94 protein-coding genes, 2 tRNA genes and 1 other RNA gene (2 of these 97 only partly in view) are annotated in these 115343 nt (G+C 58.0%); 51 read left to right on the forward strand and 46 right to left on the reverse strand.

The genetic code is table 11. The features are described from left to right. Nucleotides 1–432 carry the 3' portion of a hypothetical protein gene (locus L1A08_RS14955; protein WP_238757249.1) on the forward strand. It extends 141 nt beyond the left edge of the window, so the window shows 432 of its 573 coding nt (coding positions 142–573); its start codon lies beyond the left edge, outside the window; it ends in the stop codon at nucleotides 430–432. A 112-nt stretch (nucleotides 433–544) separates the two neighbouring features. Here L1A08_RS14955 and L1A08_RS14960 read toward each other — a convergent pair whose 3' ends face one another. Then, complete coding sequence (locus L1A08_RS14960; RefSeq protein WP_238757250.1) at nucleotides 545–790, reverse strand: hypothetical protein; 246 nt, start codon at nucleotides 788–790, stop codon at nucleotides 545–547. A gap of 102 nt (nucleotides 791–892) precedes the next feature. Between L1A08_RS14960 and L1A08_RS14965 the strand changes: the two genes are divergently transcribed. The 12 genes from L1A08_RS14965 to L1A08_RS15015 all read left to right on the forward strand — a co-directional run bounded on the left by L1A08_RS14965 (nucleotide 893) and on the right by L1A08_RS15015 (nucleotide 8211). After that, nucleotides 893–2371, forward strand: a complete 1479-nt coding sequence (locus tag L1A08_RS14965; RefSeq protein ID WP_238757251.1) for a hypothetical protein — start codon at nucleotides 893–895, stop codon at nucleotides 2369–2371. 307 nt (nucleotides 2372–2678) lie between these two features. Further along, complete coding sequence (locus tag L1A08_RS14970; protein WP_238757252.1) at nucleotides 2679–3134, forward strand: helix-turn-helix domain-containing protein; 456 nt, start codon at nucleotides 2679–2681, stop codon at nucleotides 3132–3134. 109 nt (nucleotides 3135–3243) lie between these two features. After that, on the forward strand, nucleotides 3244–4002 hold the full coding sequence (locus L1A08_RS14975) for a TIGR04255 family protein (RefSeq protein ID WP_238757253.1): 759 nt from the start codon (nucleotides 3244–3246) through the stop codon (nucleotides 4000–4002). Continuing rightward, nucleotides 3990–4280: a hypothetical protein gene (locus L1A08_RS14980; protein WP_238757254.1), complete on the forward strand. Its 291-nt coding sequence runs from the start codon at nucleotides 3990–3992 to the stop codon at nucleotides 4278–4280. The genes L1A08_RS14975 and L1A08_RS14980 overlap by 13 nt, the downstream gene beginning before the upstream one ends. Then, nucleotides 4277–4807 (forward strand): hypothetical protein, encoded by a 531-nt coding sequence (locus tag L1A08_RS14985; RefSeq protein WP_238757255.1) that lies wholly within the window; start codon nucleotides 4277–4279, stop codon nucleotides 4805–4807. Before L1A08_RS14980 ends, L1A08_RS14985 begins: the two co-directional genes overlap by 4 nt. 80 nt (nucleotides 4808–4887) lie before the next feature. Beyond that, nucleotides 4888–5082 (forward strand): helix-turn-helix domain-containing protein, encoded by a 195-nt coding sequence (locus L1A08_RS23000; RefSeq protein WP_390896894.1) that lies wholly within the window; start codon nucleotides 4888–4890, stop codon nucleotides 5080–5082. Nucleotides 5083–5819: 737 nt separating this feature from the next. Continuing rightward, nucleotides 5820–5999 carry a hypothetical protein gene (locus tag L1A08_RS14990; RefSeq protein ID WP_238757256.1) on the forward strand — a complete coding sequence of 60 codons (180 nt, stop codon included), beginning with the start codon at nucleotides 5820–5822 and terminating at the stop codon, nucleotides 5997–5999. Further along, nucleotides 5996–6139: a hypothetical protein gene (locus tag L1A08_RS14995; RefSeq protein ID WP_238757257.1), complete on the forward strand. Its 144-nt coding sequence runs from the start codon at nucleotides 5996–5998 to the stop codon at nucleotides 6137–6139. The genes L1A08_RS14990 and L1A08_RS14995 overlap by 4 nt, the downstream gene beginning before the upstream one ends. Further along, entirely contained in the window at nucleotides 6136–6384 is a 249-nt protein-coding gene (locus L1A08_RS15000; RefSeq protein ID WP_238757258.1) for a hypothetical protein, read from the forward strand. The genes L1A08_RS14995 and L1A08_RS15000 overlap by 4 nt, the downstream gene beginning before the upstream one ends. Beyond that, on the forward strand, nucleotides 6381–6620 hold the full coding sequence (locus L1A08_RS15005; RefSeq protein ID WP_238757259.1) for a hypothetical protein: 240 nt from the start codon (nucleotides 6381–6383) through the stop codon (nucleotides 6618–6620). The genes L1A08_RS15000 and L1A08_RS15005 overlap by 4 nt, the downstream gene beginning before the upstream one ends. Nucleotides 6621–6677: 57 nt before the next feature. Next, a complete protein-coding gene (locus L1A08_RS15010; RefSeq protein ID WP_238757260.1) occupies nucleotides 6678–6986 on the forward strand; it encodes a helix-turn-helix domain-containing protein in 309 nt (102 codons plus the stop codon). 10 nt (nucleotides 6987–6996) lie between these two features. Beyond that, complete coding sequence (locus tag L1A08_RS15015; protein ID WP_238757261.1) at nucleotides 6997–8211, forward strand: tyrosine-type recombinase/integrase; 1215 nt, start codon at nucleotides 6997–6999, stop codon at nucleotides 8209–8211. On the opposite strand, the gene L1A08_RS15020 is transcribed toward L1A08_RS15015, so the two are convergent. Both L1A08_RS15020 and L1A08_RS15025 read right to left on the reverse strand, forming a co-directional pair. Beyond that, a tRNA-Gln gene (locus L1A08_RS15020) sits at nucleotides 8182–8252 on the reverse strand. The genes L1A08_RS15015 and L1A08_RS15020 overlap by 30 nt on opposite strands. 132 nt (nucleotides 8253–8384) lie before the next feature. After that, nucleotides 8385–9521 (reverse strand): hypothetical protein, encoded by a 1137-nt coding sequence (locus L1A08_RS15025; protein WP_238757262.1) that lies wholly within the window; start codon nucleotides 9519–9521, stop codon nucleotides 8385–8387. Between the two features lie 320 nt (nucleotides 9522–9841). Here L1A08_RS15025 and L1A08_RS15030 point away from each other — a divergent pair, with 320 nt between their 5' ends. The 5 genes from L1A08_RS15030 to rdgB all read left to right on the forward strand — a co-directional run bounded on the left by L1A08_RS15030 (nucleotide 9842) and on the right by rdgB (nucleotide 15434). Continuing rightward, the gene (locus tag L1A08_RS15030; RefSeq protein WP_238757263.1) at nucleotides 9842–10942 is read left to right on the forward strand and encodes a DUF1570 domain-containing protein; all 1101 of its coding nucleotides are present in this window, start codon (nucleotides 9842–9844) and stop codon (nucleotides 10940–10942) included. 176 nt (nucleotides 10943–11118) lie between these two features. Next, nucleotides 11119–11802: a 3-keto-disaccharide hydrolase gene (locus tag L1A08_RS15035; protein ID WP_238757264.1), complete on the forward strand. Its 684-nt coding sequence runs from the start codon at nucleotides 11119–11121 to the stop codon at nucleotides 11800–11802. A gap of 152 nt (nucleotides 11803–11954) precedes the next feature. After that, nucleotides 11955–13013, forward strand: a complete 1059-nt coding sequence (locus tag L1A08_RS15040) for a GNAT family N-acetyltransferase (protein ID WP_238757265.1) — start codon at nucleotides 11955–11957, stop codon at nucleotides 13011–13013. Between the two features lie 52 nt (nucleotides 13014–13065). Beyond that, entirely contained in the window at nucleotides 13066–14778 is a 1713-nt protein-coding gene (locus tag L1A08_RS15045) for a GH3 auxin-responsive promoter family protein (RefSeq protein WP_238757266.1), read from the forward strand. A 29-nt stretch (nucleotides 14779–14807) separates the two neighbouring features. Beyond that, nucleotides 14808–15434 (forward strand): RdgB/HAM1 family non-canonical purine NTP pyrophosphatase, encoded by a 627-nt coding sequence (gene rdgB / locus L1A08_RS15050; protein WP_238757267.1) that lies wholly within the window; start codon nucleotides 14808–14810, stop codon nucleotides 15432–15434. Between the two features lie 96 nt (nucleotides 15435–15530). Here the strand turns inward: rdgB and folP are convergent, their stop codons facing one another. The 3 genes from folP to L1A08_RS15065 form a co-directional block, all read right to left on the reverse strand. Further along, nucleotides 15531–16397, reverse strand: coding sequence for a dihydropteroate synthase (gene folP / locus L1A08_RS15055; RefSeq protein ID WP_238757268.1), 867 nt, complete (start codon nucleotides 16395–16397; stop codon nucleotides 15531–15533). 134 nt (nucleotides 16398–16531) lie between these two features. Continuing rightward, the gene (locus tag L1A08_RS15060) at nucleotides 16532–17419 is read right to left on the reverse strand and encodes a sugar transferase (protein WP_315860591.1); all 888 of its coding nucleotides are present in this window, start codon (nucleotides 17417–17419) and stop codon (nucleotides 16532–16534) included. A gap of 200 nt (nucleotides 17420–17619) precedes the next feature. Further along, nucleotides 17620–19290: a hypothetical protein gene (locus L1A08_RS15065; protein ID WP_238757269.1), complete on the reverse strand. Its 1671-nt coding sequence runs from the start codon at nucleotides 19288–19290 to the stop codon at nucleotides 17620–17622. 335 nt (nucleotides 19291–19625) lie between these two features. On the opposite strand from L1A08_RS15065, the gene L1A08_RS15070 reads away from it, so the two are divergent. Beyond that, complete coding sequence (locus L1A08_RS15070; RefSeq protein WP_238757270.1) at nucleotides 19626–20426, forward strand: class I SAM-dependent methyltransferase; 801 nt, start codon at nucleotides 19626–19628, stop codon at nucleotides 20424–20426. After that, nucleotides 20416–21501, forward strand: a complete 1086-nt coding sequence (locus L1A08_RS15075; RefSeq protein WP_238757271.1) for a glycosyltransferase family 2 protein — start codon at nucleotides 20416–20418, stop codon at nucleotides 21499–21501. Before L1A08_RS15070 ends, L1A08_RS15075 begins: the two co-directional genes overlap by 11 nt. A 147-nt stretch (nucleotides 21502–21648) precedes the next feature. Here L1A08_RS15075 and L1A08_RS15080 read toward each other — a convergent pair whose 3' ends face one another. After that, nucleotides 21649–22839 carry a PP2C family protein-serine/threonine phosphatase gene (locus tag L1A08_RS15080; RefSeq protein WP_238757272.1) on the reverse strand — a complete coding sequence of 397 codons (1191 nt, stop codon included), beginning with the start codon at nucleotides 22837–22839 and terminating at the stop codon, nucleotides 21649–21651. A 128-nt stretch (nucleotides 22840–22967) separates the two neighbouring features. Beyond that, nucleotides 22968–23804, reverse strand: coding sequence for a phytanoyl-CoA dioxygenase family protein (locus L1A08_RS15085; protein ID WP_238757273.1), 837 nt, complete (start codon nucleotides 23802–23804; stop codon nucleotides 22968–22970). A 161-nt stretch (nucleotides 23805–23965) separates the two neighbouring features. Between L1A08_RS15085 and L1A08_RS15090 the strand changes: the two genes are divergently transcribed. Further along, nucleotides 23966–24038, forward strand: a tRNA-Thr gene (locus L1A08_RS15090). Between the two features lie 169 nt (nucleotides 24039–24207). Next, nucleotides 24208–26091, forward strand: a complete 1884-nt coding sequence (locus tag L1A08_RS15095) for an ATP-binding protein (RefSeq protein WP_238757274.1) — start codon at nucleotides 24208–24210, stop codon at nucleotides 26089–26091. 6 nt (nucleotides 26092–26097) lie between these two features. On the opposite strand, the gene L1A08_RS15100 is transcribed toward L1A08_RS15095, so the two are convergent. From L1A08_RS15100 to L1A08_RS15130, 7 genes are read right to left on the reverse strand one after another with little or no spacing between them, the layout of a single operon-like run. Next, nucleotides 26098–26445 carry a hypothetical protein gene (locus tag L1A08_RS15100; RefSeq protein WP_238757275.1) on the reverse strand — a complete coding sequence of 116 codons (348 nt, stop codon included), beginning with the start codon at nucleotides 26443–26445 and terminating at the stop codon, nucleotides 26098–26100. Beyond that, complete coding sequence (locus L1A08_RS15105; protein WP_238757276.1) at nucleotides 26442–26831, reverse strand: hypothetical protein; 390 nt, start codon at nucleotides 26829–26831, stop codon at nucleotides 26442–26444. Before L1A08_RS15105 ends, L1A08_RS15100 begins: the two co-directional genes overlap by 4 nt. A gap of 20 nt (nucleotides 26832–26851) precedes the next feature. Next, the gene (locus L1A08_RS15110) at nucleotides 26852–27646 is read right to left on the reverse strand and encodes a C1 family peptidase (protein ID WP_238757277.1); all 795 of its coding nucleotides are present in this window, start codon (nucleotides 27644–27646) and stop codon (nucleotides 26852–26854) included. Continuing rightward, nucleotides 27643–27999 (reverse strand): hypothetical protein, encoded by a 357-nt coding sequence (locus L1A08_RS15115; RefSeq protein ID WP_238757278.1) that lies wholly within the window; start codon nucleotides 27997–27999, stop codon nucleotides 27643–27645. Before L1A08_RS15115 ends, L1A08_RS15110 begins: the two co-directional genes overlap by 4 nt. Continuing rightward, on the reverse strand, nucleotides 27992–28243 hold the full coding sequence (locus L1A08_RS15120) for a hypothetical protein (protein ID WP_238757279.1): 252 nt from the start codon (nucleotides 28241–28243) through the stop codon (nucleotides 27992–27994). The genes L1A08_RS15115 and L1A08_RS15120 overlap by 8 nt, the downstream gene beginning before the upstream one ends. After that, nucleotides 28227–28460 carry a hypothetical protein gene (locus tag L1A08_RS15125; protein ID WP_238757280.1) on the reverse strand — a complete coding sequence of 78 codons (234 nt, stop codon included), beginning with the start codon at nucleotides 28458–28460 and terminating at the stop codon, nucleotides 28227–28229. The genes L1A08_RS15120 and L1A08_RS15125 overlap by 17 nt, the downstream gene beginning before the upstream one ends. A 13-nt stretch (nucleotides 28461–28473) precedes the next feature. After that, nucleotides 28474–28842 carry a hypothetical protein gene (locus L1A08_RS15130; protein WP_238757281.1) on the reverse strand — a complete coding sequence of 123 codons (369 nt, stop codon included), beginning with the start codon at nucleotides 28840–28842 and terminating at the stop codon, nucleotides 28474–28476. Nucleotides 28843–29099: 257 nt separating this feature from the next. On the opposite strand from L1A08_RS15130, the gene L1A08_RS15135 reads away from it, so the two are divergent. Further along, complete coding sequence (locus L1A08_RS15135; RefSeq protein WP_238757282.1) at nucleotides 29100–29627, forward strand: NADPH-dependent FMN reductase; 528 nt, start codon at nucleotides 29100–29102, stop codon at nucleotides 29625–29627. A gap of 62 nt (nucleotides 29628–29689) precedes the next feature. On the opposite strand, the gene L1A08_RS15140 is transcribed toward L1A08_RS15135, so the two are convergent. Further along, nucleotides 29690–31375: a SpoIIE family protein phosphatase gene (locus tag L1A08_RS15140; protein ID WP_238757518.1), complete on the reverse strand. Its 1686-nt coding sequence runs from the start codon at nucleotides 31373–31375 to the stop codon at nucleotides 29690–29692. Nucleotides 31376–31606: 231 nt separating this feature from the next. On the opposite strand from L1A08_RS15140, the gene L1A08_RS15145 reads away from it, so the two are divergent. Next, nucleotides 31607–32209 carry a glycosyltransferase family 2 protein gene (locus tag L1A08_RS15145; RefSeq protein WP_238757283.1) on the forward strand — a complete coding sequence of 201 codons (603 nt, stop codon included), beginning with the start codon at nucleotides 31607–31609 and terminating at the stop codon, nucleotides 32207–32209. 11 nt (nucleotides 32210–32220) lie between these two features. On the opposite strand, the gene L1A08_RS15150 is transcribed toward L1A08_RS15145, so the two are convergent. The 4 genes from L1A08_RS15150 to L1A08_RS15165 all read right to left on the reverse strand — a co-directional run bounded on the left by L1A08_RS15150 (nucleotide 32221) and on the right by L1A08_RS15165 (nucleotide 35963). After that, nucleotides 32221–32943 (reverse strand): lysophospholipid acyltransferase family protein, encoded by a 723-nt coding sequence (locus L1A08_RS15150; protein WP_238757284.1) that lies wholly within the window; start codon nucleotides 32941–32943, stop codon nucleotides 32221–32223. A 367-nt stretch (nucleotides 32944–33310) separates the two neighbouring features. After that, nucleotides 33311–33682, reverse strand: coding sequence for a chorismate mutase (gene aroH / locus L1A08_RS15155; RefSeq protein ID WP_390896900.1), 372 nt, complete (start codon nucleotides 33680–33682; stop codon nucleotides 33311–33313). A gap of 112 nt (nucleotides 33683–33794) precedes the next feature. Further along, nucleotides 33795–34298, reverse strand: a complete 504-nt coding sequence (locus L1A08_RS15160) for a hypothetical protein (protein ID WP_238757286.1) — start codon at nucleotides 34296–34298, stop codon at nucleotides 33795–33797. 177 nt (nucleotides 34299–34475) lie between these two features. Further along, entirely contained in the window at nucleotides 34476–35963 is a 1488-nt protein-coding gene (locus tag L1A08_RS15165) for a sulfatase family protein (RefSeq protein WP_238757287.1), read from the reverse strand. A 363-nt stretch (nucleotides 35964–36326) separates the two neighbouring features. Here L1A08_RS15165 and L1A08_RS15170 point away from each other — a divergent pair, with 363 nt between their 5' ends. Continuing rightward, complete coding sequence (locus L1A08_RS15170; RefSeq protein ID WP_238757288.1) at nucleotides 36327–38066, forward strand: alpha-keto acid decarboxylase family protein; 1740 nt, start codon at nucleotides 36327–36329, stop codon at nucleotides 38064–38066. A gap of 665 nt (nucleotides 38067–38731) precedes the next feature. On the opposite strand, the gene L1A08_RS15175 is transcribed toward L1A08_RS15170, so the two are convergent. Beyond that, nucleotides 38732–38962: a hypothetical protein gene (locus L1A08_RS15175; RefSeq protein WP_238757289.1), complete on the reverse strand. Its 231-nt coding sequence runs from the start codon at nucleotides 38960–38962 to the stop codon at nucleotides 38732–38734. Then, on the reverse strand, nucleotides 38955–40268 hold the full coding sequence (locus L1A08_RS15180; RefSeq protein ID WP_449314322.1) for an excinuclease ABC subunit UvrC: 1314 nt from the start codon (nucleotides 40266–40268) through the stop codon (nucleotides 38955–38957). Before L1A08_RS15180 ends, L1A08_RS15175 begins: the two co-directional genes overlap by 8 nt. Nucleotides 40269–40705: 437 nt before the next feature. On the opposite strand from L1A08_RS15180, the gene L1A08_RS15185 reads away from it, so the two are divergent. Then, nucleotides 40706–42772, forward strand: coding sequence for a polysaccharide biosynthesis/export family protein (locus tag L1A08_RS15185; protein ID WP_238757291.1), 2067 nt, complete (start codon nucleotides 40706–40708; stop codon nucleotides 42770–42772). Nucleotides 42773–43127: 355 nt separating this feature from the next. On the opposite strand, the gene L1A08_RS15190 is transcribed toward L1A08_RS15185, so the two are convergent. Together L1A08_RS15190 and L1A08_RS15195 are read right to left on the reverse strand one after the other, a co-directional pair. Beyond that, a complete protein-coding gene (locus tag L1A08_RS15190; protein WP_238757292.1) occupies nucleotides 43128–43715 on the reverse strand; it encodes an NfeD family protein in 588 nt (195 codons plus the stop codon). 23 nt (nucleotides 43716–43738) lie between these two features. Continuing rightward, nucleotides 43739–44536, reverse strand: coding sequence for an MBL fold metallo-hydrolase (locus L1A08_RS15195; protein WP_238757293.1), 798 nt, complete (start codon nucleotides 44534–44536; stop codon nucleotides 43739–43741). A gap of 259 nt (nucleotides 44537–44795) precedes the next feature. Between L1A08_RS15195 and L1A08_RS15200 the strand changes: the two genes are divergently transcribed. From L1A08_RS15200 to lpdA, 10 genes are all read left to right on the forward strand, one after another. Continuing rightward, complete coding sequence (locus L1A08_RS15200) at nucleotides 44796–46370, forward strand: TrkH family potassium uptake protein (RefSeq protein ID WP_238757294.1); 1575 nt, start codon at nucleotides 44796–44798, stop codon at nucleotides 46368–46370. Nucleotides 46371–46521: 151 nt separating this feature from the next. Beyond that, entirely contained in the window at nucleotides 46522–47415 is an 894-nt protein-coding gene (locus L1A08_RS15205; RefSeq protein ID WP_238757295.1) for a homocysteine S-methyltransferase family protein, read from the forward strand. A 603-nt stretch (nucleotides 47416–48018) separates the two neighbouring features. Further along, complete coding sequence (locus L1A08_RS15210) at nucleotides 48019–52803, forward strand: hypothetical protein (RefSeq protein ID WP_238757296.1); 4785 nt, start codon at nucleotides 48019–48021, stop codon at nucleotides 52801–52803. Nucleotides 52804–52965: 162 nt separating this feature from the next. Continuing rightward, the gene (locus L1A08_RS15215) at nucleotides 52966–54378 is read left to right on the forward strand and encodes a BBP7 family outer membrane beta-barrel protein (RefSeq protein ID WP_238757297.1); all 1413 of its coding nucleotides are present in this window, start codon (nucleotides 52966–52968) and stop codon (nucleotides 54376–54378) included. A 527-nt stretch (nucleotides 54379–54905) separates the two neighbouring features. Beyond that, the gene (locus tag L1A08_RS15220; RefSeq protein WP_238757298.1) at nucleotides 54906–55385 is read left to right on the forward strand and encodes a division/cell wall cluster transcriptional repressor MraZ; all 480 of its coding nucleotides are present in this window, start codon (nucleotides 54906–54908) and stop codon (nucleotides 55383–55385) included. A 246-nt stretch (nucleotides 55386–55631) separates the two neighbouring features. Beyond that, nucleotides 55632–57209, forward strand: a complete 1578-nt coding sequence (locus L1A08_RS15225; protein ID WP_238757299.1) for a hypothetical protein — start codon at nucleotides 55632–55634, stop codon at nucleotides 57207–57209. A gap of 209 nt (nucleotides 57210–57418) precedes the next feature. Continuing rightward, on the forward strand, nucleotides 57419–58672 hold the full coding sequence (locus L1A08_RS15230; protein ID WP_238757300.1) for a putative DNA modification/repair radical SAM protein: 1254 nt from the start codon (nucleotides 57419–57421) through the stop codon (nucleotides 58670–58672). Nucleotides 58673–58674: 2 nt separating this feature from the next. After that, nucleotides 58675–60054, forward strand: coding sequence for a UdgX family uracil-DNA binding protein (locus L1A08_RS22860; protein ID WP_238757301.1), 1380 nt, complete (start codon nucleotides 58675–58677; stop codon nucleotides 60052–60054). A gap of 267 nt (nucleotides 60055–60321) precedes the next feature. Then, complete coding sequence (gene odhB, locus L1A08_RS15240) at nucleotides 60322–61548, forward strand: 2-oxoglutarate dehydrogenase complex dihydrolipoyllysine-residue succinyltransferase (protein ID WP_238757302.1); 1227 nt, start codon at nucleotides 60322–60324, stop codon at nucleotides 61546–61548. 46 nt (nucleotides 61549–61594) lie between these two features. Continuing rightward, a complete protein-coding gene (gene lpdA, locus L1A08_RS15245) occupies nucleotides 61595–62983 on the forward strand; it encodes a dihydrolipoyl dehydrogenase (protein ID WP_238757303.1) in 1389 nt (462 codons plus the stop codon). Nucleotides 62984–63010: 27 nt separating this feature from the next. Here the strand turns inward: lpdA and L1A08_RS15250 are convergent, their stop codons facing one another. Beyond that, entirely contained in the window at nucleotides 63011–63460 is a 450-nt protein-coding gene (locus L1A08_RS15250) for an SRPBCC family protein (RefSeq protein WP_238757304.1), read from the reverse strand. A gap of 94 nt (nucleotides 63461–63554) precedes the next feature. Further along, entirely contained in the window at nucleotides 63555–64946 is a 1392-nt protein-coding gene (gene sthA, locus L1A08_RS15255) for a Si-specific NAD(P)(+) transhydrogenase (protein WP_238757305.1), read from the reverse strand. Between the two features lie 387 nt (nucleotides 64947–65333). Here sthA and L1A08_RS15260 point away from each other — a divergent pair, with 387 nt between their 5' ends. Continuing rightward, nucleotides 65334–66257 carry an HDOD domain-containing protein gene (locus tag L1A08_RS15260; protein ID WP_238757306.1) on the forward strand — a complete coding sequence of 308 codons (924 nt, stop codon included), beginning with the start codon at nucleotides 65334–65336 and terminating at the stop codon, nucleotides 66255–66257. Between the two features lie 43 nt (nucleotides 66258–66300). Next, on the forward strand, nucleotides 66301–67272 hold the full coding sequence (locus L1A08_RS15265) for an HDOD domain-containing protein (protein WP_238757307.1): 972 nt from the start codon (nucleotides 66301–66303) through the stop codon (nucleotides 67270–67272). Between the two features lie 158 nt (nucleotides 67273–67430). On the opposite strand, the gene L1A08_RS15270 is transcribed toward L1A08_RS15265, so the two are convergent. The 4 genes from L1A08_RS15270 to L1A08_RS15285 all read right to left on the reverse strand — a co-directional run bounded on the left by L1A08_RS15270 (nucleotide 67431) and on the right by L1A08_RS15285 (nucleotide 74439). Continuing rightward, nucleotides 67431–67877: a hypothetical protein gene (locus L1A08_RS15270; protein ID WP_238757308.1), complete on the reverse strand. Its 447-nt coding sequence runs from the start codon at nucleotides 67875–67877 to the stop codon at nucleotides 67431–67433. Nucleotides 67878–67947: 70 nt separating this feature from the next. Beyond that, nucleotides 67948–69942 carry a GAF domain-containing protein gene (locus L1A08_RS15275; RefSeq protein WP_238757309.1) on the reverse strand — a complete coding sequence of 665 codons (1995 nt, stop codon included), beginning with the start codon at nucleotides 69940–69942 and terminating at the stop codon, nucleotides 67948–67950. A 319-nt stretch (nucleotides 69943–70261) separates the two neighbouring features. Continuing rightward, complete coding sequence (locus L1A08_RS15280; protein WP_238757310.1) at nucleotides 70262–72700, reverse strand: right-handed parallel beta-helix repeat-containing protein; 2439 nt, start codon at nucleotides 72698–72700, stop codon at nucleotides 70262–70264. Nucleotides 72701–72789: 89 nt separating this feature from the next. Then, on the reverse strand, nucleotides 72790–74439 hold the full coding sequence (locus tag L1A08_RS15285; RefSeq protein ID WP_238757311.1) for an MFS transporter: 1650 nt from the start codon (nucleotides 74437–74439) through the stop codon (nucleotides 72790–72792). Nucleotides 74440–74770: 331 nt separating this feature from the next. Between L1A08_RS15285 and rph the strand changes: the two genes are divergently transcribed. Both rph and L1A08_RS15295 read left to right on the forward strand, forming a co-directional pair. Beyond that, nucleotides 74771–75523: a ribonuclease PH gene (gene rph / locus L1A08_RS15290; protein WP_238757312.1), complete on the forward strand. Its 753-nt coding sequence runs from the start codon at nucleotides 74771–74773 to the stop codon at nucleotides 75521–75523. 243 nt (nucleotides 75524–75766) lie between these two features. Further along, entirely contained in the window at nucleotides 75767–76774 is a 1008-nt protein-coding gene (locus L1A08_RS15295; RefSeq protein WP_238757313.1) for a hypothetical protein, read from the forward strand. Between the two features lie 289 nt (nucleotides 76775–77063). Here the strand turns inward: L1A08_RS15295 and L1A08_RS15300 are convergent, their stop codons facing one another. Beyond that, the gene (locus L1A08_RS15300) at nucleotides 77064–77690 is read right to left on the reverse strand and encodes a hypothetical protein (protein WP_238757314.1); all 627 of its coding nucleotides are present in this window, start codon (nucleotides 77688–77690) and stop codon (nucleotides 77064–77066) included. A gap of 170 nt (nucleotides 77691–77860) precedes the next feature. Between L1A08_RS15300 and rnpB the strand changes: the two genes are divergently transcribed. Then, nucleotides 77861–78235: RNase P RNA component class A (rnpB, locus tag L1A08_RS15305), an RNA gene on the forward strand. On the opposite strand, the gene L1A08_RS15310 is transcribed toward rnpB, so the two are convergent. The 3 genes from L1A08_RS15310 to L1A08_RS15320 form a co-directional block, all read right to left on the reverse strand. After that, nucleotides 78225–78695, reverse strand: coding sequence for a hypothetical protein (locus L1A08_RS15310; RefSeq protein WP_238757315.1), 471 nt, complete (start codon nucleotides 78693–78695; stop codon nucleotides 78225–78227). The genes rnpB and L1A08_RS15310 overlap by 11 nt on opposite strands. Before the next feature lie 108 nt (nucleotides 78696–78803). Further along, nucleotides 78804–81677 carry a 2-oxoglutarate dehydrogenase E1 component gene (locus L1A08_RS15315; RefSeq protein ID WP_238757316.1) on the reverse strand — a complete coding sequence of 958 codons (2874 nt, stop codon included), beginning with the start codon at nucleotides 81675–81677 and terminating at the stop codon, nucleotides 78804–78806. Between the two features lie 367 nt (nucleotides 81678–82044). Then, complete coding sequence (locus L1A08_RS15320; protein ID WP_238757317.1) at nucleotides 82045–82440, reverse strand: hypothetical protein; 396 nt, start codon at nucleotides 82438–82440, stop codon at nucleotides 82045–82047. Nucleotides 82441–82667: 227 nt separating this feature from the next. Between L1A08_RS15320 and L1A08_RS15325 the strand changes: the two genes are divergently transcribed. Beyond that, nucleotides 82668–84251 carry a hypothetical protein gene (locus tag L1A08_RS15325; RefSeq protein WP_238757318.1) on the forward strand — a complete coding sequence of 528 codons (1584 nt, stop codon included), beginning with the start codon at nucleotides 82668–82670 and terminating at the stop codon, nucleotides 84249–84251. A gap of 50 nt (nucleotides 84252–84301) precedes the next feature. Here L1A08_RS15325 and L1A08_RS15330 read toward each other — a convergent pair whose 3' ends face one another. Beyond that, a complete protein-coding gene (locus L1A08_RS15330; RefSeq protein ID WP_238757319.1) occupies nucleotides 84302–85405 on the reverse strand; it encodes a hypothetical protein in 1104 nt (367 codons plus the stop codon). Nucleotides 85406–85583: 178 nt separating this feature from the next. Between L1A08_RS15330 and L1A08_RS15335 the strand changes: the two genes are divergently transcribed. Further along, nucleotides 85584–86600, forward strand: coding sequence for an SMP-30/gluconolactonase/LRE family protein (locus tag L1A08_RS15335; RefSeq protein ID WP_238757320.1), 1017 nt, complete (start codon nucleotides 85584–85586; stop codon nucleotides 86598–86600). 81 nt (nucleotides 86601–86681) lie between these two features. Here the strand turns inward: L1A08_RS15335 and L1A08_RS15340 are convergent, their stop codons facing one another. Next, nucleotides 86682–87881, reverse strand: a complete 1200-nt coding sequence (locus L1A08_RS15340) for an AI-2E family transporter (RefSeq protein WP_238757321.1) — start codon at nucleotides 87879–87881, stop codon at nucleotides 86682–86684. 578 nt (nucleotides 87882–88459) lie between these two features. On the opposite strand from L1A08_RS15340, the gene L1A08_RS15345 reads away from it, so the two are divergent. From L1A08_RS15345 to L1A08_RS15375, 7 genes are all read left to right on the forward strand, one after another. Continuing rightward, nucleotides 88460–89056 (forward strand): hypothetical protein, encoded by a 597-nt coding sequence (locus L1A08_RS15345; protein ID WP_238757322.1) that lies wholly within the window; start codon nucleotides 88460–88462, stop codon nucleotides 89054–89056. 148 nt (nucleotides 89057–89204) lie between these two features. Then, the gene (locus L1A08_RS15350; RefSeq protein WP_238757323.1) at nucleotides 89205–89966 is read left to right on the forward strand and encodes a ComF family protein; all 762 of its coding nucleotides are present in this window, start codon (nucleotides 89205–89207) and stop codon (nucleotides 89964–89966) included. 370 nt (nucleotides 89967–90336) lie between these two features. Beyond that, the gene (locus L1A08_RS15355) at nucleotides 90337–91728 is read left to right on the forward strand and encodes a trypsin-like peptidase domain-containing protein (RefSeq protein WP_238757324.1); all 1392 of its coding nucleotides are present in this window, start codon (nucleotides 90337–90339) and stop codon (nucleotides 91726–91728) included. Nucleotides 91729–91931: 203 nt separating this feature from the next. Further along, entirely contained in the window at nucleotides 91932–92900 is a 969-nt protein-coding gene (locus tag L1A08_RS15360) for a 2-hydroxyacid dehydrogenase (RefSeq protein ID WP_238757325.1), read from the forward strand. A gap of 140 nt (nucleotides 92901–93040) precedes the next feature. Continuing rightward, nucleotides 93041–93832, forward strand: coding sequence for an inositol monophosphatase family protein (locus tag L1A08_RS15365; protein WP_238757326.1), 792 nt, complete (start codon nucleotides 93041–93043; stop codon nucleotides 93830–93832). A 359-nt stretch (nucleotides 93833–94191) separates the two neighbouring features. Next, entirely contained in the window at nucleotides 94192–97608 is a 3417-nt protein-coding gene (locus L1A08_RS15370; protein ID WP_238757327.1) for a hypothetical protein, read from the forward strand. A gap of 38 nt (nucleotides 97609–97646) precedes the next feature. Next, the gene (locus tag L1A08_RS15375; protein ID WP_238757328.1) at nucleotides 97647–103673 is read left to right on the forward strand and encodes a hypothetical protein; all 6027 of its coding nucleotides are present in this window, start codon (nucleotides 97647–97649) and stop codon (nucleotides 103671–103673) included. A 112-nt stretch (nucleotides 103674–103785) separates the two neighbouring features. Here the strand turns inward: L1A08_RS15375 and L1A08_RS15380 are convergent, their stop codons facing one another. Further along, a complete protein-coding gene (locus L1A08_RS15380; protein ID WP_238757329.1) occupies nucleotides 103786–104589 on the reverse strand; it encodes an undecaprenyl-diphosphate phosphatase in 804 nt (267 codons plus the stop codon). A gap of 160 nt (nucleotides 104590–104749) precedes the next feature. Further along, nucleotides 104750–106714 (reverse strand): PDZ domain-containing protein, encoded by a 1965-nt coding sequence (locus tag L1A08_RS15385; protein WP_238757330.1) that lies wholly within the window; start codon nucleotides 106712–106714, stop codon nucleotides 104750–104752. Nucleotides 106715–107079: 365 nt separating this feature from the next. Between L1A08_RS15385 and L1A08_RS15390 the strand changes: the two genes are divergently transcribed. Next, nucleotides 107080–107601, forward strand: a complete 522-nt coding sequence (locus L1A08_RS15390) for an ATP-dependent zinc protease family protein (RefSeq protein ID WP_238757331.1) — start codon at nucleotides 107080–107082, stop codon at nucleotides 107599–107601. A 13-nt stretch (nucleotides 107602–107614) separates the two neighbouring features. Here the strand turns inward: L1A08_RS15390 and L1A08_RS15395 are convergent, their stop codons facing one another. From L1A08_RS15395 to L1A08_RS15430, 8 genes are all read right to left on the reverse strand, one after another. Continuing rightward, a complete protein-coding gene (locus L1A08_RS15395) occupies nucleotides 107615–108187 on the reverse strand; it encodes a cytochrome c oxidase subunit 3 (protein ID WP_238757332.1) in 573 nt (190 codons plus the stop codon). Between the two features lie 49 nt (nucleotides 108188–108236). Then, nucleotides 108237–108596: a cytochrome C oxidase subunit IV family protein gene (locus L1A08_RS15400; protein WP_238757333.1), complete on the reverse strand. Its 360-nt coding sequence runs from the start codon at nucleotides 108594–108596 to the stop codon at nucleotides 108237–108239. A gap of 57 nt (nucleotides 108597–108653) precedes the next feature. Then, nucleotides 108654–109874, reverse strand: coding sequence for a cytochrome c oxidase subunit 3 (locus tag L1A08_RS15405; protein WP_238757334.1), 1221 nt, complete (start codon nucleotides 109872–109874; stop codon nucleotides 108654–108656). A 102-nt stretch (nucleotides 109875–109976) separates the two neighbouring features. After that, on the reverse strand, nucleotides 109977–111680 hold the full coding sequence (gene ctaD, locus L1A08_RS15410) for a cytochrome c oxidase subunit I (protein ID WP_238757335.1): 1704 nt from the start codon (nucleotides 111678–111680) through the stop codon (nucleotides 109977–109979). Between the two features lie 68 nt (nucleotides 111681–111748). Continuing rightward, on the reverse strand, nucleotides 111749–112726 hold the full coding sequence (coxB, locus tag L1A08_RS15415; protein ID WP_238757336.1) for a cytochrome c oxidase subunit II: 978 nt from the start codon (nucleotides 112724–112726) through the stop codon (nucleotides 111749–111751). A 46-nt stretch (nucleotides 112727–112772) separates the two neighbouring features. Beyond that, on the reverse strand, nucleotides 112773–113555 hold the full coding sequence (locus L1A08_RS15420; protein WP_238757337.1) for an SCO family protein: 783 nt from the start codon (nucleotides 113553–113555) through the stop codon (nucleotides 112773–112775). Between the two features lie 128 nt (nucleotides 113556–113683). After that, nucleotides 113684–114016 carry a hypothetical protein gene (locus L1A08_RS15425; RefSeq protein WP_238757338.1) on the reverse strand — a complete coding sequence of 111 codons (333 nt, stop codon included), beginning with the start codon at nucleotides 114014–114016 and terminating at the stop codon, nucleotides 113684–113686. 227 nt (nucleotides 114017–114243) lie between these two features. Then, a protein-coding gene (locus L1A08_RS15430) for a quinol:cytochrome C oxidoreductase (RefSeq protein WP_238757339.1) crosses the window boundary here: on the reverse strand, nucleotides 114244–115343 show its 3' portion. 124 nt of this gene lie beyond the right edge of the window; only the last 1100 of its 1224 coding nucleotides appear in the window; the start codon falls outside the window, past its right edge; its stop codon occupies nucleotides 114244–114246.

A 115343-nucleotide genomic window follows, 5' to 3' on the forward strand; every position in this document is an offset into this window, starting at 1 on the left:
CGGGTTCCTTTGCGGCGGGCACTGGCTGTCTCTCGAGAGTATCGCCCCGAAGAACAGGCCAGCATCGCGGCGGATGCGTCACAGTGGACGGATGAGGGAATCATCGCACCGCAGGCCAGCAACGCGACAGAGACGACACCAGGCCACCAGGCCGAACTGCCCGAGGTGTCCGACGACGGGGCCGCATTACTGGACCTCTACCGAACCCTGCCAATCATCTTCGCCAAGCTGCCAGAGGCCGAACGTCCGCGAATGCTGCCCCATGTCCGGGCGCTCTGTATTGGCAATGGCGTGATGACTCTCGATGGAGACGCTGACGCCCTGCAGGACAGCGAGCAAGAGAACCAGACGGCCAAATACACCACCGACCAGGACGAGGCCACAGCGGGCACGTCAGGCGCTCACACGGACGGCGACAGCGGGGACCGGTAGGGGGGTGTCGAAATCGTGCATACCCAGCCGGACACCACCGCCCAGTAGGCTCAAACATTTTTGGCTGAGAGTGAAAATATTCAGCATGCCATACCAAAGAAAAAAACTGGAATTATGGCCGATATCTGGTGTTCGCCTCGATCTGGAACAGCACCTGAGCAAAGCCACGAATCAGGAGCATGCCAACTCCGGTCGCAACGCTTCCGGCACCACTGGCAGCGTACAACTGGTTGTCCTCAGCGCTCGCCATCGCGAACAGCAGAAGCCCACCGGCGACGTTGAGACATCCCAGCGGCAGAAAGCAGGCCGTGATAATCCTGAGAATCATGAAGTCGGAACTGTTTCGACGTTTCGCCACATCAACCCCCTAAGCAATGTCTTCAGATGGTAGACCTGTTCGCCTGAGCATATCAGGCCAGCGGGGACTATCGCCACCATTCTTCATGGAAGGAACAGAATCATGGGACGAAGTTTTGAGGCCGCATCTCTCTTTACCCTGTCAGCGGAGGGCTACGAAAAGGGGGCCGCACAGATCATTCAGGCGAATAGCCGCATCTCAGCCAGTAACACGAAGATGGCGAACTCAGCCGACCAGGTGAATCAGCGGATGGGCAAGTTCCAGAACATCGCGCAGCAAGCTGCGTTCGGTCTGGAGGACTTCACGCTCGCCTCATCAACCGGAGGAATGGCGGCCGGTTTTCGCGGGGCGGCGAATAACATCAGCATGATTGCGTTAAGCCTTGGCGGGGTGAAGACAGTGCTTCTCACCGTGGGGGCCATGATTGTTGGCTCTGTCCTGAAACCAATCTCGTCGTGGATGCAGAAGACGGAAACGCTCGCCGGACTTCATGAACGGCTGGAACAGATCCTGACTCGCATCGAACAGAAGCGGATTGACCTGCAGCTCTCACGCGAAGCAGAGGACGCAGCAAAGGCATTCAGCAAGCTCGACTCCATCGACGGCATGTTCGACCAAATCAGTGAACGGCAACTCGTCAGTAAGCGAGCAACCGAGGATCTAGACTTGGCGAAACAGTCGTTGCGGGAAGTGCTCTCACTGCGGGACAAGCTTACCCGAGAGGACTTGAGTGAAGGCCAGCGGAAAGGCATCTTCACGCGGGGGCTTGCCTCAATCAATCCGGCATTTCAGGAAGTCGTGAATGCGTTCACCGGCTCGAAAGAAAACCTCTGGGGGAATACCAAAGAAATCAAGGACGCCTTTCAGCAGATCGAAGCGGCACTGCAAAAAGAAATCGCCAGTGCGACAACTCGGGCGAAGTCGTCGGAATCGATCCTGCAGAAGATGGTGGAATTGTCACCGCAGCAGGCCGCCCAGATCGTCCGAAAGTCAGTCGCCGAAATGGAGAAGGCATTCGAGTCTGAGGGGCTCGGGCTGGAACGACAGCTTGACCAGGAACTCGACACGATCGGCGAGAAGTACGACCGACTCCGACAGAAGTTGAATGACCTAAAGGCCAGCGATGCAACGGCAATGACTGACCTTGGATCACTTCAGGCCCGAGAGGAAGATCTTGCCCGTCGCCGGTTCAAGAAGCAGATTGACGAGCGGAACGACAAATTGCGGGACTCTATCGACTCGTTCGCCTCGCCGATCATGGACCCGATTCAGCAGGAGTTTCGCCGCATCGCAGACGAAGCCGGGAAGCTGAGAAGAGATGTTTTGAACTGGGGATTGCCTGCAGATCAGGAAGACAAGCTCCTCGATCGAATCGACCAGATTGAACAAAAGCGACTGGACCGGGCGATTGACGGCAATAACAGCAACAGCCGACTCGGCGCCATCTACGCCGGATCAGATGCGGCTCTCGCCTCGATCCGAATGGCAGGGGACCGTCAGAAGGAACTCGGGCTGCTCTCCAAGATTGAGCGGAACACGCATAAGCGACCGGGGGACATCACGCTTGAGGTAATCGGATGACGAACGACAAAGCCGCATCTCGGGCCGGGAAGCCCTACGAACCATCGCAGGATGAAATCCGGGCCATGTGCCGGGTTATCCAGGCGGAATGGTCTGCAGAGGAACGGAAGCGGCGGTATTGCCGTCACCAACCGAAGCTGACTATCCCCGTGGTGCGGATTTCTGAAGCGTAAACGGCTAGGCCGACAGACTCTTTGACAACTGAAAACACTGCTCACCGGACGGCGATTTGCCGCTTCCCTGATTGAGGGGGGCGTGCATCTCGCTGTAAGCTGGTCAGTCTCAGACTCTCATCAGGAGCGAATTCGTGAAAAACCTCGATCCCCAGGACGCGGCAGTGCTCATCACGAAGCAAAAGCTGGCATCACTGCTGAGCATCTCCCAGAGGCAAGTCAACCGGTTGATGGACGACGGGTGTCCAACCATCCGCATCGGCAACGCTCCACGGTTCGACTATGAGGCAGTCCGGGAATGGCTCATTAAACGAGAAAATGAGGAAGACGCACATGTCGACAGCCGCGACTGGCTGAAGGTGAAGGATATCGCAGAGCAACTCCAGGTAAAGCGAGACAAAGTCCTGTACTGGATTGCCACCGGGAAGTTGCAGGCCGTGAACCTCAACACCGGAGAACCAAGCCGGCGGGCGATGTATCGGGTGAAGCGATCTGCGCTGGATGCGTTCCTGTTGACGAAGCAGGTTCTGGTCCCGCCGAAGCTGCCAAGGCGGAAGAAACGACCAGCGGTGACCCGGCGTTACGAGTAACTTCATTCATATTCTGGGCAATGCAATTCCGCCTCTCCTGCTTTCCGATCATGCATGAAAATGGGCAGGATTTCTATTCACGAACTCATGCTGGCGTTATATTGACAATATGACTGGAGCAACTCCCCAATATCCTGTCGCCCCAATTACCGAGGCCATAATCGATCTGCAGGTCCAGCCTGCGGAGGGGGTGGAAAATTCGCAACTTCGCATGGCGCATCGAGATGGAGATATTGGATATCCCAAGTGCGAGCAACTTCTGCAAGCAGTGGGGCAGATGGTCGTCGGCCCAGGTGTGGGGTCGGCCTCGGTCAAACAAAATGAGCTTGGGTGGAAATTTGTAGGAGCCGATGGCCTGCAAATCCTGCAGTGTCGCAAGGACCATTTCACTCTGAGCCGTCTATCACCGTATGAAGGATGGGAGCCGTTTCAGCGAGAGGCTCGACGACTCTGGAAAATTTACCGCTATGAAACAAATCCCTCGACGGTCACTCGTGTGGCAGTTCGATACATAAACAGGATCGATATCCCTCGTTCTCCAATTGACCTAAAGGATTATTTTCGCACATCACCGGAGATTTCCCCTGATTTACCGCAGGCTTTAGAGGGATACTTCATGCGATTACAACTGCCGTTTCCAGATCTCTCGTCTCATTGTTTCATCACTCAGGCTATTGCACCACCGTCCGCCAAGGACACCGTATCTGTCGTCCTGGACATTGATTTCTTTCAGGCCGTCAACTTTGAAGCAGACGACGACGAAACAGTTTGGGGTGTGTTGAGTTCGCACCACGTGATGAAGAATACGATATTTGAATCTTGCATAACCGACCGCACTCGGGAGTTGTTTTCACGATGCCAGTCTTAGCCACACCAATATGCACCGCAGAAGTGCGGCCGTTTTTCGATGCCGAAGAACAGGATTTCGCCCAGGGAATAGAGGGGGAGTGGATCGACAGGTCTGCGTCTGAAATTGCGCTATGGCAGAATTCTTTTACATTTGCTCTCGCTGGTGACGATGACGGGGAAGAGGAAGCCGAAATTGCTCGCGTGTCGTTCAAACGTGTGGCGAAAGCGCGTATTCACATCCGAGGGATTCGAGCCATGAAGCCGCGTAAAATTGACTTCGATGAGGGCGGGGAATGAGCAGCCAATGGTGGGAGGAAGTTTCTGGGGAAGATCTCTGTCAAGGAGATTTGCTGCCGAAATGTCTGGTCCCCATCTACGGCGCAGGCGACCTCTCAATCGGTGAAAACGGCACCGGCGAGGGAGATGTTGAGTTGATTGAGTCCGACTTAATCGTAGTCACTCAATCGTGCGACTTGGCCAACAAGAAAGTGGAATTCGTTGCCCTCTGTCCTGTGAACTCGATTCAAGAACTAGAAGACGCCGGTACGTTGCAAAGAAGAGGGGCATGGGAAGAGGTACGAAAAGGACGGGTGGCAGGGCGTCATCTTCTATCTTCACCCGTACACCCCGCAAACAACCGTGAGTGCTTAGTTGTCGATTTCGGCCACATCGTAAGCCTCCCTGTGGATCATCTCTCAAGTAAGGCTGCAGGGATGACTGCTCGCTGGAGGCTCAAATCGCCCTTCCTGGAGCACTTCTCGCAATCGCTCGCCCGCTTTTTCATGCGAGTAGGTTTGCCATCTGATATTGAGCCGTTCAAGTAGCCTTCTGGACTCTAGGACGCTCTCTTATCCCCGGACGAACAGAACGCAGTAGCATCACTTCCCGGCAATCTCTCATTTCAATGAATACTTTCGATCTTGAGAATGAGCGGGGATTATTGACGCGTGCCCAACTGGCGAAGCGGCTTCGCGTGTCTCAGCCAACCGTGAAGGGCTTAACCGATCAAGGAATGCCACACATCCGAATCGGTCGGCAGTTCAGGTACGACTACGGCGAAGTGCTGAAGTGGCTGAAGGCGAAGTCAATTGGAACGTGAATCACACGGTAACACTAGGCAACCCCAGCGCGAACAGCTCTGACTGCGATGTCTGAGGTGATCACTACGTCCCCAGGCGGGTTCTCTCCAATCATCCACTCGACGATGGATTGGATACGATCGCGACCTCTATCGAAGGTCTCTTCTGGGCTGTTATCGCGACCAAAAACAAGCAATGCCTCGTCCGTAATTCGTGCTGTAAAGGTCTCGCCATCCACCTGAAATGGGAAATCGAATGCATCTCGAACAAATACCCTCGTAGGAGCTACTTGCGGAAAAACGAATCGTGACCCAGCCGACATATTCTCACTCCTACTGGATTGCAGAAGACTGTGATGCATCTCTATCAGGCCTTCTTCTGTTTTTCGACAGCGTCAATTGCCCGATCCGCAGCATCATCAAGCTGAATCCTGATCCAATCGGTTAGCGTCCGACGATCCAGTTCAGCGGCGTGTTCCCATCGCTCTCGCTGGGAATCAGAACATCGAATGTGAACCTGCTGGGCTTTTGTTGTCATGCACCAGATTCTGAATTTTGGTACGGACACAGTCAAATTCATTGACTCACATTGTCACTGTTTGGTACACATTGTGTTATCTGGCTTGTCGCGGAGCCGGTGACGCTTACAATCGGAATCAACGGCGAAAGCTGTTATCCACCCGGCTGCAGGAGACCGCGACCTCTTGCACGTCGGGTTTTTTCATGCAATCGCCGGAAGCATGGAAGGCCCACCACCCATGGTCTTTACACGCAATGGAAAACGACCAGTAGTTCATCTGCAGAGCTACGACCTCACCATCGACATCGAGATGGCGACATCGGACAAACTGTTCCGTCGGCTCGAACAGTCAGACGAGGATCTCGACGCATTCGTGGCCGATGCCATCGAGACGAAGCTGAAAGGGGGGGCAGCTTGAAACGGGGATCCGCTCACTACATCCCGACACCGGAAGAGATTGAAGCCGAATGCCGACGCATCCAGGCAACGTGGTCAGAAAAGGAACGTCAGTATCGCCAGTATGGTTACTCGATTTCAGGAGCTCAGTTTAAGAAATGAAAAGCCATCAACGCGAAGCCTACCGGAATTTCCAAACAATCCAGAAACTCTACTCCCGGTCGAAATACTGCCCCGGCTGCGGAATCCAGATGGACCTGAATATGTGCTTCTCCCAACGTCCGCACCTCGTCACTGAGGGAGGCCAGAAGAAGCTCGTCTGTGGTGGTTGTTATCGCGACAATCGCTATACCGATCCGCCGATTGTGGGGGCCAGTTGGTTCCATCACCAGAAGGAGGGGCAATGAGCTATCAGCCATCAGCTTACCAGCGGAAATGGGTTCGCCACCTGAAGCATCAGCACACGACAGAGCGGCTGTTACGGCAGTCGGCGGACTGCCCCAGCTGCGGAGCCGTGATGGATCCGAACGCCAGATACCTGCAGAGGCCGCGCCTGGTGGGGCTCTCCAGCGGTCAGAAACTGTATTGTGGGCAATGCGTCCAGGACGGGCGATATCTTGAAGGGGAAACGATTTCTCACTGAAGGTTGAACCCTGCCCCGTGGGCATCTCGCCTGCGGGGCGCATTCTGAAAGCGAGCCATGAGCCAGACCGACACATTCCTTGAACTGCTCGGGAAACAGATTGCGGAGGAAGTGCTGGCTCAACTTACTCCGTACATCGAGGAACTCATCAGTAGTGAACGCATCCTCTACACCGAAGATGAAGCGGCGGCGCTACTCGGGATGGAATCACGATCGCTCGCCGACGAACGGCGGGACGGGCGAATCGTGGGAACGAAAATTCGGCAGGGAAGAGTTCGATATCTTCGGTCCGACCTCATTAAGTACGCGAACGAACGGCGAATCGTGTTGCCGGAACGGACGCACGACAGCATCACTATTCACTGAAAGGCAAGCCATGAACATCAGCGTCTACAAACCGAAGGACCGGGCCAATTATATGGCGCAGTGGTCCGATCCGATAACGGGCCGTCTGGTCAGGAAGTCCACCGGCACACCAGTGAAGCGAGATGCCGAACGCATCGCCGGGCAACTGCTGAAAGAACTCGAGTCTGGCACTTATCACAACGACGTAAGAATCACGTGGGAGGCATTCCGGGAACGGTTCGACGATGAATACCTTCCGGGCGTTACGAACAGCACAGCGGCACGATATCGCACCGTCTTCAACACTCTGGAGAGACACATTAACCCGAAGCTGCTCGCCAGTCTCAACGAATCCACATTGAGCCGGTTCCAATCGCTCTGCAGGAAGGACGGCAATTCAGAAGCCACCATCAAGGCGAACGTCGTGCACCTGCATGCGGCTCTCAATTGGGCTGTGGAACAGAAGCTGATCCCCCGGGCGCCGAAGATGCGAGCACCGAAGAACACTGGCAAGATGAAAGGCCGGAAGATCACAGCGGAGGAATTCGACCGCATGATTGAATCCGTCTCGAAGATGCCGGTCAGGAATCCGGCTGAATGGGAATTCCTGTTGCGGGGGCTCTGGTGGTCCGGGCTGCGACTCGGGGAAGCTCTCAATCTACATTGGACCGACCCGAACAATATTTGCGTGGATCTGGAGAACGAACTCTTGATCATCCAGGCACACGCCCACAAGAAGCAGGAATACAGCGAAACGCCAATGGCTCCGGAATTCGTCGACATGCTGAAGGCGGTTCCAGATGACCAGCGAGAAGGCTACGTGTTCAAGCTCTCTGGGCCGCGTGACAAGTCGCCGCGACCGATCCGCGAAACCGTCTCTGCGACAATCACCGCCATCGGGACGAAGGCTGGCATCAAAGTGAGTGAAACCAAGCGAGCCGGCAAACTGAAAGTGAAGTACGCATCTGCTCACGATCTTCGCCGGTCGTTTGGGGCACGCTGGTCGAAACTGGTCATGCCCACCGAACTGAAGGAACTGATGCGGCACGCCGACATAAAGACCACCATGGATTTCTATGTTGGGCAGGACGCGAGGGAGACCGCGAAGCGGCTGAGGGCGGTCTCTGCTCACAGTTCTACTCACACGCCATCGGAAACAGCGGATTCCGGGGCGATGGACTCAACGCAAAGCATTGCGGAGTCAAGGGTTACAGAAAAGCCCGGCCGGGGCTCGAACCCAGACTAACGGAATCAAAATCCGTTGTGCTACCATTACACCACCGGGCTGTGATGGGAAGATGAGCCGGATTTCTCCGGGGGCAACGCCATCAGTCGGGGCATTTTATTGACCCGTTTCCTCTCTGACAACCCCGACGCAGACAGGTTCGTTGAATCTCATTGGGTGAGGACGAACGCGGCTCAGCGGCTGGAGGCGGCCGCGTCTTTGTCGTTTTGAAAGCGGGTGATCCAGACGAACGGCTTGTTGTTTTCGTCGACCCGCAGTTCCTGAGTCAGCTGCAGTTTTCCGACCAGAGTGCGGAGGGCCAGACTCCAGGAGGTTCTTCGTCGGGGGTAGTCGACGACGATCCGGTTGAAGTCGTAGTTGAGCGAATCGAGGGCGAGGCCGTCGACGAGCACGGGGAGTTTCGTCGCTTCACGGCACTCGTCGAGCATCTGCGTCATCGTCATTTTGTCGATTTCGATCGCCATCGGGAGAAAGAAATCGCGGGCCAGATGCAGTCGGGACAGGCCGAGCGAGTCGGGATCCCAGCCGATCGGCCAGGCGCGGTCGATTTCCTCAGCGGTTTCCACCTGGAGAATGACCGATTCATCCGGCAGCCGTTTGGGTGAGAAGGCGACGCCGTATTCGCGAAGGAGCAGGGCGAAGGCGGTGCCTTTGGCGAAGCCCGTGACGTCGTTCTTGACGGGAGCGATGTCCTCAACCGGACCAATCTCGGCTTTGGCGGCGACTGAGAAGGTAAGCGGATACTTCTCGGGGAGTCCAAGAGCAACGATGGCTGCGGTGAGATCAAGATCCTTCGTGGACGCTTCGACAGGCTTCTGCATCGCGGCGTGAAGGACATCGAACTGGGCCTGAGTCATTCCCCAGAGCGGCTGGCCGGTCGGTGCTCCCTGTGCGCCGTAGGTTCTGAGTTCTTCAATCCACTCCCGCAATTTACCGACGTCATTCCGGGAGAAGCGGCGATCGGGGAACACGATGTCTCCGCCCGGATCGAGCAAACCGGTGGCGGTCACGCGGCGAGTGGTGCCGAACGTCTGCTGTTCGATGCCCGATTTGTCGTTAAACAGCGGCTGGCGAACCCGCACCGGAACTTCGAGCTGGCGAAAGATCTCCGCCCATTGCTGCCCGGCCAGGCCGTTTGTCCGTTCCCGGGACAGCAGCAGTTCGAACTTCACATCGGTATGTAGCGGTTCGTCCGACGTCAGATCCTGAGCCGAGACAGAGGCAGACGGCCTCAATGGGAGCAGTGCTGAGCCGATCGCCAGCGCGATCATCAGCAGAAACGAAAGTGGTGTGCGGAACCGATGGGGCATGAGACGACCTCGTGGGAACGATGTCAGATGAAGTGCTTCTGCGGGAATTCTAGGGGTAAAAATGCTCTCAGGACAAGACGTTTCCTCAACGTTGTGGAGGGACGACAGTCGATGTGGCGTTTTGGCATCATCGGTCGTTGATCAGCTCAAAATCCCCAACGCGATGCGAAATCCCGAAGCCGAGGGGCGGGCGCAAGCTATGGTTTCAGCACGTGAGACTGCGCCGCGTGCGCAGAAAGGCGATTTCTGAGAACACGATGCGGGCGGCAGTGCGAGGGACGGCGATGAATCAGATGCTGAAACGAATCCGAACGAGACTGATGATCATTGCGCTGATCTTCGGGCTGGCGGTGACTTCGCTTCGAGCCGAGGAGCAGATGATTGAACTCGGTGTGGAAGGATCGTCACACGTCGGCCGGCTCGTGCATCACAACGCCCGCGAATGCTGGCTGCTGGAGCGAAACGGGCGGCTGACACAGATCAAAGTCAACAACGTGACGGGATTCCGCGTGCTCGACCAGCCGTTTTCTCCGCTCAGTGCGGTGGAAATGCGATCGGAACTGCGACGCGAATTCGGGACGAGCTTCGAGATCAAAGGAACGAGCAAATATCTCGTGGTCGCGACCGAGGGGAACGCGGACCATTACGGAGAAATGCTCGACCAGTTCTATCGCGAATTTCGCAGTCACTTTTCCGTGCGGGGGTTCGATCTGCCGAGCCCTGAGTTTCCAATGGTCGCGATCGTCTTTCCGGATCAGGAAGAATTCGCGAACTACGCCGCCCGCGACGGGATCCGGGGTGTGGCGGGACTGGCGGGATATTATCACCGGAAAACGAACCGGGTGGCGCTGTTCGATCCGACAACATCCATTGCTTCTGTCCCAGAGTCGATGTCCGGCCGGTCTGAAGTCGTTGCCAGGGTTGGCGGCCAGTCCGGGCTGAAAGAGACGCTTGTTCATGAGGCCACGCATCAAATCGCGTTCAATGTCGGCCTGCATTCCCGGCTCGGCGAAACGCCGAAATGGGTGATCGAGGGGCTGGCCACGGTCTTTGAACACCCGGACATGCGGGGGGCGATGCGGTCGAGCTCGCCGATTCAGCGGATCAATCGGGAACGCTATGTCTGGTTCGGCAACTACGCCCGGGAGCGAAGAGCCGAGCGGGCGTTACACGATCTGATCGCGACCGACATCGATTTCGCGACCCGCACGCTCGATGCCTACAGCGAAGCGTGGGCCTTTTCGTTCTTTCTGATGGAACGGCGGAAAACCGACTACGCGAATTACATGCAGCGGATCTCCCAGCGAGACAGCGTGGGAGAGTATTCGGCTGCGGAGCGGATTCGCGATTTTGAAGAGTCGTTCGGAACAACCATCCAAAAGGTTGAGGTCGAATTCTTACGGTACATCGAAGGGCTGTAGTGGCGGATTGCCGAGAGAACCGGGCAGAGTGATTGACGCACGCGAGGGAATCGCTGAAGATAGGCGGGAATCTTGACGTTCCGAAACCGTGCGGCGGATGTTCCGGCCACGAGATCTGGCGGCCTGCTGCCGGCGGAACGTTCGACTGATATCTGCAATTCGAGAGGAAGAAACTGATGATGCGCCTCACGTGCCTGGTGCTGGGTGTTCTGATCTTTGGAGCAAGTTCCGGTGTGGTTTCGGCTGACGACTTCAAGCCGCTGTTCGATGGGGAAACACTCGACGGCTGGGTCCAGAAGGGGGGCGAAGCCGAGTATCGCGTCGAGGACGAACAGATCGTCGGCACCAGCAAGAAGGGAACGCCAAACAGCTTCCTGGCAACCGAGAAGAATTACGACAACTTCGAGCTGATCCTCGAATTCAAGCCGGACGAAACGCTGAATTCTGGCGTCCAGATTCGCAGCAACATGTACGACGAGCCGAAGACATACACCTGGAACGTCGACGGGAAAGAGAAGTCGACCACGGTGAAAGCTGGCCGCGTGCACGGTTATCAGGTGGAAATCGATCCTTCGGCTCGCGCCTGGACCGGGGGAATCTACGACGAAGGACGTCGTGGCTGGCTGAACAACCTGGCTGACAACGAAGCTGCTCGCAAGGCCTTCAAGCCGGGCGAATGGAATGAGTTCCGCGTCGTCGCCAACGGGGACTCCATCAAGACGTTCCTGAACGGCGTTCCGGCTGCCGACCTGAAAGACGACCTGACTTCTGAAGGGTTCATCGCTCTGCAGGTTCACAGCTTCAAAGAAGATGGCCACGAGATCCGCTGGCGAAACATTCGGATTCGTGAACTGCCGTAATCGGCCTGCACGACGCTGAGTTTTATGGCGTCGGAATAACGGAATAGAAGATCGCACGAAGGAGGCGGGACGAGTCCTCCTCCTTCGTTTTCTTTTCGAACTTGAATGAGACGGACGACAGCTGTGGCGAAGTTCGTGGTTAAGCAGCTCTCATGATCCGACTCGATGATTTTCAGGGAACGCCCGAAGACCTGGCGGAGTTTATCACGCCGGTCTGGAGAGAAACCTATCAGGGACGGATGGTGTATCCTGACTGGGCAGGCGACTTCTTTCGCTGGCAGATGCGGTGGGACGCTCCCGGCTCCCGTCGGCACATGATCGCCGCTTACGACGAAGACCGGCTGATCGCGACACTCCTCGGTACGAGCTTTCCGGTTCGCGCAGATAATGAACTGATCCGGGGCTCGATCTGGAGCTGGATGACGATCGATCCGGAATATCGCGGCCGCGGACTGGCCACGCTTCTCGACCGGGATCGCGTGCGGCGACTGCAGGACGAACAGGTCGATCTGATCGTCAGCTATCGCTACTTCGGTTCCCGCCATTCCCTCGCCGAACAGCCGAAGAAGGTCCAGGCGAAACCGAAGAAATTCAATCGCACGGTTGGCTTGTGGGTCCGTGTGCTCGATCCCCGGACGGTGGGCCGCTGGTCTCTGAAAGCGGTGGATGGCTGGATGTCGCGGCTCTCTTTTCCGCTTGCGAAAGTCCCGGGACCGGGAAAACTCGACTCGTTCATCCGTCGCGCGACCGAGCAGGACATTCCGCGCTGCGTGGAACTGGTCCGCGAACAGACAGCCGGCATGCCGTTGACGATGGCCTGGGATGAGTCGACGCTGCGTCATCAACTGTTGGGAAGTCCGCTGGTCACCACGCTGGTCCTTGAGCGATCGGGAGCCGTGGAAGGCTTTGTGAGCTTCCATATTCTCGACTGGGTGGGTCGAATGTCCGGTAAAGTCGGCATCTTTGATTTGATCGTCACCGATCGACTCGGATCCGGGGCAGCCCTGGCACTCATGAATGCGGCTTTCCGCACAATGGTTGAAAAAGGCGCAATCCTTACAGTTAAGGTCCGAACCGGAGATGTCCCAGCTTCTCTAATGTGGCGGTGTTATTTCGTTCCCAGACCGGCCGATTCCCATCTTATACTTCAGTGGGTGAGTCTGAACCGGGAGATTTCCAGCCGTTCCCCGATTCATCTGCTCTGGCGCTGAGAACTGGTTCGCGCTGGAGTTCCATCGCGACGCTAAACAGCAGCTTGGTCTCATGTTTTCTCAACTGATCAGCGCCCACATTCCGACGGCCCTTCGTCCCGGACTCCAACTGGCCAATTCGTGGCAGTTCGGCCAGTTCCACAAGAAGCTGCTCAACGCACCGCAGCAACAGCAGGACTGGCTGATGCGGCGGATTCGCGGCTGCCGGGAGACCGGCTTCGGCCGAGATCATGGCTTCGCCGAGATTCGCACTCTCGAAGACTTCCGCCGACAGGTGCCGGTTTCGGAATACGCTTACTTCGCGCCCTACATCGATGCCGTCGCCGCCGGGCGGACTGAAGCTCTGGTTCCCGCTCATGAGAAACTGCAGCGGTTCACAATTACAACCGGCAGCAGCGGAACTCCCAAGCTCAACCCGGTCACGAATGTCTGGCTCAAGGAACTGAAGCAGGCGTGGGCGATCTGGGGCATGAAGTACTTCGCCGATCATCCCACGCATATTGGCGACAAGGTTCTGCAGATGGCCGGCATCTGGGAGATGGGAAAGACCTCGGGCGGTTACTCCATCAGCATGGTCAGTGCCCTGCTGGCCCGCGTGCAGAATCCGCTGTTGCGACCCTTTTACGCCGTGCCGAGTGATCTGAATGACATCAAAGATCCCGAGGTTCGATATTACACCGCACTGCGACTGACGATCACCGAACGGATCGGCTGGATTCTGCTGATGAATCCTGGAACGCTGATTCGACTTGCCGAGATTGGCGATCAGTACAAAGAGGATCTCATCCGCGATCTGCGGGACGGAACACTTTCGGAACGATTCGACATTCCGCGTTCGTTGCGGGCGCTGCTGGCACGCCGTACCGAGCGCCCCAACGCTCTCGCCGCACAGCAGCTCGAAGCGATCGTCAATCAGACGGGGCGTCTGCTGCCTCGCGATTACTGGAACAAGCCAGTGATCAGTTGCTGGCTCGGTGGAACCGCCGGATATCAGTCGCGATATCTCCACGAATACTTCGGAGATTCGCCGTTGCGGGACATGGGGCTCGTCTCGAGCGAAGGTCGACACACCATCCCGATCGAAGACACCGAACCTCGGGGCGTCCCGTCCCTCACTTCGGGCTTTTATGAATACGTCCCGGTCGAAGAAGCCGGGAAGCCCCATCCGGACGTCGTGGAAGGGCACGAACTGATCGAAGGTCAGGACTACTACCTGCTGATGACGACATCGGCTGGGTATTATCGTTTCAGCATCGGCGACATCGTTCGCTGCCGCGGATTCGTCGGCAAGGCTCCGCTGCTGGAGTTCATTCAGAAAGGGACGCGTGTCGGAGATCTCGAAGGCGAAAAGCTGACCGAACATCAGATCATCGAAGCGGCTCACGATACCGCAGCCGATCTGGGAATCGAACTCGGGCTGTTCACGGCTGTCGCACGGCGTCTGGAGCATCAGCATCCGCGTTATGACTTCCTGGTCGAAGTCGACTCGCTCCCCGATGCGGGTCTCGCTCAGCGGTTCCTGCAATTGCTCGATGAGAAGCTGGAAGGCAAAAACTTCCTGTGGCGGGCGCGACGTCGCGAGGGCGTGCTCGCCAACCCGAACCTGATTCGGTTACCATCCGGACGCTGGGAACAGTACATTGCCGAGGAAGTCGAGCGACGCGGAACCGGAGATTTTCAGTACAAACATCCGGGACTTGTCCTGGACGGAAGCTGGGTCGATCAGTTCACGCCGGTCGATATCATCCCGCTGAAATCGAATTGAGTCGACATCAACGACGAAGAGGAGCAGTCGTGACGGAGCAGCCCGTAATCGTGCTGGCGAGCCGCAATGCCAAGAAGGCGGCCGAGATTGAAGTTCTGCTGCAGGAAGTCGGCGTTTCTGTTCGTCCGGTTTCCGAGTTTCCGTCCGCCACGGAAGTGGAGGAAGACGGAGACAGTTTCCAAGCGAACGCCGAGAAGAAGGCATCACAGGTCGCCCGGCAAACCGGGCACTGGGCCATCGGTGAAGACAGTGGACTTTCGGTTGACGCCCTGAAGGGGGCTCCCGGGATTTATTCCGCCCGCTACAGTGGAGAAGGGGCGACCGATGCCTCGAACAACGAGCATCTGCAGCAGCAGTTGAAAGACGTGCCCGATTCCAAACGGGGAGCCCATTACACGTGCCATGTCGCGCTGGCCGATCCGACGGGAGCCGTGCGTCTTCACGTCGAACGCTACTGCAACGGTCTGATCATCCGGGAAGCCCGAGGCACTAACGGCTTCGGCTACGATCCCTATTTTCTGATCCGCGAGTACGGGAAGACGTTCGGTGAACTCTCCCCGATCGTGAAGAAATGCATCAGCCACCGCGCCCGCGCCTTCCATGAATTCGTCCCGGGGCTTTTGCCGCTGCTGGACGAGATTCGCGCGTCGAAGTAAGTTTCGCAGGCTGAGATCGTCAGCAGGCGTATCGCGACGAATGGACGTGCATCATCAAATGCGGCTTCGTCTCTCCCAGCCTGGTGACCGGCCGGTCTACTTCACGGCGTCGCGGATCGTCTGCCAGGCGAGCAGGGCATCTTTCACCGAGGCGACGTCGTGCACGCGAAGGATGTCGGTGTGTTGCTCGGCCAGGGCGATGGAAACGCCGAGGGTGCCTGCGAGCCGTTCTTCCATCTCGCGATGGAGCAGCTTCTTCAGGAAGCTTTTGCGGGAGTGGCCAATCAGGACGGGGCGCCCTTTGCTACGGATGGCTGCGATCGAAGAGAGAATCTCCAGATTGTGCTGAGCAGTTTTTCCGAAGCCGATACCGGGGTCGAGTACAACGCGTTCCGAAGGAATGCCCTGTTGTCGCAACGTGGCGAGACGATCCTGCAGCCAGTCGTCGATCTCGGCGACGCAGTCTTCATAGTGCGGATTGTCCTGCATCGTCTGGGGCGTGCCCTGAATATGCATGCAGACGACCCCCGCACCGGAATCGCTGCAGACGCCCGGCATGTCGGCATCGAAGGTCAGGCCGGAAATATCGTTCACGATCTCCGCTCCGGCAGCGAGGCTTTGCCGAGCGACTTCGGCTTTGGTCGTGTCGATCGAGATCGGAATCGAAATCTGTCCGGCAAGGCGTTCGATGACCGGAACGACGCGAGCCAGTTCGTCGTCAACGGTAACCGGCTCTGCTCGAGGCCTTGTTGACTCGCCCCCAATGTCGAGAATGTCGGCTCCGTCGCCGACCAGTCGCAGAGCGTGTGCGACGGCTGCATCGGTCTGTTGAAAGTGACCGCCATCGGAAAAACTGTCCGGCGTCACGTTCACGATGCCCATGATGAGCGGTTCGTGTCCGAGCTGGTAATCGCGGCGTCCGAATTTCCAGGCGAGCAGGGGAGCGGTCGAATCAGCAGTCACGGCGAGTCCTCGGCAGTACAGATCGAAAGATCTGTTATAGAACCTGCCGGAATGGGATGCCATCGAAACTCGAAGAAGATCGACGATGAGCCAGTCTGATCGGTCGGACGGAAAGGCGCCGCGAACGTCAAGATCTAAAGCGCTCCGCTGCCGGTCATGACGACGCGAATTGTGCGGAACAGAATCTTGATATCGTTCCAGAAGCAGCAGTTCTGGAGATAGAGGAGATCGTAGACGACCTTGCGGCGAAAGCTTTCGGTGTTGTTATCGTAACCGTTCTCGATCTGAGCCAGGCCCGTCAGACCGGGCTTGAGTCCCAGTCGCTGAACGTAGTTCGGAATCTCTTCTGACAGGCCAGCGATGAACTCCGGCCGTTCCGGACGGGGACCGACCATCGACATCTCGCCGCGAATCACGTTCAGTAACTGCGGCAGTTCATCGAGCCGGGTTTTACGCATGAAGCGTCCGAGAGACGTGACGCGGGGATCGTTCTTCTGAGCAAACTGAGCCCCGTGCTTTTCGGCGTCCGTTCGCATCGTTCGGAACTTGTAGAGCGTGAACTCCCGCCCGTATTTCGCTTTGGTGCGGCGATCGGAGTCGGATGTGCGGCGTTCGCCAAGTTCGGACGGTGGGCCCAGTTCCAGCTGCCGACGATCCGGGCGGTTCTTCCGGAGGTTGAGCCCGACACGCTTCTGCCGAAAGATGGCGGGGCCGGGGGAAGTCAGTTTGACGGCGATCGCGGTCAGCAACATGACGGGAGCCAGCAGGACGAGCAGTGTGCTCGCCACGAGGAGATCCAGACTTCGCTTGGCCAGACGTGTTCGCAGCGACAGACAATGAACGTTTTCACGCGGCAGCGACAAGTGCAGCTGGCTGACCCATTTCGCTTCGATCGATTCGAAGTCGCAGTTCGAGGCATCTCCGTGGCTGTAAGCGACGATGTCTCCGAGTTCCTGTTCCTGCCGATAGACGGGAACGATCATCTCGCCGGGATGCTTAGGCTCCAGGGTGACATTGCTCATGATGATTTTTCGTCGTTTGTAGCTCGCGAGAAGGAGCGTTGGTTCAACTGGTCAGCGACTTCTGATAGTGGAACGGGAATCCACGGTAACGGGGCGCGCCTGTGTGCTGTCAATCCCCATCCTCAGGAACAGATGAGGACTTCAGGAACGTCGGGCAGTTTGTCCGGATTCAAATGGTTCTAACGGTTGCAACGGTTTGTTCACTCAACGGCTTGTCCACTCGGCTGTCGCGAGATCGAGGCGAGCGGAGAGAACGCCGGATTCAATGGAGCGGCCGAACCGTTCACTTCGTGTATGACGTACTGTCCACTGCGGAAGACCACCGGATGCTGGTAGGGAAACTCTTCGAGATGTTCTCGGGGGAAGGTGTCCGGCAGGGCATGGGCAGCCGTTCGATCCGCATACTGTTCCGGCGTCATTCCGTTCTCGAGCAGACTGCTGAGAATGAATCGATGTCCGGAACGGTCCAGGCTTTCGACAATCTCCTCCTGATGATCACGGAAAACCCGCGTCAGGACATCGAGATAGACAAACCGAGTGGAAGGCCTCAGGTCGAGTTCTCGATAGGCATGGACGACATAGACGTTGTGCACTGTCAGTTCGCCGTCTTTCAACTCCTGTTGACTCAGGAAGTCGAGAGCCGGTTGGAGTTCATTCCAGTCGGGCAGCGGAAAATGCTGCAGGCCCGTCTTCACAGCCGGCGTGCTGCCTTCACTCAGGCAAGCCTGCCAGTGCTGGAGCCGGCTCCAGTCCGTCGCCGGACTGAACGCCAACGCGAGCAGCACACAAATCCCCGCCAGCGGAGCCCGCATGCAGGTGCCGGTGTTGAACTGGTTCTGCGATACGATCCGGAAGTCGAGACTGCCACTGACCGCCCGGATGGCGAGGGTCAGAGCCAGCATCACTTCAGGCACGTGGATATAGTCGAACAGATGTTGCAGAAAGAAGGTCTGAAACAACCAGCCCAGGTAGACGGCTGCCAGCAGGGAATCGCTAAGGCGATCTTTCTCGTCTGAAGGACGGCGACAGTTGATCAAGGCCACAACCGCGACCGGCAGGGCGATCAGATGGGCCAGCGTGAACGGATAGAACCGCAGCTGCTGTCTCCAGAGCCGATCCCATGTCCAACGTTCCCGGCCAACTTCAAAGTACGTCGGATTCCATTCGATCGCCATCTCCCAGAAGTGGGGCCATGTGCCCGACGTGATCAACCAGCCCGTTCCCAGACCGCCGATCAGCAGGCCGCCCGACACAACTCCGGTGATGTCCGTGAGAATCCGGGATCGGTCCCGGACGAGAATCCATCCGAGCACAATCGCTGCGAGGGCGGGGATGGCGATAAATGGCTTGATCCAGAATCCGACCGCCCAGATTAGACCTTCGAGGAAGCCCCACCCAAAGATGGAAGCTGCCGAAGCCGTCGGGTCCTGTTGCCGTTCGATCTGACGTCGTCTCAGCAGCAGAGCCAGGAGAGCCGGCAAAAACATCCAGGTGTCGCGCTGGCAGTGGCACCATTCTGAGGTGCCGAAATAGAACCAGAGCAGCATCAGGGCGACAAAGGCCCGTTCAGACATCGGAGGACCCGAACCGGTTCGGGAGTCCGATCGGTACCACAGACAGAGAATGAGCGAGATCAGGCCGACGATGGCCAGGTCGACGCTTTTCAGCGCGTACTCCGACCAGCCGAACAGACTGCGCACGGCAATGTGTGCCCAGACAATCCCCGGCAGATTGGGCTCGACGATATCCCGATACAGAACCCCGCCTTCGAGGACGGTTTCGGCCTGAAGGTCGTAAAGGGCCGGATCCGCAGTGAGGGGCATGCAGAGCATCAGCGGTACGCTGACAATCAACAGCAATCCCAACAGCATCCAGGGAACCAACCCGTATGAGCGTATGTTCGATTTCACATCAACGCCTCATGGTACAATTAGACAGGTTGCGGAAAGACAACACTCGAACATAGCTCACGATTTGTCACGTGGACGGAACCGCGGTCGAAGTTTCTTAAGGTCCAAAACTGTACCTTCGAGTCGCCCGATCCTCATGATCGGCAGAACCCGCAGATGTTTCAGGAACAACGCCGGTCTTCCGTCTTTCCTCCGGTTCTCTCCCGCGGCTCACGGAAACCTGAGCTATCGGTTGAGGACGCGTTGCCTTTTCGCAACACGGAGGAATCTCGCAGTCATTGAGGATTGATCGACTCATGGAAGTAGCTCATCTGCACGAGCTCTCGGAACTGGAGCAGACCTACTGGTGGCACATCGCCAAACGCGAGCTTGTCACCCACTGGTTGCAGGAACATGTTCCCGCTCCGGCTCGCGTGATTGAAGGCGGCATCGGTTCCGCGGGGAATCTGCTGGCCTTTCAGGACCGGGGCTACGACGTCGCCGGGCTCGACATCATGCCCGAGGCGGTTGCTTACGGCAAAGAGCGGGGCATTGAAGATGTTCACGTTCACGATCTGGGACAGCCCTGGCCGTTCGAAGCTGACTCGGCGGATGCGGTCGTTCTGCTCGACGTAATCGAACATGTCGAAGACCCGATCGCCGTGCTCGAACACGCGGCCCGCGTGCTGAAACCGGAAGGCAAACTGTTGTTGACCGTGCCGGCCTATCAATGGCTCTTCGGAACCTGGGATGAGGCACTCGGGCACTATCGCCGCTATACAAGCCGTCGTCTGGAACAGCAGACCGTCGCCGCCGGGTTTCAGACACTGCAGTTGACCCACTGGAATTCATTCACACTCCCAGCCGCCGTCGGCGTCCGCACCTGGCAGAAGCTCTGCCCGCAACGAAAGTCGGCCGAGTTTCCCCGCGTCAGTCCCTTAGTGAATCAGTTGCTGCTCGGCTGTGCCTCGTTCGAGCGGGCCTGCAGTCGTTTTGTGAACATCCCCTGTGGCCTCTCAGTCGCGGGTGTGTTCTCGAAACGTGCCATTCCCGCCGACGTGAATCGGAACCTGTCCCGGTCCATCTCCTCGGTCGAAAGGGGATCTCATGGTCACTGAGCCCCTGCGATCGCCCGACACGGCTCACATTTCCGTTGTCCTGCCGGTCTTCAATGAACGCGATGTTCTCGAAACGCTGGTCGAGCGTATCTCCGACGTCCTGCAACAGGGCGGATGGAACTACGAGATTATCTTTGTGAACGATGGCTCCAGCGACGGCAGCGGCGAACTTCTCGATCAGATCAGTTCGACCCAGGAAGGCGTCACGGCGGTTCATCTCTCTCGCAACTTCGGACATCAGGCCGCCGTGCAGGCGGGGATGGCGCAGGCCAAAGGGGACGCGGTCATTCTGATGGATTCCGATCTTCAGGACGACCCGAACGCGCTGGCCGAGTTTCTGCAGACATGGCAGCGGGGATACGACATCGTTTACGCTGTTCGCACCAAACGGAAAGAACAGCTCTGGAAGCAGTTCCTGTTCAACTCGTTCTATCGTGTGTTGAATGCGGTCTCCAATGTCCGCATTCCGCTCGACGCCGGGAACTTCAGCCTGATGGATCGAGCGGTCGTGGACACGATCAATCGGCTCCCGGAATGCGATCGGTATCTGCCCGGCCTCCGCAGCTGGGCCGGCTATCGGCAGATCGGCGTCGTTGTGGAACGAGCCGCCCGGTACGACGAAACGCCGCGTGTCTCGCTCAAAGGACTCTTCCGTCTTGCCAAGACGGCGATCTTCTCCTTCTCGCACGTGCCGCTGTCGATGTTCTACGCGATCGGAGCCATCTCGTTTCTGGTCTGCTTCGCGATGGCCGGCTTCTCGCTGTATCACAAAATGATTACCGGCCTGGCCATCCCCGGCTGGACATCGACCACGATGATCGTCTCGCTGTTCGGAGCCATCAACGCGATCGGCATCGCCATTCTCGGCGAATACGCGGCTCGAATCTACGACCAGGTCCGTGCCCGACCCACGTACATCATTGACCGCTGCAATTCCAGGCCGGTTGCCCGTGAACACCCCCGGCCGATCACGCTCGACAACTCCCCGGAAACCGAACTCCTCGAATGGGTCGCCCAGAACTGGGGCGACCTTCGCAACATCCAGCGCGTCGACGCCCCGGTTCCACAGAAGTAGACCTGTGCATCACAGTGCGAGGTTCTATACCCACGCTCGCGTGGGCATGCTCGTCAATCGACGTGAAACTCAACGGGGAAGCGAAATCAGGGTGCCACTGCTGGCTTGCCCAGCAGTGCGATCACAACAACGACGACGGATCAGCCTTCAATCCCGCTGCACCAGCAACACGCTCGTATCATCGTGCCGCCCCAGACCGCGGGTATGAGCATGGCTCGCATCGAACAGCGCGGCCAGTGTCTCGTCCAGTGTCCGATCAGACGTCTCGCCGAGAATCCGCTTAATCCCCTTGACGCCGAACTCACACAGCGTCTTCTGACCGTCGTCGAAGGCTTCCGCCAGACCGTCGGTGTAGAGGGTCATACGACATGCTTCCGGCAGTTCGATTTTCTGGCTTTCGTACTCGGCTTCATCCCAGATGCCGAGTGGCATGCCGACAAAATCGGTGGAGCCTCGTTCTTCGATCTCACCGGACTTCAGACACTGAATAATAGGCAACGGATGGCCGGCTGCCGCCCATTCGAACGTATGCTCCTGCGGATCGAGAATGCCGTACAACAGCGTGATGAAGCCACCGTCGTCGTTGACGACCGCCTGCCGGCAGAGATTGTCGTTGATATCGCGCACGAACACCGCCGGGTTGCGGTAACGCTTGGAAGGGAACATCTGGATGAGCGTGTGCAGCGTCATGATCGACATGCACGCCTTCATCCCATGGCCCGAAGCATCGCCGACCAGCAGCGCGATCGTGCCATCCGGCAGGGAGAGCGCGTTGTAATAGTCGCCCCCGGCCATCGTCACGGGAAGCCCGCCCATCACGCTGATTTCCGACGACTCATATCGTCCGGTGATCGCATATCCTTCCGGCACATTGAGCAGCCGGGGGATAATTGATTCCTGCAGCTTGCGGACGGCATCGACCTCCTGCCGCAGCTTGATCGCGATCATCCGTTCCCGCTCAGCTCGAACGGCATCAATTCCGCTTTGCAGCGCCGAATGAAGCAGGAACATGTAGTCCTTATTCGGATCGCGAAGCACGTAGCTCCGCATGCCGGAAGTCAGGAACCGTGCGATCCGATAGACATCCTCCTGGTTCGCCGCTCCCACGACAGGGTGATCGGCCGAGACCTTTCGGAGTTCCTGGAAATAATGAAACGCCGTGTCGGAATCAGGAGAACTGGTCTGAATCAGGAACGCATCCCAGTTCCCGCCGGTCTGGGCCTGCTCCAGAAAACGGTCCCAGCATGTTTCCACCACAACATCCGTGTCATCAACGTTCAGATACAGACTCAGCAGTTCCGCTTCGTCCGTATCATCCCATCCCACCAAGACCCGCATAGAGAACCCGCTTCATTAAGAAATGATAAAAGTGATAGGTAGCGCCAATTCTGATGACTCCCCCCTCCTTTTCGCAAGCATCCAGACACTTTTATGTGTCGGTGGGTCGAATTTGATGGTTCCGGCCGTTAAATCTCCCGCTCGGGCCGCGGATTGTTCGCCCAGTGACCGGTACGGTCCTGACCACGAACCAGCACGCCCTTACCATTCCAGCCCAGATGGGCCCGAACTTCGGCGGCGGCGTAGCGAATCGTCAATGCACACCGGCGGCGGTCCGAATCGTTCGCGTCCGAACCATGTAGCAGCAGATCGGAGTGCATCGAGATCTGTCCGGCCTGCAGATGATTCTCCACAACTGTCCCGTATTGTTCAGGATTGTCGATTGTCTGGTTCAGCACATTGTGTTCGTGCGAATCACTCGGACGGTAGGTCATATGCCCAAAATGATGCGAACCGGCGATGAACTTCATCGGTCCATTCTCAGCGTCGACATCGTCGATCGCCAGCCAGACCGTGAGGGCCTTACTCGGCGTGAGTGGCCAGTAGCTCGAATCCTGGTGCCAGGCGACCTGTTTGCCGTCATGGGGCATCTTGCAGAAGAAGTGGGAGCCCCAGCCGATGACATCGTCGCCGAGCAGATCGGCCACGCAGTCAATGATCCGCCTGTCGTGCATCATGTCCCAGACCGGGCCGTATTTCAGGTGAGCCGAGCTGATCGAGTAGCTGTCGCCCCCCTCCTTCATCACGTTGTCGAGCAACTTGTCGAAGTAGCTTCGAATCTCGTCGATTTCCGACTTGCTGTAGATCGAAATCGGGCGGATATACCCTTCGCGGTTGTAGTGTTCGACCTGTTCGGACGTCAGCGTTTTGGGCGATTCGGCCGGGCTCGGATAGAATTTCAGATCCCGTTCAATCGAATCGAGTTCGGCCTGGTCGGGGACAATTTTATACGATGGATTCTGCATTTCGTGATCCCTCTGGAGCATCTGGAACGCGGCAACTCGTTCAGGAGAAGTGAATTTCCATGATTTTACCCGCCACGCGGCCGACAATACAGCGAGTTCGAAGCCCGTCGCGGCCATTGAACTTGCATTTCACCGCGTCGTGAATACACTTTCCACACATCGCCGCCGTAGCTCAGTTGGTAGAGCAATGCTTTCGTAAAGCATGGGTCGTGTGTTCGAGTCACATCGGCGGCTCTCGAAAAAAGCCCGCAGCAGTCAGGTTTCCCCTCTGCTGCGGGCTTTTTCGTTGTTTGTCGCCAGGATCGCCGCGCGCGCGATAATTTCGAATTCCGTCGTCGAACGCCACGCTTTGAGTTATGATCTGTAACGTTGCACATTCCCCAGAATGCGGAGGCACGTTCAATTGACGGCAGAAGAAATCATTGAACAACTGAATGCAGTTGGCGAACACGTTACGCTTGAAGCAAAAACTGCCTCCAAAGCAATCGGGGACGCACTGCCCGAGACCATCTGCGCCTTCGCTAATACCCAAGGCGGGATTCTAATTCTCGGTGTCGCGAAAGAGAAGAACTCACTGTTCTACAAAGCAGTCGGCGTAGATGATGCTGACGCGATACAGCAGCAGATTGCGTCTTGTTGCAAAACGACATTTGACAGTGCGATTACCGTGCAAATGAGACCGGAAATCGTCCAAGGAAAATGTGTCGTCGTTGTCGAAGTTCGTCAGCGGCCCCCACAGCCCCGCCACTTATTCATTAAGCGGAGAGGCTATCCGGATGGAGTTTACATTCGAGTCGGTGCCGCAGATGAAAAAGGATTCGGTGTCGATCAACTTGAGGACCAAAAAGAACCCGTTATCGAAACTCAGTTCGATTACCAGATCCTGCCGGATGCGTCGATGAGCGAGTTGGAGACGTCCGCGATCCGTCGGTACACTTCGGCCAAGATGGAACGAGATCCTTTTTCGGATGTGGCAGGGATGCCCGACTTAGAACTCATCAAGGGATTGGGGGCTGCGAGGGAAGCGGGCGGGAAAACCGTGCCAACTCGGTTTGGTATACTAGCATTCGGAGGCACTAATTCCCTGAGAGAGCATTTCCCTTTTGCGCGTGTCGACATTGTCCGTGTTCCCGGTTGTCAATGGATACCTGATCCGGGGCAAGAAGACTTTCACGAGACCTTCGAGTTTCGGGAGACACTTCAAAAGTTGGTGCATGATGTTGCCAACACCCTGATATCGTACATGCCGAGATTTCCAGTAACGTCCCACAACGGACTAATTCGGCAGGACGTACCTAAGGTACAAGGTCGAATAATACGTGAAGTGATTGTTAACGCAATCATGCATCGGTCGTACCGGGAACAGAGCCAGATTCGAATTGTGTGTTATGACAACCGAATCGAAGTACAGAATCCTGGAACATCCTTAGTTGAAATTGATCAGCTTGGAAATAACGTCTCCAGGAATAGGAATCCTCGTATTGCGAGCTATCTACACGACCTCGGTCTGGCAGAAAACAAAGCTTCCGGTATCGGCACTCTTCGACGTAAGATGAATCAGTTTGGGTTTCCTCCGCCCGTTTTTTTGAATGATGCGATAAACTCCAAGTTCACGGCAACTCTAATATTACGTAGTCTGCATTCAAAGGAGAACGACGCTTGGATCGACCAGTTTTCTCCTCTCGAATTAAGTGACAAGGACCGCGATCTTCTCGTCATAATAAGAGAACTCAATGGGATTGCCTCAATGAGCGTCAGGAGTATTTACCTCTGTACGGAAAAAGAGTCGCTTGAACGCCTCGGAAGACTCGAGTCCAAAGGTCTACTTGTTCGACATCAGAGATCGACAGGGAAATATTTTTCACCCTCTGATGCTATGCTTTACCCATGCAGTCATGGTTGGTCTCGCGATTCGTGTCTGGGGACATCGATTACTCCATCACCCGACGCCAATACGACGCCGATCGATGTGCTTGATCTACCAGATCCACCACCGTACATCCAGCGGCAGATCGATCTTTTACGGGATCGTTCGTCCCGGGTTCATTTGACGTGGATCATTCTCTCCTTATGTGACTGGCGCGCTCTTCAGCCGTTTGCCATCAGTGCCTACGTTAAGCGAGACCAAGAGTTTCTTCGAACTGTTATCATCGCTGACCTGCTTCGCGATGACCTTTTGGCAATCAATGGGAATCGATTGAGTCCGACGCTTGCTTACTACACTACGCAAGCGGGGCAACGATGGCTCGTCTCGAATGTTCCCGACACGACCGACAGTGGAGCGTAGGCTGCATTACGGCGTATCACGAAGCTCAGGCAGTATCCAAGGGTCGCGAGTTACCGTCAGCAGAAATTCCCGCTGCAGCTCATCCAGCATCCATTCGAGGATGAGGGAAACAATCCGGCTGACGATCGCCTGCAGAATCAGTTCTCCCAACCCCGGGAACAGGCGATACCGCCGCTGCTGCTCCAAGAGCCGCCTGCGAAGCTGACGGCGATTCCCCCGGGGGGTTTCCAGATGGATCCGCACCGCCAGGCCGACCAGTTTCTCCAGATCCTCGGCGGCGACATTCCAGCGGCGAACCCGAGTCTGGGCATCGGCCAACAGCTTTCCGAACGCCTTTCGAGAGACCTGCGTCATTGAAGCAAACTCTCCTGCTCATAATTCCACAAATTCCTGTCAACCAGCTTGGCTGGCGGAGCCGGAAAGCACCGGTTCATCCACGCAATGAATTGTTGATGCGACAGAAATCCGGTCCACCGCGAGACGACTTCTCCCTCGCGATAGACAACGAACTCCGGCACGATCCCTGTCCGAACCTGCTCGATCCGCAGATGGTTCTCCGCCGCTGATCCGACGTGCCATCCCGAGGCGATCAATCGGGGAATCACCTCGGCTTCAAACCGCCGGCAGGCCGGGCAGTTCTCCGCCGTCCGCATCACCACCTGCCCGGACGGTCGGGCCTCAGCTGTGAAGCCTTGTCCGCTCCCGGACAGCAGGCAGGTGATGATCAACATCCTTCTCATCGTTCTGGTCCTTCCTTCATTCAGCCCAGAAGCGGCATGGACTCGTAGTTCCACGTCCGCGGGTGCGGCTGTTCGATTTCTGAGACGACAAAGAACTCCGAGAAGGACGAGCGGATCATCGAATCGACCGCCCGCATGTGCCAGCGGGCCCAGCCCTGATCTCCCCAGCCCGCTCCCCAGCTGTTGAGCATCAGCAGATAGTCACCTTCGTAACCCAGCAGACAGATCGCATGGCCGCCCCCGCCACCGCCGACGCGATACTGATCGATCACCGGGGCATCCATCGATCGGTCCCACATGATTCCGAGATAAACCGGATACCCGGAACCGATCGCCTGGCGACATTCCTCAGCCGAAGAAACCGGTGCATGAGCCAGCAGCTGATGCTTTTCCGCCGCCGGCCAGCACTCATCAGGAATGCGTGTGACATAGCGCCCCGGAAACGGGAACAGAGCATCGGGACAGTTTCCGTACTTCCGCGACGCCTTGATTCCGCCGCTGATGGTCGCCCCGCTGTCACCGCCGAGCAGGTTGTCCTCTTTCTGTCCCGACAGATAGGCGAACATCGGCGAGAACTGAATCCCTTCGCCGCCAATCCCGTTCGATAGCGCCTCCATGCAGTAAGACCGCGAGAATCCGCTGCACGCGCCCACCTGTCCCTGATCCTTCACGCCGATCTTTCCTCGAGGATCGACCTGCTCCGGCAGCTGCGACATCGGCAGATATTCAAAGCGACTCGACCGTCCATACAGGAAGCTCCTGTCTTCCCGATCCGCCCGCCAGCCCAGTGCCCGTCCCACAGAACCTTCACTCACAATGCTTCCCCCTGCTTCTTCCAGTACGCCGCCGCCCGCTCCGGCGACCAGCCTTCACCCCCGAGTTGAGCTGCGTCTTCGTTCAGGAGTTGAAACGCCTCTTCGCGAACCAGCCGCGACTGCTCCTGAATGAAGCGGTTCGTCTCGAGCTCTGTACTCAGTTCCCCGGTTTCCAGCTTCGCCGACACATCCAGCAGCAACGCTCTCAACTCCCGTTGATACACATCGAACACCTCTCGAATCACGGCCTCTTTCGGGTCCGCCGGTTTCCGATCCGCATCGTCACGTTCAACCGGCGGAAGGCAGCCAGCCGCCAGGACAAGCCACAGCGACAGCAGTCGACTTCTACGCATTTCCATTCTCCTTCCGCCGCTGTTCGGCCAGTTCATCGAGCAGCTGATTCAACCGGGTGAGTAGCCAGCCTCGCACGGTTTGCTGAATCGAACTCGCCACCCAGAACATCACCGGCAAGCCTGTCAGCAGGCCAAGATACAGCAGCGTCATCCAGTGCAGCCCGCTCCGTTCGTAAGCCATGCCGGCCAGCAGCCCCAAGGCGGCATACATAATCGTTCCCATTCCCCTAGCGACCGGCAGCATGATCACTCAGCCAGTCTTTGAGAGTGACCAGAGCCGGCCCGATGACCCCGGTCAGGATCAGCGAGATTGCTCCGTTCTCGGTTTCCAGACTCGGCAACGCCCCGGCCAGATTCCCCACGAAGACGATCAGGGCCGACAACCCCGACGTCACAACAACGTTCCAGACATCGTTCTGGTCCAACTCGTAAGCTCTTGAACTTCCCTTGCTGTACAACATTCGGTTCCCTTCTTCATTGCTGTTCAAACTGTCGCTGAAACATCTCTCGCACGAACTCTCCCCAGTCATCCAGCCACTGCGACCCGCGGCCGGTATGATGGGCGATCTCTTCAATACGCCGTTCCTGTGTCCGCAACGCCTCGCGGATCTCCTCGGCTGTTCGCGAGATCGCCCGGGTTGAGTCGGCAATCAACTCCTGCGCCTGTGCTTCCCGTTCGATCGCCTCCAGCTTCTTCAACAGCCACTGCTGAATCGGCAACTGAATCCAGGCCGGCGGTTTCCACAGTCCGTAAACCAGCACCAGCGCCGCCCCAATTACCAGGAACAACGCCAGCCCGTGATCGCCGATAAATGCCCCGATCTGATTCAGATCAATCTCCATCTCCGCCCCCTCCTTCCCAGGCTGCTCTCTATCCCTCACCCGACCGGTGCGCCTGATCAGGGCCAGACGGCTACTTGAGAGCGGTCCCTCAGTGCGCTATGATCCTCTGCGACGACAGCGCAGAACGGTTTCCTTCCGCTGAGGAGCCCGATCCGCAGGCGTCGAATCGTGTTCAGACACCAGCCGTCTGAAAAAGCACAGTTCATCACCGCCTTCAATCAGCGAGGCGGCTACGATATTTCCCACGGAGCAATCAGATGTATCTCGTCATCGCCTGCAGTCTGAAGTCGACCAGCAAAAGCCTCGTGCTCGCCGAAGCCGCCGAGCGGAGCCTGCACTCACTCGGACGCGAGGTCGAACTGATCAACCTCCGCGACTACCCGCTCCCCTTCTGCGATGCCGAGGGGGCCTACGGCGATCCCAATGTGAAAACACTGGCGACCAAGATCCTCGAAGCCGAGGGGATTCTCATCGCCTGTCCGATCTACAACTACGGCGTCAACTCGGCTTTGAAAAACCTGATCGAGCTGACCGGTCAGAACTGGCAGGAGAAAGTGATCGGCTTCCTTTGTGCAGCGGGCGGCACGAGCAGCTACATGTCGATCATGGGACTGGCCAATAGTCTGATGCTCGACTTCCGCTGCTTCATTCTGCCGAAGTTTGTCTACGCGACCGGAGCCGCCTTCGATGAGGCCCGCATTTCGGATGAAGGCATCGAGCAACGCATCTCCGAACTCGGACACACCATGATCCGCATCTCAACCGCGGTTCGCGAGAATCCGTAGCGTTTCAGGAGATGGCTTGGGCTTTCCCGTCCGGAGGCAACAGCCTGCATCAGATCGAGCAACTACCCCGTGTACTTCACGGCAACCACACACCGATCGTCGCGCTGCGGCTGACCATCGCCGAAATCGATCGTGTCGTTGAGAACGTAGTTCACCAGGTCTTCCGCAGAGAACCCGCTCTCGGGGCGCGCCTGCAATAGCCGTTCGCGGCCATAGAGTGTTCCGTCGTCGTTGTCGGTTTCGGTAATCCCGTCCGTGTAGAGCAGCAACGACGTTCCTTCGGAAAGCGATATGATCCGCTGGCTGTATTCCGCCTCAGGGCTCACTCCGAGCGGAAGCCCCGCAAAGTCTCCTTCAAGGCACTCACTTCCCTCGGCGGAGTGGATCACGGGCGGCAGATGCCCCGCATTCGCGAGGACGATCTCATTACTGCCCGGCTCCAGAACGATCACGGCCAGGGTGATAAACCGGAAACCGAGTCCACTGTCGAGCAGTTCCCGGTTCAATTCCGACAACGCCCGCCCCAGCGTTTTCTGCGCCACAAGATGATATCGCACCGCCGAACAGAGTCGGGCCATCAAAAGCGCCGCCGGCACTCCTTTGCCCGAAACATCGCCGACCGCAATCGCCAATCGACCATCGGGGAAACGCACGTAATCGAAGTAGTCGCCGCCAACCTGCTGGGCGGCCTGATAGAAGTGGCAGAACTCGTACCCGAGAAACGAAGGCTTCTTGTTCGGCAGGAACCCCAGCTGGATTTGCGTCGCGACTTCCAGATCCCGTTCCATTTCCCGCCGGTGCACCATCTCGGAATGCATGTGCGCATTCTCGATCGCCAGAGCCGCCTGAGCCGTCACGCTCACGAACAGATCCAGATCGTCCTGAGTGAACGGTTTGCGAAGATCCTTCGTGGTGAGCTGGATCGCTCCGAACGACATCCCTTCCCCGCCGGTCAACGGGGAACAGAGAATGGAACGAATCTCGAGCAGCGAAGCTGATTCGCTCTCGCGGAATCGCGTATCGTCGCCCAGATCTTCACTCAAAATTGCCGCGTGACTGTCAAGCGCCTGACGAATCACCGTGGAACTCACCTTTTGATCAAGCGACGTCTCTCCATCGCGATCGCGAGCCGCCCTGACAATCGGTTCTTTTGTCTGCGGGTCGAGCAGCAGCACCAGCCCGAGTTCCGATTGCGGAAACAGACTGAACAGACACTCCAGCGTTTTCTTCATCACCGTTTGAAGCTGAAAGGTGCGGCTGAACAGGCGGGTTAGCTCGATAATCGCTCGCAGCTTCGCTTCCGGCCGGACATCGAGCCGATGCCCTAGCGCTTTCGCCGAGATCGTGGTGATAATCGACGAGGACGATTCCAGGTCCGGGTTCTCCTGGTCGATTGTGATCTGACCCGCGGCATCGGGCTGTAGCGATTCATTGTAGGAAAGCTCGCCGGCGACTGTCGCTTCCATCAGCGGAAGCTCGTCCAGGTACTCCAGCACGATATCGCAGATGCGAATGCGGTCGCGGTTGGCAATTTTCCGCGTCGAGGTCACCGCTTTGCCGTTCACGTACGTGCCGTTCCGGCTTCCCAGATCTTCCAGGATGAAGTGCATATTCTGGCGGATGAGCCTCGCATGCTGCCGGCTGATCGCCGCGTTATCAAGGATGACTTCACAGCTCGGATGTCGACCGAGAACAATCCGTTCGCCGGTCAATTCATGCAATTCACCGGGACGTCCTCCCTGTACCACACGCAAGAAAGCCACGTCTTCCCCTGTTGGATGTTCTTCGTCAGCTCGGCACAATCGAAGAAGATGTTCGACGAAATGGAATTCTCGCTTCATGAACCCCTCCGATTCTTCCCCGATTGTACCGTCGACGGCTCCTCTTCTGCAATTGCTGGATTCGCGGATCGCCCCTCGCGCACCCGGTTCGACTCCAGTAGAACCCGTTTCAACAATATTGATGCAGGAAGAGTACGCGTGGTCGCTTCATCGTTCGATCTGACCGTCATCACGAACACCTGGCAGCGGCCGAAGCATCTTGCCTGCCTGTTGCGGCAACTGCAGTCGCAGTCGCTGGGCAACCTGCGGATCGAACATCTCGTTGTTTCCGATGGCCCCGATCCGACGGCAGCTGCACTGGTCGAACCTGTGCCGAGTCGGTTTCTGCAGCTGCCGGAACATCAGGGCTGCTTCGGCGTCGCCGCAAAGGATCTCGGTATCGCTGAGGCTCGCGGGGAATATGTCTGCTTCTGGGACGACGACAACATTTACGAGCCGCACGCCCTCACAACCGCTTACGCGGCGGCATTCGGTTTCGATATCGGGATCGTCCGAACCGAACACTGGTCGGTCACCAATCGCCGATACGTCACTCTACCACGGCAGTGGACTGGCCAGGTTTGCCCCGGCGATATCGACACCATGTGCCTCTGCGTTCGCACGGAACTGGCCCGCAAAGTCCCCTGGGATCAGGCACCGCGGCAGCGGGGGATGGATCACCGCTGGCTGTCGCGATTGATGGAACATCAACCCCGCGTGAACGATGTCCCGCTCATTATCGGCCGGCATCTTACGTTCTGAGACGTTCTGCTTCAGGCGGCTCGTGAAAGCGGAGCGGAAGCATTCGGCGTATCGCTCCAGTTCTCGGGATGAACCATCCGGTCGATGCGATCTTCCAGGTCGTGCATACTCTGTTCGACCTGCTTCACGTACGGTTCAAGCTGCTGGCTCGATAGATGCGGCGGCACGAAGATCGGATCATCCGTCGCGATCACGACCTTTGTGAACGGCTTCGGAATCAGCATATCGGTCCATCTGCCCTGAATCCGCCAGTATCGACGGGCTCGCGAGGTGACCGGCACAATGCCGCGACCCGACTGAGAAGCCAGAAACACAATGCCGGGCTTCAACTCATGCCGCGGACCACGAGGCCCATCCGGCGTGATCGAAATGTGATAAGCCGCGGCTGCCTCCAGGCACTTCTTCACAGCCTGCGAACCACCGCGACTGCTCGAGCCGCGAATTGGAACGAGCCCAACCATCTTCAGCAGATCTGCCAGATAGCTGCCATCCTGATGCCGACTCACCAGAGCCGACATATGCTCCGGCTTGCCACAGAAAATCGCCATCAGCAGGATGTCGTGCCAGATGCAGTAGAGAAATCGCTCCGGCCGGTCCTTGTAGTTGCCCGCATAAGGGGTCGTGCCGGGAATCTTCTCACAGCGTTCGATCCGACAGGAGGCGTACAGAATCTTCAGCGTCAGAACGCAGAAAGAAGCGACCATCAGGGTCAGAAAGCGACTTCGAATTTTCACTGCTACGGCTCCGCAATCCCTTCCGTGGGTAAAACGGGCAGAATGTTAGCAGGAGCCGAAAAACCGACCAAGACGAATTTAAGACCAGTTCTGGGGGCCACCGTCAATAGTGATTGGCCTGATCATTGCCAGTCGAAGGTGGCACATCCCAAGGATCGCTCAGACCTGTCCCTTCGCCCCCTTCAGGGGGAGAAGGTGCCCGAAGGGCGGATGAGGGGGCGATCAACCCGCGACGTTCTATCTCAGTCGGGAAGCTCGGCCTACGAAGTATGCCGCACGCATTTCCCCCTCAGCTGAACTCTCTCTTGGGCCACTGCCGGCTCGCTCAGCCGTGTTTTCGCCGCGAGGCGTCCCGCTGACTCAAGAATCACTGAGCACTCGTCATGTCCGGTCGCAATCGAGCCGCTTCCCGCAGATAGATGTGCCGGATTTCCTTCTGGGATTTCGTCGTGTTCACGTGCAGCAGCACGCGAATGCAGTTCGGCAGAGCTCCCGGAACGGCGATTTCCGATGCACAGAGCAGGGGGACTTCGTTCATCCCCAGCACGCGAGCCGCCTCCGCCGGAAAGCAGGCGGTCAGGTCCGGCGAGGTCGTAAAGACAGCCGAGACGACGTCGTCGTACTCGGTGATCTGGTTAGCGGAAAGAACTTCCTTCAACAGAACGTGCGTCGCTTCCAGAATCGCCTCGCGCGTATTGTCCTCAGCAGAAATCGCTCCGCGAATCCCTCTTACCCGCATATCAACCTCAAGTGATGACAAAATGACCTCTCCCGCGTAGAAGGCCCAGCATAATGATCTTCCCCGCACGCATAAAGCAGACCGACACGTTTTTACGCCAGTGTCTTGAGAATCACCTTGATACAGCGCGGGTGCCACTGGCGTTGCTGGTGCGGAGTTCCAGTGTCAGCAGATGCCAGAGCCACAGCCCCCCAGCCGAACTGCACACTCCGAACAGCACCAGCCACCCCGGAGCAACCCCTTCCCGCAGCAGATCCCCGGCATCCCCCACGCGATCGACCCAGCCAATCCCGAGATAGGCCCCGTTCGCCAGACAGCAGAACCCGGCAAAGAACATCAGCCCCCGAGCCGCGATGGATCCCGCTTTCCACAACCGCACCCCGGCCCACAGCAAAACAGGCAGCAGCACGCCCCAAGCCGGTCCGCCCCATACCACGAACGCCGGATGAGGATTCGGCTCCACATGCGTGCACGAGATCCCCCAAAGCGGCACCGAAACCGACTGCACCGTTCCGCCAGAAACCACGGCGTGCAGCACATGCCCCAACTCATGCACGGCTTCCATCGCATACCAGCTCAGCACGAGCACCAGCAGACAGCCGAGCCATTTTGTCATCGGGATACATCCGAATGTCACGCTCAATGCTGGGGAGAGGACTTTGCCGGGGTGCCCCTGATAGCTCGTCGATCAGGGCGGCGAAGCCATCGGAGACTGCAGTTTGAAGAACAGGTACTATCCCCCGAACCACCAAGCCCACGGCGAGCGTGGGCATGGCATCGGATCCCCGATTCTTTACCGGATCTTGGCGTCGGGCAGTTCGGTTTTGATGCCCTCATCCATGGGCAGCGTTTCCCAGGAGCGGCCGCCCGTTTCTTCGATCAGTTCGTCGAGGCGGGAGCGGAGTTTGGCGATCAGCTCCTTGTGCTCCGGCTCGTTGATCAGGTTGTTCAACTCTTTCGGATCGTTCTTCAGATCGTACAGCTCGGCCATGTGCCGGTCTTCCGAGCCGTCGCCATGCGGATACCGCATGTACTTCCAGCGATCGGTGCGAATGCCCCGCACGTTCGGCGTGTAGGGGAACTGCTTTTCGTAGTTGTACTCGTAGTACCACGCATCGCGCCAGTCCCGCGACTGTCCTTCGAGCAGCGGCACCCACGACATCCCATGAATGTTCTCCATCGGTTCGGCCGAACAGAGTTCCACGATGCTCGGGGCCAGGTCGATATTCAACACCTGTTGAGTCAGCACCGAACCCGGCTTCGCCAGACGCGGATAACGGACAATCATCGGCACGCGAATACTCGGCTCGTGCATCGCCCGTTTGTCCGACATCCCATGCTCGCCCAGGAACATCCCGTTATCACCGGCGAAGACGATCACCGTGTTGTCGAGCTCATTCCGCTGCTTCAGCAACTCGTAAATCCGGCCGACGCTGTCATCGACCGACTTGATCGACGCCAGATAGTTCAGCACGAACTTCTCGAAGTCAACAACCGCTGCAGCCGAGCGATCCGGGAAGTCCTTGCGGAATCCATACAGCGGGCCGTAAATACCGTGCCAGGTATCAAGCCGCTGCTCAATCCACTTCGGCTTCCCTTCCAGATTGAAAGCCGACCGCGGATAGCAGACTTCAATATCGTCGAAGATGTGCTCGTATTTCTTCTCCGGCGTGAACGGCGTGTGCGGAGCCTTGTGCCCCAGAATCAGCAGGTACGGCTCATCCTTCTTCTGCTTCTTCAGCCAGTCGACCGCCATGTCGGTCACCACGTTCGTGTAGTAACCTTTCACAACTTTGCGATCGCCGTCGACATTGAACTCCGTGTCGTAGTAATCCCCCTGACCCTTGTGCGTCACCCAGTAATCGAAACCGGGGCGCTTCGAGTCATCATCTTCCCCCATGTGCCACTTGCCGATGTAGCCTGTCTTGTAACCGGCCTGCTGCAGCCGCTTCGGGAAGCTGTCGAGGTCCCGCGGATAATCGGTGAAGTTGTCGACCACGCCATGCGTGTTGGCATAAACGCCCGACAGATACGACGCCCGACTCGGCGAACAGAGCGAGGTCGTGATGAACGCATTCGCGAACCGGACCCCTTCATTGGCCAGCCGATCAATGTGCGGCGTCTTCAGAAACGGATGTCCTTCGCAGCTCAGCGTGTCGTCCCGCTGATCGTCCGTCAGAATAAAGATCACGTTGGGCTTCTCAACCTGTGCCTCAACGGAAGAAATGCCCCCCAGAGCAAACACAGAAAGAGTGAACAGAAGCAGATATAAATGGCGCATCAGCAGGAGCCTTTCGCGTCTCGATTCAGGAAACGGGTGTCGTCTTCCAGAATAAAAGTTTGCCGTTGCGATTGCCAGTCGCAGAGAAATGGGTGGCCCGGCCTTCTGGCCGGGTCGCGTTAGCGACAAGAGGCCGCACCATGTTCGTCCATTGCGATCGGAACGTGCTTCCTGAGAACTCCCGCATGGCGCAGCCTCTTTTGACTCCGTCACCCGCTGACGTCCTCAAACGTGTTGCGATCTGCTGAATTCTCAACAATCAGCAATCCCCGGCCCCCGACACTTTCATCTGTCCGGAAACCTGGGACTGCGTATAATACCACACGCGGAGTCTTCCCTCGGCCCGAACAACAGGAGGCAGCCATGCCGTCTCGTTCGTCGCAGTCGTCTCAGGTTTCAGCGTCCGTTTCCGCCCGCAAGAAAAAGGCGGAGGCTCAAAGCACCGCCCGGCCGGCAGCCGTCGGGCAGAATGCAGCCGTCCCTTCCATCGGCTCCTATCTCATCGCCAAGCTCCAGGACAGCGGCATCCGCGACGTCTTCGGCATCCCCGGCGACTTCGTGCTGAACTTCTACAGCCTGCTCGAAGAAAGTCCGATCCGCGTCATCGGCACCACCCGCGAGGACTGCGCCGGCTACGCAGCCGATGCTTACGCCCGCGTGAACGGCATGGGAGCCGTCTGCGTCACCTACTGTGTCGGCGGCCTCAGTCTCTGTAACTCCATCGCCGGTGCCTACGCCGAGAAGTCCCCGGTCGTCGTCATCAGCGGCGCCCCCGGCATGGAAGAACGCCGCAACGATCCGCTGCTGCATCACCGCGTTCGCGACTTCCAGACTCAGCGGGAAGTCTTCGAGAAAATCACCGTCGCCACCGCGTCTCTCGACGACCCGTTAACCGCCTTCCGCGAGATCGACCGCTGCTTCGCCGCAGCCGCCCGCTACAAGCGACCCGTCTATCTCGAACTCCCTCGCGACCGCGTGAACTCCAAGCCTCTTTCACCGAACCCCTCGCCGGTAGAAGACTACGTCAGCAATCCACTCGCGTTGAAAGCCGCCATCGAAGAAGCCGCGGATCGACTTTCCAAAGCGAAGAAGCCTGTCGTCATCGCCGGCGTCGAAGTCCACCGCTTCGGACTCCGCGAAACGCTGCTCAAGTTCATCGAAAAGCACTCGATACCGGTCTCCGCCACGCTGCTCGGCAAGTCGGTCATCAGTGAGCGTCATCCGCTTTATCTCGGCGTCTACGAAGGAGCCATGGGCCGCGAAGCGGTCACGAAGTATGTCGAAGACAGCGACTGCGTCGTTCTCGCCGGCACATTTATGACCGACATCAACCTCGGCATCTACACCGCTCATCTCGATCCGCAGAAGTGCATCTACGCGACCAGCGAACAGCTGCGAATCGGCTACCATCATTTTCACGATGTCCGCCTCGATGACTTCCTCGAATCGCTCGCCTCGGCTTCGATGAAGATCACCAAACGGGCCATGCCCAAACCGCTGCCGGCCGCCGAGCCGTTCAAGCCGGAAGAGAAGAAGCCGGTCACCACGAAGCGGCTCTTCCAGCGAATCAACCAGCTGCTCTCCGACGACATGGTCGTCGTCGCCGATGTCGGAGACTCCCTGTTTGGAGCCTCGGACCTCGTCATCCATCAGCACACGGAGTTCCTCAGCCCGGCCTATTACACCTCAATGGGCTTCGCCATCCCGGCTGCGCTCGGCGTGCAGGTCGCCAACGAAAAACTCCGGCCGATCGTCCTCGTCGGCGACGGGGCATTCCAGATGACCTGCCTCGAACTCTCGACCATTCTCCGGCACAGCTTCAACCCGATCGTGGTCGTCCTCAACAACAAAGGCTACACCACCGAACGCTTCCTGCACGAGGGCCCGTTCAACGACATCCTCAACTGGGAGTACCATCGCCTTCCCGATCTCCTCGGCGGCGGCTGGGGGTTCGAAGTTCACACCGAATCGGAACTCGACCAGGCTCTCAAAGCCTCCATCGCCAACGAAGACGCCTTTAGCCTGCTGAATGTCCACCTCGAGCCCGACGACATCAGCTCAGCCCTCACCCGCCTCGCCGAACGCATGAGCAAAACAATCTGATCCGCGCGGGATGGCCCAGACGTGCACGTCTGGGTGACGAAGTCACAGGAAGCGGCTGTAGGACGTGCCTGGTTGAAAACCCCACCGGGTAGCCCCGGTTGCTCCGCTACCGGGGCCGACGCAGTCGGCACGAGGTCTCCTGTTTTCGTGATCCAACACAGAATCGCTCAGGCGTCGAGTGCGACCTCTTATGGCTTCGCCACCCCGGTTGAATCAACCGGGGCTACCCCTGATCCGTGCGGGATGGCCCAGGCGGGCACAAGTCGTTGCCAGCTCGTCGATGTGCCCTTGTACTCCTGTCGGGGGTGGCCCCGAAAGATTCTTTCGGGGCGGCGCAGCCGTCGGCGAAGCGGGATTTGATGTCACATCAGAAAAGGTGTCGTCACTTGAAATCAGGAAAAAGAGCGACAGGTTGAGACACGCGGCAGGTGCATCCTCCTACGGCTTCGCCGCCCTGATAGCACAGCTATCAGGGCCACCCTGAGGGACTACTGCCGGGATGGCCCAGACGTGCACGTCTGGGTGACGCAGTCACAGGAAGCGGCTGTAGGACGTGCCTGGTCGAAAGCCCGGGATTCCAGCCAAAGAACGTCGGTTACCGACCTCTTGTGGCTCCGCCACTCAGACGCACGCGTCTGAGTCAACTGTGGAATTTCACGCAAGATTTAGGGCGAGTCCACTGGAGCGACTCGGGTCGGTTCCGGGGCTTCTTTCGGGAAGTTGTTGAAGTTCGGATTCGTCCGGAACAGGGAAGCGATCACGATCAGAATCACGATCAGCGAAACGAACGTCAGCCCGACCAGATACCCCAGGAACGTCCAGTCGCGCGATGTCAGGCGTTCCTCATGTGGATCGTAGCCTGGTCTGGTCGGATTGTCGGCAGGCTGCTCACTCATCGAACGTCGACTTCCTTCGCAGAATATGATGGTAATGCTGGGCGAACCGGTGGGCTTCGTCGCGAACGTACTGCAGCAGCCGAAGTCCATAGGAATGCCGCGAGACCCGCTTCGGTTCCGACTCGCCCGGCACGTAGATTTCTTCTTCGCGTTTGGCCAGAGAAATCGTCATCGGCGGCTCAATATCAATCGCCCGCATCGCCTCCAGAGCCGCGTTCAGCTGCCCCTTGCCGCCGTCGATCAGCAGGATGTCCGGGAACGATTCCCCCTTCTGCTGCAGACCACGCAGCCGGCGTGAAACGACCTCCCGCATAGAAGCGAAGTCGTCGACTCCTTCCACGCCCTTAATCCGATACCGCCGATAGCCATGCTTGAACGGAAGCCCGTCGATGAACTGCACCAGCGAAGCGACCGTCTCACCTCCCTGCAGATGGGCGATATCCATTCCCTCAATCCGACGGGGGATCTCGGGCAGGTTGAGAATCTTCTTCAGCCCGGCCATCCCTTTCTTGGGATCGATGTAGAACACCTCCGGCTGCTGGTGCGTATCGATCTCGCCCCGCAGTTCGATCGACCGGAGTGCCTTCAGCTGATCGCGCAGGGCAGCCGCCTTCTCGAACTGCAGATTCTTCGACGCCTCCTGCATCTCCTTCTCGAGATCGCGGAACAGCTTCGTCCGCTGCCCGTCGAGGAACAGCCGCAGCTTCTGAATGTCCTTCCGGTAATCCTCTTTGCTGATCCGCAGATTGCAGGGAGCGGTGCACTGTTTAATGCTCGCCAGCAGACAGGGACGGAACCACCGCCAGCGTTCGTCATTCTCTTCGATATCGAGCGAGCAGGTGCGAAACTGGAAGATCTTCTGCAGAACGGTGATCGTCTCGCGGAGCTGGCTCGCACTGGTGAAGGGGCCGTAAAGTTTCGTTCCTTTGAGCTGCGGCGACCGGGTGAACTCGACGCGCGGAAAATCCTCGCGGGTCGTGATCTCCAGATACGGGAACGTCTTGTCGTCTTTCAGCTCGGTGTTGTAACGCGGCTGAATATCTTTGATGAGCCGGGCTTCGAGAAGCAGGGCGTCGACCTCGGTATCGGTCGGCAGATAGTCGATATCGGCGATCTCCCGGACCAGATCAGCCGTCCGCCGCTCGGTTTGAGCCGCCTTCAGAAAGTAGCTCCCGGCCCGGCTCCGCAGATTCACCGCTTTCCCGACGTAAATCACCCGGTCTTCGCTGTCTTTCATCAGGTACACGCCGGGAGTCGTCGGGAACTTGCGAACCTTCTCCCGTGCGGCGACCGGACCGGAATCCATGTCCGGCGTCGGTTCTGACGGATCGAGTTCATTCTCCGTATTCTCTTCCATGCCGGGATTATAGGACTGCCATCCGCAGGAGAGAACATGGAGAAAGCGATTCCCACGCAACTTCGGAGTGCAGATCCAGGAGAGAGGGAACGCCTCCGTTGAATCCATACGTGGTGAAATAGGGGGAGTGGGCTGTATCTGCGGGTCTTGCCGTCTGATCGGGATACAACGGTTCGCCGGTCCGCATTTCGGCCTCAGTGGGCTGGCAGTGTGTCCGATAATGATACGGGGCTCCGGGCTCAGGAGATCTGATTTTGCGCTCGCGGAATCGATTCACCTGGCAGTCCCGCAACGGCATGAAACGGTGAACAACGGATTGTTCGCTTCACAGACTTCGCCGTCTCGGCTCCCGGGGCGGAGAAATCAGTCAAGGATGACAGAACGTCATGCACTATTCGGTGATCGTTCACAGGCTCCAGTGGATCGGGCTTTCCCTTCTGATCTTCACCAGCGGCTGCGCAGCCTTCCGGCCTATTCGCGGAATCCCGGCCAAGGCTCTCGGGCCGGAAATGCTGGGCGAGTCTCGCAGCAACGAATCGACGATCGATTTATCTCTGCTCAGTCAGACTCCGCCACGGCAGCATCTCGTCGATGGTGGCGATGTGCTCGGCATCTATATCGAAGGCGTGCTGGGCAATCCGAATCAGGCACCCCCCATCAGTGTGCCGACGAATCCGGAACTGCCCCCGGCCATTGGTTACCCGTTCACCGTCCGCGATGATGGCACATTATCGCTGCCTATGATCGGTTCAATTCCGGTGCACGGAATGACGATCCGTCAGGTCGAAGATACCCTCCGCCGAATCTACACCGTCGAGCGACAAATCCTCCAGCCCGGGCAGGATCGAATCATCGTCTCTCTGCAGCGACCGCGGCAGGTCAAGGTGCTCGTGCTCCGTCAGGAAACCGGCGGTGTCGGCGGCAATCAGTTCGCTCAGGGGCTTTCGATCAACCTCGGGCAGACGAAACGCGGCAGCGGACAGGTCGTCTATCTCCCGATCTACAAGAACGATGTGCTGCACGCGCTCGCACAAACGGGGGGACTGCCGGGACTCGATGCCGAGAATACGATCTATGTCGTCCGCCGTCGCAATCCTCATCAGGGGATGAACTGCCCGCCATCTGGCATGCCGGGACAGTACGGCCCGCCGACGGGCTTTGGCCCTCCGCCGCAGGGTTTCGGCGGACCCATGCCTCTCTCGCAGAATACGACGAAGTCGGGCGGTGGGGTGATACTGGCCAGTCATCAGTCCGGAAACGCTCCTCGCGTTCAAACGATCAATCATCAACAGGGCGGTTCCTTCCGCATGCCGCCGGTTCAGATCCAGAATCTGCCGTCGTCCAACGCCGGGGAAACGCTCCGGGCGAGCATGCAGTCCATCGACGAAGAACCCGTCCTGCGGGCAAATATGCAGACCATCGAAGAACCCGTGTTGCGGTCTCCGCAGCAGGGCGGCCCGATGGATCTTCGGGCTCCATCAGTCCCCGAACTCAGCGATTCGGAACTGCGGTCCCTCCAGCCTCACAGTGGAAACTATCGCTGGGGAACACCAGGGAGTCCATCAAACGCTCCTGCTCCGATTACCTCTGAAGAAACCATGCCCGAGCCGACGTTTGTTCCACGACAGTGGTCCGATCCGGCGTCGCCTCAAATGCAGGCTCTCCCTCCGGCTGGTTCTTCGTATCAACCGCCGCAGGCGGCGCCGACCCCTCCGTCTTACGCAATGCCACAACCGCGAATGCAGCCGCAGGTCCCGACGGGGCAACCGGTAATGCCGCCACAAATGAACTACGGGCAGATGCCCCCCCAGCAGGAATGGCAGGATCCGAGCATGGCCGGTCCGGTCAACATGCCTCCGTTCCTGGACGAGATTCCCTGGGATCAGTTGCCGGCAGGCGTGAATTTCGATCCGAACGATCCAACGATGAACAATCACGAGATCATCAAGATTCCGGTTCGCCTCAAACCGGGCGAGAACCCGCACATTCGTCCGAGCGACGTGGTCCTTCAGGACGGCGATATCGTCTTTATCGAATCGCGGGAAACCGAGATCTTCTACACCGGTGGACTTCTCGGCGGCGGACAGTACACACTGCCTCGCGATTACGATCTGGATGTGCTCGGGGCCATCGCCATCGCTCAGGGTCAGAATCAGCAGGCGGTCTCCCGACAGGTGGGCGGCGTCTCGGCCATCAACGGCGATGTCACCATCTCGGCCAGCAATGTTATCATCCTGCGTCAGCTGCCGGGTGGGGGACAGATTCCGATCAAGGTCGACCTCTATCGAGCACTGGAAGATCCGTCGGAACGGGTGCTGATCCAGCCGGGCGATATCGTGATGCTGCGATACACTCCCCTGGAAGCGGTCGGAGCGTTCCTCGAGCGTAACCTGCTCGAATCCGCTCTCTTCGGCCTCGCCGCCTCACAACTCCAGACCGGCGGCGGCAACTAGCAACACGTGACCGGTGCCATGCCCACGCTCGCGTGGGCATGTGTCGTCATGTTTGATGCGTAGCCAGGGATGGGCGCAGCCGTATCCCGTAGGCACGAAGTTTAGAAAGTCTCTGGAAACAGTATGGGGTGGCCCGTCCGTCACGGGCGGGTGACGAAGTCACAAGAGGCCACACCATGGATAAGATTTCTTCGAGACCGGATGATTTCACCAAATAAGGCGCGGATGACGCAGCTTCTTGTCGCTTGCGCGACCCGCCCGCTGAGGCGGACGGGCTACCCGTCCGATCTTAGCTTGATGCGTATGGGATATGCTTGCGTGAGCATGCGGGTGTTGAGCAGGCGAATTGCAGGCCTCAACCCTTCGGCAGGTCAAAATCGAGTGACTCATCATCCTCGTCGACCTCATCCTCCGCTTCTTCCGGCGGAGCAGGCTCGTCAGATTCCTCGACCTCACGAACAACCACCCGGGTTCCGGAGGCTTTGATGATCTCGACGATCGTTCCCGGATCGATGATTGTTCCCTGGCTGCTCGCGTTGACCCGTTCATTGTCGATCAGCACGAAGCCGTTCGGCGTCAGCGGGGTTGCGGCCTTCGCCTGACGACCGACATACGTCCGCAGTCGGGCCTCTTCGGCCGCGAACGGGATCACTTCCTGTTCCGACGGTCCGGCCAGCAGGATGCGTTTGCCGAAGCGGGTTTTGGGAAGAATCGCAAACGCCGCGATCACCGCGGCTGGCAGAAAGACGATGGCGAATCCGGTGAAGGCGAAGAAGTAGCCTGGGCTGGATCCCCACCAGGCTTGCCACGCGAAATAGAAGGCGGCTCCCAGACTGGCAAATGTCCCGATCGCCAGCAGTCCGCCCGACGGAATGAAAACTTCCGCAATGATGAGCACCGTCGACAGGGCGAGCAGTGCAATGGCAAGGAATTGATGATCCATCAGGCCGATTTACCGGAAGGTGTTCACAGGGAAACGGATTTGGGATCGACTCCAGAGACCAGTTCGTCTTCCCAGTCGTCGAGCAGAGGCCAGTCGACTGCACAGGTGCCGAAATCCGCCATATGCTGATAGCTTTCCAGCCGATCAATCGTCTTCTGGATCATCTCGGGCTCCTTGCGGAAGACCGGGCCGTGGCTCGGCAACAGCCATTTGACATCGCTGTCCCGGATGCGTTCGAGCGACTTGATGAAGTCAGGGATGTTCGAACCATGATGGGCATCGATATTTCCGACGCAGCCATCGCGGAACAGATTGTCCCCGGAGAACAGCAGGTCGCCCATGCGGAACGCCAGCTGTCCGTGTGTGTGCCCCGGAGTATGCCAGACTTCCAGCGTCAGGTCGCCAAGCTCCAGCTTGTCACCTTCTTTGACCGTCTTACCGATCTTGATCTCGGGCAGATCGATCGAAATGTTCTGGGCCGGAATCTCGGCATATGTCATCAGCCGATCTTTTTCCGCCAGCAGGCGAGCCGCCTCGGCATGGCCGACAATCACGGCTCCCGGCAGAAGAGACTGGGCGCGGGCGAATCCCTGAATGTGATCGACATCCGCGTGCGAAGCGACCAGGTACTTGCAGCCGGCCAGCGGAAAGTCCATCTGACGGATCATCTCGATGATCTCATCGACAGTGTCTTCGTACCCGATATCGATCAGTAACCATTCCGTTCCCGAAAACACCAGATAGACCGAGCAACCAAACCGGCGGCGCGCCTGGTAGTTGATCTCGATCACGTTCGGAAACAATTCTCGCCGTTCCAGCATCAGCTCACTCCGCAACATCATTGAATATCGTCAAAGGGACGGGGTCACAGACCACTCCTGACGAGTGATCCTATCTTAGGCCGGGGCCGGGAAATTACCAGCATACCCCAGCGACCTCCACCGGGAGTTCACGAATTTCAACGACGGAGGCTTCTGTTGCGGAGGATGACTGTTCGGTCAATTGCATCCGCCCGTACCGGTCGTCACACTGCAGCATAAACAGAACATTCACGCTGTGCCCATGAAACATTAAATCGAGATGAACTGGCGATTACTTTCCAGACTGCTCGGTCTGCTCTCTCTGCTCGTCGGTGCCTCGATGTCCCTGTCGCTGCCCTGGGCCTTCCCGGTCTTTGGTGTCGCAGATCAATTCGAACAGCAGGGATTTCTCGGCATTGTTCTGGCCATATTGATCTGCCTGGCCGTGGCGGCATGCCTCTGGTACATCGGCCGCGAAGCGCAGGGGACGATCCTGCATAAAGAGGCTCTCGCAGTTGTCGGTCTCGGCTGGATTCTGGCCGGAATTCTGGGGGCGCTCCCCTTTCTGCTCTCACGGACGATGCGGACTCCCGAAATCCCGATGACCGTTATCGATGCCTTTTTCGAGTCGGTCTCGGGGTTCACCACGACCGGAGCCTCCGTTCTCACGGAGCTCGAGAATCCCAAGCAGATCCCGAAATGCGTCATGTTCTGGCGCTGTTTCACGCACTGGCTCGGTGGAATGGGCATCATCGTCCTGTTCGTTGCCCTTCTCGGACACCTGGGCGGCGGCGGGAAAGCGTTGATGCAGCGGGAAGTCCCCGGTCCGCTCACCGAAACGGTCAAGCCCCGCGTGCGCGAAACGGCCCTGGCGATGTGGAAGATCTACGTCGGGCTGTCGCTGATACTCTCCGTCGTGTTCTTCCTTGAGGGAATGTCCGCCTACGACGCTCTCTGCCACACCTTCGGCACGATGGCCACGGGGGGCTTCAGCACCTACAACCGCAGCGCTGGCCATTTCGAGTCGGTCGTCATCGAAATGACCATGATCGTCTTCATGATTGCTGCGGGGACGAACTTCTCCCTGTTTTACCTGCTGTTAAACCCACCGGCGAAGTCGAAGAAGATCCCCTGGTATCGCCGCGCGGAAGTGGTTTACAACGAGCCGGAATGGCGGGCGTTTATCTTCACCATTCTCCTCGTCTCCGTCGCGCTGACGGTGAACCTGCTCATCAGCGGCACCTATCGACACTTCGGCGAGGCTTTGCGACACGGACTGTTTACAACCGTCTCCATCATCACCACAACCGGGTTCGGCACGGAAGATTTCGGTCAGTGGAGCGATTTTTCGAGGGCGCTGCTCCTGCTGCTGATGTTCGCCGGCGGCTGTGCCGGCTCGACGGCGGGCGGGATCAAGATTGTTCGTTTTCTGCTCTTCGCGAAGATTATTCGCGTCGAAACGGAAAAAGCCTTCCGTCCCAACGTCATTCGTTCTCTGAGGCTCGGCCGGGAAAACCTCCCCGACCGGCTGCGTCAGGAAGTGGTTGTCTACTTCAGTCTCGTTCTGTCCCTGTTTGTCGTCAGCTGGATGCTCCTGAATACCATCGAGCCGGACACGCTCTGGCTCAACGGCAACGAATCGCTGAAAGCGGAGAAGCTTATCGACTGCGCCAGTGCCGTCGCTTCAAGCCTGAACAACATCGGCCCGGGACTGGGAGTTCTCGGCCCGGCTTCGAACTATTCCGGCTTCTCCCAGCAGGGCAAGCTCCTGCTCACGATTCTCATGCTGCTCGGACGCCTCGAATTGTTCGCGATCCTCGTCCTCTTCTTCCCCTCGTTCTGGAGAAACCAGTAGCAGTCCATTCGGCCCCAGTTTCGGGCGTCGGCTGGGCGAACAAACAGCATCGGTTCCCGCATGGCTGCTGCGGATTAGAATGGGTAAGGGAACACAGGGAGCCTGTGTCGACACAGCCACGCCGTCTTGAGATTCAGGCCAGGCACACGTCATGGTGGAAACTTCGAAATCGACTGTGCCTTCGCTCTTTTCCTCTCCTGACCAGGTTCTCATTCTGGATGGTCCGATGGGGACCGAATTGACGAAGCGTGGTTTCGACGTTGGCCGTCCCGGCTGGTCCGCGCGGGCTCTGCTGGAAGCTCCCGAATTGATCTCCGCCATCCATCGCGACTACGTCGAAGCCGGTGCGATGATTCTCACGACCAACACCTTCCGGACCCACGCCGTGAATCTGGAGGGATGGCACGATCCTGCGGAAGCAGGCAGGCTGACGCGACTTGCGGTCGAGCTCGCACGAGAGGCAGCCGGCCATCGCTGCCGTGTCTTTGGTTCCGTCTCTCCTCTGGGAGACAGTTATCTCCCCGGCGAGGCCGTCGAGCCGTCCTGGCTTCAGGAACAACACACAGCGATGCTCAACGAACTTCTCGAAGCCGGGGTCGACGGGTTGCTCGTTGAAACGCAGACCACATTCCGCGAAGCCGAGATGATCGTCCATCTGACTCGGGGTTGTGGTCGGCCCGTCGTTCTCAGTGTAGTGTCCTTCGATGGCCAAACCATGCTCGATGGAACTCCGCTGGCCTGTCTCAGAGAGCTCGCTCGCTCCGGACTTCTGGACGCAATCGGCTGCAACTGCGTCCCTGTTGAAATCGTCGAAGATGTTCTCCATCAGATGCAGGATTTTGGGATTCCGAAAGTCGTCTATGCAAATTCCGGTCGCATGAACAGCCTGGGGGAATGGGAAGAGTCGGCCGGTGCGCTGCTCGATCAGCATGTCGCGTTCGCGCGAATCTGGACAACTCATGGCGTCCGTCTTCTCGGCGGCTGCTGCGGGACAGACGTCGATCTCGTTGCAAATTTTGCAGACGAATTCGCCGACTCGTTCTGAGTGCTCCCGTCTTACGGAAAACGACCGAGCTGTTCTCTGACGGATAACGTCTGTTTGTTCTCTGGTCGCTCAAAATGACTCTATCCGGCTGGCGAAGAACCCGTAATCGTCACGTTTTTCAGTGGTTTCGGGGCGCGGAATTGTCTCGAGGGGACTTGAGTGAAACTCCCGGGCAATTTGAAAAAAATCAGAAGACCGGCCGATTATCACGCAAGGTTTACCAGGTCGGTTGTCGAATTAGAGGAAGGATGATCATTTTTCCGGAAACGATCTTTCCTCACCGACACACTTCCGATACTTTCCAGCTCCAATTCTCAGACCCTCGGTCAAACTCCACTCAATTTCCGTCATCTTCTGACGGTTCATTTCACCAGCCATCTCGACCGTCCGGTCAACAACAGACCCTTTCCAACAACCACTCATCCGATCTGTCCGTCCGTCTCCTCTGAGCGGCCGCTCCGATTGGTATTCCTTCCCATCGTCAAACGAATGCTGTTTCCGTTCCGGACCGGCGTCGTTCAATTCCCATCACAGATCCCCTGATTCCAGGTGACGTCCGTGTTGCGACCTCCAGTGACATTACGCACGACAGGGCCCGCCCGCATGAATATCTTCACCAAGACCGTCCACCGTATTGCCACGCTGTTGCGCAAGCAACGCAGCGACAACCGGCGTTACGTCCCTCAACTCGCGTGGAGGGGGGCGGAATCCGTGTGGACCGGCACTGGGATCTCAGGATCGCTCAAGCCGCTGGCCTCCCTTATGAAGACTATCAATCCGCTCCGCCTGTCTTCGCGATTCGGCCGAAAAGCAGCCACGGCGACGGCCTGCACGATCGTCTCCCTGATGTTCGGCAGCATGCAGATGCAGGCCGCCGATGAGATGAGACCTCCGGCGTTGCCCGGAACGGTTGCCATCGAAGGAAATCAGCCGACATACAGCATCGGCGCGCCGGAGCAGGATTACTTCTCCATGAACGCGGGGCAGCCCCAGCAGATGTTCCAGGAACGGGGCATGGGGTACTACTTCCGCGTCGGAACCCAGGGCGGTCGCACCGTCGGTACCGAAGAATCGCTCTCCTACATTGAAGCTCTTCCCTACACATTCTGGGAAGAGACCATGTTCCTGGCCGACCTGCGCCTGTGGGCCATCCATTCCGGTCGACTGGGCGGATCGGTCGGTGCCGGTTTCCGTCATTACTTCCCGCAGATGGATCGCACACTCGGGATGATCGCCTGGTACGACATCGACGCGACCTACCCGGAAGATTTCCGCGAAGTCGCTGTCACGCTCGAATCTCACGGGCGGATTCTCGACTGGGATGCCAACATCTACATTCCGATCGACCTGAAGAAACAGGATGTCGGTCTCGATTTCGTGAACGGTTCACAGCGATTCGAAGGCAACAATGTTCTCTTCGATCAGATCCGCACGTCTGGCTTTGCTCTGCAGGGCTTCGATACGATGTGGGGAACCCCCATCGGAACCGAGTTCGCCCAGCGATTCGACATGCGGGCTTCGACCGGTTTCTATAACTTCAATCACGAAGACCTCGACGATATCTGGGGCTGGTCCGGCAAACTCGAAGCCAACTTCCTCCGTTATCTCGATGTCGATCTGACAGTGACCCACGATAATACGTTCGACACTCGCGTCGCCGTTAACGCCTCCTGGACGTTCGATCCACATGGCGAAATTGGCGAACGCTCTCGGACTTGGGACCGGATGGTCCTGCCTCCAACTCGACTCTGGACGATTCCCAAAGCCGAGGTCGCTGTCCTCGAGCCCGATCAGGTGGCAATCAATCCGACAACCGGACTGCCTTACTTCGTCGTCCACGTCGACTCCATCACCGGGGCCAACGCTCCCGGAGCCGGTACGTTCGAGAATCCGTTCAACACCATCGAAAACGCCGTCAACGGTGGGAATGCAGTTCCCATCGATGACTACGATATCGTCTACACCTGGAGCGGCTCGCAGTTTGATTCCGAGCCGACCATCGTCGTCCCCGACGGAAAGCGATTTCTCGGCGGTGGTGACCGTGTCGAACACCTCATCGATTACAACGAGTTTGGGGAACAGCTCTTCCCCCGTGCACGCGGCGACTACAACGACGGCGTCTTCGATGCTCGTCCGCTCTTCACCAATCTCGGTGCGCCGGCAGGCCCGGGTGTGACGTTCGATCTGGTGACCAACCTCGGCGGTTCAGTCATCTCCAACGAGTTCACCGAGTTCTCCGGTTTCGTACTCGGCAATCCTGATGGGACCGATCCAACATCTGGCGATTCTGACGGGTTCAATCCGAACACGACCGTGACGCCGGGGAATGGCCCACTGGGCACCGGAATTGAGTTCGCAACGCTGACGACCACCACTCAAACCCGCTTCGTCGATATTCACGGAGCCGAGGTCAACGGGGTCGCGTTCAATGGGCTCACCGGCACCTATCAGCTGGAAAGCATGATCATCAACCAGTCCGGCAACCACGAATTCTTCGTGCAGGGCGGAGACCCCATTATCACGATGGAGTCCTCGACTCGCGGTGAAACGGGGTCTCGTGTCGATTCCGTCATCGTCAACCGGGACAATGGCTCGGCAATTATCCCAGATACGACACTCGGAACGCCGGGCGACAACCACGACCTGCTGATTCAGGCGACGACAGGCGGTTCGGTCGACTGGATCGATGTGATCACCAACGACCTCGGTGGTGACGGGATCATGATCACCGGAGCTTCACAGAGCGATGTGATGATCCCGGTCAGCACCACGATCGTCAACAGCCGCGGTAACGGCGTCGGAATCTTCCCCGGCGTTGGTGGCGACATCATCATCTCGGGCACTCGCACGGACGGGAACCCTTCCGGGATTCCGTTCACGATCCTCAATCCCGCCGAGAATGCCATTCAGATCGGTCTGATCACCAATCCGATTCAGCCGACGCCGGCGAATGTCAGCTTCGTGCAGCCCCTGTTGCTCAATGACCTCGATCGGGACATCTCGGGGATCTTCATCGCCAATACCACGGGGAATACCGTCTTCCAGACCTCGGCGACGACCACAATTCAGTACGATCCCACTACGGCCGGAACAGCTGCCGGATTTGAGTTCTTCCAGAATCAAAGCGGTAATCTGACGCTGAACAACGGAATGACAATCAACGATTCCGGCGGAGCGGCCCTGCGGATTACCAATGATGTGGATGTCTTCCCGGATGCTGCACCAGGAACGTTCCGCTGGCTCGGCGGTTCGGGCGTCGGCTCACTCACCATCAACCGTGCAGGCGGTAACCAGGGAGCCGGTGGAGCCGCCCTCATCGTTGGTAGCGATCCTCCCGCTGGTCCCCCGAACAACTCGGTCGCCGGTACGGGATACGAATCGGACGTGACCTTCGCTGTTCCGGTGACGGTCAACAACTCCGCCGGGACGTCGATCTTCATCAGCCAGAACACCGGCGATGTCACGTTCACAAGCGGAGCGAGCGTGAATGCCAGCACCGCGGCCAACCCCTCTCAGGTATTGATCCTGGATCAGATCGGGGACGTCTTCTTCACTGCTCTCAATATTGATAACTTCATCGCGACCGATATCGACTTCCTCGATGACAATGAGCCGACCGCAGCCGAATTGGCTGCCCAGGTCGCCGCTCTGGATATGCGACGTAACACCGGGACTGTGACCGTCAACGAAGTCGATATCGACGTGCTCGCGACTGGGATCTTCGGTTACAACAATCAGGAGATCGCGATCAACGGCGGCACGGTGTCCTCGACATTCGCAACGGCCGTCGAAATCTTCATGGCTGACAGTGCAGTCGACGATAACCCGCTCGGTTTCAATCTGACACAGCTCGGAATCGAACTCGATGACGTCGAATCGGTCCAGGCTCCCGATCACGGGGTTCACCTGGCGAATGTCAAAGGTCAGGCCACCTTCCTCTCCGGAGATCTCATTCAGGCGGGAACAGGATTCCTGCTCGGGCCAACCGAAGAAGAAGCCGGTATCTACGTCGACAACAGTGCGGTTCGACTCCGGGAAATCGCTCTGTCTCCGGATATCGACGATCGAAGGATCTTCAGCGATCGCCGCAGCTTCTCTCTGGAAGTGCTCAACGCTGAATTCACTCAGAACACGAAAGGGATTCTGGCGGTCGCCATCGATGATCTCGAAGTCGATGACTCCGACTTCACTCAGAACTTTGAAGAGGCGATCGACCTGCTGAACGTCGTAGCCGCCGAGATTACCGGGTCAGAGTTCACGAACAATCAGGCAATTCCCGATCCAGCGACATTCGGTGTTCTGGAGGCAGCAACCATCCGATCGCGGATGACGCTGGCTCTCAACTCGGAGAACACCAGCATCGAGGGAACGCCAACCTTCTATGATCTTGTTGTCGGATCCCGTACGCCCGACTTCGTCGATCCGACCGCCGATGACGATCAGAATACATTCGACGAGCAAGACTCACAGTTCTCCATCCTCATGGTCAACAGTTCGATCGATAACACGGTCGGATTGCTCGACACCGGCACGGCTGGCTCGGAGTTCGGATTCATTGTCAACAACAATGCCTTCGAAAATGATTCCGACGTCTTCTTCCAGGGTTTCGTCCAGTACCGCGACTCCGGCGGCGGAAACTCGCGGGTCAACATGAACGTTGCCATGAACTCCATGGAGAGCGACGACGACAACTTCGTTGGGAACCCCAACGCGACTGTCCAGGGAGCAATCAGCTTCATTCATAATTCGACGGACACCAATGATGACGACGATATCGTCTTCACGGCCATCGACAACTTCCTGAATCTCGAAGAGCAGGACTCCATCGGTTTCATGTTCATCGACGAGGGAGATGGTGATGCCTTCATCCTCGTGGACGATACCGACAACGACGGCTTGACCGAACTGGGGAACTCCTTCAATGACCCGACGATCGCCGATATTACGGTTGCGAACGGTCCGGTCTTCTTCTTCGACCTGGAAACCGATGCAGATGTCTCGATCCAGAATCTGGAAATCCAGGTCCTTGAAGATTCTGACAACATCACTGGAACCAATACGGCGACTGTGATCGAGGATCAGCGAGTCTTCTTCTTCGACAACGTCTCGGGTGTCGCCGACATTGATATCGGTGGAAACACGATCTTCATCGATGACTCCGGTTCGTTTATCGATCCGTTCACCGGCTTCCTGTTCCTGGTCAACGACATCATTGTGACCGAGTTCGACGCCGCCAGCGGCGAAATCACACTCAACAGCTCTTCGGACAATACCGTGCGAATTAATCCGACCGGAGCCCTGCTGACTAACCCGGATCTGCTGTTCGACGGACCAATCGGCGGCGACTTCACCGGACAGCTGCAGTTCAACGGCATCTTTGTTCCGTAAGACGGCGGGGGCGGACACGAACCGTCCCTTCCAACTCCTCTTGTTTAATCTCCTGACGATTCCCTCAGTCGCCCAGCAGGAAGAAGCCACCAGGAACTCAGCATGAACAGATGGATTTCTTCTCTCCGGGCTTTGCCGAAAACATACTTCGGGAATAGAGCTATGATCTCATTCTGGACTCGCGGCAGTTCTCGCCACTTCACGGCGGATCTGCCAGACTCGACGACCGCCCTCGGACGCCGTCGCACCGGCTGGCGTCGCGGCCTCCTGTTTGGCTCGGCTGCTCTTGGTGCCCTGTGCCTGTCGCTGCTGAAACCAGTGAGCGTTCAGGCCCAGCCTCCGGCTCCCGGATTCGGCGACAGTTTTGGCAGCAGTCTCCCCTGGGATTCACGGCGTCAGTACTACGAACAGCTGCCGGCCGATCGAGGCGGTGTCTACGAAGAGACCTCGCCCATCGACCGCTTTCTGTATCAGGTCGCCGATCAGTCCTGGCTCCAGATCGACTACATGCTCTGGAATCTCGATCAGTCCAACGATGAGATCATCGGCGAATCCGTGCTCAACGAAGAGAACCCCGACCTGGGTTATCTGGCGTTCGATCGTTCCTCCGGAGCTCCGCCTGTCAACGACATTGGAGGCACACGGCTCGGCTACGCTCAGCGAATGGGCCTCATCGATCTGAACAGCATGAACGGGATGCGACTGAAATACGGTCTTGAAACTCTCGAGGGAACTTTCGAAGCCAGCGCCTGGTGGATCTTCCAGACCAACCGGAGCGGCGCCGCAGGTCCCTATATCCTCCGCAACAACCTCCTCGGAGGAACAGCGGCGACGCCCACGGTCGATTTCGACGGCGTGACAGCGATTCCGCTCCTGCGAGATTCCACCATCGCGAACAGCGCACTCATTTTCGATACCTCCTACGCAGTCAACTACGAGTCGAGTCTGTTCGGGACCGAGTTCAATTACTTCTGGGACGACAAACGGCCCAAGAACGGCTTCCATTTCAAGCACATGCTCGGCTTCCGGTACATGAAGCTCGACGAGAACATGAGGCAGACCGGCGTCGATAGCGAGGTGACCACCGACGTCAATAACAACGAGATCACCTATTTCCGCACGGCGACCATCGAAGCCGATACGATCAATCAGATGTATGGTCCACAGATCGGAGCTCGGATTGAACTGGTTGATGACTATTTCATTCTCGGTGCGCAGCCGGCCTTCACGCTGGCCTTCAATCACATTGACGCCCGAATGAATACCAACGCCCTGTTTACCGGCGACGATCCGCTCACCCCGGACGATGAATCAACCGATCCGACGTACGACAAAGTCACGCAGGACAAACTTTCGCCTGTTCTCAGCCTGGCGATGTACACGAAGATTCGCCTTCAGGAGAATTTCTACCTGTACGCGTCCTGGGACGTGTTGTTCATGGACGCCATCGTGCGACCGGGTGAGACGATCATCTACGACGACGACGGCGATATCACGCCCGACTTCTACGTCGACCCAATTGAAACCAGTGCCCTCATCCAGGGCTTGAGCGTCGGAGCGATCTTCGAGTTCTAGATCCGATCGCTGCCGTGCAGGAACGCACTTCGGAAAACAGCACACGAAGCCGGTTCGAGCCGAAATGGCCGCGAGGAAACTCGGTGGGGCATTTCGGCGATCGGGCTACGGTTCAACGACTGTCCTCATCGATGCGTTCCCATTGCGGTCACTGCTGGTCGGCGGCGCCAGAGATGGGTAGACCGACGAACGCAGTAGCTGAGGACGGGGATTGAAGTCCTGAGGACGTAATCCCCGACCGGTTCCGGAGTCCTTCTCCGTATCGAACCATTCTTCTCGAGGAGCCTTCTGCTCCGCATTGAACCGCCCGTCCCCCGTTATCGGACATCGGACCGGGGCTGCGCCGATTTCTCGTGCCACTCGCTGCTAAAATCCCCGTTTCGCGGGGCTTCGCGCGAAAATGGGATTTCTACCCAGAAGCTCCAATGATCGCGCTTGAAAATGGGATTTCCGCCCATTAGATTGGACCGCGTAATGAGCAAGCTATCCCGGAAATCGCCCAGACTCATGAGTGAAACCCCTGCGGAATGAGCGAGCCCATTATCACTGGTGAATTCAAGCGGACGATTGACGAACGGCATCGCCTTTCGTTGCCCCCTGAGTTTGCCTCTGCAATTACTGACGAACACGGCGAAACGATTGTCGTGAAGGAGCGATATGGATGTCTGAGTCTCTGGTCTGCGGCGAAGTGGCAAAACCGGCTCGACCAGGGTGTCGAAATCATTCGTCAGAAGATTGCAGCTGGTCGCCTCGAACAGCGATGGGACGAAGTGCAACGGCTTGGTCGACTGCTTTCCACCCGTCAGGTTTCCGTCAAACTGGCGAATCGTTCCCGACTCTTAATTCCTGAAGGCTTTCGGAATTTTCTGAACGTGGCTCCCAACCAGGACGTGGTTGTCGTGGGAGCTGTCGTCTGTGTTGAGGTCTGGAGTCAGGAAGCCTGGCTCGACACGCTCAAAGACGAGATGCCTGAATTCAATGGACTCTTCAAGGAGTTGAGTTCCTAAGCAAACACTTTCGAGATGCTTTCCGGGTCAGAACTGGCAAAGGCGTAGCTCACTCAGCGAAACAGAGTTGCTCCCCCAATACCCAAGGACGGGCCCAATGCACGGATGCAGGAGATGACACTCCACTGGCCCGGAAAGCTTTTTCTCGAATCGCCCCCGGCTGCCCGGCAGCTCTTGCCCCTTTGCCGGGGCATGTGCATGATGAACGGATCTGACACCCGTCGCCTCTCTGTTGAGGATTGATTCATGCGACGCGCTCTCCCGTGGCGAGTCTTCTTTCTCGCCCTCATTCTCCCGCTGAACTCTTTCATCGTTCCGGTCCGCGCTCAGGTAGCCGGTGTGGAATCTCTGCCCAAATCGGACTGGGCAGAAATTCGCGTCCTTGATGCCGAGTCCCATCAGGGCATTCCACTCGTCGAACTTCGCACCGTCAACGGACTGCTGTTCGTCACCGACAACTGCGGGCGAATTGCGTTCCAGGAACCAGGCCTGCTCGGTGAAGAGCTCTTCTTCTTCATTCACAGTCATGGGTATCAATCCCCCAAAGATGGCTTCGGCATGGAAGGTGTCCGGGTGGTCCCCCGGCCCGGTGAACCAGTCGAGATCCGTCTGCGAAGAACCCAGCTCGCCCGCCGCGTCTGTCGTCTCACTGGAGAAGGAAAGTTCCGCGATACGCTGCTGCTCGGTTATGAACGTCCGCTTCCGGAAAGCAGTCATCCCGGAAAGGTCGCCGGTCAGGATTCCATCCAGCCGGTTGTCTACCAGGATCGTATCTACCACTTCTGGGGCGACACGCAGCGAATGAGCTATCCGCTCGGCCTGTTCCGCATGGCCGGAGCGACAACACCGCTTCCCGAACAGGGGCAGGTTATTTCCGTCGAGCAGGGATTGCCCTACGACTACTTCACCGACGAGAAAACCGGCTTTGCCCGCGCGATGATGCCGCTTCCCGAACGGCCGGAGGGAGTTGTCTGGGTGGAAAGTGTCTTTGTCGTCCCTGATGCCTTCGGCCGCGAACGCTTGGTCGGACACTATTCACGTCGAAAGAATCTCAGCACCGAACTGGAGCAGGGGATCGCCGTGTTCAACGACGAACTGCAGATCTTCGAGCCAGTCGCTCAACTCCCGTTGACGGAGACCTGGCGAAAGCCGTCAGGACATCCGATCCTCATCGAAGATGAAGGCACCGAGTGGATCCTGTTCGGCAGCCCCTGCCCCAACGTACGGGTTCCCGCCCGCTACGAAGACGTCCTCAATCCGGCCCGCTATGAAGCACGGACCTGTGTCTCTCCCGCGCACGACGGACAATCCCCCGCCATCCACCCCGATGCCTGGCGCTGGCAGACGGAGCTTTCACCTGTCGACTCCGCTCAGGAACAGGAGTGGGTGGAAGCCGGAAAGCTGCCGCCGGACTCCGCACGTTTTCTTCCTCGCAACCTCGACGATCCCTCCGAACTTGTTCAATTGCATCGGGGCACGGTGCACTGGAACGACTTCCGTCAGAAGTGGATGCTCATCGCTGGTCAGATCAACGGAACCGCATCGCATCTCGGTGAAGTCTGGTATTCCGAAGCCGACGAACCGACCGGACCGTTTCGTTACGCGAAGAAGATCGTCACTCATGATCGTCAAACCTTCTACAACGTCTGCCATCACCCGTTCCTCGATCGCGATGGAGGAGCCACCGTCTACTTCGAAGGAACTTACACGAACGATTTCTCTGGCAATCTCCACAAGACACCCCGGTACAACTACAACCAGATCCTTTACGAACTCGATCTGAGAAACGTGAATCTGCACTCTGTTGCCGAGTCCACGGAATAAGGAAACGTTGTTTCGCGGTGGCGTAGTCATCGGGGCAGGTGACTTTGCCCGGGGAATCGCAGCCAGTGAGGGCCCCGTCTTTGACAGGTCCGACAATCACCGAATGCGTCTTTCTGCCCGCACTTTCCTCATCGGCCCCTCTTGGATCGGAGCGGCTGCGCCTATAATAGCTCGTTACGAAACAAACGAGAGCAGGGGCGGGGATTTGCATGGACGTGCGCGAGAAGCTGGCGATTCTGGCCGATGCCGCCAAGTACGATGCTTCCTGTGCAAGTAGCGGCTCGAAGGCCACACGTCCGGGCAGCAAACTCGGCAGTACTGAAGGGATGGGAATCTGTCACAGTTACACTCCCGATGGCCGCTGTGTCTCGCTGCTCAAAATCCTGCTCACAAACTACTGCATCTACGACTGCCAGTACTGCGTGAATCGCATCTCCAGCGACACGCCCCGCGCCCGCTTCACGGTGGAAGAAGTCGTCTCACTGACTCTTGAGTTCTACCGCAGGAACTACATCGAAGGGCTCTTTTTGAGTTCGGGCATCATCCAGAACTCGAACTACACCATGGAGCAGCTTACGCTTGTCGCGAAGACACTGCGGCAGGAGCATCAGTATGGGGGATACATTCATCTCAAGACGATTCCCAATGCCGATCCCGAACTGATTCAGGAGGCGGGGCTCTGGGCCGATCGTCTCAGCGTCAACATCGAGTTGCCGACCGAAAACGATCTGCATCAGCTCGCGCCCGAAAAGAAAAAGGTCGAGATCGTGCAGTCGATGTCGGGCATCCGTGAGAAGATTGACGAGTTCAAAGCCGACCGGAAAGAGGGCTTCAATGCTCCGCGATTCGCACCCGCCGGTCAAAGCACTCAGATGATTGTGGGAGCCACGCCCACGTCCGATCAGGAGATCCTGCAAACCGCCACCGAACTCTATACCGGTCAGAATCTCCGTCGCGTTTACTACTCCGCTTACAGTCCGATTCCCCACGCCGACGCCCGGCTGCCTGCGCAATCGCCGCCGCTGGTCCGCGAGCATCGTCTCTATCAGGCCGACTGGCTCATGCGGTTCTACGGTTTTTCGTCGGAAGAAATCGTCACGGAGGCCGATCGCAATCTCGCACTCGATATCGATCCGAAACTTGCCTGGGCGCTCGCCAATCGTCACTTTTTCCCGGTCGATGTGAACCGGGCCTCTCGGGAAGAGTTGCTCCGCGTTCCCGGAATGGGCGTTCGTTCGGTCGATCGCGTTCTGCAGATCCGCCGCCACCGACAGCTTCGCAGCGAAGATCTCAAAAAGCTTCGTGTCGCATGGAAGCGAACGCGAATCTTCGTGCAGACCGCCGATCGAAATCCCGGTTTGCTCAATCTGGAGAGTCTGAATCTGAGACAGCAGCTCCAGCCAGCCCGCAAGCAACTGTTGCTGTTCGACGCGGCGACATCCGCCACAACGGGTGAGGTGTAGCCGTGCCGCTCCGTGCTGTGGAAACGTTCGAAGAATGGCGGGAATCCGCGCGGGAATTACTCGCGGCAGGAATTTCGCCAGAAGAAGTCACCTGGGCCGGCCCGTCACAAACACTGTTCACTCCGGAATCCGCTCATGCCGGGCAATCAGCGGGAACGCAGAATTTCTCTGTTCCGCCGGAGTTCATCGAGCGGGCTCGAACGGTGGCCTGTCATCTGGATGTGAGTCGCTGGGAATTACTCTATCGCATGCTCTGGCGACTCACGCACGGCGAGCGTCACCTGCTGAAGGACTCCGCTGATGACGACGTCTCGCGATTTCAGCGAATGCACAAAGCCGTCACGCGTGATGTTCACAAGATGAAAGCCTTCGTGCGATTTCGGAAAGTCGAGGTCGGCTCTGAGGAGCGGTTCATCGCCTGGCATCGTCCCGATCATCGGATCGTCCGGCTCGCCGCTCCCTTTTTTGCTCGCCGGTTTCCCGCAATGGAATGGACGATTCTCACGCCGGCCGAATCGGTCAGCTGGGATCAGCAGGAACTGAGATACGGCCCCGGCGTTCCCGCTTCGGAGGCTCCGGAAGGCGATGTGCTGGAAGATCTCTGGAAGACATATTACGTCTCCACGTTCAATCCGGCCCGGATTAAAATGAAAACAATGAAGAAGGAGATGCCGGTCCGTCACTGGCCGACTCTCCCGGAAACAGCACTCATTCCCGAAATGCTCGAACAGGCGGGACAAAGGGTGACGGCCATGATCAACACACGCGAAGGTTTTGAGACGACAGCCACCTCGTACTTCCCCGAGAGGATGACCTGGAAGAACGTGGCAGAGGCGGCTCAACACTGCAAAGCCTGTCACCTCCACGAACACGCCACACAGACCGTGTTCGGAGCGGGCGCGAAGAAGCCCGAAATCGTGATTATCGGCGAGCAACCCGGCGATCGTGAAGATCTCGAAGGCGAGCCCTTTGTCGGCCCGGCCGGGCAACTTCTTGATGAAGCACTCGCAGGCGCGAAGATCGACCGGGCCAGTGTCTACATCACGAATGTCGTTAAGCACTTCAAGTTCACACACAAAGGAAAGCGGCGTTTGCATCAGAAGCCGAATGCCCGCGAAATCAGTGCCTGCCGACCGTGGCTCGAAGCAGAACTGGAGATCCTCAAACCCTCCTCAATCGTGCTACTGGGGGCGACAGCCGCTCAGGCGCTGCTCGGCCGGGATTTTCGGATCACCCGTCAGCGGGGCGAGATGATGAAGTCTGAGTGGTGCGACCGCACGATTGCCACCTGGCATCCCGCGGCGATTCTACGAATGCCGGATCAGGATCGGCGTCGGCAGATGAAGGATGATTTAACACTCGATCTGGCAGCAGTTCGTTAACGTTCAGTTTTGCGGCACCTCGCCCCATTTCTCAGCAATCGCCACAAAGCGGTTGGCGAGTCTGGAGAGAGGTACACGCTTCATGGTTGGAATTTCAAACCCTTTTCCATTTTTGACTTACGCCTTAGTTGACGGAACTATTGGGGCCTTTATTCTCACAGGATCAGGCACAAGCTTGAGCACTACGCTGGGATAAGAACGGAATTGCAGCGGGTGCAGTCCACTATCAACGTCGCGACATCCCCTGAAAGCGACTCGGAGCATTCCATGGCAATGGAGATCGTAGTCCCGGCTGTAGGTGAATCGATTTCAGAAGTCCAGATCGGCGAATGGTACATTCCCGAGGGCAAATGGGTCGCAACCGACACCGACATCGTGGGACTCGAAACGGATAAGGCCACCTTCGACGTTCCTGCCCCCGCTGGTGGCAAGATCACCCGGATTCTCAAGAAGGCCGGTGAACGGGCAGCCGTCGGCGATGTCATCGGCTACTTCGAAGAAGCCGCTGCGCCCGCCGGTCAGGACTCCGGGTCCTCGAAGAAGTCTTCCGACGGGAATTCGTCGGGTGGCCAGAAAGAGGACGCGGCGAAACGCCCCCTGGAGTCGAGCGGGAAAGCCCCTTCTTCCTCAGGCGATTCCAAAGTGATGCCGGCCGCATCCCGCGAACTCGCTCAGCGAGGCATGGATGCTGGTCAGGTGGCTCCGACAGGCCCCGGCGGACGTATACTCAAGGAAGACGTCATCCGCGCAACCGAGCATGGGACTGCGTCCGGTCCTGGCTTTTCTCAACCGATGCGTTCGGAAGACGTCATCCCGCTCAGTCCGATCCGTCGCCGCATTGCTGAACGGCTCGTCTCCGCCCAGCAGGAAGCGGCCCTGCTCACGACATTCAACGAAATCGACATGTCGGGCGTGATGGACCTGCGGAATCAGTACAAAGACGAATTCCTGAAGAAGTACGATATCAAACTCGGCTTCATGTCCTTCTTCGTGAAGGCTGTCGTCGACGCTCTCAATCAGGTGCCCCAGGTCGGAGCCCAGCTCAAAGACAATAAGCTCGTCTACCGCAACTACTACGACATCGGCATTGCCGTCGGCGGCGGGAAGGGACTGGTTGTTCCCGTGCTCCGCAATGTCGAACGGATGAGCTTCGCCGAAATCGAACTGGCCATCGCCGACTTCGCCCGCCGTGCCAAAGACAACAAGGTCACGCTGGAAGAACTCGAAGGCGGCACCTTTACGATCACCAATGGCGGCATTTATGGTTCGCTGCTTTCGACGCCGATCGTCAATCCTCCACAGAGCGGCGTGCTCGGAATGCATGGGATTTTCGATCGTCCAATCGCTCTGAATGGCGAAGTCGTCATTCGTCCGATGATGTATGTTGCCCTCACTTACGATCACCGCGTGGTTGATGGTCGCGAAGCTGTGACCTTCCTGAAACGCATCAAGGATGTGGTCGAAGCTCCCGCCCGAATGCTCATGGAGATTTGACCTCCGCCCGCCGTAACTCTCACCTCCGCTGCGACGTCTGTTGATTATGAGTACCACCTTCGATCTGATCGTCATCGGGGCCGGCCCCGGCGGATATGTTGCGGCCATTCGTGCAGCTCAACTGGGGTTGAACGTCGCCTGCATCGAGAAAGAGAAAGCCCTCGGCGGCACGTGTCTCCGCGTCGGCTGCATTCCGAGTAAGGCCCTGCTCGAATCGAGCGAACTTTACGAAGAAGCTAAAGGCCATTTCAGCAGCCGGGGGATCAACGTCGGCAAGCTCGACCTCGATCTGCAGAAGATGCTCGGGCAGAAGAACGAGACGGTCAACACACTGACTCGGGGTATCGACGGGCTGTTCAAGAAGAACAAAGTGACCCGTTTTCAGGGGCATGCGACTTTCCAGAGCCCTGACAAGCTCGTCGTCCGCTCAAGCAGCGGCACCGAGGAACTTGCCGCGAAGAAATATCTGATTGCCACCGGCAGCATGCCCGCGACTCTGCCCGGCGTCGTGCTGGATGGGGATCGCGTTGTCACGAGTACCGAAGCTCTTGAATTCGAGAAGGTTCCGGACAAACTCGTCGTCATTGGCGGGGGGGCCATCGGCCTCGAAATGGGGACCGTCTGGCGACGGCTCGGCTCCGATGTCACCGTGCTCGAATACCTCGACCGCATTCTGCCCGGCATGGACGGGGAACTCGCCAAGCAGGCTCTCAAGATCTACAAGGCCCAGGGGCTCAAGTTCCAGCTCGGAGCCAAGGTCACCGGCGTGACCGTGAATCGCAAGAACTGCGACGTCCATGTCGAAGGGGCAGACGATCTTCGTTGCGATCGCGTGCTCGTTTCCGTGGGCCGCAAACCGAACACCGAGAACCTTGGTCTCGAAGAGGTCGGAATCCAGACCGACAAACGCGGATTCATCCAGGTCAACGAGCACTACGAAACCTCGACCCCCGGCGTGTTCGCCATCGGCGATGTCATCGGCGGAGCCATGCTCGCTCATAAAGCCGAAGAAGAGGGCATCGCCTGCGTGGAGCGAATCGCGACCGGTTACGGCCATGTGAATTACAATGCCATCCCGGCGATTGTCTACACGACTCCCGAAGTCGCTTCCGTTGGTCTGACCGAAGAGGAGCTGACCGAGAAGAAGATCGAGTACCGTTCCGGCTCCTTCCCGTTTGCGGCCAACGGGCGAGCCCGCGCCATCGGCCATGCCGAGGGGATGGTCAAGATCCTTGCCGACAAGAACACCGATCGCATTCTCGGGGCTCACATCATCGGCCCGCATGCAGGCGATCTGATTGCCGAAATCGCCGTCGCCATCGAGTTCCATGCCAGCAGCGAAGACCTCGCCCGCTGCTGCCACGCTCACCCGACTCTCGCCGAAGCGGTTAAAGAAGCCGCCCTCGCTGTCGACAAACGCGCCATCCACTTCTAGACGGCAGCGTATCTCTAAGATCCCCCGCTACTTTGCGAACTCGCGGCTGATCTGACGAGACCGATGGAAGAAGGCTTCGTCGAGATGGTCATGGATGCGGTCTTCGGTCAGCATCATGCCGACGATGCCGCCGGGCGGCTCGAATTCGATTCGATCCACGAGCTTCGTTTCTGTGTCGGACACCGAGACGAACTGGTGCGTATGAATCCACTTCGGCACCGGACCTTTGACAAGTTCTTCGACGAACATGTCGGGCCGATTGAACATCGTGATGCGATGCGTGACCTTCTGGACGATGCCGAAGGTCTGCACGGCGAACTCGAACTGCACCCCGTGCTCAAACTCAGGGGGCACGTCGATGAACTTCAGTCCCATCTGCGGCGGGCTGATCTTCAGCAGGTTCGCGGGACGAATGAAGAACTCAAACACGTCGCTCACGGGCGCGGGGACGACGAGGTCGCTCGAGAAAATCGGCATGAGACTTCCAGAATAGACGCAGAATCAGAGAGTCGGGAGAACAGCGTCCCCTCTCGTATTATCGCGGACTTCGACAACGGGCAAGTCCCGATTCTCAGAAGAGGCGGTTATACCCGTTCAGGGCGGCCACACGGTAAGCTTCCGCCATCGTGGGATAGTTGAACGTGGTATTCATGAAGTACTTCAGATTGTTCGCCGATCCCTGTTGCGACATGATCGCCTGGCCAATGTGAATAATCTCGCTGGCGTTGGCTCCGAAGCAGTGGATTCCCAGGATCTCCAGCGTCTCCCGATGGAACAGCAGCTTGAGCATGCCGACGGTCTGGCCCGTAATCTGGGCGCGGGCGATGCTCTTGAACATCGAGTGTCCGACTTCGTACGGAATCCGAGCTTCCGTAAGGTCCCGTTCCGTCTGTCCGATCGAACTGATTTCCGGGCTGGTATAAATTCCCGAAGGGATATCCTGAATCATCGCCCGATCGGCATGGCCGTTGATGAAATGACTGGCCGCGTAGCGACCCTGCACATAAGCCGCCGACGCCAGTGAAGGAGGTCCGATGACATCCCCGACCGCATAAATGTGATCATGCTTGGTCTGGAAGTCGTCGTTGATTTCGATCTGTCCCCGTTTGTTGGGAACGATGTCGATCGAGTCGAGTCCCATGTCGTTGCTGTTGCCCTGCCGCCCCGCAGCCCAGAGCAGACAATCGGTTTTGAGCATCTTGCCCGACTGCAAATGGAGGATGACGCCATCGTCTCGAGGTTCGACCCGCTCGAAGTTCTCCCGATGGCGAATCAGCACGCCGCGGTCCCGCAGGTGATAGCTGAGGGCATCGATGATCTCGTCGTCGAGAAACTCGAGCAGTTTGTCACGTCCGTTGACGAGGTTCACCTTACAGCCGAGGTTGCGGAACATTGAAGCGTACTCGCAGCCGATCACGCCTGCTCCATATATCGTGATCGAAGTCGGCGTGTAATTCATCGTCAACACGGTGTCGCTGTCGTACACGCGGGGATGATCGAAGTCGACCGACTCCGGACGGAACGGCCGCGATCCGGTCGCAATGATAAAGCCGCCGGCAGTCACTCGCTGACAGCCGCCGTTGTGCTCACAGACTTCGATGGTGTGTTCGTCGAGAAAACTGGCATGACCGTGCGTTAGAGTCACGCGATTTCTGCTGTAGAAGCCCTGTCGCATGTCGACCTGCTTGGCGATCACCGCTTCGGCACTGCGACGCATCTCCGGGAAGCCGAGTTTGAGCGACATTCCGAGGTCTTTGGTGAACGCCGAGGAGTTCAGCTCGGTCATCCGGAAGATGGAATGTCTCAATGCTTTACTGGGAATTGTTCCCCAGTGAGTGCAGCCTCCGCCGATGAGGCTGTATTTCTCGATCACGCCAACGCTCTTACCTTCTTTGGACGCCTGCATGGCGGCCCCTTCGCCACCGGGTCCTGTTCCGATGACCACGACATCGTAATCGTACATGTACTCCATCCTCGGTAAGTAGATCGTTGCACGTGCCTCAGGCCGCCACTTTCGCCTTCGCGAGCGAAAATTCCGGACGGCCGCATCCAATTGCCAGCGCCGCATCAGCTTAGGGGAGCAGCGGAAACGCGACAAGTGAGATTCGGGCCCCGACCGCATTCGGGAACGCCGGTCCACATGATCAAAGTTCCTGGAGTTAGTGCGGGTGACCATGGACAAGCGGCCACGTGCTGGTGAGGGGGTTGGCCTCAACCGATCGGATTTGAGGAAGGATTCTCGCATGTTGAGGGTTTTCCCTCTCTGTTCGCCCCTCCAGTAGCAGATTTGTGACCTATTAGTTGTGTGCGATAACGGCTTCACCACTCGATGAAAGTTGAGAGCACGCCCATGGACTGGCTGCATTCATGTAAGGAAATTCTCAGGGAAGCCGATGGGCAGACCCTTCCGCCGAAGTTCAAACTCCCGGTGCTTCCGACCGCGATCACTGAATTCGCCAAACGCTCCAACGATCCAGAAGTCTCCGCCGGCGACCTGGCCAGGATCCTCGAATCGGACTCCGGACTGACCGCGGATATCCTGCAGCTCGTTAATTCCAGCACAAACGGACTGCGATGCACGGTCTCGTCGGTCAAGCAGGCCATCAGTCTGCTTGGCTTCAAGAAGGTCCAGTCATTCGTCCTGACCGTCGGAGCCAAGCGGGCAATGTCCCGTTGCGATTCGAGGCTCATCAACCTCTCGCATTTCTGGTCAACAAACCTCGAGCGCGCCCTGTTTGCCCGGGAGATCGCCGGTTTGTTGCGAGTTGATCCCGAGATTGCATTCGCTGGAGCGATGTTGCAGGACTTCCTGCTGCCCGCGCTCACGTCGGCTCTGTTGAATGGCTACGGCGTCTTCGTGGACGAGCGATCCAGTCATCCGCGAATGCTCATCGACTTCGAACAGCAGCGGTTCGGCTGGCATCACGCCAAGGCAGCCGCTCACGTTGCCTGGCTATGGAATTTTCCCGGCGAGATCGTTTGCGGGATTTATCACCATCACCAGGGGGCCGCCATTCTGCTCGATCCCGAGTTCGGTCAGACGACCGTGGCAGCCGTGGCGCTTTCGTCGCTGCTTCCCGACGCTTTGAATCAGACGCCAGATGGTCTCGACTCGCTGTTGACCCTTCAGGAGCACTGGCCGCAATTTGATCTTCAGCTGATCGCCGAGCGGATCGCGGCTGGCTTCTATGAGATGGGAGGGAACCAGAATTATCACATCACGCTGCATAAGCGATTGACCAAACGGCACACACGGGCCAAAGCGGTCTGTTAAGCCCCGCTCTCAAAAATTGAACAAGTACCTGCGGAACGAACACATGGCGACGACTGAAATTTCTTGGACTGCAATCGTTCAGGAAGAGCTGGCCGACCTGGCATTTGCGGAGCTTCCCGCCACCATGAAGCTGCCGGCGCTTCCGGTCGCTGTTACCGAATTCATGCAGAAATCGAAACAGCCGGACACGTCACTGAAAGAACTGGCCGCCATCGTCGAGTCCGATTCGGGACTGACGCTCGAACTGCTGCGCCATGTCAACTCGTCGGCTCTCGGGCTCCGCCATCGGGCCAGTTCCGTTCAACAGGCTCTCGCATTACTCGGGCAACGGCAGAGCACCATCTTTATGGTCACCACCGGAATGCAGGCCGCAGTTCGCGCCCGCCAATCCAAGCTGATTCATCAGGGCTGCTTCTGGAACGCCTGCATGCAGAAGGCGCTGTTCTCCAAGGAAGTCGCCAGGCTGCTCGGAGCCGATGAAGACATGGCATTCGCCGGAGGCCTGTTGCAGGACTTCCTGCTCCCGGTTATCACCAACGACCATTTCGACGATTACGTGCGCTACGTCGAAACGCGAAACACACAACCGCAGTTATTAACGGACTACGAACGCCGTCAGTTCGGCTGGGATCATGCTCTCGCTGGAGCTTGTCTTGCCAACCGCTGGCATCTGCCGGAAGAGCTCGTCTGCGGCGTCCTGATGCATCATCGCGGTCTGCACATGCTCGTCGATCAGCGTCTCCGGAGAACATCGGTCACCGCCGTGGCGATTGCCTCACTGCTTCCCGATCAGCTGCGGCAGAACTTCACCGGCCTGGAACAGCTCGTGCTCTTGCAGCAGAAATGGCCGGCGTTCGATCTCGATGCAATCGTCAATCGTGTCGACGAACTGCACCGCAAGTCGGGGCTGCCGATCAAGAACGACTTCCCGCTCGCCCGCCGCTGCCGCTCCGCTATCGAACGCCAGCAGGAAATCTGCGACGGCATCCTGAAAATGTCGGTCGCTTCGGCTTGACGCCTACAGTGCCCGGGAGGCGTATCCCAGCCGACATGACTTGGCGCGAACAATCCCGAGGGTGGCCCGTCCGTCTGACGGGCGGGTCGCGCAGCGACAAGAGGCCGCGCCATTCATGCTGCAGCCAAAATGGCGTTCGATGGCCCCGCCGACTCTGATCACACCCGTTCAACGTAAACTCGCAATGGAGCGCGAGAGTCGGTCGTCTTAATGTCTTCACCGGCGGTGAACTCTTCCAACTCCGAGAGTTCGATCCGTCCACGACGATTTTCAACGAACGTCTGCGCGATCTCTGAAAGAGTAACGCTAGTGTCGATCGGGCATCGGAACGACAGTGACATGATATCTGTCTTCGATGACCAACTCAGTCTCAACTGTCCGGCGAGTTCGTCGAACCATGCGTAGAACAGGAGGGGAGAATCGTCTCGCCGTTTGCAGTCCCGCACGGCTTCGAGAAACTCAAATACGTCAGCCGAGGATGTGTCGAAATCGCCAGGAAGCGAAATCCCCCAGGTATTCGCACGTGCCTCGCGAATCTCATCACCCGAGATGTTCAAGGTATCGGACGAGATTTCTTGAAGCAGGTCGGACCAGAATGGATTCATGGAACGTCCCCGTTGAACAAAGCATGCCCACGCGAGCGTGGGCATGGCACCCGTCACCCCACAGTTCGGGTTAGAGCCAGAGCTGGATGCGGATGAAGTCCAGAGCGTCGCCGAACAGGACGTAGCCGAGCGTCATGCGACCGCAGTCGATTTTGGCTTTCACTTCCGCGCCGATTCGCAGCTCGGGCAGTTCTTCTTCATTGATCGAGGCGACGACCTGGACCACATTGCCCGCTTCCTGATTCACGGCTGTTCGGGTTGAGATCTTCTGGAGATGACCTTCGTAGGTTGTTTCCGGATCGGTCGCGAGCACGTACTCGACGTCGAGTTTCGGATCACGCTCCTGCTGGGCACGGAGCATGTGGCCCATTCGCTTGTCCTTCACTTCCAGTTCCAGGTGCCAGGCTCCCTTGGGATCCATGACTTCCATCAGCACATCGCCGCGACGAACCGGACGATTCCGCAGGAGTTGATCGACCTGGAACGTGGCGATGACGCCATCGATGGGCGAGAACACCTTCAGCTTGGAAATCCGATCCTGAAGAATCTCCAGCTCTTTCTTCAGGCTGTTGACTTCGATCTGCGTCTCGGCAATCTGCCCCTGCAGTCGGACCGCTTCATCTTCGCGACCCGCCCGGGCCACTTCTTCCAGTTCCGCCTGCTGGGCTCGAACCAGGAATGACTTCTCGCTGATCTCGCCCTGCACGCGGAGAAACTCCGACTGCAACTGCGGATTCGTTAATTGAACGAGCAGTTCGCCTTTCTTGACCGGTTCACCGCCACGGACGAGAACTTCCTGAACCTCGGCGTCGAGCTGAGCAAATACATCCCGTTGAACGACCGGCATGAGCCGCCCGTCGCCGGTGGCGCGGTAGGGATATTTGATCAACATGAGAGCGAGCACCACGGCCAGCACGAGCCCGCTGATGACGAGCGTTTTGGCGAGTGTCTTTCCGCGCAGCGCCCGGAAGCCTCGCCCGATTGTACGCCAGACCGGGAGCAGAAAGATCTTCTCGTGTTCGTCAGCGTTGTGAATCGCGGTCGCGATATGATCGGACATCAGCTCGGCGGCCGCCTGTCGATCGGGATCCCACTGGTTCGAAGTGAGCAGTTCGACCACCATGGCTCCGATGAGCAGGTCGGGCTTCTTCTTGTCCTGCGGCCGGTCTTCGGCCTTGTGCTCCCGGTCTTTGTGGACCAGCGGATAGATCGCGAGCATGCGGGCGTTGGATTCTTCGAGATAATCGGCCAGCTGCTTCTCGACCTGCGGGGCGAGCTCTTTCAGCTCGCCGGTGTGGATAAACGGCTTGCCGGTCGCGTACACGGTCCGCGTCAGCCGGTTCAGCTTCTGCATCAGGTTCGAACGGCGGTTGACTTTGTCCTGACCGCTTACGGCCATCATGCGGGTCTTGTGACCCCATTTCATGGCGATCGCGACACGGTCGGCGGCGAGCAACTGACGGGAATCATTCGCAGCGGTGGAGGCGACCTGATGCGTATCGAGCCCGTTATGCAGATCGAGCAGGAACCGGTCCATCGACTCCCAGAAGTCTTTGGTGTTCACGGTGACCGGGGAGGTCATCTTGCCCGAGACGTGCAGCGAAGCGAGTCCCGCCAGATGCTCCGAGAACTGCAGCAGACCTTTCTGGGCATCTTCGCTGACCTTTTCCGGGAAGAACAGCTGCATCACAGCGACGCATTTCTTGTTCTCGAAAATCGGCGAGCAGACAAACAGGTGCGGCGTCGGTCGCAGATCCGATTTCGTCCCGCTCGCTCCGATGGCAACCGACTGCGAGTTGTTCACGACCTCGGCCAGCAGCTTCATGTTCTTCTGAGCGATCTGCTGGTCGTTCATTGCCCCGGTCGCCGCGAGATTCTCCTCGGCGATGACGTTCAGTCCGTTCTGTTGAACACCCCAGATCGCGGCGGCAGGCGCCCGACAACCCTGCGAGACGCTTTGCAGAAACTGCCGGAAGAACTCTTCCCGGGGCAAATCCTGTCGAGCCAGTTTCTCGACGTTCTGCACACACGCGGCGATCCGTTCACTGGCAGTTGGTTCGTTCATCAGTCGCTTTTACTCGATTGAAGCTGGTTGTACTGGCGATAAGTCCCGCGGGGCTGGTCGAACAAAACGACTCTGGTACGTCGGTGAGCGGTAGCTCCAACTCAACCCTGGTGCCATTGGCTCTGTCAGTGCACGACGACTCGCGGCTCAGTGAGCGCGCAGGATCGGCCTGCGAAGACTCACGTATCTTATGTTTAGCATCGGCCGTCAAGTTCGGTCGCCTCTGTTCACTCCCGATTCGCCGCAAGGAATCACGAATTTCACGAGCAAACCTGACAGTTCTGGCGGTTGATCGGCCTGTTCAACATGACTCAATCTCTCAATTCGCGTCGGCCTGCCCCTGCGTTCCAAACTCGCGCAAGAGTCCGTCGAGATAAGTTTTTAGTTCCGGATCGAGATCCTCGTAGCCCGCATTGCTCAGCGTCTGCCCCATCGTCTGCCGCATCCGATTATGCATCAGATAACGTCCGGCGTCTGTCGTCATGTGGATCGCATCGCGGTACAGCTCGTCGATCGACGCAAACGGAGCCTTCCCCGCTGCGATATCGGCCTGAACCTTTCGGACCAGGTTCATCGCCCAGGTGCAGCGAAACTCCCGCTCGGGAAACTCGTTCCGCAGCCGCTCGAGCAATGCGTTGAAGTAGGCGTCGGTATGCGTGAACTCGGGATTCTTCGCGTCAATCCCCGCTACGATCTCGGCATGACGCGGCCAGCCGGTGTGCAGGATCACAACCGACTTCGGCTGCATTTCGAGCCACATCGAGATCACGGCCAGGTCTTCTTCCAGCGTTGAACCATAGTGGATCTGGAACGAGATCAGACCGTACTGAGCCGACCGCAACGCACGCGGCCAGATGCGGGAGGTAGAGACACACGGCTCGGAGGGATTGTTCCGAATGTACTGCAGATTCTTCCCACAGTCGACATGCCATTCAACGCCCTCATCGAGTCGCGAGGGAACCGTATCCCACGTCAACGAGTTCCCGATCAGGTAGATCCGCTGCTGCGCCTCGAGAACAGTGTTGTTCCGCACGGTGATATTCTTCTCCGGCGTGTTGTTGTAACGCACGGGCGGAGTTTCCGGGGTGGCCAGTTCCCAGCTGTTGTTCTCGGCCAGGTTCTCACCCGCCTGATGGAACCGCAACGGCGAGCGATCGATACGGCGGATCGTGTTCTGACGAATCGTGAATCCGCTCGAGCCCTGGTCGAGGAACATCCCGTTCGACTCGGCTCGACCCGCGTTCAACGGAATATCGGTGATAATGTTCTTCTCGATCACGCTGTCTGGCTGAAAGCCGAGCGTGTAAATGCCACCGCCATCGCTGAGGGTCTGCATCACGTACTGAATGCGATTGCCGGAAATCAGATTCTTCCCGGCCGGACTCGGCGAGGGATTCCAGATCCAACCCAGCGAGATTCCGGTGTAAGGGCAGTCGTGAATATTGTTGTTCGTGATCTTGAGTTCGTTGTTCAACGGAGCCCAGATGCCGACCGCTCCCGGCAGCACCTGGCCACAAAGACTGATCTCGCATTGATCGATCGTATTCCGACTCGGCACCTGATCGGGAGCCGACTGATACCACGCGCGGCCGTCGACCCGGCGAGAATTATCTTCTCCCATATTAATCCCGTTGCCGCCCACGCCGGTGACAACGCAACGCTGCACGACACAATCGCTGACCCGGTTACTCAACCAGAGTGCAGTCGTCCCCATGTTCTCGAACCGGCAGCCCAGGAAACGACAGCGCTTCGCATTCTCCAGCGTTACCCCGGCCGGCAACATTGGGCGGTGACTGGTGGTGCGTTTGCCGCTGGCGTCGCGCGGTTCGTGCATCGACGCCTGAGCGCCCGCCAGTCCCCCGACGGGCATCGGAAACGCGGTTTCAGTGAACGTGATTCCGGAAACAACCAGGCCGCGAACGGGCGTGTCGCCATTGCCGGAGGCCGCAAGAATTGTCGTCAATCGAGGAAGCACGACAGCCGGAGCGTTCTCTTCATCCCCACTCAACAGCACGATCTCTCGGGCGTCGCTGTCGACGTACCATTCGCCGGCGATGTCCGCGAACTCGGCATGTCCTTCAAGATAGTAACGCGGCTGCTTCTCGAAATGATCGATCGCGTAATGCGGAGCGGAGCAGCCAATCGGGCCGACGGTTTTCAGCACTCGCGAGGAACCCTCAAAGCTCGCCACCGGCAGACGGCTGCTCGACCAGTCGTGCATCAGAATGAGGTCGTAACCCGATCCGGGCAAACCGTCGGACGAAACATCACTCGTGTTGACCGTGAATCCGCTCCGACGATCTTCGAGGGCTTTCTCGACCCGAAGGTACCCTTCGTTGGGATAACGGGCAGGGCTGCGAAGTGCCTGGTCGATGACGATCACCCGCGGCTGCACCTCGCTCTGCCAGTTTTCCGGCAAGGCATAACGCCAGCGACCCTGATCGTCTTTGCCTGAGGATTTCAACGAGATTCCCCCGGAGAAGACCGCCTCTCGGGCCTCTTTCGCCTTGAGTGTCAAACCGTCGGCGACGAGTTCGGAATCGAGCTGCAGGGGGTCCGTAAATTCGTAGCGACCGGAGGGCAATACGACGTCAACCGGAGTGGAGAACCCCTGCTTGCGGGCTTCGCGAAGGTCATCGAGCGTTTGCCGCAGTGCAGCGACGTTTGGCTGCTGGACCTGAAATTCAGTCGGCTGTTCCTTCTGCGCGAACGCGGCCGTGGAACAGAGGAGAATGCAGCAGAATATCAGTTGTCGCATGGTGTCGATCCTTCCGGTTGAAACAAAAACGTCAGGAGTCTCCAGCCGGAAACTCCTGACGTAATCTTCGCAGATTCAGAAATGTGATGCTACTTCTCGTGAGCAGGAATCACTTCGTCGTTCTCGTCGATCTCCTCGGCTTGCGTACCGGCCAGGTGGACCGTCTTGTAGCCGCCGATCGCCTTGAAGTAGAAGAACAGACAGAGGTAAATCACCGCCATCGTGGCAGGGATAAACGAGTCGGCAACGAGCGTCTTCCGGTCCCCGGTGATGCCTGCCTCCGCGACCGCTTCCAGCAATTCTTTGTCGCTCTCGCTCCGTTCCTCGGGCGGGATCTTGGCGTAGTCTTTTACCTTGTCACCGTCGATGCCGTATGTCTGAAGCGTGAGGAACTTGCTGGGCTCTTCAGCCTTGAGCTTCTCGTAGATCTCAGGATGGCTTTCCTGAAGCGCTTCAGCTGCGTAATGATCTTTCGAATAGCCAAGCCCAGCCGATCCAATGAGTCCGGCTGACATCATACCAATTCCACCCATGACGCTGATCGCGATCGCTCCAGTCCGGGGGAACCGGTCGCTGACGACAGCCAGCATCGTCGGCCAGAAGAAGGTCTTACCCACGGCGTAAACGCCCAACGCGAGCAAAGCACCCTCGAACGATTGAATTCCACTGGCCAGATTCAAACCGACACATCCGAGAATCGAGCAGACCAGCAGAATTCCAATTGGAGAAAGCCCAATCTTCCGTTCAATGAAGTCGGCACAGAACCGCAGCAGGAACATAATCATCGAGGTGTAGACGAAGAGGATCTTTCCTTCTCCCGATGTCAGAATATTTCCGATGATATTCTGAATCCAACCGTCAGTTCCCAGTTCCACGGCACCGACCAATGCATGTGTCACGAATAAGACGAACAGCAGCCAGGAACCGATCGAAAACCGCGTAATAACCGCGACAGCGATGAGCAGGATTCCACCGATTCCGTAGCCGAGATTCCGGGCAACATCGTCGCTGAGGTTGAACGATCCGAATACACCTGCGAAGAACAGCGACAGCAGGAAGCAGGCAACTGCGCCACCCAGGATGCCGACATCGCGGAACATTTCACCGAAGCTGAGGCCTTTCTCGGATGCTTCCGATCGGGGAAAAGACTGCCCCAGGAACATCAGGCCGTATACGACGGTCGGAATCAGGAAGAGGGCGAGCTGATACTTCCAGGAGATGTTGTACATATCATCCAGTACCCAGCCGAGGGCACTTCCGAGCACAAGACCTGCCGGCCAACTCGCATGGAGAATATTAAGAAAGTGAGTCCGTTTGGTCGGGAATAGCGTCGCGACCAGCGGGTTTGCAACCGCTTCAAGGGTTCCATTCGCGACTGCGAACAGGAAGGTGCCCCAGTAGAGGTAGGCAAACACCGTGGCCTTATCCATGCCAGTACCAGGCATCAATGCTACGAGTGCAGACGCGATATGGAACACGAAAGCCGCGATGACCAGCTTACCGTAACCAATCTTGTCGACAACGACTCCGCCAATGAAGATCCCGAAGCAGAAGCCTGTGAGTCCTGCTCCTCCGATCGCTCCGAGTTCTGTGAAGCTGAAGCCGAACTCGTCTCGCCAGTTGTTCAGAATCCCTCCGCGAATCGCGAAGCCGACCCCGGCTGCCAGAATAGCCGTGAAACCGGCCCACAGCAGGCGATACGCGTTGGGCGCGATCACCTGGGTTTCGTTGGTGTTCATACGCAATCTCTCCAAATACTCGACGCCTCTACGAGGCGATCACGGAAAAAACTGAAGGTGTCAAAGCGAAGTGAAACGTGGCGAATGGGCCTCGTGTCCTCTGCACCGAACGGGCGAACTGCAGAATCTGCTCCGACTTTTTGAGATCGGAACATGTTTATCGAAGCATGCTACTTGTGCGGCAGAGCATTTTCAACGCAAGGCCCTGAGAGCAAACGGCTTCGGCCAGAAGCCCGCTGACGGGCTTTCATTCCCCGTCCGCGATCTGTAAAAGGGGAAGTCAATACGTCAAACGACTGAATTGCAGCTCTAATCCTCTCAGGATGTCCTCATGCGTCACGATGGCCGCACGCCCGATCAGCTCCGTCCGCTCGAAATTCGCCGCGGCTTCACCGGTTCCAGCCCCGGCTCGGTTTACATCAAGGCCGGCCGCACCACGCTGCTCTGTACCGCCAGCGTCGATCTGGATGTGCCCCCCTGGAAGAAGCGGGAAGAGAATCCGACCGGCTGGGTCACCGCCGAGTACAACATGCTTCCCGGAAGCACGAGTCCCCGCAAGAACCGCGAACGAAACAAGGTCGACGGACGATCGACCGAGATTCAGCGGCTCATCGGCCGCAGTCTTCGCTCCGTTGTCGATTTCCAGGCTCTGGGGCCGCGGACAATCACGATCGACTGCGATGTCCTCGAAGCCGATGGCGGCACCCGCACACTCGGCATCACCGGGGGATTCATCGCGCTTGTTGATGCCGTGAACTGGCTCTGTGAGCAGGAGCCCACCTGTCAGGCGAACAAGATTCTCGTCGACAGCGTCGCCGCCGTGAGTGTCGGCATTTACAAGGGCGATGTGCTGCTCGATCTCAACTACGTTGAAGACAGTGCAGCCGAGGTCGATTTGAATGTGGTGATGACCGGATCCGGCGAATATGTCGAGATTCAGGGAACAGCCGAGCAGCGGACCTTCTCCCACAATCAGTTGCTCAAGCAACTCGAAATCGCCGGAAAAGGCATTGTAGATTTGACACGGCATCAGCGGGAAAATCTGGGGAAAAACTGGCCTCTGGACGAGAATCAGTCAAGCTGATACAACCCGCGGCCGACGACGCCGGGATCTCTGGCGTTTGTTCCCATCCCGGACCGTTCGGTCTGAAATCACCTTGTCACGACTGAAACTTCGGAAGCGTGCCACTGGCGTTGCCAGGGCCCTGGACCCGTCAGACACGTTTTGTGTGCCCCGACGAGCCAGGCGACTCCCAAGACAGCAGCTGTGCCAGGATGCCCTCGGTTTTCTCGCCCACTTCACGCCATCGCCAGAACGGAGTCTGTCATGCGTGCCGCGATCTTCCTGCTCACATTCTCGTTGAGTTTCGGTCTGACCAGTCCGTCGCTCACCTCGGCTGCGATCGAAGCAGTCAAAGGGAAAGAATACACCCTGACCACGAAGCATGGTCCATGGATGGTTATGGTCGCCGTCTTCAGCGAGCCTCCCGCCGAGCTGAAAGGCGATGGAATCGGTCCTGAAGAAGCCGCTTCGGAACTCGTCTACGAACTTCGCCAGAAAGGCATCCCGGCTTACACGTATCGCCGCGATCAGAAGTTCGAGTCGATCGAAACGACCAACCGTCTGAACCAGAATGAAACCCGTCAGTACAAACTCGACAGCGAGATCTGCGTGCTGGCTGGAAACTACAGCAGCGTCGAAGGAGAAGACTCCCTCGGCAAGCGGACGCTCGACTGGCTGAAGCACTACAAACCGAAGTGCCTGGAGCAGGGCGGAATCTACAAGCCAACGCCCGGTCAGCCCGGCCCGCTCAGCGGGGCGTTCCTGACCGTCAATCCGATGCTCGATCCGGCGGAAGTCAAACGCCGTCAGCGCGATCCGCAGATCATTCGTTACAACTCCCACTGCGAGTTTTCCCTGCTCGACAACCCCGGGAAATACACCGTGGTCGTGGCTTCGTTCTACGGCAACTCCACGACGCAGGTCGGCGACGAAGCTCCGGATGAGAACAAACTTGGCGGTGGTGGTCTCGATCTTGCCGGCGACCAGGCCTGGCAGGTGATGCGAGCCCTGCGGGAACGCGGCATGGAAGCCTACGTGTTTCATGACCGTCGCAAATCGATCGTGACCGTGGGGGCCTTCAACAATCCCGACGATCCCGGCGTGCAGACAATCTTCAAGAACTTCTCCGCCACCTGGAAGTACGATCCGGCCACCGGTCAGAATCAGATTCTCGCTCAGTCGCTGCCGCTTCCGAGTCAGAACGGCCAGTGGCTCTGCACCTTCGATCCCAAGCCGCAGATGATGGAAGTTCCGTATAAGAACACCCACTGATTTCCGCTGATCCAGACAGAAAGGCCGGGGTCCTCAGGATTCCGGCCTTTTCTGCGTTCATTGCAGAACGAACACCATGCAGAGCCTCCACTCCGGTGAGTCAACCCCACGGAAGTGGATCCAAAAAAGAAGCCGGGGGCCCATTCGGACGTCCCGGCTTCTTTTAGAGCAGATCGATCTACCGTATGTCCGCGAATGAGCGTTGAATCGCCTGAAACGCTGCATCTTTCGCGGACCGAACGGTTACATCAAAAAGTAAACTGCTCTAATGACTCAAAGCGACCTTCGACTATGGCGTCGACGTGCCAGCGGCTGGCATCGGCGTGGTTGTCAGCGTTGGAGCGGGAGTGGTCGTGGTGACCGGCGGTGGGACATCCGTGTGCGGCTCGTCCTCGTTTGCGTGTTCAATCCCGTCGTGATCGTGATCATGGTCGGCGTTGTCGCCACGCGGTTCGACATGGCTCGCGAACGGCGTGTCTTTGATCACGACTTTCAGATCGCCGTGAATCGTCTCGTAAGAGACATCTTTTGGCAGCGGACCTTCGATGTGGAACTGAGATGCGGTTCCCTCGGCTTCGCCTTCCTGCGGCACGGGCTTGAGAACGACTTCACCCTGGGTCACGGTCAGCGAGGTGCCATCGGCTTTGGCGGCGACCGGATTCTCGGCGTGAGCATCGTAGATGTAGAGGGCCAGCTTGGGATCGCTGTCGCTGATCACGATCTCAGCACTGTATTCGTGAGCGCCCAGTTCGAGCAGGATGCCATCGTGAGGGGCGGTGTGCATATGCTCGTGATCTTCAACCGGCGACATGTCAGCGTCGGTCACTTCACGATATTCGCCCGGCTTGCTGCAGGCACTACAGCTCACGGCGATCAGGCCGCTAAACAACAGTTTGGTCCAGAATTCCAGTTGCATCTCTCTCGTCTCCTTGGTGGTAATACGTCAACGGCAGACTGCCTGCTGACTCAGATCATACCGGGTCCAGATTCGGAAACAATGCACTCTCCAGCCGGCGGGAGCGATTCCGATCTCCGCCGCGATTCTGCTTCTTCCACCCGGAAGATGATCCGATACAATAGTTGGGCGGAGTGAGTCGGGCGGTCGCTGGCAGTTTCGATTGCTGGAGGAAAGTCCGGGCTCCACAGAAGGCGGTGGTGGGTAACGCCCACCGTTCGCGAGAACAGGGAAAGTGCAACAGAAAGCAAACCGCCGATGACCCTCCCCGGAGGGCACAGGTAAGGGTGAAACGGTGCGGTAAGAGCGCACCAGCGGGGTGGGTGACCATTCCGGCTTGGTAAACCCCACCGGGAGCAAGATCAAGCAGAGAGGAGCCGGTCCGCCGGCACGGTTTTCTTCGGACCGTTCGACTCTCGGGTCGATCGCGTCGAGGTGACTGGCAACAGTCATCCCAGAGAAATGACCGTCCTCGACAAAACCCGGCTTACAGACTCACTCCGTTTTCTTTTCTTCAGATTCCGTCTCGGCTTCAATCGAATCGCGGATGCGAGTCAGCTCATTCAGAGCCTCTTCCGAAATGCCGTCGGAGATCGACTCGAGCTCTTCACGAAACTTGAACGTCGTTGAACTGCTGAACTCCGGCTTCTCCGGAGTCGCGGCAGGAGCGGGTTTGACCGGCTTTGCTTCCGAAACCGGCATCGCATTCGACGGCGGGACAAATCGCCCGGGTTCAATGGATCCTCCTACGGGGGGCGGACTCTTGCGACGGAAACGATGCTCAGTGAGCAGCGGCGCGGAAATCGGACTGGCCAGATGGGCTGACTCCGCCAGGCTTGGCGACTGCTCCTCCGCGTGAGCCGCAACTTCTGGAGGCATCGGCAACGAACGGGCAATCACCAGCCCGGAACCCAGCCCGAACAAAATGCCGCCGATCCAGAACGAAATCGAATCTCCTTGCCACATGCCACTTCACTCCCTGAAGTTTGCGATTCGCCAAAGACTGGCTGGGTGCGTCTTGCCGCATCTGTTCGCCCCAAAGGTCATCCTCTCCAAGAGGGTGCCACACGTTGATTAATACTTCGCGAAGGCCGCTTCCATCAAAGAGGCCTGTTCGAGTTGATGGCTCTTCTTACTTCCCGTCGCCGGGCTGGCCGAGGCGTGGCGTTCGATCGAGCGGAACGGGTATTCGTCGAAGAACGACTGGCCGAAGTGAGCCTTGAGGAACCGGCTGGCTCCCATGTTTTCCGGCTCTTCCTGAACCCAGCGGACTTCCGTCCCGGCCGGATAGCGGGCGAACACCTGCTGCAGTTTCACATACGGCAGTGGATACAGTTCTTCGAGTCGAACGATCGCCACATCCGGACGCTTTTGAACTTCCCGAGCCGCGACAAGATCGTAGTAAATCTTACCCGAGCAGAGCAGAATTCGCGTGACCGACTTCTTGTCTTCGATCGAATCGTCGTCGAGCACCGGCTGGAATGTGCCCTTTGTGAACTCTTCGATCGGCGAGACACACTCCGGATGCCGCAACAGACTCTTGGGCGTCATCATCACCAGCGGCTTCTTCCACTTGCGAATCGCCTGGCGACGCAGGCAGTGGAAGTGCTGAGCAGGAGTCGTCAGATTTACGATCTGGATATTGTCTTCGGCGGCCAGCATAAGGAAGCGTTCCAGCCGTGCGCTGGAGTGCTCTGGACCCTGGCCTTCGAAGCCGTGCGGCAGCATCATCACCAGACCACTCAGACGTTCCCACTTGTCTTCAGTACTCGCGATGAACTGGTCGATCACCACCTGAGCCGAATTACAGAAGTCGCCGAACTGAGCTTCCCAGATGATCAGACCTTCCGGGCAGTCGAGACTGTAGCCGTATTCGAAGCCGAGCACGCCGACTTCCGACAGAGGGCTGTTGTGGAGCTCGACCAGACCATCAGCTGCGGCCAGTTGTTTAAGCGGACTGTGCAGATTGCCGTCCTGGACATCGTGAAGAACGGCGTGTCGTTGACTGAACGTGCCGCGTTCAATGTCCTGTCCGGTCATGCGGAGCGGATAGCCCTCTGAAATGACCGAGCCGAAGGCAAGCAGTTCTGCAGCGGCCCAGTCGAACGGACGTTGTCCGTTGCCCATCTCGCGACGCTGTTCAAGAAGACGGATCAACTTGCGGTGCGGCTGGAATCCTTCGGGGTAATCAGTCAGCACATTCATGATGCGGCTGAGTTCATCCGGCGAAAGATGCGAATCGACTTCGTCGGCCTCGGAAACTGAACCACCACGGAAGCCGTACCAGTACCCGCCGTAATCTTCCAGACAGCGGATGTACTGATCCCGTTTCGCCGCTTCGAGTTCTTTCTCCAGGACCTGCCGGCGCTGTTCGACGATATGCTCGCCTTCCTCGCGGGTAATTCCCCGCATGCGGATCAGCTGTTCAAAGTAACTCTCGAAGACCGTTCGATGCTGCTTGATGTCACGGTACATCACCGGCTGCGTGAATTCCGGCTCATCGCTCTCGTTGTGTCCATGCTTCCGAAAGCAGTACATGTCGATGACGACATCGCGATGGAATGTCTTTCGGAATTCGAGGGCAAGATTCACCACCTGGGCCACGGCTTCCGGGTCTTCTCCGTTCACATGGAAGATCGGAATCTGCAGCATCTTGGCGATGTCGGTCGCATACGTGCTCGACCGGGCCTGTTCGCGCGTCGTCGTGAAACCGATCTGATTGTTGACCACAACATGCAGCGTTCCACCCACCGAATACCCCGGCAGTTCGCTCAGATTCAGCGTCTCCTGGACGACCCCTTCGCCAATGAACGCGGCGTCTCCATGAATGAGAACAACCAGCCCGTTCTTGTGCTTGAAATCGCGGAACCGGTCCATCTTGGCCCGCATGCGGCCGAGAGCCACCGGGTTGATGTATTCGAGATGGCTGGGGTTGAAGCAGAGCGAAAGATGGACGTTCTTGCCCTGTTCGGTCAGCCAGTCGCTGCTGTATCCGAGATGATATTTGACGTCGCCGCGGCCGATATGAAGCTCCGGATCGGCATCGACGAACTCACGGAAGATCTGCCGGTAGCTCTTGTGCAGAATATTCGCAAGCACATTCAGACGCCCTCGGTGGGCCATTCCGATGACGACTTCCTTGGTGCCGTCGTTGCCGGCTTTCTCAATTGCCATGTCGAGCAGCGGAATGAGGCTCTCCGCTCCCTCCAGCGAGAAGCTCTTCTCGCCGATGAACTTCTTCTGCACGAACTGTTCGAACAGCACGGCGTTACTGAGGCGCTTGAGGATTCGGACCTGTTCTTCGCGACGCAGTTTGATGCGGTTCCCGGTCGTTTCCATCCGGGTCTGCAGCCATTCCCGAACGCGGAGGCTGTCGATGTGCATGTACTGCACGCCGATCGAGCGGCAATAGGTTGTTCGCAGCCATTGCACGATCTGACGCAACGTTCGGACTTCCGGTCCCCCCATCCAGCTGGTGGAGAATCGACGGTCCATGTCGTCTTCGGTGAAGCCGTAGAACTCCGGCTTGAGTTCCGGCGGATTGCCTCGCTTCTTTCCGAGAGGATCGACCTCGGAAAGAATGTGGCCGCGAACACGGTAGTTGCGGATCAACTGGTCGAGTCGTTCCTGACGTCCGGCGACTTCGAGTCGCTGCGGTCGTCTCAAGCCCCCTTCCGACATCGACGGCGGATTAAAGATCGAGAACGGCTTACGCGGAGGCCGCACGCGAACTTCGCTGCTGACTTCCGACTGCCGATCGAGTTCCGCAAAGTACTCGCGCCATTCCGGCGAAAGACTGTCCGGCGATTTCAGGTACTGCTCGTAGAGCGATTCCAGAAACAGCAGACTCTGGGCGTTGTCTTCGACGCTGGGATGACCGTTGCTGGACGGGGTGGAAGCAAGGTGCGATCCATTGGAATCGCCCTGATCGGAGGTGGGAGCCGACATGGTTTGGCCTGATCAGCCTTCATCAAAAAGATCGTACGCGATCAGCGGAGGGGCACTCGCGGGTCCTGCGCAATGTCTCAAACGCTCCGCTGCATCATCTCCATGGATTGTGGCATTTTTGCGTATCACGACAAGGGCGAACGAACGGTTTTCTCACGCTCCGACCAAACTCCCCGCCAGATTCCCCCCGTACCGGCGACATCCTGCCGCCGATTGCGTGTTGCTCGAAGTGATAGCGTGTGGAGTGTGTCGGGGATCGAATCAGGAAATTGCGCCAGAACCCGAAGAGACCAGGCACACGTGTTCTGCGAGCAGCGTCCCTTCGGCGGCAGGATGCGGCCGCTACGGATTGCTTACGTTTCCGCTGCTACGCGGCGGTTTCCTTCTCCGCCCGCTGGCGTTTGCGAGCCGCGATGAAGGAGCGGACGCAGAGCACGACAAACACGGTGCAGAGAATCGCCAGGACGAACACCATCGTCAGCGCCCGGGAGTTCACATCGGCTCCGTTGCTCATCTTGATGGCGAGCATAATTCCCCGCCCCCAGCCGGCGATTGCACCGAGCAGACCGAACAGCACGGCGACGTGCATCGCGTGCATCCGAAAGCTGTGTTTGAAGGCGGCCAGTCCGGCAAGCAGGATCGGAGCCCCGAAGAACAGTGGGATCAGTGCGGTCGGACTGCGGTCATCGAGCTCGGCTCCGAGATAGCCGTAAAGGCCCTGCAGGACGAGCAGAATTCCGATAATGACAGCAGTTTGTGGCATGGCGGGTGTCTCCGGCGAGGCTTTCAAATTGGACCCTTGATTTTAGTCGGCCCTGTTCTGGGGCGACAGGGGGGCCGACGGAATTTTGTGGGAACAGGTGAAATTCGGTTTGTGCTCCTTGATGGCGGCAATTACTATACGTCCCGATTCAGAAAGGAATTCTCTGATCGCTTATCCCTTGAGTTCATCAAGCGGTTGCCCGAAATCTGTCCAAGGAGGAATTGCTAATGGGTACCCTGAAGGTCCGGTTACGGACCGTTCTCGCTCTTTCTGCCGTCTGCCTGTGCGCCAATGTGGCGTTCGCTCAGAACACTCCGCAGCGGCAGGAGCTGTTCGAAAACCTGCTGCGAAGCCTCATTGAAAGTCGGATGGAGGATTCTCAGCAATCCCAGCAGTTCTACGGGCCCCCGACGAACCGTCCCGGCAACCAGTCTCAGGCGTTCCGGACTCAGATCAATCAGTTCACCCAGGAAGCCAGCCGCCTGTTCGATGTGCTGACGACCGACGTCTATCAGAACCTCGGCCTGAAGACCCATCTAAACCCAACGCTCGAAGTGCAGGCTCAGGCCATGGTCCTGTCTCAGCTCAGCGATCGGGGCACGGAATGGACAATGCTGCGAAACGAGTTTCAGACTCTCGATCGCGACTGGCGGCTGTTGTCTTACCGACTCAAGGCGACCAGCGGACTGAGCAACGCCGCCCGCACGTCCGTCACTCGACTCGACGAACTCGACAAGCAGCTCTGCACCCTGTTCGAAGTCTCGCCGCAGATCGATCAGCGGGAATTCCTCCGACTCACCGACTCCCTGCAGACCGATCTCCGCAACCTGTTCGACGACATCTCCATTGAACTGGGCCGCACGCAGCAGGCTCGCGAGTTGCTCGTTCAGGGACGACTGATCGAGCAGCAGGTCCGCTTCATGGCTTCGGCGATCGATGTGCAGCAGTCCCGTGAAACTGCCCTGAGTGAATTTAAGAAGTTTCATGATCTCTGGGGCCCGTTCGCCTCACAGCTCTGGCCACTGCGCAACCGCTACATCGAACGCAGCCTGCAGCGAATCGAACAGACCGATCGTGAGCTTCACGAACTGCTTTGGCTCGAAGTCCAGGTCGACAACCGCCAGCTGACCCGACTGACGGAATCGCTGACAAACGATTTCGACCGTCTGTTCAAGGCGACCACGCTGTCTCAGCTGATGACCTTGAAAGATCGGGACGTGATCATTCGCGTCGCACCGGATCTCAATGCAGCCAACAATCGACTCAGTCAGTCGATCAAGGAAAACCGCCCGATGCAGCAGCTGCAGAGTGAATACCGCACGATGGAGCAGAAGTGGCGTCAGCTCGAAACGGCTTACCGCACCTGTACCGAGTCGGACATCCTGCGTCTGGTCAAATCGACTGATCTGACGATCGCTTCCATGCAGGATGCGCTGCAGCTGAAGACTTCGTTCGATCGCACCCGCGCCATGCAGCTACTGGCTTCGCTGGAAAACTTCGGCGAGCATCTGCAGGAACGATTCAGTGCCGACGTTTTGACGAACACCCGGTACAACCGCAAGTTCTCAATCCAGGGCCTGCATACCTGCCAGCAATTCACCGCCTTCGCCCGCAACATTCACTACGATCTCTCCGAAGGAGCCAATCCGGACGAACTGCGAGCTCGTTGTGACACGCTGGTTCGGGGCTGGAACTATCTCAATGATGAGTACATCCACAAGCTGGAAGGTAGCGAACGCGAACGTCTGAACCGTCTGGGCTCTCAGATCACTCCGCTGATCGTCCAACTGCAGACCATGTTCGAGATTTAGAGCGAATCGCTCGAACGGGCATTCTGATCAGAACTCCAGCAGCAGCCGTCTCATTCCGGGGCGGCTGCTGTTTTTGCTTTCATCGCGTTCTTCAAGGCCCGCCGATAGTCTTCGGGCAGTTGCTTTCCGGTCCACCAGTTGGCTTCACTGGAGTAGACCCAGACATATTCATCGGTCTGCTCCAGCGCCAGTCGAACACGTTCTTCGAACTCGGCCGGCTGGTGAAAGTTCGCAGACCAGTCTTCGCTGTTCCAGGTGAAATCGTGGATGGCGTAGTCGGTCCAGATTCCAAACGCCGGACGGAAGTGCTTCCGATAGCGATCGGAATCTGCAGCCCATCTGGCCGCCCGTTTCGTCATGATACGACGAGCCCGCTGGAACTCCTCCCTGCTTCGATACCCGTACGCATATTCCCAGCCATCAATGAATTGCGTCCGCTCATCGCACGCTTCGAGCACGCCATCCAGAAACGGCGCGAGCAACTCGTAGTTGCCGACGCGAAACCGTTCCTCTTCCGACTCCTGGGAAGCCCGATAGGCGAACGTCAGCAGAATGGTCGCTTCCGGGAACTCCGAATTGATGGCCCGGATCCACTCGCGGCCGCGTTGCTTCACTTGACGTTTTCGCTCGTCTGGATCAGAGGGAAAGTCCTGTTCAATCTCGTCGGTGTCGAACGGCCGATATGCGTACTGTTCGGTATCGAACAGCAGCCCCACGCTGCCGGTGGCTCGGGCCAGTCGAGCGGCGACGGCAAAGTTATGACAGATGATGCTCCAGGCATCATCGTCGAACCAGTCGACCTTGCCCGGCGTCACGTTCGCCCGAACGAAGTAATCCATCGGCCGGTTGAATGTCGTCTGCTTGAAGTCCTCGATGACATGGCCGAACTCCGAGAATTCGTATTTCCGCCCGCCCCACATCTGCCACATCATCTGCTCTCCGGTCGCGGTGGTGGCACGAAAGACGAACCCGTCGAACGGCGTCTGTTCGAACTGCTCAGCCAGTCTCCGGACCGTGCGACTGTCCGGCTCCACGGCTGACCATTCAATCAACTTCTTAGGCGTCGTCTTCTCTTCAAATTGAGCAGGCAGCTCGTTCTGCAGGCCAGAATTCAGAACGATTCCTAACAGGAGAAATGGCACGAACTTTTTCATTGATGTTCCTTCTTGAGAGTCGATCACGGGCGGCTCGTCCCTGACAGCAGAGCAGGGGAGGCTCGCCATGGGAAGTCAGTTGCGTGATGTTCATCATCGTGGTATCCCTACTCATCGAGGGGTCTTGATGCGAGTCAGGGGCCCCATGCTGATCGATACCTCTCAGAAAGCCGCCCTGATGATCCGACTTCTTGCTTTACCTCTCCTCGTCCTGATGGCTTCTCCCTGCCTGGCTCAGGATACGCTGAATCTTCCGCACCTGGGGGAAGTGCTGCGGTTCGAAAAGAAGTTTGATGAGATCGTCCCAAAGGACGCCGCGATCGAAGTCGTCGCCTCCGGGTTCGACTGGACTGAAGGCCCGGTCTGGGTGCCGGGCGAACCGGGGCATCTCCTGTTCTCCGATATCCCCCGCAACTCTGTCTACCGCTGGGAAGAAGGCAAAGGGGCCACTCTTTACATGAAGCCGAGCGGTTACACCGGGGTTGCCGATTACGGTGGCGAGCCGGGCTGCAATGGGCTGATGCTGGATGCCGACGGGCGTCTGCTGTCCTGCGAACATGGCGATCGCCGTTTGTCGGTCCTTACTGAAAACGGCGGCAAGCGGACGCTCGTCGACAACTATCAGGGTAAGCGGCTCAACAGTCCCAACGACCTGATCATCCATAGCAGTGGAGACATCCTCTTCACCGATCCTCCGTACGGCTTGCCGAACCGCTGGGACGATCCCCGCCGCGAACTCGACTTCTGTGGTGTCTATCGGCTTGCTGCCGATGGCAAGCTGACGTTGCTGACCAAAGAAATGACCCGTCCCAATGGCGTCGCTCTTTCCCCGGATGAGAAGACGCTGTACGTCGCCCAGTCCGATCCCCAGGCCGCGATCTGGAAAGCATTCCCCATCAACGGCGACGGTTCTCTCGGAAAAAGTCGGCTGCTGCACGACGCCACTAAAGAAGTGAAGTCGCTCCCCGGTCTGCCGGATGGTATGGCTGTGGCTCAGGACGGAACAATCTTCGCAACTGGCCCAGGCGGCGTCTATGTCTTCACTCCGGAAGGCAAGCTGCTGGGCCGCATCAGCACGGGCGAACGAACCTCCAACTGCACCTTCGGTGGCCCGGATGGCAAGACGCTCTACATGACCGCCGACACCTACATCTGTCGCATCAAAACCAACGTCACTGGCCTGTCCCACAAGTAGTTCGTTGACCGATATTGATGAAAACGGGTGCCCTCCGTTGGCACCCGTTTCTGTTGGCCGGCCGAGCCGACTCCCGGTGTTTCAGGTGGCGACCGGAGTAACGGTTTCTGTGGACTTCGCAGCCTGCAATTCTTTCTGAGTACGGGTCAGTTCGACCAGTTCCTCATTGAAGATGCGGATCAGAGCGTAGAGGCAACAGGCGACAACCGGAGCGATAAACACGCCCCAGAGTCCCATGACCTGCAATCCGCCCAGAACGCTCACAAATGCGAGCAGCGGATGCAGCTTGGCGTCAGAATGAAGCACATAGGCGCGGATCACATTGTCGAGCGTTCCAACCACAGCGAATCCGTAAACACAGAGCATCAAAGCCCAGCCCCAGGAGCCGAGGTAGAACAGATAGACGGCGCAGGGAAGCCACACCAGCCAGGTGCCGGCCAGAGGGATCAGTGCGGCGAATGTCCCCACAATCGTGAACAGAAAGAAGTGGTTGAAGCCGAGCGCCCAGAGCGCGAGTGACGTCGCCAGTCCCTGTGCCACGGCCGCGAGGAGTGTGGCGGTCACAACGGCTCGAATGGCCTTGCCGAATTCTTCGAACAGGGTCCGCTGATGCGCCACATTTACCGGCGTCAGTTCAATCGCGTACTCAATCAGCTTGGGGCCCTCAAAGAAGAAGTAGTACAGAGCAATGATGAAGGTCAGCAGGCTCATCAGCATCCAGCCGAACTTGGCCGCCACGTCGACCGTTGTCATCGCCGTTCCGGGACTGAGCGTGGCGATCGCCAGACGCCGGATGGCGTTCTGCGTACTGACCCGCAGTTCTTCTGCCCGCTGCTGCAGCCGCTGTTCGCGAAGTTCAGCCAGTTGCTCTTCTGTCAGTTCTCCTTCATTCGGACCGACGAGTGGAAAGAGCCGCTCAAGCTGGACGACCACGGTTTCGTAGATTTCTCCGTCCTTGACCGAAGCGATTGCCGCTCTGACGGACGAATCGCTGAAGATCCGTTCGGCGACGTCAAACATCTGCAGGGCCCCGACAGTCACGCCGACGAAAATCGGGACGATAATCGCCATCACCAGCCCGGAAGTCGCCAGTCCGGCCGCGACGCGGGGCCGGTGTCCTGTCCGTTCCAGAAAATACCGGTAAACGGGATTGGCGATCAGGGCGACGACGGCTGCCAGGAACAGCGGCAACAGGAAAGGAACGATTACGCGAATGAATGTCGCGCCGAGCACGACGAGCAGGAGAACAAGAATCGCTAGAGAAACGTATCGCGTCAGCACGTTTGCCTCTTTTCTGTTTTCAGTGTCGATTGCGAGCGCAGGAGGGAAATGACTTCCGTCAGACCCTGACCACGAACGTGGTAGGACCACAATAGCCGATCGCCGTCAGTTCGCCTACATTGTGTGCAGAACTGTGCACCCCTTCGGCAGAATCTCCGAGAGTCCTCTGCCCCACGTGTCTCGGTAGAAATACGGATCACGGAATTCTGATAGGTTTTGTAGCCGATCATCGTTTGCGCTGAGATGTTACGTTCAGAGACGCAACATTCTTAGACGCTTTTCTATCGGCGAAACGGGGGTGTCATCAATGATTGCCGCCGGCGGGACCACATCGGGTCGCTTTTTCACGACAAGGGCTCGAATTCTCATATTGACGAACTCTGATGGGATGCTAATCTGTGACGAGATTTCACCGTCAGGGATGTCGTCTCCTCCATCGTGATCTTACCGCTTTGAGACTGAACAACGGACTGTCGCGAAGGCTGTGCATCTGACAAAACAGATGCCTCTTGAGGTCAGAAGGTACAGGATTTGCCTTTCATTCTGATCGACTGCCGCTCAATCGACGAAAGATAGCAATGCCCAACACCTACTTTATTACGCTGGCGTCGCAGAACCATTGCGGCGTCCTTCCGGCCGTGACCACGGCGCTGGGAGAACTTGGCGGAAATATGCAGCATGCCTCCCAGTCGATCGTGAACGGTCTGTTCACAATGACCATTGCCGCCCGCTTTCCGGAACATCGAACGCGGGAGGTGATCCGTGATCATCTTCTTCAGGCCGGCCGTTACTATGACATGAAGGTCATGATCCGTGAGATTGCCAGTGAGGATTTCGAAGAAACGGTGATTGGTCAGTCGTACTTCCTCACTGTGTCGGGCCGCGATGCTCCCGGCGTTGTGCGGGTCATCAGCAGCATGCTGGCCGAGCAGATGATCTCGATCGAATCGCTCTCGGCGGTTCCCGATTCTCCGGAAACGTTCTCAATGGTCATGAACGTCACTTTGCCTCCGAATGTCGATTTCGACGACCTGGTCACAGAGCTCGAGACATTTGGCTCATTGAACGGTCTCGCGATTTCGCTGACGGAAGAGGAAGAGTTCTATCGCAGCGGAGCAGAAGCAAATCCGGCCCTGCGAAATTACGCACGAAATCTTCCCGACCCATTGCGTTAGAGCAAATTCATAATTCGACTGCAGGCGTTTGCAGGAGCAAACTCAGCATAGCAGGGGATTGTGCGACTGCAGCAGAAGTATGAAAACGCTTTCGAGCCGCGTTCTCAGCGTTATTATCGTTCCGCCCGCTCCACTACGGAGTCGCCTCTTGTTGGTCTCTTCGAACCTGAGACGATTTGTCGAACGAGCGGGGTCACGCGTCGCTGACTTTGCCTTCCCGCCGGAATGCGTGCTTTGTCGCTGCGATCTCCCGCCTTCACCGATCGCGGAACGAGTGTGCGGAAGCTGCCAGGAGGAGTGGCCTGCGGCGATCGAGTATCCGTGTCAGCGATGTGGAGCTGAGTCTGGCCCGTACGCTTCGACCGCGGACGGCTGCCCGCATTGCCAGAATTTGCCGGCGAGCTGCAAAAAGATCATCGCGTACGGAATGTACGAGAACAAACTGCGTGAACTCTGCACGCAGTGCAAGCTGCCCCACTTCCAGCCAACCGCTCAGTTCCTCGCCCGCTGTCTCTGGAATCAGCACGAGAGCGTATTACGAACGCTCGGCTGTGAGGTGGTGGTCCCTGTTCCGATGCACTGGAGCAGTCGATTCCGTCGGAAGACGCATCCCAACGAAACGGTGGCCAGATTTCTCGCGGCACGTTTGCAGATCCCGTGCAGCACGACCGCCGTGCGACAGATCCGACGAATCGAGCGACAACATTTGCTTAGCCCGAGCCGTCGACGCAAGAACGTGCAGGGAGCGTTTGCCTGCAGAACGTCGCGAACGCTTCAGGGGAGGAAGGTTCTCCTGGTCGACGACATTCTGACGACCGGAGCGACCGCGCACGCCTGCGCGCAGGCTTTGAAGCCGCTTCAGTGCGAAATTGCCGGCGTGGCGGTGCTGGCTCGAGCCGTTGGAAGGTGATGCCGCTTCGCCTCGCAGCGCTCGCTTAACGCCCGATGACTTCAGGCGAATCGGGAATGGTGCGAAAAAAAGCCCCGATTCTGCTGCGCAACTTAACCAGATTCGCAGTGGTAGGGACTAGGTAAACTTTGAGTCGTCCGAACCGGGCTTTCAAGCGGTTCGCACGTCTGTGCCGATTCTGGCTATCAGGATATGGAGGTGCGCGTGTAATCCCTTTTCCGGGATTGATGAAAGCACGTGCTGCGCTCGATCTGCGTCTTCAACCGGTTTTCTGTCCAGCGAACCGGCCAGCCAGCCGCAGCGAACCATGCGTTCGATCGAAAAGCTGCCTCTCAATACCGGCGACACGCACCTGAGACAGAATTGACGCATGAAGAATCTAATATTCGCAACTGGATTGGCAGTCGGTCTCCTCTGTCAATTGCTGTCTCCCATTCCGAGTCACGCATCGTCGTTGCGGGAAACACCGCTCGTCAAAGCGGTGAAGCGCGCCCAGACAGCGGTTGTGAATATTCACACCGAAAAGTCGTCGGATGAATCGAATTCGATTTTCGGCACGACCAGTCGCGGCAAGATCAACGGCATGGGCACCGGCATCGTCCTCGATGAGCGGGGCTACGTCGTCACCAACAATCATGTCATTGCCGGCGTCGACTCGCTCGAAGTTTCGCTGTGTGATTCCAGTCGTTACTCGGCTCATGTGGTCGCGTTCGATCGCGCTCACGATCTGGCCATCATCAAGATCGACGGCAATCCCAAGCTGGATGTCATGACGATCGGAACGTCCTCGGACCTGATGGTCGGAGAAACCGTGATCGCTGTCGGCAACGCGTTCGGTTATGTCCACACCGTCACCTCGGGGATCATCAGCTCGCTCTCGCGGGACGTCGAAGTCAACGAAGAGCAGCAGTACCGGAACCTGATTCAGACCGATGCCAGTATCAACCCGGGTAACTCCGGCGGACCTCTGTTGAATCTCGACGGGGAAGTGATCGGAATCAACGTCGCCATCCGAGCCGGCGCTCAGCGAATTGGCTTCGCCATTCCCATCGACGATGCCCGTGAGCAGATCGCCCGGTTGATGAGCGTGGAGACGCTCGAACAGAAGTACCACGGCCTGCTCACCCGCGATGTGAAGACGCCGGACAGTCTGCAGCTGATTGTCGACAACGTGAAGAGCGGCAGCCCCAGTGAATCAGCCGGTTTTCAGAACGGCGATGTCATCGTCCGCATCGGTCAGAATCAGATTGAAGACCGCGTCGACCTGGAACGTTCGCTGCTCGGTTTGCGAACGACAGACAACATTCCGATCCTCATTCGTCGCGGCTCCGATGAGCAGGAACTGATGCTGACCCTGTCTCGCCTTTCGGCCCGTCAGTTCGCCAGCGGCGTCGAAACGCCCTCCAGTTCCGCCGCTCAACCGGTCGCCTTCAACGGCTCCGACTGCTGGGATGTTCTGGGAATGCAGCTCGAGGAAATGACCGGCAATTCGAAGAAGCGTCTGTCGCCTCGATATCGCGGCGGCATGCAGGTTGTCAGTGTGCGTCCGGGGTCCCCAGCCGCGGCCAACGGGATCCGACAGGGAGATGTCCTGGTCGGTCTCCATGTCTGGGAAACGGTCAACACCGAGAACATCGATTACGTTCTCGATCACCCGCAGTTGAAGACCTTCAACCCGCTCAAATTCTTCATCCTGCGAAATGGCGAAACGCTCTACGGCCATTTGAACCTGACCGGAACGCAGGCAACCGCCAGTCGGTGATGGAGTCAGACGCTGGGCTCCAGGCGTTAGGCGCTCGGGCACGCTCCGAGCTTGCATTTTGTGCTTTCCAGCGTCGAGAAAAATCGTTCGCGACGAATGCCTGAGGACTGGCGCCTCGCTGCTTGATTCTCTACAATTGGGGAAGTCGGGGAGACATGCTCTCCCCTGCCCGACACTCCCCTTGAATCACGAACGAGCAGCTCATGTCACGTCCTAAGGTTTTCGTCACGCGCAAGTTCCCGGCCGTCGGGCTGGAGCGGATCTCTTCGAGCTTTGATGCCGATATCTGGGAAGGCGAACTGCCTCCGTCCCGCGAGGAACTGCTGAAGCGAATCCAGGGCTGTTCCGGCGTGCTGACGATGCTGTCGGAGAAAGTCGATGACGAGTTCTTCGACGCCGCCGGCGATCAGCTCAAAGTCGTCAGTCAGTACGCGGTCGGATACAACAATATCGATGTTGAGAGCGCGAAACGACGGGGCATCGCGGTGGGCAACACGCCCGGAGCTCTCACCAACGCCACGGCCGATCTCGCATTCGCCCTGCTGATCGCGGCCGCCCGCCGGATCACCGAAGCTCACGACTATATTCACGACGGAAAATGGAAAGCTTGGGAGCCGCTGGGGCACATTGGTTGGGACCTGGAAGGGCAGACCGTCGGCATCGTCGGAATGGGCCGCATTGGCCAGACCTTCGCGAAACGGTGCCACGGTGGCTGGGGCATGAACGTTCTCTATACCGCTCGCAGTCCGAAACCTGACGCGGAACAGGAACTTGCGGCGAAACGAGTTTCTTTCGAGGAGCTGCTCGAACAGTCCGACTTCGTTTCGGTTCACTGTGATCTGAACGAAGAAACGAAGGGAATGTTCGATGCCGCCGCCTTCAAGCGGATGAAATCGGATGCAATCTTCATCAACACCGCCCGCGGCAGCATCCACGTGCAGCCCGACCTGATTGATGCGTTAAAATCGGGACAAATTGGCGCAGCTGGTCTGGATGTGACCGATCCTGAGCCTCCTTCCGTCGATGATGAGATTCTACATCTGCCGAACTGCGTCGTTGCTCCCCACATCGGCAGTGCGACGCGATCGACGCGGGACGCGATGGCCAATATCGCTGTCGATAACCTGGAGGCGGGCATCGCCGGCAAGCCGCTGCGGTGTTCGGTCACTTAAGCCCTCGCGCGATATCGACTACAATCCGGTCCGCCTCGAATCGACGGCAGCATGCCTGGGGGCGTTCCGGGTGGTCGTCAGCACGTGGGTGCTCACCGCAGACCGTTTTTCGAGCTGAATAATCAGGGAAAGAGTGAATCATGGCCGACACGGAACGTTGGCAACCGATGGTCGAACGGGCCAGCCTGGCTGCCCGAAAGGCTGGCGAGATTCTGCAGGACTGGCGGGAACGTTTTACCGTTTCCGAGAAGAGTCGTTCCAATCTCGTGACTGAAGCCGATTTCGCCGCGGAGAAGGCGATCCACGAAACGCTGAGCGAAGCCTTTCCCGACCATGGATATCTCGGCGAAGAAGGCCTGAGCGAAAACGCGTCGACCGCGGATTACGTCTGGATCATCGATCCGCTCGATGGCACCGGGAATTACGTCCACGGATTTCCCTACTACTGCGTTTCGATCGGTCTGCAATATCAGGGGCGGATGGTCGTGGGGGTCATCTACGATCCGACACGGGACGAGCTTTTCACCGCGGCTGAAGGCTGCGGTGCGTGGAAGAACGGAAAACGCCTGCAGGTCAGTGGAACGACTCAGCTCTCGCAGGCGATGTGCGTGGCGAGTCTGCCGGTCGCCGGCGATCCGAATCATCCGGCTCTCGCGAGATTTATCCGGGCTTTGCCCCACGCCCAGACCATTCAGCGACTTGGGTCCGCGGAAATGAATCTGGCCTACCTCGCCGCTGGTCACCTGGACGCATTCTGGTCCTCGACGCTGAAGCCGTGGGACATGGCGGCTGGTATCGTCCTCGTGCAGGAAGCCGGGGGAACTCTGAGCAATCTGACCGGCGGGCCAATCGACATCCATGCCTGCGAAATTCTCGCCTGTTCGTCCAGCACACTGCAGACGGAGCTCGTACCAATATTAAAGCAGGACTGAACGATGTAGCCGTTCTGTCTGCGTGAGATGCTGCGTTTGAGACGAAAAGGTGTTCCAACGCGCTCAGACAGTCGACCGATTCGCTCGAATTGCGGATCAAATCTCGGCCAGTTCCTCAGTTTTTCTGGCGGATTGCCTGTTCAGGATAAATTCTTAAACCATCCCGATCCCGCTTACCTTCCTGCTTCAGGGTGGGCTAAAATAACAGAGTGGTGGGGCCACTACTTCGAATCGTTCAATTCTTTCATGGATCACCCGGCTTTCATCGCCGCAAACTGATCTCTCCGACCGATTCCCGCGGATCAATGTCTATGGGTTTCTGCCATCAATCCGAATACCGGAGCTGGACATCGTCGCTGATGAGCCTGCTGCTTTTGCTGGCAGTCCTCATCTCCGGTGCTCCGATTGCTGCGCAGCCTCCGGCGACACCTGAAACCAGTCCGCCGACACCGATGCCAGCTACACAGCCGGCCCCTGCACCCGATACAACCGCTGCCACCAGCCCGCCGCTCCCGCAGACCGACCGCGTTCCGCAGGACATCGTCTACATGCCCAACGAAGAGGGCAAGCCGATCGCTGTTCCGCTGAACGTTGTGCTCGAACAATACCTCGACTGGCTCGATCGAAAGGAACTCGCGGCTGGTGAGAATCAATTCTGGGTCTTGAGAAGCCTGTCGGCAACGGCAAAGCTCAATCGTGATGCCGAAGAGCGGCTCTGGGCCGATATTCGCTTTGACCTCGATTTCAATGTCGACCGGTCTCCGGAATGGAACTCGCTGCCGCTGATGATGGGCGAAAGCGTTCTCACCGGTTTCAGCCAGGTTCAGGAAAACGCCGAGGCTCCGAGCGATGGGCAACTGATGGTTTCGCGCGACATCGACAGCGGCCAATGGCTGCTCTGGTATCGCAATCTGGAAACGTTCCGCATCGACTTGCAGATGCTCACCCCGATCCGCAGTGTCAGCAATGAGAATCAATTGCTGCTCACCGTTCCGCAGGCTTCGCGGACCGAGATGGAAGTCCAGCTCGATCTGGAAAACCCGGCCATCGAGTTAAACAGTCGGGGCTTCTGGGAGCGGGACGCGAATGATGGCGGAGTCCTCGTTCGAATCGCCGGCTTTCAACAGCAGATCGATTTGACTTGGTCGGAGTCATCGATCGACATGAGCATCGATCCGATCGTCGATGTCGACAGCCGCGTCGAAGTTCTGCGACAGGGCGATTCAACGTCCATTACCGCCCGGCAGGCGGTCACGATTGAGCGCGGGGCGATTACGACGCTCAACGTCAAACTGCCTTCCGGATTTCAACCCGACAGCATCACGTCCGATCGCGATATGAAGTACATCTTCGATCCGACGGATCCGTCTTCGATTCAACTCAATTTCTCGCCGCCGCTGCAGACCACGGCTCAGATCAACTGGAAGCTCAGCGCTCCCGTGCGGCGGTTCGAGAGTCAGATTCTGATTGACGGTTTCAAAGTGGAACGGGCCCGCAAGGAAACCGGTAAGGTCGCTCTGCGGAAGTCCCCCGACTGGCGGATGACGCAGATCACGACACAGTCGGAGAACATCTTCGCGACCGATGTCCGCGACCTCACATTTGCCCCGGACGCCGTCCAGGCATTCCGCTATTACAGTCAACCATTTCAGCTGGCTTTGTCGGTGCAGCGGGCGAAGACAACCTTCTCCGCCGATGGCTACTTCAACCTGCTGGTGCAGGATCATCAGCTGGACCTGTCAGGCGAGTTTGTCATTACTCCCCGCAATGGTGTGATTGACGCCATCAGTCTGACCTGGAAGAACTTCGACAGCGATGGTTGGGAGCTGTCCACAGTGACGGCCGATGAGGTTCCCCTCGATGTGGTGTTTGAACGAGCCGACCAGCTTGTGATCAAGACCCCGAGTTGGACGACTCAGCACCGCATTCGATTCAAGGCCCGCCGGCCTCGAAACGCGTCGGCACAGAAAACAGACTCTGGCCCTCCGGCGATCGATTTTTCTCTCCCGGTCATCGCTTCGACGAACACCGACTTTCAGGACCAGATCCTGCGAATCGTTTCGTTGCGGCCCGATCGCCAGCCTCGACTGACCGGCGACGGTTTCGTCCCTCTCTCTGAGCAACGGATCGGCGTGTTGAAACGTCAGGCCAGTCTTTTCGATGTGGCGGGGACGAAGTCTCAACAGCTCGCCTGGTATTCGATGCTGGAGACGGATGAGCCGCGAACGCTGGCGTTCGACGTGGTTGATCGCAGTGTCGCCTGTCGGGAAAGTCAGATTCTGACACGGATCGATCTGTCCACGAATACCGCATCGATCGATCATGTCTTCGACTTCGACGTGGAAACCATCCCGGTCGATGAATTCCGTTTTCAGCTGTCGACGACGGGGACGGAAACCACTGCGGCGAAGTCCGTCCGCTTTTTCGACCAGGCTGGCGAAGAACTCAAGATGATCTCCCAGCCGATCGCTGCCACAGCGACCGCAGAAGGCGTTCCTCCGGTGACCCGCGTTGGGTTCATCTACCAGAGCCGGGAAGCAATTCGCGGGAAGTTGCGGATTCGAGCCCGGATGACCGTGCCGCTTCAGATCGTAGACGGCGATGTTGTTCGCGGAAGCTTCCCTCGACTGATCGCCCAGCCTAGTGATCGAAGCCGGCACGAGGTCATCAACCAGACGCCGTACAACGTTTCTCTCCAGGGCGAGGGCTGGCAGCTGGAAGACTCCGGTAACTATGCCACCTCGTTCGTGAATCTGGACAGCGAGGGAGCGAGAGACTTTCAGGTCGACCTGACACAAACCCGCACCGGTCTCGATGTCGGATATGTTGATGCCCGTGTTGAAACGTGGGTGGCTTCGGACGGGACGACCGTCACGAACATGCTGTTTCGGATCGCACGCACTCCCCCGAGTCTGCATTTTGATCAGATGGAAGGGGCGGAGATCCTGTCCCTCGTTGGGAGCCTGGATGGTCGCGCAGATTCGTATTTCCGCGATCCGATTGAGAACAGCCGGGGAACCAGTTTCCTGCTTCCCGACAATGCGGTTGGTTTGCCGGGACGTCTCGTTATCTCGATTCGTCATCCGTCTGAAACCGGCCTGACATCTCTGAAACAGCAGGCGTTGTCGTTGCCATCGCATTCTCTGCGGGATCACATCGGTCTGATGACGTGGGATTTGCTGTTTCCGAGCGGAGTTTATCTGTTTCAGCCACCCGACAACATGCTCTCGACCTACCGCTGGGAATGGCGCGGGTTCGGTTTTCGTCGCATCGCTCAGGAACCATTCGGTCTCGACCGCGAACAGGCGAACCTTCGAGACGCGAACGGCAAGTTTTCTCGATACCGGTTCACGAGCCATGGCTGGCCTGAAACGATGGAGTTCCGATCAATCGGCCGTGGCCTGCTCATCACGATCGGGTGTGGTCTGCCGTTGCTGTTCGCGATCGTTCTTCTCGGTCGATCAGCGACATCCCAGTTGCAGCTCCTGGTCGGCCTCATCGTCCTGGCGATCACGTTCGCGGCTCTGTTGCCTGAGCCCGCGCTGGTGCTCGCCCAGCCGTTACTCCTGGGGATGATCTCGATCGGAATCGCCACCTGGGGGGCTTACCACCTGCGTTCACGGCAGGAAGAACCGACATTGATTATCGTCGGGCCGCATCATGAAAGCGGGAGTAAGAGCGAAGGAGCGATCCAGATGGACGCTCACGGCGTCGGGGCGGACGACATCACCCGTATTCAGCCCCACCGCGAATTCGCCGAGTCGTCCCAGCATTAAGAGAGTTCGGCCCGCCTGTCCTTCACCAGATGAACCTCATGTCCCGCTTCGCTACATTCTGGAACTGCTTCCGGATCGCTGCCCTTCTAATGCTGATGAGCGTGAGCGGCAATGCGCAGCAGGCCGATGAATTTCCGTTTCGCCGCATCTATGTGCCGGAGAGTCAACCCGAGATCTGGCCGGCCGGTGACTGGCGACCAATCTCACCCGCTCGACTTGTCCCCTCGCCGCGAACCCTGATGCCACAAGCTCTGCTGGCCCGGGAAGGACGAACCCGGAAAGCCGCTTATACCGCCCGCTTCGAAGAGGGCAATCTCGTCGACGGCAGTCTTGAACTCGAACTGATGTCTGAGGACAGTTCGGCGGGGTGGGTTCGTTTCGGGGCAACAAGCCTCTGCATTCAGACGCTGTCCTGGGAGCGGGATTCGGAGAACTGGGGCGTCGGCACCGAAGGCCGGCTGATGGTGTATGCGAACAGCGACTCCAGAACCGTTTCCGGAAGCTGGACCCATCCCGGGCAAACCGAGGGACGCGCGACTCGTTTCGACATCGAACTCCCGACGAGCTCGAACTCGACCGTCCAGCTGAGTGTTCCGGAGCGATTCGATGTGAAAGTCGATTCGCAGGAACGGGTCGCCGTGTATGTTTCGGAGGCGAACAACGCATCGCGGAACTGGAGCATCATCGGCATCGAAGGAAACCGACTCTCACTGACGGTCGAACCGCGGCGCGGCCGCTTCGTGCAGCCGCAGATGGTCAGTCGCTTCATTCACCTCCTGAACGTCTCGGCTTCCGGGACGACGTTTACCACCGACTTCCAGTTTCGAATGGAGAATCGGGCCGAGCAGGAATGCCTGATCCAATTCCCGGCGAACTTCGAACCCCAGTCGGCTCAGTTCGATCAGGCGGAAGTGTTACAGCTTTTCGAGGCGGTCGAGCAGGACGAGAGTATCCGGGTCTACCGGTTTCCCTTTCCGCCTCAAAGTTCGCCCCTGGCGACGCTGCGGATCCGAGGACGGCTTCAGCTGGCTCGCGAAGGACAACTGGCAACCGGCTTTCCCCGCGTGCTTAATGAAGTCTCGCTGAACGGCGAGGTGAATGTCACCGTGGAAGCTCCTTATCAGATCCAGTCGCTCTCGACGTCTGGCCTGTTGCAGCAGAGTGCCCGATTCGTACAGGGAACGCGAGACCTGTGGAGCTACGCGGTGACCGAAGCCGATCCGCGTGTTTCTCTGCAGGCAGTCATTCCGGAAGCCCAGCTGCTGATCGATCAGATCGTGCAATGCCGGGACTCGACCGAATCCTGTCTGCTCGAACACTACATGCTGTGGACTCCCTCGCAATCGGGTGTCTATCAGGGGGAGTTCCACCTGGTCAACGGCTTTCAGGTCGTTGGCGTGGAAGCAATGTCGGACTCGACCGAGAACGTTGTCATCGACTGGACGGTTGGGCGTCGCAATGGCCAGAATCGATTGACCATTGATCTGGCGAATCAACTGACGGTCCGCGAACCGGTCGCGCTACGGGTGACTCTCGAAGCCCGCCCCGCGGCTACTGGTCAGCAACAGTTGACTCTTCCCGTTCTCATCCCGGTCTCGGGCCGCATCCGACAGTTTCTGCTCTCCGAAAAGAATCTGCAGATTGTCAAAACAATTCCGGAGCAGACGGAAATCGCTCCGGCCACGGCCAGTTCCCTCGTAACGGCCTTGCGTAAGCGCGTCCCCGCCTCGGCCGGGTTGCAGTCTGGAGCGGAAGCTCGTCTGACCGACGTGACACCCGCGACACGGATCGTCGTGCAGCGGTCATCGTCCGAGAGTCCGGAGACCTTGCCGAACATCTCCGAACGTCGCACAGCCGAACGTTGCGAAGTGCAGACCCGTCTGACGTACCAGGAAGACCGCATCGTCGCCCGATACCGAATCGAAATACCCCCGGTGATCCGCGAACAGGTCTCCTCCCTGTCATGGAAGATGAGCGTCCCCGGAACACAGCCGATGTGGAAACGCCCGCCCGCGAAGCCGACATCTGTTGCCACCGCGGGATCGACGGCGATGCTCTACACGAATACGGATGAGGCGAGTCAACAGCGGTGGACAAGTAATTGGGAGATGGCGGCTGAGGGCGGCTCGTTGATTTATGAAGCTACACTGGTCTGGCCGGACTCAGAGAGCTCAACGCTGCCTGTGCCTGTCGTGGCGACGGACGCGGCCTGGCAGGGACAGATCGAGTCGGCCGATCCGGAGCTCATCGAGTTCCGAACGCCGGCTGACCCCGACGCGGTTGTGTCCGCTCCTTTCGAGTACGGCCCGACATCATCACCACCCGAGTTGACCGTCCGTCGGAGAACAGAGGGAGAAGAGGACGCCGCAGCGGCAAAGGCTTCGACCTGGCGATCGAGTGTCTACGCGTTGCGACAGTCGACGCCAGCACCCCGATTGCAGACTCAGATCGATCTGGTCGCATCAGATCGCTCTCTGGAAGCCTCGCATGCACGCTTCACGTTTTCCACGCCTGTAGACCTGCAGTCCGTCTGGCTGAACGACACCTGTATTGCGGTCGAAGAGGTCGTCACGGAGTTCGAACTTCCCGACTATGCCGAGCGAATCGAGCGGGTTCGGCTCACGTATCAATCTGCCGATGCGGACTCCATCATTCTGCCGCAGAGCGTCCTCGTGTCCGATGAGTTGGAAATCGTTCTGTGCGTTGACAAGGACTTCGAGGTCACGACGGCCGGTCCCGTCACCTACTGGCGGCACTTCAGCCCCTCGGATTCCTTCGGTCAGACGGGATCGCTGACGGAGCTCATTCGTCATCTGCTGAGCCGGGGAACTCATCAGGCAGTTTCCACGCAGATCAAGTCGCCGGCTGACCATCACGTTCCCCTTCTAGGAACCCGCCCCGAACTTTCATGGGGCTGGATCCTATGGACGTTCGTGATCGCTCTGGTTGCCTTCTACGTCGGCGTTGCGGTTGGCGTTGTTCCACAGAAACCTCTGCTCGCCGTCACTGCGATTGTCTTTCTGGCATTGGCCTTCGTCCCGCCGGGGAACTGGTCGCATTATGCCTATCCCATCCTTGCCGCACTGTTGCTCGTCGTTCAACTGGGACCCGCCGTCGAACAATGGCGACGGAAGCGGTTCTCCCAGATCAGTGCAGATGGAGAAGGGCGTCCGGCGATCAATCCGATGTGGAACCTCCTGACGGGACGTCTCGTGCTGCTGATCGCCCTTTTTGGCGGGATGAGCGCGGTCGGTCGTTCTCAGGAACCTGCGTCGCCGATGCCGGAGGCCAGTGTGGCGACAGAGGCCGCGACTTCGACCTCACGCCGTGAAGATGTCCTGATCCCGGTGAGTCCGACAAAGCTGTCCAACGACTTCCAGGGGTTATCGCTCGATCAGTTTCCGGCTGTGGTTTACGTGCGACGGGAAGTGGCCGATCGCCTTCGCGTGCAGACGCCGCCGAGGACTTCCGGAAACGACGTCGTTTTCCGCAGTTCGAGTTACCGACTCAGACCGGACGGACGCGGGCAGTATTCCCTGCAATGTGACTTTGAGATCATCGAGAAAGCTCCGGAGCCGTTGTCGCGATTTGTCCTGCCGATCAACAACATCAGCGGCATCTCGGCCCTTCGCGCGGAGGTCAATGGGCAGATCGTCAACATGACGCCTCTGCCGGAGAACAAAGGGCTGGAAATCCCCCTTTCGGGGATCGACCTTTCCACGCTCAATCTGACATCGCCGCCGGGCCCTGGCCGGAGTTTCGGGCGACAGTCGGCACCATTTCGGCGCTATGTGGTCAGAGTCGATGTTCTTCCTCAGCAGTCGAATGTGCTGGACGCCACGCAACTTTTGATGAATGTCCCCGCTGCGGCCCGATCCCAATTGATTGTGCCGGCAGAGCTGGCCCCGCTGGTCAGTGTGGATAACGGATGGACCAGCTCGGGATCGTCGCGGTTTCCTTCCGAAGAAACCCCCGAGTCCATCACCTGGACGCTCAGCCCATCGGATCAGCTGAGAATCAAACTCGACGAACCAGGTCTGACGCCGGGAACGGCCGAGAGATCCGGGCTGACCTTGAAAGACTCGACCGCGCTCGCGGAAGTTCAGCTCGATGTTGTCGAATACACCTGGCAACTGCATTTCGATATCCGCACCGCCGGCCGGCACGAGATTGAACTCCTCCTGCCGCGAGAACTGATTGTTCAGAACATCGTCGGAGCGGAATTACTCGGGATCAGTCTGGGAGTCGAGGAGGACGATCTGCAGCGAGCACGGCTGGAGCTCACTCCTTCCGCCGTCGGTTCAGCCGTTGTCGTTGTGCAGTTTGTCGCGCTCCCGGAATCGAGCAATGGCGACTACCTGCTGACATTGCCGCGTCTGCTGCCTGCGGATTCTTCCCGCACCACGCTGCTGGCGATTCAGACAACCGTCCCCGGCTACCGCGTGGCAGCGGAGATCAATGGAAGCTCCGCGAGCCGACTGACGGCGGAATCGTTCCAGGCAGTCTGGCGGGAGCCCGCCGTGCTCACACCGAACGTTCAATGCTTCCGCTTGACGGAGCCCCAACAGGTTCGTCTGGATCTGGATCGGATCCCCTCGGCTCTGTCGATTGATGCCGAACACACCGTGTCTGTCGAGCAAAAAGATGTGCGGCTCGACTCAACTTATACGGGTCGCTCCACTGGAGCGCCCCTGTGGCAGCTTGATCTGACGAACGACCTGGGCTGGGTGCCCACAGTCGTTACGGTTCGGGAAGGGACGCAGGTCATTACGACTCGCGTCCTGCGAGAAGGCCGACGTGTCCGAGTCTGCCTGGAACAGGAAGTGTCTGAACCTTTCCAGCTTTCGATTTCGTGGCAGAAACAGAGAAGCGTGCGAGCCACGAGGATTGACGTGACGCCTCCACGCGTGCTCAACACGACGTCCCAAACGGAGTCGGTTCGAGTTGTCAACGCGATTTCTCGCTATCAATGGGAGTTGATTTCTCCGCAGGTGTCCCAGGATGCACTGCCACAGCCGGCTCGGTCCGAGTCGAAAGCCGAGCAGCCGGAAAAGGCTCTGCCGGAATACACACTTCGTCGGACGATCATGGAGGAAGCCACGCCGACACCCCGTGAAGGTGAGTCTCAAACAGGCACCACTCCTTTTGGCGATTCTACGGGATCGGGAGACGCTAACGACGCCGACCAGACCGCCGCGACGATCGATCGCTCAATGCCGCTGACTCTTCTGGTCGATCACACGTTGTCGCTGCGAAATGACCAGATTCTGGGAGAGACGCTGATCGTGCGCCCCGCCGACGGCGAACAACAGAAGAACGAGCCGACGATCTTCCAGGTCGAACTTCCGGCTGGAGCGGAATGGATCGATCATCGGTCGAGTGACAATCTCTTCATCGATGACTCCATAGCGAACGTCGTCTCAGTTACCGATTCGGCGTCACTCGACGAAGTCACCTACGTGATCCTTCATTGGCGCAGTCCTCTTCAGTCCCGTTTCCTGGTTGACCAACGATTGGCTCTACCGCGCATTCCAGCCGCGACGCGAACGCAGTGGCGAGTCCTGCATCGAAGCAACTCGGTCGGCTCGGACAGAACGGCCGTCGCAGCCTGGGCGTCGTATCTTTCGGCCCTTCAGGCCATCGGACGCGATGCCGCCGCCGACCCGGCTACGAATCGCAACGCCAGTTTCGATGCCTCGGCCTTTCGCAATGAGAATCCTTCCCTGAACGAAGCCGCCCGAAGCGTTGAACAGCTCATGGCGGAATCCGAGACCGCTGTCGCGCGAGGATGGGAGCGGATCCGGGAGCAGTCGTGGCTGTCGCTTTCTTCGCACGACTATGCGAGCGTGATCGGTGAGGGAACAACTCTCGGCCCCGAGTCCGAAATCCGCCAGCAGCATCGCGAGAAGATCCCGCGCTGGGGACTCATCGTTCTGTCGCTGACATGGGGAGCCGGACTCCTCGGCTACTATGCACGAGAGAAGCCGCTGTTCAAACGACGGCATCTGCTCGTGCTGAGCCTGATGATGATTGGTTTGCTACTGGTCCTGCTTACCTCGGCCTAAAGCATTTTCATGCTTCTCCTGCAGTCGCATGGACGCCAATCCCCTGAGGTACTGACTTTGCTGTAGATAGGCGCTCAAGCTCTTGGATCGCATCTCATTATCGGCGGTCCACTCACGCCAGGGTAAAGTACATCGTCACTAGCGAAACGATTACACAGTAGACGGCAAAATACCGCAGACGATTGCGTCGCACGATTTTGAGCAGCATTTCGAGAGCGCCGATTCCGACGACAAACGAGACAGCCGCTCCAATCAGCAGGTAGACGTTGAGCCCCAGTCCTGCTTCGCTTTCCAGCATTTCTTTAGCATGCAGCAATGTCGCCCCGGCAATCGCCGGAATGGCGATCAGAAATGAAAAACGGGCAGCGTCTTCTCGGGAGATGCCGACCATCACGCCGCCGGCAATTGTCGATCCTGACCGAGAGATCCCCGGAACGATGGCGACCGCCTGAAAGCATCCGACCAGCAGAGCCTGCCACCACGTCGGTGTCTTGGGTTCGGGATTTTCAGCGATCGGGTCCTTGCTGCCGAGCCAGTCGCTCAGCGAAAGAAAGGTCGCGGTTACGAGGAGCCCCACTGCGGCGACTGCAGGTGTCGAGAACGCCATCTCCAGATGATCTTTCAGCGTGAACCCGACGACCACGATGGGGATGGTGGCCAGAATCACCGACAGGATCAGCGGGAAGTCCCGGATGTAGTTCCGCAGGTCGCGGCGGTAGACCACGAGAATGGAACCGAGCGTGCCGAGGTGCAGAGCGATGTTCATCGCCAGATCGTCCGTCGATGTCGCCGACGAGGAGTCAGGAAGTAAAGCGTTGACGATCACCAGGTGGCCGGACGAACTGATCGGCAGGAATTCGGCGATCCCCTGCACGATTCCGAGCAGGATCACCTGAAAGAGCTGTTCCACATCCATGTGTTCTTCTCCGTAGAGTCGGTCGCGGCGTTCCTCGCAGCGAGTCTGACTGAAGCCGTCTAGAGCGGATCGCTCTCCCGTTTGTCCGCGTCTGAGCGATTCGTCGCCGGAAACGCCGCCTGATCCCGGACGGGACTGTTATACCGTTAAAAAAACTACTCTAAAAGAGGCTGAGAGTTTCCAGCCAGCGGCCGAGTGCATCGAAATCATCAGCGGTCAATTCTTCGCCCGCTTCCATCGTCACGAAAGGAAGCCCGCGATTCTGCATGATGGCTTGCAGCTTCTGCAGCGTTTCCGCGTCGAGAACGTCTTTCCTGGGCAGCAACAGAGAGAACCGTTTGCCTGGCTCGTTGAACGGGATTTCAGTTCGGCTGGGCACGGTCGACGAGGCCAGTCCATGCAACCGGTCCCGATGATCCCAGGCGAACTGCCAGAGGAACGTCGGCTCAGCACCCGTAACAAACATCGCCGTCATTCCGGCGGCGATCTGGTATTCGTCTTCGACTTCATCCAGACACGTCTCCAGTGATAACGCATCATCGTCCGACCAGACTGCTCCGTCGACTGAGCGGGGCCGCAGCAGAATCAGCCCACGCGTCCGACAGATCCGCTTCCATTCGACCATCTCCTTCCCCGGCAGCGTCTCGCCTTTGCTCGACATCCACATCACAAGCCCGTACTGCCTGCCCGGCCGGTAGTCCTCAGGAACGTACAGGTCGTACTGCAGGTTCACACTGGCCACTTTCCGTTCCAGATCCCCCGTTTCGGGAGGATTGGCGAGGTTCTGCGGTGCTTCCGCCGTAAATGGGAGCGGAATTTCCGCCGGGATCGTGGCCAGAGGATTGCCGAGAGTTGCAGTCAACTCGAGTTGGTTTCCGTCGCGAGTGATCGTCAGGGGGATCTCCTCCCCAGCCGTGCGGACAGAAAGCAGCCGCGCCAGATCGGCGGCATCTGCGATGTCCTGTCCGTCGACGCTGATGATCCGGTCCTTTGCTTTCAATCCCGCCTGAGCAGCTGGTGTGTCAGCCAGAATATGCCGCACGGTGACGCCCGGGTCCGTGGAAATCGCCCGCTGTGGCAGCAATCCGAGTAGACCGTGCTGAAACGCTTCGAGTTCGGCTGCCAGTTCCAGCGAGACTTTCTGTTCTTCCTCGGCCCGTTTGATCGTCAGTGAGAGCGTATCGCCCGCGTACATCCGTCCGACAACCTGCCGCAATTGCGCGACTGTTTCGACCGGCTTCCCGGCTGCGGCAACGACCGTGTCTTTGGCTTCAATTCCAGCTTCTGACGCGGGAGAGTTGGGGCGGACTTCCTGGACGACCAGGTCGGTCATGAACGACGGCGTGGAAGCGAAGCTGATGCCGATCAGTCCGGGCCGCAGATCGTCCCCAGATTTCAGTCGATCCAGCGAGGCGTAGATGTCATGCATTGGCACCGCGAAGCCGATTCCGGAGTCGTACCAGTTCACGCCCCCGGTGCTGTGCGAACCGTCCTGAGAGAGTGGGGTGAGAACCCCGAATACCTGACCACGCAGATTGACGAGCGGGCCTCCGTAGTTCGCAGGAGAAACTTTCGCATCGGTCTGCAGCGCCTTGCCTTCCATCCGCCCAAGGGCACTGATGAGTCCCAGCGAGATGTTCGCCTGCACTTGATCGTACGTCCGGCCCAGCGCGAGCGCCCATTGTCCGACCTTGATTTCCTCTTCCGGAATCGCCTCGCCCGGGATCAGTCCGCTGGCCTCGACTTTAAGCAACGTGAGGTTCTTTAGACGATCGTGAGCAATGACCTGAGCGGGCAGCCGCTGATTCGTTTCAGCCAGTGTCGCCAGTACGGTCGCCGGATTCGCGGAGAAATTGAACGAACTGGTGATGATATAACCGTCTTCGGAAACGACCACACCTGTGGTTGGCCCGGTGCCGGTCAGCATTTCATCGACGACATCGGCTCCGCCGACGGTTTCAATGCGAACCAGCGACGGGCTGGCGGCGACAACCGCCTGCTTGATGACGCGTTCGGCATCGTTCCCGGGAAAGGGAGCCGCCAGCATCTCCCCGGCGAGGGCGAACATCCCGATCAGGAGCGGGAAAATCAGCCGGCTTCGGCGGATCGCGGGCGAATTCAGCATGACACAGTGCCTTCCGTGGGAAAGTCCGGGCCGAGAGAAGAAGGAAAAGAATCCTTCCGCTTCAATCGGCGGAAGTCTCGGAGTTCTCAGAGGATAGTGTCTGTCACTCGCCCCCGGGAAGTCAAGTTCGGCCCGTCGCGGCCCCGGTTTGTCGAGGACCGGCTCAAATCGAGACGGGAAGGACAGTTGCGACGTCACCGCAGAGGGACTCAGGGTTCCCGACGGGAAAGCCGGCCCGTATAATCTGCTGATCGCTGCGTTCCCGTCGCGGTCTTCCCGCTACGGGGCTGCAGCGGACCGACCGCCTGCCGCTTCATTCTTCACAGGATACGCTGTCCCCTTTCATTGCAGGAGACCCACTGACAATGACAGAATCGATCGAACCATCGACGATCGGCTGGAGAGAGTGCGTCGATCTCCCGGACTGGGGAATCGAAGGGATTGAAGCGAAGTCGGATACCGGAGCCCGTTCCTCGGCCATTGATGTCAAGAATCTCCGCTTCGAAGGCGATGATACGGTGACCTTCGAAGTTGCCCTGTCCCGCACCGATCGCAGTCGCACTCGACCGGTCCACGCGAAGGTGAAACGGCGAACGGTCGTCAAATCGAGCAACGGCCATGTCAGCGATCGCATCGTGGTCGAAACAACGCTTCAGGTCGGGCGTGTGGTTAAGACAATCGATGTCAGTCTCGTCTGTCGCAAACGCATGCAATGCCGCATGCTCATCGGACGAACCGCGCTGCAGGAACATTTCGTGGTCGATTCCAGCAAGACTTATCTGCTGACCGAATCCAAATCGAAGCCACGTCGCAAGAAGAGCAAAACGAAGCGGAAGAAGATCAAACGCGATGTCGACCGCTCGGAAGACGCCGCCGCGGCGAACTGAGAGCCGGCTTGCTTCAAACTCGTCCGGTCAGCAGGAACAGCCCAAGCATCAGCAGCCAGATCACGTCCAGAAACCGCCAGTAGACCGCGGCGAGACGCACCCCGTTGTTGAATTCGTGATCGTACCGGCCGCGATAACCCTGCACCGTCACGTAGAACAGTGCGCACAGCCCGGCGATGAAATGCGCCACGTGGAGGAAGACCATCAGAAAGATCGCGGCGGCTGATCGCACGCCCCCCTGCTGTTGCCAGTGCTGTTCGAGCAGGTCTCCCATGCCCCAGGCCTGCAGCAGACAGAATACGCAAGCCAGCACGAGGGAGCTCGTGAGATAAATCCGAAAGGCCTGCTGCCGCTCGCGACGAATCGCCCGGTAGGCGCGGAAAAGCAGATGGCTTCCCGTGAGGAGCAGGACCGTATTGACCAGCAGCAGCGGCGGCAGGTCAAACTGGAGCGGCGGTTCGTCGGTCACAATGTACCGCGTCAGGTAGGCGATGAACGCGGCGACAAAGAAAATCGTGATCGACCCAATCAAGCCATAAACAAGATAGGTCGTCTTTGCAAATTCGGGATAAACCCGAGTTCTCATGGCCGAAACGTCTCTCTGGTCATCACCGGACCGCAATCAGAGCCTTGTGTCAGCTGGCCTGTTCGGTCTGCCCGTATTCGTACTCTTCAATGCGGTGCTGGTACTGATCGGTGTCGGAAATCGCGAACCCGAGGAACAGTGCGACGAAGACCAGCGAGAACACGAACAGAATTGCGTTCAGTGGCTTGTCGTAAATCATGTGCATGAAGAACAGCACGACGAGCGCGCCTTTCACCGTGGCGATGGACAGGGCCACGATGATATCGAATCCCGGCGGAATCAACGGGTTGCCGGCAACCACGACCGTCACGACGGTAAGCACGATCAACGCCACGAACACGCCCAGCAGAATCGCCGGCGGCATGACGTGGGAGAAACCGTGACCATGATCCTCATGATGTTCGGACATTGAACGAAACTCTCTCAACAGCAGTTATGAAAGACAATACAGGAGAACGCGAACGGATCAGTGTCCGATGAGGTACAGCAGCGGGAACAGGTAGATCCAGATCAGGTCGACGATGTGCCAGTACAGCCCGACGAAGTCGACCGGTCCGAAGTAATCCGGCCGGAAATGCTTCTCAACCGCCCGAACCATCAGCCACGAAATCGCGATCATCCCGCAGAGAATGTGGAAGGCGTGCAGTCCGGTCATGAAGTAATAGATGCTGAAGAAGATGTTCGCATTCCGCGGAGCATCGTGATCAGACTTGTCATCAACCGTCGGCCCAGCCGAGGTCATGTCTCCGAGAACGGGGTCCATGGCTTCGCCGGCGATCGTTTCCTGCTTCGACTCGGCGATCGCGGCGGCGGTGTCAATCTCTTTGGCTTCCGACTCCAGCTGATCGTGTTCGTGGCCGTGGCCCGGATCAGCGCCTTCCTTCACAGTCAGACCATGCTCGCCATGTTCTGTGCCCTCATGCTCAGCGTCGTGAGCCGCGTGGGCTTCTCCGTGATCTCCCGCGTGCTGAGCGTGGTGGATCGCGATACTGACCTGAATTCCGATGATGATCGCCACGATGGAAATGGCAAACGAGGCCGCCACTGTTAACGTCGGCCGCGATTTCACCCCGAAGCCAATGCCTGCGAGAATCACCGGGATCGCCAGTGCGAACACCCAGTACTTGGTGATCGTTCCCAGGGAGCTCATGACCCGATCTTCGAACTCGGCTTCCGGGAGTGGATCCCCCACCTTGAAGACCTGGGCGTCGGCTTTCCCAAGGTCTTCGGAAGAGGCGAACGCTCCGGCCCAGAGGAGCCGTTTGTGAGCTTTTTCCGTGTATTCGAAGGTTTTGACGCCAAGGAACAGAGCCGCACAGAACAGCGTGATCCCCAGCAGGATGACCAGACCTTTGTTCTGCCCCAACTGGGCACAACGGACACCCCAGGCCATCGTGAGACTACTGAAGATCAGCACGATCGTATTCATCCCGCCCAGGTACTTGTCGAGGTACTGCGAGGCGTAGATGAAGACTTCCGGATGATTCGCCCGGTACACGGCATAGGCACAGAAAAGTCCGCTGAAGAACAGGACTTCCGTCACCAGAAACAGCCACATCCCCAACTTGCCGGAGTCGAACTGCTGCTCGGCGTTGTCGAAGTGGTGCGCACTGAAGGGCTTATGATGCCAGTCATCGTGACCGTGATCGGTCTGGTGCTCGTCGTGAGGGTCCACGGCTGTCGCCATCGGCTGACCTTTTTTCTGTCTGTCGCAAACGGGCTGACCGCGACAAGGGGCGGTCAGCTGACTCGGGAATAAACGGTTTTAAGTGATTACGCTCGTCGTCAATCAGGCGTGAGCAGGCTGTTCGGTTTCGTCCGGTACAATCGGAACATCGCCACGACGGACGAAGCTTTCGGTATCCGGATCCCAGACCACGGACTGCATATCGTACGGGTTGCCGACAGTCGGCGTCTTTTCGAAGTTAGCCAGCGGCGGCGGCGAAGAACACTGCCATTCCAGCGTGGCGGCTCCCCACGGGTTGGCCGGGGCCTTACGTCCCTTGAACAGCGAGACAATCAGAACCACAGCCGCCAGGAGCAGACCAAAGCCGAGCAGGAAGGCCCCAATCGTTGAAAGGACGTGGTAGACCTGGAACTCGGGCAAATAGTTGTAGTACCGGCGAGGCATCCCGCGGGATCCCATTACGAACTGCGGGAAGAAGGTCAGGTTGAAGGCGACGAAGACAATCAGAGCCGAGATCTGTCCCCAGAACTCGTTGTACATCTTGCCGGTCATCTTCGGCCACCAGTAGAACAGTCCGCCGACGAAGGCCACCAGCGTTCCGCCCATCATCACGTAGTGGAAGTGAGCCACCACGAAGTAGGTGTCGTGAAGGTGAATATCGGTCGCCAGAGCTCCCAGGAACAGACCGGTCAGACCACCAATCGTGAACAGGAACAGGAACGACAGGGCGTAGCACATCGGCGTCGCCAGAACGATCGAACCCTTGTACATCGTTGCCAGCCAGTTGAAGACCTTAATGGCCGACGGAATAGACACGCTGAAGGTTAGAGCTGAGAAGACGATCGTGATCATCTCCGACTGGCCGCTGGCAAACATGTGGTGTCCCCACACGAGGAAGCCGAGCAGAGCGATCGCCATACTACTGAAGGCGATGAAGCGGTATCCGAAGATCGCCTTGCGGCTGAAAGTCGAAATCAGTTCGCTAATGATTCCCATCCCCGGCAGAATCATGATGTACACAGCCGGGTGCGAGTAGAACCAGAAGAAGTGCTGGTACAGAACCGGGTCGCCGCCCAGCTTCGGATCGAAGATCCCCAGACCGAACATCCGTTCGGCCGCCAGCAGCAGCAGGGTAATTCCCAGCACTGGCGTGGCCAGCACCTGAATGATGGCGGTGGCATACAGCGACCACAGGAACAGCGGCATGCGGAACCAGGTCATTCCCGGAGGACGCATCGTGTGAATCGTCACGATGAAATTCAGACCGGTGAAGATCGAACTGAACCCGAGAATGAAAGCCCCCAGCGTCGCCAGAACCACGTTGGTTTGCGACGTATTCGTCGAGTACGGCGTGTAGAACGTCCAACCGGTATCGAGTCCGGTCGTGAGCAGTGCTCCGACGAAGAAGATGGCCCCGAACACCCACAGGTAGAAACTGCAGAGGTTCATTCGCGGGAAGGCGACGTCCTTCGCTCCGAGCATGACCGGCAGAATAAAGTTGCCGAGCGCTCCCGGAATACTGGGAATGATGAACAGGAAGACCATGATCGCACCATGCAGCGTGAACAGCTGATTGTAGGTGTCATGGTTCACGAAGCCCGGCGCTCCCGACAGGTGTTCGGCTCGCAACAGCAGGGCCAGAAAACCGCCGATGAACATCGCCGTCATCGTCCCGATGAGATACATCAGACCGATTCGTTTGTGATCCAGCGTCAACGCCCAGGACAGGAAGCCCTTGCTGGCGGTGAGGTAGTTATCCGCAGACGAATGAGAATCTGAATGAGCGGGCATAACGTGAGAAGTCATGCGCTTGCTCCTTGCGTACTAGAGAGTCAATAAAAATCTGATCGTTGAGAAACCCGTCCGCAGGCGAATTACTGAATCGACTTGATATAGGCAATCACGGCGTCGATCCACTCGTCCTTCATACTGCCCTTGAAGCTCGGCATTTTGGGATCGTATCCCTGCCGGATCTTGGCGTTGGGTTCGAGGATCGATTCGCGAATGTAGTTTTCATCCATCAGCACAGAACCATCGCGGGTCTGCACCTGTTGTCCGAAGTGACCTTTGAACGACGGTCCAACCTTGTTGCTGCCGTCGATCGAGTGACACTGCAGACAGCCGAACATCCCGATGACCTTTTCCCCGGCCTGTTCCAGAGGAATTCGGCCCCCTTCGAGCGGGTCGGAAGCAACTTCCAGCCACTTGTCGAAGGTCTGAGGAACTTCGTCGGTTACGTTGGCTTCGTCGGTCGCGTGAACCACGACCTTCGTAATCATATCAGAGTGCTTTTGACCGCAGTACTCCGTACAGAACAGTTCGAACTTTCCGACTTCTTTTGCTTCGAACCAGAGTCCCGAATAACGGCCAGGAACAACATCCTGCTTCACCCGGAAGACGGGGACGAACAGGCTGTGGATCACGTCCTTGGATTGCATGATGAGCCTGACTGGTGTTCCGACCGGCACGTGAAGTTCGGCGTCAACCGCTCCCGTCCCGTACTTGAACTGCCACGACCACATCTGGGCGGTTACGTTGATGTCGTAGGTTTCCGCCGGAGGGCTCCGCATGTCGACATACCCGGTGAAACCCCACCAGAAGATGCCGAGAACCAGAATCCCCGGAACGACCGACCAGGTGACTTCCAGCGGCGTGTTATGAGACGGACTTTTCTCCGGCTCCTGACCTTCCACGCGGCGATACTTCACCACGAAGTAGCACATCATCGCGACGATGATCACGAAGAAGAACGTCGAGAGCCAGAAGATGAAGTAATAAATCGCATCGACGTTGGCAGCAAAGGTCGATTGCTGCGAGGGAAACGGGTCGAGCAGATTCCGGAATGTTTCCATGGTCAGTCAGTTACCGTAACGAGGTAAAAAATCGTGTTGATTGTCTTCAGGTGGCCGAGATGCCGGGAGCACCGAGCCGTTGTTCTTCGCGACGTGCCTCGCGAGCCGCCCGGCTGCGGGCGACGCGATGACAGGCCCAGAAAATCAGGCCAAGTCCCATGATGCCGAGTCCACCGCCCACCTTCATAATGTTGCGGGCGACCGGAGCATAACGTCCTTCTTCGGCATCGTAGTGAAAGCAGATCAGCAGGAACCGGTCGAACGCGTTGCCAATCTTGCCTTCGCTGGCTTCCACGAGGGAGAGCCGTAATGTCTTTTGCGGGAATTCAATCCCGTAGTGATATCGGGAAATGCGACCGTCCGGCGTGCACATGCAGAACACCGCCGGATGGGAGTATTCCTTCTTCTTCGGCAGGTAAACGTACTCAATGCCCAGGGCATTCGAGAGTCGCCCGATCGAGGCTTCTGGTCCCGTGAGGAAATGCCAGCCAGCGGGATCGGCTGTTGATCCGTAGGATTCCAGATACTTCTGCTTCGTCGCCCGGGCCTGTTCCGGCTTTTCGTTGGGATCGAGACTGACCGAAACAATCCGGTAATCCTTGCCCGCGACCAGATCGACTTCTTTCAGAGAGTTGATCATCCCGTTGAGCTGCAGAACGCAGAGCATCGGGCAATTGGAGTAATTCATTGACAGGACCACGGGGATGTCGCCCTGAAAACATTCCTCGAGTCGGATCGCCCGCCCCGCATCATCGACGAACTGCAGGTCGAGAGGGAGCTTATCGTCAAGATGTTCGACGACGGCCGTCTCGGTCAGAGCTGCCGGCATGAACTGGCTTCGTGGATCCTGCGCAGCGCAGTCTGCGGCAACGGCAGCGAACATCACGCTGACGGCAAGCAGTCCAGGCAGGGCAGGGAAGCAGTTCATGGGAAATCTTATGGTTCTGTTCTTCGTGTTCAGGATTCAGACGGAGGATTGGCCGAGTCGCTGCCCGAGGACTGCGAGCTCTTCATCTCCTCCAGGACTTCGCTCATGGCCTTTTCGATCGGAACCGAGACCGTTCCTTTTTCTCGATCGACCCATGAGTAGGTGTTCAATTCGGTCTGCTGCTCGTCCATCATCTCGTTGGTGAGAACGAGCGGAGCGTCGACGACCTTCTTCTGATGCTCCATGGCCTGGAACTGGTAGTACAACACCTGTGCGGCGACGATGATCACGAAAGTGAGAGCCGCTGAAACGATCCCCACGAGAGTGATCGTGCCGGTATGTAAGTCATCGTAACGAGCCATGGTCGCATCCGTTGTTAGTAATTGCCTCGAATCGGTTGACGAACGCCGTTGGAAAATCGACGTCGCAAGTCGGCTGCAATTGTTCTGATCTGCTGATCGGGGTTTCCTCAGGCAGCCCGGTCATTCTTCATTATGACGGACTCTGACGGTTCAACCAGAGGATCACCCTTCCATCGCGGCGATTCGCCGCACGTTTGCCCGCTGAATCAGCCGCCAGCGGTTACGGCTTAAATGTTGTGGAACGCCAGCGATTCCTGCAGGCGAGGATCTTTGACCGCCAGCAGATTGAAGTCTGCCGACAGTTTCACCATGCCGAAGGTGAACAGTCCCACCACGCCCAGAAGACAGAAGACGTCGATCAATCCAAAGGCCGGCGTCTCGGGAGAGACTTCCGGAATAATCAGCCAGTACAGGTCGATCCAGCACATTACGAGCAGGAACACGGCCCACCAGGTCAGCTGAACCGGATTCCGCTTCACCGTCCGGGACATCAGCCCGAGGAATGGAATCACGAAGTGACCAATGATGAGAGCCATTGAGATGACTTCCCAGCCATTCTCCTGCCGACGCATGTACCAGATCGTTTCTTCCGGGATGTTCGCGTACCAGTACAACAGATACTGCGAGAACGCGATGTAGGCCCAGAAGCAGTTGAATCCGAACAGCAGCTTGCCGATATCGTGGCGATGCTCGGCATTCACGGTTTGTGTCAGGACGCCGTTGCGATTGGCCATGAAGACCATGATGGCCAGCGTGGCGTAGAAGGCGACGTTGGCGTTGGCGAAGTAATAGACGCCAATGATCGTGCTGAACCATCGCGGGTCGAGCGACATGATCCAGTCGATCGAAGCGAAGGTCAGCGAGAGTGCGAACAGGATCAGGCTCACTGCGGCGTAGCGTTCCATCTTCAGACTTAACTGGATATCGCCGGTCTTGTCCTGGCGAGCCGAGGTCATCAGGTAAAAGCGGGCACACAGAATCCAGAAGGCGAAGTAGGCCACCGCACGGATCGTGAACCAGGTCGGGTTGAGGTAGATCTGCTTGTGGTTCAGCAGCGGGTCGTGGGAAGCGACTTCCGGGTTATTCCACAGGAACAGCGTGTCGCTGCCCGAGATCACCAGGAACAGAATCGGCAGGAACATGACGACCAGAGGCACGAAGCCGTTGGTGAGAATCTCAGCCAACCGGCGGACGACCGCACTCCAGCCTGCTCGCGTGATGTGCTGAATCAGCACAAAGAACAGCGCTCCCAGCGAGATGCTCAGGGCGAACGTGAAGTTGTGCAGATAGCTGAACTGCAGGCGTGTCCAGTTGCCGGAAAACGCGG

Origin of the sequence: Rubinisphaera margarita, from assembly GCF_022267515.1 — a bacterium.
GTDB lineage: Bacteria > Planctomycetota > Planctomycetia > Planctomycetales > Planctomycetaceae > Rubinisphaera > Rubinisphaera margarita.

Bases quoted from the DNA above. Each gene is read 5' to 3' on its own strand.
- L1A08_RS14965 (WP_238757251.1), top strand. From the start codon at position 893: ATGGGACGAAGTTTTGAGGCCGCATCTCTCTTTACCCTGTCAGCGGAG.
- L1A08_RS14975 (WP_238757253.1), top strand. From the start codon at position 3,244: ATGACTGGAGCAACTCCCCAATATCCTGTCGCCCCAATTACCGAGGCC.
- L1A08_RS14980 (WP_238757254.1), top strand. From the start codon at position 3,990: ATGCCAGTCTTAGCCACACCAATATGCACCGCAGAAGTGCGGCCGTTT.
- L1A08_RS14985 (WP_238757255.1), top strand. From the start codon at position 4,277: ATGAGCAGCCAATGGTGGGAGGAAGTTTCTGGGGAAGATCTCTGTCAA.
- L1A08_RS23000 (WP_390896894.1), top strand. From the start codon at position 4,888: ATGAATACTTTCGATCTTGAGAATGAGCGGGGATTATTGACGCGTGCC.
- L1A08_RS14990 (WP_238757256.1), top strand. From the start codon at position 5,820: ATGGTCTTTACACGCAATGGAAAACGACCAGTAGTTCATCTGCAGAGC.
- L1A08_RS15000 (WP_238757258.1), top strand. From the start codon at position 6,136: ATGAAAAGCCATCAACGCGAAGCCTACCGGAATTTCCAAACAATCCAG.
- L1A08_RS15005 (WP_238757259.1), top strand. From the start codon at position 6,381: ATGAGCTATCAGCCATCAGCTTACCAGCGGAAATGGGTTCGCCACCTG.
- L1A08_RS15010 (WP_238757260.1), top strand. From the start codon at position 6,678: ATGAGCCAGACCGACACATTCCTTGAACTGCTCGGGAAACAGATTGCG.
- L1A08_RS15015 (WP_238757261.1), top strand. From the start codon at position 6,997: ATGAACATCAGCGTCTACAAACCGAAGGACCGGGCCAATTATATGGCG.
- L1A08_RS15025 (WP_238757262.1), bottom strand. From the start codon at position 9,521: ATGCCCCATCGGTTCCGCACACCACTTTCGTTTCTGCTGATGATCGCG.
- L1A08_RS15030 (WP_238757263.1), top strand. From the start codon at position 9,842: ATGATCATTGCGCTGATCTTCGGGCTGGCGGTGACTTCGCTTCGAGCC.
- L1A08_RS15035 (WP_238757264.1), top strand. From the start codon at position 11,119: ATGATGCGCCTCACGTGCCTGGTGCTGGGTGTTCTGATCTTTGGAGCA.
- L1A08_RS15040 (WP_238757265.1), top strand. From the start codon at position 11,955: ATGATCCGACTCGATGATTTTCAGGGAACGCCCGAAGACCTGGCGGAG.
- L1A08_RS15045 (WP_238757266.1), top strand. From the start codon at position 13,066: ATGTTTTCTCAACTGATCAGCGCCCACATTCCGACGGCCCTTCGTCCC.
- L1A08_RS15060 (WP_315860591.1), bottom strand. From the start codon at position 17,419: ATGAGCAATGTCACCCTGGAGCCTAAGCATCCCGGCGAGATGATCGTT.
- L1A08_RS15065 (WP_238757269.1), bottom strand. From the start codon at position 19,290: ATGCTGTTGGGATTGCTGTTGATTGTCAGCGTACCGCTGATGCTCTGC.
- L1A08_RS15070 (WP_238757270.1), top strand. From the start codon at position 19,626: ATGGAAGTAGCTCATCTGCACGAGCTCTCGGAACTGGAGCAGACCTAC.
- L1A08_RS15075 (WP_238757271.1), top strand. From the start codon at position 20,416: ATGGTCACTGAGCCCCTGCGATCGCCCGACACGGCTCACATTTCCGTT.
- L1A08_RS15080 (WP_238757272.1), bottom strand. From the start codon at position 22,839: ATGCGGGTCTTGGTGGGATGGGATGATACGGACGAAGCGGAACTGCTG.
- L1A08_RS15085 (WP_238757273.1), bottom strand. From the start codon at position 23,804: ATGCAGAATCCATCGTATAAAATTGTCCCCGACCAGGCCGAACTCGAT.
- L1A08_RS15100 (WP_238757275.1), bottom strand. From the start codon at position 26,445: ATGACGCAGGTCTCTCGAAAGGCGTTCGGAAAGCTGTTGGCCGATGCC.
- L1A08_RS15105 (WP_238757276.1), bottom strand. From the start codon at position 26,831: ATGAGAAGGATGTTGATCATCACCTGCCTGCTGTCCGGGAGCGGACAA.
- L1A08_RS15115 (WP_238757278.1), bottom strand. From the start codon at position 27,999: ATGCGTAGAAGTCGACTGCTGTCGCTGTGGCTTGTCCTGGCGGCTGGC.
- L1A08_RS15120 (WP_238757279.1), bottom strand. From the start codon at position 28,243: ATGCTGCCGGTCGCTAGGGGAATGGGAACGATTATGTATGCCGCCTTG.
- L1A08_RS15125 (WP_238757280.1), bottom strand. From the start codon at position 28,460: ATGTTGTACAGCAAGGGAAGTTCAAGAGCTTACGAGTTGGACCAGAAC.
- L1A08_RS15130 (WP_238757281.1), bottom strand. From the start codon at position 28,842: ATGGAGATTGATCTGAATCAGATCGGGGCATTTATCGGCGATCACGGG.
- L1A08_RS15135 (WP_238757282.1), top strand. From the start codon at position 29,100: ATGTATCTCGTCATCGCCTGCAGTCTGAAGTCGACCAGCAAAAGCCTC.
- aroH (WP_390896900.1), bottom strand. From the start codon at position 33,682: ATGCGGGTAAGAGGGATTCGCGGAGCGATTTCTGCTGAGGACAATACG.
- L1A08_RS15160 (WP_238757286.1), bottom strand. From the start codon at position 34,298: ATGACAAAATGGCTCGGCTGTCTGCTGGTGCTCGTGCTGAGCTGGTAT.
- L1A08_RS15165 (WP_238757287.1), bottom strand. From the start codon at position 35,963: ATGCGCCATTTATATCTGCTTCTGTTCACTCTTTCTGTGTTTGCTCTG.
- L1A08_RS15170 (WP_238757288.1), top strand. From the start codon at position 36,327: ATGCCGTCTCGTTCGTCGCAGTCGTCTCAGGTTTCAGCGTCCGTTTCC.
- L1A08_RS15175 (WP_238757289.1), bottom strand. From the start codon at position 38,962: ATGAGTGAGCAGCCTGCCGACAATCCGACCAGACCAGGCTACGATCCA.
- L1A08_RS15180 (WP_449314322.1), bottom strand. From the start codon at position 40,268: ATGGATTCCGGTCCGGTCGCCGCACGGGAGAAGGTTCGCAAGTTCCCG.
- L1A08_RS15185 (WP_238757291.1), top strand. From the start codon at position 40,706: ATGCACTATTCGGTGATCGTTCACAGGCTCCAGTGGATCGGGCTTTCC.
- L1A08_RS15190 (WP_238757292.1), bottom strand. From the start codon at position 43,715: ATGGATCATCAATTCCTTGCCATTGCACTGCTCGCCCTGTCGACGGTG.
- L1A08_RS15195 (WP_238757293.1), bottom strand. From the start codon at position 44,536: ATGCTGGAACGGCGAGAATTGTTTCCGAACGTGATCGAGATCAACTAC.
- L1A08_RS15200 (WP_238757294.1), top strand. From the start codon at position 44,796: ATGAACTGGCGATTACTTTCCAGACTGCTCGGTCTGCTCTCTCTGCTC.
- L1A08_RS15205 (WP_238757295.1), top strand. From the start codon at position 46,522: ATGGTGGAAACTTCGAAATCGACTGTGCCTTCGCTCTTTTCCTCTCCT.
- L1A08_RS15210 (WP_238757296.1), top strand. From the start codon at position 48,019: ATGAATATCTTCACCAAGACCGTCCACCGTATTGCCACGCTGTTGCGC.
- L1A08_RS15215 (WP_238757297.1), top strand. From the start codon at position 52,966: ATGATCTCATTCTGGACTCGCGGCAGTTCTCGCCACTTCACGGCGGAT.
- L1A08_RS15220 (WP_238757298.1), top strand. From the start codon at position 54,906: ATGAGCGAGCCCATTATCACTGGTGAATTCAAGCGGACGATTGACGAA.
- L1A08_RS15225 (WP_238757299.1), top strand. From the start codon at position 55,632: ATGCGACGCGCTCTCCCGTGGCGAGTCTTCTTTCTCGCCCTCATTCTC.
- L1A08_RS15230 (WP_238757300.1), top strand. From the start codon at position 57,419: ATGGACGTGCGCGAGAAGCTGGCGATTCTGGCCGATGCCGCCAAGTAC.
- odhB (WP_238757302.1), top strand. From the start codon at position 60,322: ATGGCAATGGAGATCGTAGTCCCGGCTGTAGGTGAATCGATTTCAGAA.
- lpdA (WP_238757303.1), top strand. From the start codon at position 61,595: ATGAGTACCACCTTCGATCTGATCGTCATCGGGGCCGGCCCCGGCGGA.
- L1A08_RS15250 (WP_238757304.1), bottom strand. From the start codon at position 63,460: ATGCCGATTTTCTCGAGCGACCTCGTCGTCCCCGCGCCCGTGAGCGAC.
- sthA (WP_238757305.1), bottom strand. From the start codon at position 64,946: ATGTACGATTACGATGTCGTGGTCATCGGAACAGGACCCGGTGGCGAA.
- L1A08_RS15260 (WP_238757306.1), top strand. From the start codon at position 65,334: ATGGACTGGCTGCATTCATGTAAGGAAATTCTCAGGGAAGCCGATGGG.
- L1A08_RS15265 (WP_238757307.1), top strand. From the start codon at position 66,301: ATGGCGACGACTGAAATTTCTTGGACTGCAATCGTTCAGGAAGAGCTG.
- L1A08_RS15270 (WP_238757308.1), bottom strand. From the start codon at position 67,877: ATGAATCCATTCTGGTCCGACCTGCTTCAAGAAATCTCGTCCGATACC.
- L1A08_RS15275 (WP_238757309.1), bottom strand. From the start codon at position 69,942: ATGAACGAACCAACTGCCAGTGAACGGATCGCCGCGTGTGTGCAGAAC.
- L1A08_RS15280 (WP_238757310.1), bottom strand. From the start codon at position 72,700: ATGCGACAACTGATATTCTGCTGCATTCTCCTCTGTTCCACGGCCGCG.
- L1A08_RS15285 (WP_238757311.1), bottom strand. From the start codon at position 74,439: ATGAACACCAACGAAACCCAGGTGATCGCGCCCAACGCGTATCGCCTG.
- rph (WP_238757312.1), top strand. From the start codon at position 74,771: ATGCGTCACGATGGCCGCACGCCCGATCAGCTCCGTCCGCTCGAAATT.
- L1A08_RS15295 (WP_238757313.1), top strand. From the start codon at position 75,767: ATGCGTGCCGCGATCTTCCTGCTCACATTCTCGTTGAGTTTCGGTCTG.
- L1A08_RS15300 (WP_238757314.1), bottom strand. From the start codon at position 77,690: ATGCAACTGGAATTCTGGACCAAACTGTTGTTTAGCGGCCTGATCGCC.
- L1A08_RS15310 (WP_238757315.1), bottom strand. From the start codon at position 78,695: ATGTGGCAAGGAGATTCGATTTCGTTCTGGATCGGCGGCATTTTGTTC.
- L1A08_RS15315 (WP_238757316.1), bottom strand. From the start codon at position 81,677: ATGTCGGCTCCCACCTCCGATCAGGGCGATTCCAATGGATCGCACCTT.
- L1A08_RS15320 (WP_238757317.1), bottom strand. From the start codon at position 82,440: ATGCCACAAACTGCTGTCATTATCGGAATTCTGCTCGTCCTGCAGGGC.
- L1A08_RS15325 (WP_238757318.1), top strand. From the start codon at position 82,668: ATGGGTACCCTGAAGGTCCGGTTACGGACCGTTCTCGCTCTTTCTGCC.
- L1A08_RS15330 (WP_238757319.1), bottom strand. From the start codon at position 85,405: ATGAAAAAGTTCGTGCCATTTCTCCTGTTAGGAATCGTTCTGAATTCT.
- L1A08_RS15335 (WP_238757320.1), top strand. From the start codon at position 85,584: ATGATCCGACTTCTTGCTTTACCTCTCCTCGTCCTGATGGCTTCTCCC.
- L1A08_RS15345 (WP_238757322.1), top strand. From the start codon at position 88,460: ATGCCCAACACCTACTTTATTACGCTGGCGTCGCAGAACCATTGCGGC.
- L1A08_RS15355 (WP_238757324.1), top strand. From the start codon at position 90,337: ATGAAGAATCTAATATTCGCAACTGGATTGGCAGTCGGTCTCCTCTGT.
- L1A08_RS15360 (WP_238757325.1), top strand. From the start codon at position 91,932: ATGTCACGTCCTAAGGTTTTCGTCACGCGCAAGTTCCCGGCCGTCGGG.
- L1A08_RS15365 (WP_238757326.1), top strand. From the start codon at position 93,041: ATGGCCGACACGGAACGTTGGCAACCGATGGTCGAACGGGCCAGCCTG.
- L1A08_RS15370 (WP_238757327.1), top strand. From the start codon at position 94,192: ATGAGCCTGCTGCTTTTGCTGGCAGTCCTCATCTCCGGTGCTCCGATT.
- L1A08_RS15375 (WP_238757328.1), top strand. From the start codon at position 97,647: ATGTCCCGCTTCGCTACATTCTGGAACTGCTTCCGGATCGCTGCCCTT.
- L1A08_RS15380 (WP_238757329.1), bottom strand. From the start codon at position 104,589: ATGGATGTGGAACAGCTCTTTCAGGTGATCCTGCTCGGAATCGTGCAG.
- L1A08_RS15385 (WP_238757330.1), bottom strand. From the start codon at position 106,714: ATGCTGAATTCGCCCGCGATCCGCCGAAGCCGGCTGATTTTCCCGCTC.
- L1A08_RS15390 (WP_238757331.1), top strand. From the start codon at position 107,080: ATGACAGAATCGATCGAACCATCGACGATCGGCTGGAGAGAGTGCGTC.
- L1A08_RS15395 (WP_238757332.1), bottom strand. From the start codon at position 108,187: ATGAGAACTCGGGTTTATCCCGAATTTGCAAAGACGACCTATCTTGTT.
- L1A08_RS15400 (WP_238757333.1), bottom strand. From the start codon at position 108,596: ATGTCCGAACATCATGAGGATCATGGTCACGGTTTCTCCCACGTCATG.
- L1A08_RS15405 (WP_238757334.1), bottom strand. From the start codon at position 109,874: ATGGCGACAGCCGTGGACCCTCACGACGAGCACCAGACCGATCACGGT.
- ctaD (WP_238757335.1), bottom strand. From the start codon at position 111,680: ATGACTTCTCACGTTATGCCCGCTCATTCAGATTCTCATTCGTCTGCG.
- coxB (WP_238757336.1), bottom strand. From the start codon at position 112,726: ATGGAAACATTCCGGAATCTGCTCGACCCGTTTCCCTCGCAGCAATCG.
- L1A08_RS15420 (WP_238757337.1), bottom strand. From the start codon at position 113,555: ATGCCGGCAGCTCTGACCGAGACGGCCGTCGTCGAACATCTTGACGAT.
- L1A08_RS15425 (WP_238757338.1), bottom strand. From the start codon at position 114,016: ATGGCTCGTTACGATGACTTACATACCGGCACGATCACTCTCGTGGGG.